Source organism: Streptomyces sp. NPDC017936 (assembly GCF_044328485.1).
Lineage (GTDB): Bacteria > Actinomycetota > Actinomycetes > Streptomycetales > Streptomycetaceae > Streptomyces.
The window spans coordinates 554,117-650,669 of the sequence record NZ_JBIRHK010000003.1 but is presented as its reverse complement, the minus strand read 5'-3'; the positions used below and the strand labels follow the sequence as shown (position 1 = coordinate 650,669).

The 96,553-nt window shown below is 73.5% G+C and carries 86 protein-coding genes and 3 pseudogenes (1 of these 89 only partly in view); 47 read left to right on the top strand and 42 right to left on the bottom strand.

The genetic code is table 11. The features are described from left to right. From ACH4F6_RS09480 to ACH4F6_RS09460, 5 genes are all read right to left on the bottom strand, one after another. The coding region (locus tag ACH4F6_RS09480) for a DUF475 domain-containing protein (protein ID WP_397959318.1) at nt 1-443 on the bottom strand (443 nt) is incomplete at its 3' end. A gap of 148 nt (nt 444-591) precedes the next feature. After that, complete coding sequence (locus ACH4F6_RS09475) at nt 592-1,167, bottom strand: TerD family protein (RefSeq protein ID WP_397959317.1); 576 nt, start codon at nt 1,165-1,167, stop codon at nt 592-594. Nucleotides 1,168-1,264: 97 nt separating this feature from the next. Then, nucleotides 1,265-1,840 (bottom strand): calcium homeostasis/redox stress adaptation protein, encoded by a 576-nt coding sequence (locus tag ACH4F6_RS09470; protein WP_397959316.1) that lies wholly within the window; start codon nt 1,838-1,840, stop codon nt 1,265-1,267. Nucleotides 1,841-1,989: 149 nt separating this feature from the next. Further along, nucleotides 1,990-2,448, bottom strand: a complete 459-nt coding sequence (locus ACH4F6_RS09465; RefSeq protein ID WP_397959315.1) for a peroxiredoxin — start codon at nt 2,446-2,448, stop codon at nt 1,990-1,992. Nucleotides 2,449-2,614: 166 nt separating this feature from the next. Beyond that, a complete protein-coding gene (locus tag ACH4F6_RS09460; RefSeq protein WP_397959314.1) occupies nt 2,615-3,052 on the bottom strand; it encodes a DUF3052 domain-containing protein in 438 nt (145 codons plus the stop codon). A gap of 348 nt (nt 3,053-3,400) precedes the next feature. Here ACH4F6_RS09460 and aceE point away from each other — a divergent pair, with 348 nt between their 5' ends. Both aceE and ACH4F6_RS09450 read left to right on the top strand, forming a co-directional pair. Next, nucleotides 3,401-6,148 (top strand): pyruvate dehydrogenase (acetyl-transferring), homodimeric type, encoded by a 2,748-nt coding sequence (gene aceE / locus ACH4F6_RS09455; RefSeq protein ID WP_397959313.1) that lies wholly within the window; start codon nt 3,401-3,403, stop codon nt 6,146-6,148. 109 nt (nt 6,149-6,257) lie between these two features. Further along, nucleotides 6,258-6,995 (top strand): potassium channel family protein, encoded by a 738-nt coding sequence (locus ACH4F6_RS09450; protein ID WP_397959312.1) that lies wholly within the window; start codon nt 6,258-6,260, stop codon nt 6,993-6,995. Between the two features lie 14 nt (nt 6,996-7,009). On the opposite strand, the gene ACH4F6_RS09445 is transcribed toward ACH4F6_RS09450, so the two are convergent. Both ACH4F6_RS09445 and ACH4F6_RS09440 read right to left on the bottom strand, forming a co-directional pair. Further along, the gene (locus ACH4F6_RS09445) at nt 7,010-7,315 is read right to left on the bottom strand and encodes a small hydrophobic protein (RefSeq protein WP_397959311.1); all 306 of its coding nucleotides are present in this window, start codon (nt 7,313-7,315) and stop codon (nt 7,010-7,012) included. A gap of 270 nt (nt 7,316-7,585) precedes the next feature. Then, entirely contained in the window at nt 7,586-9,205 is a 1,620-nt protein-coding gene (locus ACH4F6_RS09440) for an MFS transporter (protein WP_397959310.1), read from the bottom strand. Between the two features lie 67 nt (nt 9,206-9,272). Between ACH4F6_RS09440 and ACH4F6_RS09435 the strand changes: the two genes are divergently transcribed. The 3 genes from ACH4F6_RS09435 to ACH4F6_RS09425 all read left to right on the top strand — a co-directional run bounded on the left by ACH4F6_RS09435 (nt 9,273) and on the right by ACH4F6_RS09425 (nt 12,143). Next, nucleotides 9,273-9,899 carry a TetR family transcriptional regulator gene (locus ACH4F6_RS09435; protein ID WP_397959309.1) on the top strand — a complete coding sequence of 209 codons (627 nt, stop codon included), beginning with the start codon at nt 9,273-9,275 and terminating at the stop codon, nt 9,897-9,899. 114 nt (nt 9,900-10,013) lie between these two features. After that, the gene (locus tag ACH4F6_RS09430) at nt 10,014-11,231 is read left to right on the top strand and encodes an alpha/beta hydrolase (protein ID WP_397959308.1); all 1,218 of its coding nucleotides are present in this window, start codon (nt 10,014-10,016) and stop codon (nt 11,229-11,231) included. A 57-nt stretch (nt 11,232-11,288) separates the two neighbouring features. Continuing rightward, nucleotides 11,289-12,143, top strand: a complete 855-nt coding sequence (locus tag ACH4F6_RS09425) for a DUF4429 domain-containing protein (RefSeq protein ID WP_397959307.1) — start codon at nt 11,289-11,291, stop codon at nt 12,141-12,143. 15 nt (nt 12,144-12,158) lie between these two features. Here the strand turns inward: ACH4F6_RS09425 and ACH4F6_RS09420 are convergent, their stop codons facing one another. Next, a complete protein-coding gene (locus ACH4F6_RS09420; protein ID WP_397959306.1) occupies nt 12,159-13,175 on the bottom strand; it encodes an aldo/keto reductase in 1,017 nt (338 codons plus the stop codon). Then, the gene (locus ACH4F6_RS09415) at nt 13,172-13,663 is read right to left on the bottom strand and encodes a MerR family transcriptional regulator (protein ID WP_397959305.1); all 492 of its coding nucleotides are present in this window, start codon (nt 13,661-13,663) and stop codon (nt 13,172-13,174) included. Before ACH4F6_RS09415 ends, ACH4F6_RS09420 begins: the two co-directional genes overlap by 4 nt. A 76-nt stretch (nt 13,664-13,739) precedes the next feature. Between ACH4F6_RS09415 and ACH4F6_RS09410 the strand changes: the two genes are divergently transcribed. Further along, the gene (locus ACH4F6_RS09410) at nt 13,740-14,576 is read left to right on the top strand and encodes a serine hydrolase domain-containing protein (RefSeq protein ID WP_397959304.1); all 837 of its coding nucleotides are present in this window, start codon (nt 13,740-13,742) and stop codon (nt 14,574-14,576) included. A gap of 60 nt (nt 14,577-14,636) precedes the next feature. Then, a complete protein-coding gene (locus tag ACH4F6_RS09405; RefSeq protein WP_397959303.1) occupies nt 14,637-16,367 on the top strand; it encodes a serine/threonine-protein kinase in 1,731 nt (576 codons plus the stop codon). A 6-nt stretch (nt 16,368-16,373) separates the two neighbouring features. On the opposite strand, the gene ACH4F6_RS09400 is transcribed toward ACH4F6_RS09405, so the two are convergent. After that, a complete protein-coding gene (locus ACH4F6_RS09400) occupies nt 16,374-17,033 on the bottom strand; it encodes a pirin family protein (RefSeq protein ID WP_397959302.1) in 660 nt (219 codons plus the stop codon). A 216-nt stretch (nt 17,034-17,249) separates the two neighbouring features. Between ACH4F6_RS09400 and fasR the strand changes: the two genes are divergently transcribed. From fasR to fabF, 5 genes are all read left to right on the top strand, one after another. Continuing rightward, nucleotides 17,250-18,455 (top strand): fatty acid biosynthesis transcriptional regulator FasR, encoded by a 1,206-nt coding sequence (gene fasR, locus ACH4F6_RS09395; protein WP_397959301.1) that lies wholly within the window; start codon nt 17,250-17,252, stop codon nt 18,453-18,455. An 89-nt stretch (nt 18,456-18,544) separates the two neighbouring features. Then, nucleotides 18,545-19,483, top strand: coding sequence for an ACP S-malonyltransferase (locus tag ACH4F6_RS09390; RefSeq protein ID WP_397959300.1), 939 nt, complete (start codon nt 18,545-18,547; stop codon nt 19,481-19,483). A 16-nt stretch (nt 19,484-19,499) separates the two neighbouring features. Further along, nucleotides 19,500-20,501 (top strand): ketoacyl-ACP synthase III, encoded by a 1,002-nt coding sequence (locus ACH4F6_RS09385; protein WP_397959299.1) that lies wholly within the window; start codon nt 19,500-19,502, stop codon nt 20,499-20,501. Nucleotides 20,502-20,583: 82 nt separating this feature from the next. Beyond that, nucleotides 20,584-20,832 carry an acyl carrier protein gene (locus ACH4F6_RS09380; protein ID WP_030341284.1) on the top strand — a complete coding sequence of 83 codons (249 nt, stop codon included), beginning with the start codon at nt 20,584-20,586 and terminating at the stop codon, nt 20,830-20,832. 84 nt (nt 20,833-20,916) lie between these two features. Further along, complete coding sequence (gene fabF / locus ACH4F6_RS09375) at nt 20,917-22,188, top strand: beta-ketoacyl-ACP synthase II (RefSeq protein ID WP_397959298.1); 1,272 nt, start codon at nt 20,917-20,919, stop codon at nt 22,186-22,188. 134 nt (nt 22,189-22,322) lie between these two features. Here fabF and ACH4F6_RS09370 read toward each other — a convergent pair whose 3' ends face one another. Continuing rightward, entirely contained in the window at nt 22,323-22,817 is a 495-nt protein-coding gene (locus ACH4F6_RS09370; protein ID WP_363159649.1) for a DUF3145 domain-containing protein, read from the bottom strand. 278 nt (nt 22,818-23,095) lie between these two features. Between ACH4F6_RS09370 and ACH4F6_RS09365 the strand changes: the two genes are divergently transcribed. Together ACH4F6_RS09365 and ACH4F6_RS09360 are read left to right on the top strand one after the other, a co-directional pair. After that, a complete protein-coding gene (locus ACH4F6_RS09365; protein ID WP_397959297.1) occupies nt 23,096-23,989 on the top strand; it encodes an SGNH/GDSL hydrolase family protein in 894 nt (297 codons plus the stop codon). 15 nt (nt 23,990-24,004) lie between these two features. Next, nucleotides 24,005-24,973, top strand: coding sequence for an aldose epimerase family protein (locus ACH4F6_RS09360; protein ID WP_397959296.1), 969 nt, complete (start codon nt 24,005-24,007; stop codon nt 24,971-24,973). A 299-nt stretch (nt 24,974-25,272) separates the two neighbouring features. On the opposite strand, the gene ACH4F6_RS09355 is transcribed toward ACH4F6_RS09360, so the two are convergent. Together ACH4F6_RS09355 and ACH4F6_RS09350 are read right to left on the bottom strand one after the other, a co-directional pair. Beyond that, nucleotides 25,273-25,611, bottom strand: coding sequence for a YrdB family protein (locus ACH4F6_RS09355; RefSeq protein ID WP_397959295.1), 339 nt, complete (start codon nt 25,609-25,611; stop codon nt 25,273-25,275). A gap of 11 nt (nt 25,612-25,622) precedes the next feature. After that, the gene (locus ACH4F6_RS09350) at nt 25,623-26,012 is read right to left on the bottom strand and encodes a RidA family protein (RefSeq protein WP_397959294.1); all 390 of its coding nucleotides are present in this window, start codon (nt 26,010-26,012) and stop codon (nt 25,623-25,625) included. Between the two features lie 49 nt (nt 26,013-26,061). Between ACH4F6_RS09350 and ACH4F6_RS09345 the strand changes: the two genes are divergently transcribed. Both ACH4F6_RS09345 and ACH4F6_RS09340 read left to right on the top strand, forming a co-directional pair. Further along, nucleotides 26,062-27,018, top strand: coding sequence for a LysR family transcriptional regulator (locus ACH4F6_RS09345; protein WP_397959293.1), 957 nt, complete (start codon nt 26,062-26,064; stop codon nt 27,016-27,018). A gap of 73 nt (nt 27,019-27,091) precedes the next feature. Next, nucleotides 27,092-28,339 carry a pyroglutamyl peptidase gene (locus ACH4F6_RS09340; RefSeq protein WP_397959292.1) on the top strand — a complete coding sequence of 416 codons (1,248 nt, stop codon included), beginning with the start codon at nt 27,092-27,094 and terminating at the stop codon, nt 28,337-28,339. Here the strand turns inward: ACH4F6_RS09340 and ACH4F6_RS09335 are convergent. The 3 genes and pseudogenes from ACH4F6_RS09335 to ACH4F6_RS09325 all read right to left on the bottom strand — a co-directional run bounded on the left by ACH4F6_RS09335 (nt 28,316) and on the right by ACH4F6_RS09325 (nt 30,886). Further along, nucleotides 28,316-29,373 (bottom strand): annotated as a pseudogene (locus ACH4F6_RS09335) (winged helix DNA-binding domain-containing protein). The gene ACH4F6_RS09340 and the pseudogene ACH4F6_RS09335 sit on opposite strands and share 24 nt — an antisense overlap. A gap of 107 nt (nt 29,374-29,480) precedes the next feature. Continuing rightward, nucleotides 29,481-30,095: a LysE family translocator gene (locus ACH4F6_RS09330; protein ID WP_397959291.1), complete on the bottom strand. Its 615-nt coding sequence runs from the start codon at nt 30,093-30,095 to the stop codon at nt 29,481-29,483. Then, nucleotides 30,092-30,886 carry an EI24 domain-containing protein gene (locus ACH4F6_RS09325; RefSeq protein WP_397959290.1) on the bottom strand — a complete coding sequence of 265 codons (795 nt, stop codon included), beginning with the start codon at nt 30,884-30,886 and terminating at the stop codon, nt 30,092-30,094. Before ACH4F6_RS09325 ends, ACH4F6_RS09330 begins: the two co-directional genes overlap by 4 nt. 205 nt (nt 30,887-31,091) lie before the next feature. Here ACH4F6_RS09325 and ACH4F6_RS09320 point away from each other — a divergent pair, with 205 nt between their 5' ends. After that, nucleotides 31,092-32,243 carry a serine hydrolase domain-containing protein gene (locus ACH4F6_RS09320; RefSeq protein ID WP_397959289.1) on the top strand — a complete coding sequence of 384 codons (1,152 nt, stop codon included), beginning with the start codon at nt 31,092-31,094 and terminating at the stop codon, nt 32,241-32,243. Nucleotides 32,244-32,421: 178 nt separating this feature from the next. Here ACH4F6_RS09320 and ACH4F6_RS09315 read toward each other — a convergent pair whose 3' ends face one another. Beyond that, nucleotides 32,422-33,441 (bottom strand): NADP-dependent oxidoreductase, encoded by a 1,020-nt coding sequence (locus ACH4F6_RS09315; RefSeq protein WP_397959288.1) that lies wholly within the window; start codon nt 33,439-33,441, stop codon nt 32,422-32,424. Between the two features lie 88 nt (nt 33,442-33,529). Here ACH4F6_RS09315 and ACH4F6_RS09310 point away from each other — a divergent pair, with 88 nt between their 5' ends. Beyond that, nucleotides 33,530-33,973, top strand: a complete 444-nt coding sequence (locus tag ACH4F6_RS09310; protein WP_397959287.1) for a MarR family winged helix-turn-helix transcriptional regulator — start codon at nt 33,530-33,532, stop codon at nt 33,971-33,973. A gap of 529 nt (nt 33,974-34,502) precedes the next feature. On the opposite strand, the gene ACH4F6_RS09305 is transcribed toward ACH4F6_RS09310, so the two are convergent. Beyond that, nucleotides 34,503-35,510, bottom strand: coding sequence for a hypothetical protein (locus ACH4F6_RS09305; RefSeq protein ID WP_397959286.1), 1,008 nt, complete (start codon nt 35,508-35,510; stop codon nt 34,503-34,505). Between the two features lie 275 nt (nt 35,511-35,785). On the opposite strand from ACH4F6_RS09305, the gene ACH4F6_RS09300 reads away from it, so the two are divergent. The 8 genes and pseudogenes from ACH4F6_RS09300 to ACH4F6_RS09265 all read left to right on the top strand — a co-directional run bounded on the left by ACH4F6_RS09300 (nt 35,786) and on the right by ACH4F6_RS09265 (nt 46,270). Beyond that, complete coding sequence (locus tag ACH4F6_RS09300; RefSeq protein ID WP_397959285.1) at nt 35,786-36,952, top strand: mandelate racemase/muconate lactonizing enzyme family protein; 1,167 nt, start codon at nt 35,786-35,788, stop codon at nt 36,950-36,952. Continuing rightward, a complete protein-coding gene (locus ACH4F6_RS09295) occupies nt 36,949-37,953 on the top strand; it encodes a zinc-binding dehydrogenase (RefSeq protein WP_397959284.1) in 1,005 nt (334 codons plus the stop codon). Before ACH4F6_RS09300 ends, ACH4F6_RS09295 begins: the two co-directional genes overlap by 4 nt. Nucleotides 37,954-38,063: 110 nt before the next feature. Then, on the top strand, nt 38,064-39,032 hold the full coding sequence (locus ACH4F6_RS09290) for a hypothetical protein (RefSeq protein WP_397959283.1): 969 nt from the start codon (nt 38,064-38,066) through the stop codon (nt 39,030-39,032). Nucleotides 39,033-39,184: 152 nt separating this feature from the next. Next, a complete protein-coding gene (gene chvE, locus ACH4F6_RS09285) occupies nt 39,185-40,291 on the top strand; it encodes a multiple monosaccharide ABC transporter substrate-binding protein (RefSeq protein ID WP_397959282.1) in 1,107 nt (368 codons plus the stop codon). A 32-nt stretch (nt 40,292-40,323) separates the two neighbouring features. Next, nucleotides 40,324-41,874, top strand: coding sequence for a multiple monosaccharide ABC transporter ATP-binding protein (gene mmsA, locus ACH4F6_RS09280; RefSeq protein ID WP_397959281.1), 1,551 nt, complete (start codon nt 40,324-40,326; stop codon nt 41,872-41,874). Next, a pseudogene (gene mmsB / locus ACH4F6_RS09275) lies at nt 41,871-43,112 on the top strand (multiple monosaccharide ABC transporter permease); the annotation flags it as partial. The gene mmsA and the pseudogene mmsB, both read left to right, overlap by 4 nt. 137 nt (nt 43,113-43,249) lie before the next feature. Next, nucleotides 43,250-44,398 (top strand): aldose epimerase family protein, encoded by a 1,149-nt coding sequence (locus tag ACH4F6_RS09270; RefSeq protein WP_397959280.1) that lies wholly within the window; start codon nt 43,250-43,252, stop codon nt 44,396-44,398. A gap of 165 nt (nt 44,399-44,563) precedes the next feature. Continuing rightward, nucleotides 44,564-46,270: a pyridoxal phosphate-dependent aminotransferase gene (locus ACH4F6_RS09265; RefSeq protein WP_397959279.1), complete on the top strand. Its 1,707-nt coding sequence runs from the start codon at nt 44,564-44,566 to the stop codon at nt 46,268-46,270. Between the two features lie 18 nt (nt 46,271-46,288). Here ACH4F6_RS09265 and ACH4F6_RS09260 read toward each other — a convergent pair whose 3' ends face one another. Continuing rightward, nucleotides 46,289-47,719 (bottom strand): family 43 glycosylhydrolase, encoded by a 1,431-nt coding sequence (locus ACH4F6_RS09260; RefSeq protein ID WP_397959278.1) that lies wholly within the window; start codon nt 47,717-47,719, stop codon nt 46,289-46,291. Next, entirely contained in the window at nt 47,701-48,699 is a 999-nt protein-coding gene (locus tag ACH4F6_RS09255; protein ID WP_397959277.1) for an arabinan endo-1,5-alpha-L-arabinosidase, read from the bottom strand. The genes ACH4F6_RS09260 and ACH4F6_RS09255 overlap by 19 nt, the downstream gene beginning before the upstream one ends. 264 nt (nt 48,700-48,963) lie before the next feature. Here ACH4F6_RS09255 and ACH4F6_RS09250 point away from each other — a divergent pair, with 264 nt between their 5' ends. From ACH4F6_RS09250 to ACH4F6_RS09240, 3 genes are all read left to right on the top strand, one after another. Continuing rightward, a complete protein-coding gene (locus tag ACH4F6_RS09250) occupies nt 48,964-49,725 on the top strand; it encodes an intradiol ring-cleavage dioxygenase (RefSeq protein WP_397959276.1) in 762 nt (253 codons plus the stop codon). Nucleotides 49,726-49,913: 188 nt separating this feature from the next. Next, the gene (locus ACH4F6_RS09245; RefSeq protein ID WP_397959275.1) at nt 49,914-50,903 is read left to right on the top strand and encodes an LD-carboxypeptidase; all 990 of its coding nucleotides are present in this window, start codon (nt 49,914-49,916) and stop codon (nt 50,901-50,903) included. Between the two features lie 103 nt (nt 50,904-51,006). Next, complete coding sequence (locus tag ACH4F6_RS09240) at nt 51,007-51,624, top strand: DUF6058 family natural product biosynthesis protein (RefSeq protein WP_397959274.1); 618 nt, start codon at nt 51,007-51,009, stop codon at nt 51,622-51,624. A 56-nt stretch (nt 51,625-51,680) separates the two neighbouring features. On the opposite strand, the gene ACH4F6_RS09235 is transcribed toward ACH4F6_RS09240, so the two are convergent. Next, a complete protein-coding gene (locus tag ACH4F6_RS09235; protein WP_397959273.1) occupies nt 51,681-52,160 on the bottom strand; it encodes an ATP-binding protein in 480 nt (159 codons plus the stop codon). A 126-nt stretch (nt 52,161-52,286) separates the two neighbouring features. Here ACH4F6_RS09235 and ACH4F6_RS09230 point away from each other — a divergent pair, with 126 nt between their 5' ends. Together ACH4F6_RS09230 and ACH4F6_RS09225 are read left to right on the top strand one after the other, a co-directional pair. After that, nucleotides 52,287-53,129, top strand: coding sequence for a Scr1 family TA system antitoxin-like transcriptional regulator (locus tag ACH4F6_RS09230; protein ID WP_397959272.1), 843 nt, complete (start codon nt 52,287-52,289; stop codon nt 53,127-53,129). Continuing rightward, nucleotides 53,126-53,308 carry a DUF397 domain-containing protein gene (locus ACH4F6_RS09225; protein ID WP_397959271.1) on the top strand — a complete coding sequence of 61 codons (183 nt, stop codon included), beginning with the start codon at nt 53,126-53,128 and terminating at the stop codon, nt 53,306-53,308. Before ACH4F6_RS09230 ends, ACH4F6_RS09225 begins: the two co-directional genes overlap by 4 nt. 40 nt (nt 53,309-53,348) lie before the next feature. On the opposite strand, the gene ACH4F6_RS09220 is transcribed toward ACH4F6_RS09225, so the two are convergent. Then, on the bottom strand, nt 53,349-53,999 hold the full coding sequence (locus ACH4F6_RS09220) for a DUF4360 domain-containing protein (RefSeq protein ID WP_397959270.1): 651 nt from the start codon (nt 53,997-53,999) through the stop codon (nt 53,349-53,351). Between the two features lie 558 nt (nt 54,000-54,557). Between ACH4F6_RS09220 and chvE (ACH4F6_RS09215) the strand changes: the two genes are divergently transcribed. Then, entirely contained in the window at nt 54,558-55,646 is a 1,089-nt protein-coding gene (gene chvE / locus ACH4F6_RS09215) for a multiple monosaccharide ABC transporter substrate-binding protein (protein ID WP_397959269.1), read from the top strand. A 17-nt stretch (nt 55,647-55,663) separates the two neighbouring features. Here the strand turns inward: chvE (ACH4F6_RS09215) and ACH4F6_RS09210 are convergent, their stop codons facing one another. The 6 genes from ACH4F6_RS09210 to ACH4F6_RS09185 form a co-directional block, all read right to left on the bottom strand. After that, nucleotides 55,664-56,125 carry an RrF2 family transcriptional regulator gene (locus tag ACH4F6_RS09210; protein ID WP_397959268.1) on the bottom strand — a complete coding sequence of 154 codons (462 nt, stop codon included), beginning with the start codon at nt 56,123-56,125 and terminating at the stop codon, nt 55,664-55,666. A 54-nt stretch (nt 56,126-56,179) separates the two neighbouring features. After that, nucleotides 56,180-57,697, bottom strand: a complete 1,518-nt coding sequence (locus ACH4F6_RS09205) for an alpha-N-arabinofuranosidase (protein ID WP_397959267.1) — start codon at nt 57,695-57,697, stop codon at nt 56,180-56,182. Nucleotides 57,698-57,816: 119 nt separating this feature from the next. Next, nucleotides 57,817-58,785, bottom strand: a complete 969-nt coding sequence (locus ACH4F6_RS09200) for an arabinan endo-1,5-alpha-L-arabinosidase (protein WP_397959266.1) — start codon at nt 58,783-58,785, stop codon at nt 57,817-57,819. A 21-nt stretch (nt 58,786-58,806) separates the two neighbouring features. Next, nucleotides 58,807-59,670, bottom strand: a complete 864-nt coding sequence (locus tag ACH4F6_RS09195; RefSeq protein ID WP_397959265.1) for a carbohydrate ABC transporter permease — start codon at nt 59,668-59,670, stop codon at nt 58,807-58,809. Further along, on the bottom strand, nt 59,667-60,608 hold the full coding sequence (locus tag ACH4F6_RS09190) for a carbohydrate ABC transporter permease (RefSeq protein ID WP_397959264.1): 942 nt from the start codon (nt 60,606-60,608) through the stop codon (nt 59,667-59,669). Before ACH4F6_RS09190 ends, ACH4F6_RS09195 begins: the two co-directional genes overlap by 4 nt. Beyond that, nucleotides 60,605-61,963: an extracellular solute-binding protein gene (locus ACH4F6_RS09185; protein ID WP_397959263.1), complete on the bottom strand. Its 1,359-nt coding sequence runs from the start codon at nt 61,961-61,963 to the stop codon at nt 60,605-60,607. The genes ACH4F6_RS09190 and ACH4F6_RS09185 overlap by 4 nt, the downstream gene beginning before the upstream one ends. A 416-nt stretch (nt 61,964-62,379) precedes the next feature. On the opposite strand from ACH4F6_RS09185, the gene ACH4F6_RS09180 reads away from it, so the two are divergent. From ACH4F6_RS09180 to ACH4F6_RS09170, 3 genes are read left to right on the top strand one after another with little or no spacing between them, the layout of a single operon-like run. After that, nucleotides 62,380-62,985 carry a toxin-antitoxin system, toxin component family protein gene (locus tag ACH4F6_RS09180; RefSeq protein WP_397959262.1) on the top strand — a complete coding sequence of 202 codons (606 nt, stop codon included), beginning with the start codon at nt 62,380-62,382 and terminating at the stop codon, nt 62,983-62,985. Continuing rightward, on the top strand, nt 62,982-64,262 hold the full coding sequence (locus tag ACH4F6_RS09175; RefSeq protein WP_397959261.1) for an MAB_1171c family putative transporter: 1,281 nt from the start codon (nt 62,982-62,984) through the stop codon (nt 64,260-64,262). The genes ACH4F6_RS09180 and ACH4F6_RS09175 overlap by 4 nt, the downstream gene beginning before the upstream one ends. Beyond that, entirely contained in the window at nt 64,216-65,670 is a 1,455-nt protein-coding gene (locus ACH4F6_RS09170) for a pyridine nucleotide-disulfide oxidoreductase (RefSeq protein WP_397959260.1), read from the top strand. Before ACH4F6_RS09175 ends, ACH4F6_RS09170 begins: the two co-directional genes overlap by 47 nt. Nucleotides 65,671-65,751: 81 nt before the next feature. On the opposite strand, the gene ACH4F6_RS09165 is transcribed toward ACH4F6_RS09170, so the two are convergent. Together ACH4F6_RS09165 and ACH4F6_RS09160 are read right to left on the bottom strand one after the other, a co-directional pair. Beyond that, complete coding sequence (locus ACH4F6_RS09165; RefSeq protein ID WP_397959259.1) at nt 65,752-66,615, bottom strand: SMP-30/gluconolactonase/LRE family protein; 864 nt, start codon at nt 66,613-66,615, stop codon at nt 65,752-65,754. Then, nucleotides 66,612-67,385, bottom strand: a complete 774-nt coding sequence (locus ACH4F6_RS09160) for an IclR family transcriptional regulator (protein ID WP_397959258.1) — start codon at nt 67,383-67,385, stop codon at nt 66,612-66,614. The genes ACH4F6_RS09165 and ACH4F6_RS09160 overlap by 4 nt, the downstream gene beginning before the upstream one ends. A 219-nt stretch (nt 67,386-67,604) precedes the next feature. On the opposite strand from ACH4F6_RS09160, the gene ACH4F6_RS09155 reads away from it, so the two are divergent. Next, nucleotides 67,605-68,204, top strand: coding sequence for a hypothetical protein (locus ACH4F6_RS09155; protein ID WP_397959257.1), 600 nt, complete (start codon nt 67,605-67,607; stop codon nt 68,202-68,204). A 7-nt stretch (nt 68,205-68,211) separates the two neighbouring features. Here the strand turns inward: ACH4F6_RS09155 and ACH4F6_RS09150 are convergent, their stop codons facing one another. The 5 genes from ACH4F6_RS09150 to ACH4F6_RS09130 form a co-directional block, all read right to left on the bottom strand. After that, nucleotides 68,212-71,193, bottom strand: a complete 2,982-nt coding sequence (locus ACH4F6_RS09150) for a hypothetical protein (RefSeq protein WP_397959256.1) — start codon at nt 71,191-71,193, stop codon at nt 68,212-68,214. After that, nucleotides 71,193-71,831: a hypothetical protein gene (locus tag ACH4F6_RS09145; RefSeq protein WP_397959255.1), complete on the bottom strand. Its 639-nt coding sequence runs from the start codon at nt 71,829-71,831 to the stop codon at nt 71,193-71,195. Before ACH4F6_RS09145 ends, ACH4F6_RS09150 begins: the two co-directional genes overlap by 1 nt. Nucleotides 71,832-72,172: 341 nt before the next feature. Further along, a complete protein-coding gene (locus tag ACH4F6_RS09140; protein WP_397959254.1) occupies nt 72,173-73,105 on the bottom strand; it encodes an AAA family ATPase in 933 nt (310 codons plus the stop codon). Next, the gene (locus ACH4F6_RS09135) at nt 73,102-74,364 is read right to left on the bottom strand and encodes a toll/interleukin-1 receptor domain-containing protein (RefSeq protein ID WP_397959253.1); all 1,263 of its coding nucleotides are present in this window, start codon (nt 74,362-74,364) and stop codon (nt 73,102-73,104) included. Before ACH4F6_RS09135 ends, ACH4F6_RS09140 begins: the two co-directional genes overlap by 4 nt. Before the next feature lie 188 nt (nt 74,365-74,552). After that, nucleotides 74,553-75,425, bottom strand: coding sequence for a RimK family alpha-L-glutamate ligase (locus ACH4F6_RS09130; protein ID WP_397959252.1), 873 nt, complete (start codon nt 75,423-75,425; stop codon nt 74,553-74,555). A gap of 194 nt (nt 75,426-75,619) precedes the next feature. Between ACH4F6_RS09130 and ACH4F6_RS09125 the strand changes: the two genes are divergently transcribed. The 7 genes from ACH4F6_RS09125 (at nt 75,620) to ACH4F6_RS09095 (ending at nt 86,988) form a co-directional block, all read left to right on the top strand. Then, on the top strand, nt 75,620-77,089 hold the full coding sequence (locus tag ACH4F6_RS09125) for an acyl-CoA synthetase (protein WP_397959251.1): 1,470 nt from the start codon (nt 75,620-75,622) through the stop codon (nt 77,087-77,089). Next, nucleotides 77,086-78,417, top strand: a complete 1,332-nt coding sequence (locus ACH4F6_RS09120) for a carboxyl transferase domain-containing protein (RefSeq protein ID WP_397959250.1) — start codon at nt 77,086-77,088, stop codon at nt 78,415-78,417. Before ACH4F6_RS09125 ends, ACH4F6_RS09120 begins: the two co-directional genes overlap by 4 nt. Before the next feature lie 140 nt (nt 78,418-78,557). After that, on the top strand, nt 78,558-78,926 hold the full coding sequence (locus ACH4F6_RS09115) for a CU044_2847 family protein (protein ID WP_397959249.1): 369 nt from the start codon (nt 78,558-78,560) through the stop codon (nt 78,924-78,926). Further along, complete coding sequence (locus ACH4F6_RS09110) at nt 78,923-80,623, top strand: trypsin-like peptidase domain-containing protein (protein WP_397959248.1); 1,701 nt, start codon at nt 78,923-78,925, stop codon at nt 80,621-80,623. The genes ACH4F6_RS09115 and ACH4F6_RS09110 overlap by 4 nt, the downstream gene beginning before the upstream one ends. 186 nt (nt 80,624-80,809) lie before the next feature. Continuing rightward, on the top strand, nt 80,810-81,925 hold the full coding sequence (locus ACH4F6_RS09105; protein ID WP_397959247.1) for an AAA family ATPase: 1,116 nt from the start codon (nt 80,810-80,812) through the stop codon (nt 81,923-81,925). Next, entirely contained in the window at nt 81,915-85,364 is a 3,450-nt protein-coding gene (locus ACH4F6_RS09100; protein ID WP_397959246.1) for an SAV_2336 N-terminal domain-related protein, read from the top strand. The genes ACH4F6_RS09105 and ACH4F6_RS09100 overlap by 11 nt, the downstream gene beginning before the upstream one ends. 583 nt (nt 85,365-85,947) lie before the next feature. After that, complete coding sequence (locus ACH4F6_RS09095) at nt 85,948-86,988, top strand: rod shape-determining protein (RefSeq protein ID WP_397959245.1); 1,041 nt, start codon at nt 85,948-85,950, stop codon at nt 86,986-86,988. Between the two features lie 548 nt (nt 86,989-87,536). Here ACH4F6_RS09095 and ACH4F6_RS09090 read toward each other — a convergent pair. The 3 genes from ACH4F6_RS09090 to ACH4F6_RS09080 all read right to left on the bottom strand — a co-directional run bounded on the left by ACH4F6_RS09090 (nt 87,537) and on the right by ACH4F6_RS09080 (nt 91,249). Further along, on the bottom strand, nt 87,537-88,217 hold the full coding sequence (locus ACH4F6_RS09090; RefSeq protein WP_397959244.1) for a response regulator: 681 nt from the start codon (nt 88,215-88,217) through the stop codon (nt 87,537-87,539). Then, nucleotides 88,207-90,270: a histidine kinase gene (locus ACH4F6_RS09085; RefSeq protein WP_397959243.1), complete on the bottom strand. Its 2,064-nt coding sequence runs from the start codon at nt 90,268-90,270 to the stop codon at nt 88,207-88,209. The genes ACH4F6_RS09090 and ACH4F6_RS09085 overlap by 11 nt, the downstream gene beginning before the upstream one ends. A gap of 265 nt (nt 90,271-90,535) precedes the next feature. Beyond that, the gene (locus ACH4F6_RS09080) at nt 90,536-91,249 is read right to left on the bottom strand and encodes a hypothetical protein (protein ID WP_397959242.1); all 714 of its coding nucleotides are present in this window, start codon (nt 91,247-91,249) and stop codon (nt 90,536-90,538) included. Between the two features lie 286 nt (nt 91,250-91,535). Between ACH4F6_RS09080 and ACH4F6_RS09075 the strand changes: the two genes are divergently transcribed. Next, nucleotides 91,536-93,305 (top strand): protein kinase, encoded by a 1,770-nt coding sequence (locus ACH4F6_RS09075; protein WP_397959241.1) that lies wholly within the window; start codon nt 91,536-91,538, stop codon nt 93,303-93,305. A gap of 35 nt (nt 93,306-93,340) precedes the next feature. Further along, complete coding sequence (locus ACH4F6_RS09070) at nt 93,341-93,817, top strand: TauD/TfdA dioxygenase family protein (protein WP_397959340.1); 477 nt, start codon at nt 93,341-93,343, stop codon at nt 93,815-93,817. Between the two features lie 95 nt (nt 93,818-93,912). Here the strand turns inward: ACH4F6_RS09070 and ACH4F6_RS09065 are convergent, their stop codons facing one another. Both ACH4F6_RS09065 and ACH4F6_RS09060 read right to left on the bottom strand, forming a co-directional pair. Continuing rightward, nucleotides 93,913-94,443, bottom strand: coding sequence for an NUDIX domain-containing protein (locus ACH4F6_RS09065; protein WP_397959240.1), 531 nt, complete (start codon nt 94,441-94,443; stop codon nt 93,913-93,915). Between the two features lie 131 nt (nt 94,444-94,574). Next, nucleotides 94,575-95,078 (bottom strand): class I tRNA ligase family protein, encoded by a 504-nt coding sequence (locus tag ACH4F6_RS09060; RefSeq protein ID WP_397959239.1) that lies wholly within the window; start codon nt 95,076-95,078, stop codon nt 94,575-94,577. Here ACH4F6_RS09060 and ACH4F6_RS09055 point away from each other — a divergent pair. Continuing rightward, nucleotides 95,056-95,202, top strand: a pseudogene (locus ACH4F6_RS09055) (transcriptional regulator); the annotation flags it as partial. The gene ACH4F6_RS09060 and the pseudogene ACH4F6_RS09055 sit on opposite strands and share 23 nt — an antisense overlap. Nucleotides 95,203-95,205: 3 nt before the next feature. Continuing rightward, complete coding sequence (locus ACH4F6_RS09050; RefSeq protein ID WP_397959238.1) at nt 95,206-96,063, top strand: transcriptional regulator; 858 nt, start codon at nt 95,206-95,208, stop codon at nt 96,061-96,063. A gap of 73 nt (nt 96,064-96,136) precedes the next feature. Here the strand turns inward: ACH4F6_RS09050 and ACH4F6_RS09045 are convergent, their stop codons facing one another. Together ACH4F6_RS09045 and ACH4F6_RS09040 are read right to left on the bottom strand one after the other, a co-directional pair. Beyond that, nucleotides 96,137-96,544, bottom strand: coding sequence for a PIN domain nuclease (locus tag ACH4F6_RS09045; RefSeq protein ID WP_397959237.1), 408 nt, complete (start codon nt 96,542-96,544; stop codon nt 96,137-96,139). Beyond that, nucleotides 96,541-96,553: the 3' portion of a type II toxin-antitoxin system VapB family antitoxin gene (locus ACH4F6_RS09040; RefSeq protein WP_397959236.1), read on the bottom strand. It continues 221 nt past the right edge of the window; 13 of the gene's 234 nt are visible here — the last part of the coding sequence; the start codon falls outside the window, past its right edge; its stop codon occupies nt 96,541-96,543. The genes ACH4F6_RS09045 and ACH4F6_RS09040 overlap by 4 nt, the downstream gene beginning before the upstream one ends.

Genomic DNA, 96,553 nt, shown 5'->3' with positions numbered 1-96,553 from the left:
TCCAGCCAGGCCAGCCACTTGATGTCGCGGTCCTCGAAGATGAAGTCGAGGAAGATCATCAGCAGGAACATGCCACCGAACGCGGCGATCGACGGATGGGCGTCGGTCACCAGCTGCTGGTAGCGGTCCTTGTCGTTCAGCGCGAGGTCGACGGCCTCGATCGGGCCCATCGAGGCGCTGACCGCGACGATGACGACGGGGAAGACCAGCCGCATGCCGAAGACGGCGATCAGGACGCCGACGGTGAGGAAGACCTTCTGCCAGAAGGCACTCATCTTCTTCAGGATTCCGGCGTTGACCACCGCGTTGTCGAACGACAGCGAGATCTCGAGGACGGAGAGGATCGCCACGATGCCGAAGGCGGTCCACCCCCCGTAGAGGACCGCAGCGACAAGACCGAGCGCGGTGACCGCGAACGACCAGCCGAAGGTTTTCAGAAGCACTGGCTACCCAATCCTTGTGTACGGGGCTCCCCCGCGCCGTACTCGGCTTTACTCATTGTTGACCCCGCAGTCTATTCTGCGGTTCCCCGGCCGGACCAGGAGGGGCGACCGGGGAGAAGGGCACAGATCGGGAGCCTCGTGCCCGGCGTCACGACACGTTGACGCCGAAGTCGAGCGCGATGCCCCTCAGCCCCGACGCGTACCCCTGTCCCACCGCGCGGAACTTCCACTCGCCCTGGTAGCGGTAGAGCTCGCCGAAGATCATGGCGGTTTCGGTGGAGGCGTCCTCGCTCAGGTCGTACCGTGCGAGTTCCTGTCCGTCGGCCTGGTTGACGACGCGGATGAAGGCGTTGCTGACCTGGCCGAAGGTCTGGCCGCGCTCGTCGGCCATGTGGATGGAGACGGGGAAGACGATCTTGTCGCACCGGTCGGGCACCCGGGACAGGTCGACCAGGAGCGACTCGTCGTCGCCGTCGCCCTCGCCGGTGAGGTTGTCGCCGGTGTGCTCCACGGAGCCGTCCGGGCTCGTGAGCTGGTTGTAGAAGACGAACCACTCGTCGCCCAGGACCCGCTGGCCGCTGCACAGCAGGGCGCTGGCGTCGAGGTCGAAGGGGGCTCCGGTGGTGGAGCGCGCGTCCCAGCCGAGGCCGACCATCACCTGAGTGAGGTTCGGCGCGACCTTGGACAGGGAGACGTTTCCTCCCTTGGCGAGCGTGACGCCCATGATGCTGGTCCTCCCCTGGGGTCTGGCTTCTTCGGTTGTCGTGCGCGTCCGGCGCCGCCCGTGAACGGTGCGGCGCCGGACCCGGGGGCCGTCCCGGTCAGACGTTGACGCCGAAGTCCTGCGCGATGCCGCGCAGGCCCGAGGCGTACCCCTGGCCGATGGCGCGGAACTTCCACTCCGCGCCGTGGCGGTAGAGCTCGCCGAAGACCATCGCGGTCTCCGTCGAGGCGTCCTCGCTGAGGTCGTAGCGGGCGATCTCGGCGCCGCCGGCCTGGTTGACGACGCGGATGAACGCGTTGCGCACCTGGCCGAAGGACTGCTGGCGGTTCTCGGCGTCGTAGATCGAGACCGGGAAGACGATCTTCTCGACGTCGGCCGGGACCGCCGCGAGGTTCACCTTGATCGCCTCGTCGTCGCCCTCGCCCTCACCGGTGAGGTTGTCGCCGGTGTGCTCGACGGAGCCGTCGGGGCTCTTGAGGTTGTTGAAGAAGACGAAGTGCGCGTCGCTCGCGACCTTGCCGGCGTTGTTCAGCAGCAGCGCGCTCGCGTCCAGGTCGAAGTCGGTGCCCGTCGTGGTGCGGACGTCCCACCCCAGACCGACGATGACCGCGGTCAGGCCGGGGGCCTCCTTGGTCAGCGATACGTTGCCGCCCTTGCTGAGGCTGACTCCCACGAGTCCTCCATTGGTGTCCAGGGGCGGAAGCCCCGTCGTGCGTCGGATATCGGATCAACGAGTCGATCCTAGTGACGGGTTCCCGCCCCTCGCAGGCCCTGCGGCCGAAGAATCACGCGCTGTCGGCAGGGCCCGGACGGCACCCGGGATCAGAGGGCGTCGAGGGCCGAGACGTACGCGTCGAGGTCACGCGCGTCGGGCAGCGCGTTGACGACCGTCCAGCGCACGACGCCCTCCTTGTCGATGACGAAGGTGCCGCGCACCGCGCAGCCCTTGTCCTCGGCGAAGACGCCGTAGGCGCGGGAGACCTCGCCGTGCGGCCAGAAGTCGCTCAGCAGCGGGTACTCCAGGCCCTCCTGCTCGGCGAAGACGCGCAGGGTGTGGATGGAGTCGTTGGAGACGGCGAGCACCTGGGTCTCGCGGTCGGAGAACTTCGGCAGGTTGTCGCGCACCTCGCACAGTTCACCGGTGCACACACCGGTGAAGGCGAAGGGGTAGAAGAGCAGGACGACGTTCTTGCTGCCGCGGAAGTCGGACAGCCTCACGGTGGCGCCGTGGTTGTCCTTGAGCTCGAAGTCGGGGGCCTTGTCGCCGACCTGGATCGCCATCGTCGTGGAACCCTTTCTGGGCTTCGCCTGGACCGTTGCGGCGTCCGGGTGACATCCGGGCACGCCGGAACACAGCCTACGCAGCGGTCGCGGCGCACGCGCGGACGGGCCGACCCGGAAGTCTGCCCGTCCGCGGTGACGGGACCGGGGTTCTACGTCGACGAGGTCACTTCTTGGACTTGGCGGCCTTCGGCGTCACGAGCCGGCTGCCGCTCCAGTCCTTGCCCACGCTGACGCTCTTGCTGGCCGACAGACCCGCCGTCGTCGAGGCTTCAGAGATGTCACTCGGCTCCACGTACCCCGCACGGCCGGTCTTCGGCGTGAGGAGGAGGATCGAGCCGCCTTCTTCGATGTACGTGGTGGCGTCCACCAGCGCATCCGTCAGGTCGCCGTCCTCGTCGCGGAACCACAGCACCACGGCGTCGGCCACGTCGTCGTAGTCCTCGTCCACCAGGTCGCTGCCGATGACTTCCTCGATGGACTCGCGGAGCTCCTGGTCGACGTCGTCGTCGTAGCCGATCTCCTGGACCACCTGCTCGGGCTGGAACCCCAGCCTGACGGCAGGGCTCGTCCGCTCCTCCGCGTGGTCCGCGGTCGCGCTCACGGGTTGCCTCCTGATCATGTTTCGGGAATAACTCAGCCACGCGCGTGCGCGAAGCATTGGCCGTAGTCCACACGGGCGGGACGGATCGCGCAAGTACCCGGCGGTCCAGACCGCCGAAACGGTGACGATCCTGGCCGTGTCGACGCAACTCCAGGCACACGAACCAGGCCGGTGGTGACGTGCACCACACCTATCTGCCCTGTTTGCGCGTTTGGGAACCGTCCGTGGGTACGAGATTCGAACAACCTCCGGTTACCTCCCGGTAGAGGTGACGTTTGCGCCGCCGAGGTACACGATGGGGAACGGTGCAGGCAGACCAGACAACTCAACGAAAAGTAAGGGAACAGCGTGGTTTCCGGATCCGATCGCAACCCGATCATCATTGGCGGCCTTCCCAGTCAGGTTCCTGACTTCGATCCCGAGGAAACCCAGGAGTGGCTCGACTCCCTCGACGCCGCCGTCGACGAGCGCGGCCGGGAGCGGGCCCGCTATCTGATGCTGCGCCTGATCGAGCGGGCCCGCGAGAAGCGCGTGGCCGTGCCCGAGATGCGCAGCACGGACTACGTCAACACCATCCCGACCAAGAGCGAGCCGTTCTTCCCCGGCAACGAGGAGATCGAGCGCAGGATCCTCAACGCCACCCGCTGGAACGCGGCCGTGATGGTCTCGCGCGCCCAGCGGCCGGGCATCGGCGTCGGCGGTCACATCGCCACCTTCGCCTCCTCGGCCTCGCTGTACGACGTCGGCTTCAACCACTTCTTCCGCGGCAAGGACGAGGGGGACGGCGGCGACCAGGTCTTCTTCCAGGGCCACGCCTCACCCGGCATCTACGCGCGCGCGTTCCTGCTCGACCGGCTCGGCGAGCAGAACCTGGACGCGTTCCGCCAGGAGAAGTCGAGGGCGCCGCACGGGCTGTCCAGCTACCCGCACCCACGGCTGATGCCCGACTTCTGGGAGTTCCCGACCGTGTCGATGGGCCTCGGGCCGATCGGCGCGATCTACCAGGCGCGGATGAACCGCTACCTGCAGGCGCGCGGGATCGCCGACACCTCGAAGTCGCACGTGTGGGCCTTCCTCGGGGACGGCGAGATGGACGAGCCGGAGTCGCTCGGCCAGCTGACCATCGCCGCGCGCGAGGGCCTGGACAACCTGACCTTCGTGGTCAACTGCAACCTCCAGCGGCTCGACGGCCCGGTGCGCGGCAACGGCAAGGTGATCCAGGAGCTGGAGTCGGTCTTCCGGGGCGCCGGCTGGAACGTGATCAAGCTCATCTGGGACCGGACCTGGGACCCGCTGCTCGCGCAGGACCGGGACGGCATCCTCGTCAACAAGATGAACATCACGCCGGACGGCCAGTTCCAGACGTACGCCACCGAGACCGGCGCCTACATCCGCGAGCACTTCTTCGGCGACGACCACCGCCTGCGCGCCATGGTCGAGAACATGACCGACGACCAGATCCTGCACCTGGGCCGCGGCGGTCACGACCACCGCAAGATCTACGCGGCCTTCAAGGCGGCCGTCGAGCACAAGGGCCAGCCGACGGTCATCCTCGCCAAGACCGTCAAGGGCTGGACGCTGGGCCCGAACTTCGAGGGCCGCAACGCCACGCACCAGATGAAGAAGCTGACGGTCGCCGACCTCAAGGGCTTCCGCGACCGGCTGCACCTGCCGATCTCCGACAAGGAGCTGGAGTCCGGCCTGCCGCCGTACTACCACCCCGGGCGGGACTCCGAGGAGATCCAGTACATGCACGACCGGCGCAAGGGGCTCGGCGGGTACGTCCCGACGCGTGTCGTGCGCTCCCGCCCGCTCGCCCTGCCGGACGACAAGACGTACGCGACCGTGAAGAAGGGCTCCGGCCAGCAGTCCATCGCCACGACCATGGCGTTCGTCCGGCTGCTCAAGGACCTCATGCGGGACAAGGAGCTCGGCAAGCGGTTCGTCCTGATCGCGCCCGACGAGTACCGCACGTTCGGCATGGACTCGTTCTTCCCGAGTGCGAAGATCTACAACCCGCTGGGCCAGCAGTACGAGTCGGTCGACCGGGAGCTGCTGCTCGCGTACAAGGAGTCGCCGACCGGACAGATGCTGCACGACGGCATCTCCGAGGCGGGCTGCACGGCCTCGCTGATCGCGGCCGGTTCGGCGTACGCCACGCACGGCGAGCCGCTGATCCCGGTGTACGTCTTCTACTCGATGTTCGGTTTCCAGCGCACCGGCGACCAGTTCTGGCAGATGTCGGACCAGCTGGCGCGCGGCTTCGTCCTGGGCGCGACGGCCGGCCGCACGACGCTGACCGGTGAGGGGCTCCAGCACGCGGACGGCCACTCGCAGCTGCTCGCCTCCACCAACCCGGGCTGTGTCGCCTACGACCCGGCGTTCGGCTACGAGATCGCGCACATCGTGCGGGACGGGCTGCGGCGGATGTACGGCGAGACCGCCGACGGCCGGCCGGGCGAGGACGTCTTCTACTACCTCACCGTGTACAACGAGCCCATCCAGCACCCGGCCGAGCCGGAGAACGTGGACGCCGAGGGCATCCTCAGGGGCGTGTACCGCTTCAGCGAGGGCACCGCGGGCGCGATCCCGGCGCAGATCATCGCCTCCGGCGTGGCGGTGCCGTGGGCGGTGGAGGCGCAGCGGATCCTCGCCGAGGAGTGGAACGTCCGCGCCGACGTCTGGTCGGCGACCTCCTGGAACGAGCTGCGGCGCGACGCCGTGGCGTGCGAGGAGCACAACCTGCTGCACCCGGAGGAGGAGCAGCGGGTGCCGTACGTGACGCGCAAGCTCAGCGGGGCCGAGGGGCCGTTCGTGGCCGTCTCCGACTGGATGCGGTCGGTGCCGGACCAGATCGCGCGCTGGGTGCCGGGGCCGTACCAGTCGCTGGGCGCCGACGGCTTCGGCTTCGCGGACACGCGGGGCGCGGCGCGGCGCTACTTCCACATCGACGCGCAGTCGGTGGTCGTGGCGGTGCTGACCGAGCTGGCGAAGGAGGGCAAGATCGACCGGTCGGCGCTGAAGCAGGCCGTCGACCGGTACCGGCTGCTGGACGTCGCGGCGGCGGACCCCGGGACCGCGGGCGGCGACGCCTAGCACGGCGGACCCGGCGCCGCCGGCTCCGGCCGGGCGGCAGGGGGCGGTGAGACCGTGGTCTCACCGCCCCCTGCCGCGGACGGGGTCGGCGGTGCGGGACGATGCGGGCATGGAACGGAGAACGGCACAGGCCCGGTGGGAAGAGCGGACGCAGCGGCCCCTGCTGGCGCTCGCCCTGGTGTTCGCCGTCGCCTACGCCGTGCCGATCGTGGACACCTCGGCCGGCCGGTGGCTGACGACCGCGTGCGCGGTCGTCGAGTGGGTGGTGTGGGCGGCGTTCGCCGCGGACTACGCCGTGCGGCTGGTGCTGGCGGAGGACCGGTGGGTGTTCGTCCGCACGCGCTGGCTGGACCTGTGCGCGGTGCTGCTGCCGCTGGTCCGGCCGCTGAAGCTGCTGCGGCTCGTGTCAACGCTGCTGCTCGTGGGGCAGCGGGCGCGGATGGCCTCACAGATACGGGTGACGACCTACGTCGCGGGGGCCGTCGTCGGGCTGCTGATGTTCGGCTCGCTCGCCGTGCTGTCGGTGGAGCGGGACTCCCCGGACGGGAACATCCGCACGCTGGGTGACGCCCTGTGGTGGGCGTTCACGACGATGACCACCGTGGGGTACGGGGACCACGCGCCGACGACCGGGATGGGGCGGATCATCGCCGTCGGGCTGATGCTCTCCGGGATCGCCCTGCTGGGTGTGGTGACCGCGAACATCGCCGCCTGGTTCATCGAGCGGTTCGAGAAGGACGACGCGGAGGAGCGCGAGCAGACCGAGGCGATCCGCGCGCTCACGGAGGAGGTGCGCGCCCTGCGGGCCGAGGTGGCGGCGCTGCGGCGGCATCCCGCCGAGCGGTGACGCCCGGCGGTCCGCTACAGCAGCCCGTTGCCCGGGCCCGCCGCCCCTGCCAGCCAGATGACCGCCAGGAGCGTGTCGATGGCGCCCAGGACGACGGCGACCAGGGCCGGTACCGGGCGGGGACCCGCCCAGGTGCGGCCCATGGCCAGCCAGCCGCAGACGATCGCCGCCGGGCCGAGGACGATCCCCAGCGCGAAGAAGCCGGCGACCGCGCAGACGAGCCCGATGATCGCGAGCGTCGCGCTGTCCAGCCCGGTCCCTGACCCCATCCGGCCACGTGAGCGGGGGTACCTGCGCGTGCCGTGTCCGAAGCCCGTCATCGTCAACTCCCTTGATCCTGGGGTTGCTTCGATGGTTCGGGTATCCCGTGCCGCGCGTCCCACACCTCCGCGGCCCCGGGCCGCCGGCGCGCTGTCCCCCTCCGGCAGCGCGCCGCAGCCCGGGCCGCCCTGCCATCCGGAGGGCTTGACCCACTGTGACCTGCGGCGCGTGCCGGGGGCGAGGGACCTTGAGCGTTGTCACCCTGACGGGGGAACCGGCTTGACAAACCGTCAGGTCCGGCAGGTGCTCACGGGCCCGTCGGTCGTGGGTCAGATGTGGCCGACGCCCGCGCCCGCCTCCGCGTTCTCACCGCGCTTGGTGAGCAGGGCGACCAGGATCGCCACCACCGCGACACCGGCCGCGACCAGCGACGCGAGGCTCATGCCGGAGATGAACGTGTCGTGGGCGACGTCCGTGATCTTGGCGGCGACCGCCGCCGGGGTGCCCTCGGCGACCGGCGGCACGCCGACCTGGACGGCCTCGGAGGCCTGGTCCAGCTGGGCGGGGGGAAGGTCGGGCAGGCCCGCGTCCTTCCAGTTGGCGGGCAGGTCGCTGTCGACCTTGGAGGCCATCACGGCGCCCAGGACGGCCGTGCCGAGGCTGCCGCCGATCTGCATCGCGGCCTGCTGGAGACCGCCCGCCACACCGGAGAGCTCCATCGGCGCGTTGCCCACGATGACCTCGGTGGCGCCGACCATGACCGGGGCCAGGCCGAGGCCGAGGAGGCCGAACCAGACGGACATGACGGCGCTGCCGGTGTCCGTCTCCAGCGTGGACATGCCGTACATGGCGAGCGCGGTGGCCGTCATGCCGCCGGCCAGCGGGACGCGCGGGCCCAGCTTGGTGATCATCGCGCCCGCGAGCGGCGAGGCGACGATCATCATGCCGGTGAGCGGGAGCAGGTGCAGGCCCGCGTCGACCGGGCTCATGCCGTGCACGTTCTGGAGGTAGAACGTCACGAAGAACAGGCCGCCCATGAAGGCGATGGCCATGAGGACCATCAGCACGACACCGGCCGACAGCGGGACGGAGCGGAAGAGCGCCAGCGGGATCAGCGGCTCCCTGACCTTCGTCTCCCAGAGGGCGAAGAGGAGGAAGCCCACGGCCGACGCGACGATGAACGCCCACGTCTTGCCGTCGCCCCAGCCCCACTCCGGGGCCTTGATGAGGGCCCAGACCAGGCAGAACATGGCCGCCGACAGCAGCGCGATGCCGAGCAGGTCGAAGGAGCGCGGGGCGTTCTCGGCGCGGTGGTCGAGCAGGATCAGCACGCCCAGGACGAGGGCGAGGGCGCCGACCGGCACGTTGATGAAGAACACCGACTGCCAGTTGACGTGCTCGACGAGGACGCCGCCGAGGATCGGGCCGCCGGCGGTGGAGGCGCCGATGACCATGCCCCAGATGCCGATGGCCATGTTGAGCTTCTCGGCGGGGAAGGTCGCGCGCAGCAGACCGAGCGCGGCCGGCATCAGCAGCGCGCCGAACAGGCCCTGGAAGACGCGGAAGGTGACGACGAGCGCGATGCTGTCGGACAGGCCGATCGCGCCGGAGGCGGCGGCGAAGCCGACGACGCCTATCAGGAAGGTCTGGCGGTGGCCGAAGCGGTCACCGAGCTTGCCCGCGGTGATCAGGGAGACCGCGAGGGCGAGGAAGTACGCGTTGGTGATCCACTGCAGCTCGGACAGGCTGGCCTTCAGGTCGTCACCGATGGCCGGGTTGGCGATGGCCACGATGGTGCCGTCGAGCGCCACCATCATCACCCCGACGGCGACGGTGATGAGCGTGAACCACGGGTGGCCGCGCAGCCCCTTGCCCGGCTGCCGGTCCGACGGTGCGAGGGGCGGCTCGTCCCCCGGCCCCTTCGCGTCGATGGTGGTCTGACTAGTCATGCGTTCGAGGCTAGTGACAGCGGCTGACAATTGACAAACGGAATCACAAGTCGGTAACTGACACATTATGGAAACACTGCGTGAGCGCAAGAAGCAGCGCACCCGGTACGCGCTGCTGCGCGCCGCGCTGGAGCTGTTCACCTCGCAGGGGTACGAGCAGACCACGGTCGACGAGATCGCCGAGGCCGTCGACGTCTCGCAGCGCACCTTCTTCCGCTACTTCGCCGGCAAGGAGGAGGCCGCGCTGGCCCTGACGGAGATGACGCTCGCGCGCTTCGTGGAGGCGGTCCGCGACCGCCCGCGCCACGAGGCGCCGATGGAGGCGCTGCGCCAGGCCGTCCTGCACGGCTGGGACTCGATCAGCGAGGTCGTCGAGTCCGTCGCCCCGATCGAGCTGTACCTGCGCATGTACCGGGTGATCGAGTCGACCCCGGTGCTGCTCGCCGCCCACCTGCGGCGCTCGGTGGAGGCCGAGGAGGAGATCGCGCGGGTGCTGGCGCGGCGCGAGGGCCTCGACGTGGACGCCGACCCCCGTCCCCGCGTCGCGGTGGCCCTCTTCGGCGGGGTGATGCGGGTGACGGAACGGCAGTGGAGCCTCAGCGAGGACCGCAGCCTGGCGGGCATCCGCGCGCTGACCTCCCGGTACCTCGACCAGGTCGGGCCGGCCCTGCTGGGCAGCTGGCGCGCCGCCTGAGAACGGCCCCGCACACGGCCCGGAGGATCCCCTACCGTCATCACGCTCATCGAAACGTGATCCCCGTCACTCAGGCCACTCGAGACCTTCCCGTTCTCCTAGTGTGTCCTCCCAGTGACTTCCTTCGACACCTCCCCGCACCTGACCGCGTGGCGCGCGCTGCTCGCGCTGGCCGTGGTGTTCGTGATGCTGGCGACCACCGGCTGGACCGCCGTGCGCCGGCAGCAGGGGACCAGTCCCCTGCGCGCCTCGCTGTCGGCCTGGGAGGACGGCCGGATCGACGGGCGCCGGCTGCCGGACCCGCACACGGCGCCCGCCCGGCTCGCCCGGTTCTTCGCCTCGCTCACCGCACCGCAGCGCGGCGAGCTCGCCGACCGCTACCCGCTGGCCGTCGGCAACATGAACGGCGCCCCCGTCGAGCTGCGCTACCGCGCCAACCGCGTCGCGCTCCGCGAGCAGGCGCAGGCCGAGCGCGCCCGGATGCACGACGCCCGGCTCACGCCGGCCGGACAGTACGAGGCCGGCCGGCGCATGCACCGCTTCGCGTCCATGAGCGCCCCCGACCGCCGGATCCTCGCCTTCGACCCCGAGGGCTCCGGCCGGGCCGCCGAGGTCTTCGGCGACCTCGGCCGGGCCGAGCGGATCTCCGTCGTCGTCCCCGGCGTCGACACCGCGCTGCTCACCTTCCAGCGCACCCACCGCAAGTACTCGGCCCCCGTCGGCATGGCCCGGGCCCTGTACGCGGCCGAGCACGAGGTGAGCCCCGCGACCAGGACGGCGGTGATCGCCTGGGCCGACTACACCTCCCCCGCCGGCCTCGGCATCGACTCGGCCACCGCGATGCGCGCCGAGCGCGGCGCCGTACGGCTCGACGCGCTGCTGCGCGCCCTGCCCGGCGCCGCGCCCGTCTCGCTGTTCTGCCACAGCTACGGCTCGGTGGTGTGCGGCGTCGCCGCGCACCGCCTGCCGCGCCGGGTGGCCGACATAGCCGTGGCCGGCAGCCCCGGCATGCGGGTGGAGAGGGCCGCGCAGCTGCACACCTCCGCCCGGGTGTGGGCGATGCGGGACGCCGACGACTGGGTGCAGGACGTGCCGTACCTGGAGCTGGGGGGCCTCGGACACGGCGCGGACCCGGTGTCGTCCGCGTTCGGCGCGCGGGTGCTGTCGGCGCGGGACGCCGAGGGCCACGGCGGCTACTTCGAGCCCGGCACGGACAGCCTGCGCAACTTCGCGGGCATCGGCACCGGCGCGTACGCGTCGGTGCGGTGCGCCGACGGCGACGGCGCCTGCCGGGCCGGTTTGTCCGACGGGTCGACGGCCGGACGCGCGTAGAGGCGCAGGAATTGCGGCCTGCGCGGGGTGGCGACGAACGAGCGGGTGCCGCATACGATGAGCCGCATGGGTGACGTACTGGCCGGATTTCATGCCGCCTGGGAGTTCGAGTCCGACTCCGTCCTCATCCGCTACGAACGGGGCATGCGCACGCCCAGGCTGTTGGCGGCGCTCGGGGAACGCCGGATCCCGCTGGCGGCGCTCGCGGGGGTGACGCTCGAACCCGGCAGGCGGGGGACCGTGGTGCTGCGGGCCGAGCCGCGGCCCGGGGCCGATCCGCTGATCGAGGCGGCGGCCGGGCAGCTGGAGGAGACGAGCGATCCCTACCGGCTGGTGCTGCCGGCCGAGCGGGAGGTCCTCGCGGAGTACTACGCCGACGAACTGCGGGCGAGGCTCGACGCGCCCGGTCCGGCCGAGCGGTTCCTGGTGGCCGCGCCCCGGGCCCCGCTGTCGTTCAAGGCGTACGACGCGAAGGCGTCCTTCGACGGGCGGACCGTGCGGTTCAGGTGGTCCTGGACGGGGGCGTCCTCGGCGAAGTGGAAGGCCGGCGACCAGAGCTTCCCGGTGGCCGGGCTGAGCGGGGTGGAGTGGCGGTCGCCGGAGGCCTTCGAGGGGCACCTGCGGCTGCTCCGGGGCACCGAGCCGCCCGCGCAGGCCGACCAGGACCCGGCGGCCGTGGTCTTCGGGCTCGGGTACGGGGCGGTGCACGAGTCGCTGCCGTTCGCGGCGGCCGTCCTCGAGGCGGTCCGCTCGCGCGGGACGCCGGCGGTCGTCCCGGCCGCGGCCGTGCCGCGCCGGGACCCCGCCGACGTCGCCGAGCGGATCCGTCACCTCGGGGAACTGCACCGGGCCGGGCTGGTCACCGACGAGGAGTTCTCCGTGAAGAAGGCGGAGCTGCTGGCGGAGCTGTAGTCGCCCGCGCCCGGGTCACTCGCGTCCGGCGGAGGTGAAGGTCATGTCCGCGTAGCGGTCTCCCGCCACCTTCTGCGCGAGGGGCTCCAGCAGGGCCAGCTCCTCCTCCGTCAGCTCGATGCCCACGGCGCGCGCGTTCTCCTCGGCCCGGCCCGGCTTGCGGGTGCCCGGGATCGGCACGACCGGCAGGCCGTGCCGGCGGGCCTGCTGCTGGACCCAGGCCAGGGCGATCTGGGCCGGCGTCGCGGCATGGGCGTCGGCCACCGTGCGGACCGGCTCCAGCAGGGCGGCGTTCGCGACCGCGTTCCCGCCCGTGAAGCGGGGCTGCTGACGGCGGAAGTCCCCGGCGGTGAGGTCCCGGTCGGCGTCCGTGAAGGATCCGGTGAGGAAGCCGCGGCCGAGGGGCGAGTACGGGACGAGGGCGACGCCCAGTTCGCGGGCGGCCGGGACCACCCGGTCCTCGATGTCCCGGCTGAACAGCGACCACTCCGACTGCACCGCGGCGACGGGGTGGACGGCATGCGCCGCACGCAGCTCCGCGGCCGTCACCTCGCTCAGGCCCAGGTGCTTGACCTTGCCCTCGCGCACCAGGTCGGCCATCACGCCGACCGTCTCCTCGATCGGCACCCGCGGGTCGCGCCGGTGCATGTAGTACAGGTCGATGACGTCGACGTCCAGGCGCCGCAGGCTCGCCTCGACGGCCTCGCGGACGTACGGGGCGTCGTTGCGTATGACGCGCCGGGTCGGGTCGTCCGGCGGGATCGACAGGGCGAACTTGGTGGCGATCACCACCTCGTCGCGGTGCGCCTTGAAGAACGGGGAGAGGAAGCGCTCGTTCTCGCCGGCGCCGTACGCGTCCGCCGTGTCGTAGAGGGTGACGCCCAGCTCCAGGGCCCGTTCCAGGGTGGCCCGGGACTCGCCGGCGTCGGAGGGGCCGTAGGCGAAGCTCATGCCCATGCAGCCGAGGCCCTGGACACCCACCTCGGGGCCGTCGTCGCCGAGTCGTGCCGTCGGGATCCTGCGGTCGGTCATCGGGTCCTCTCCGCTTCGAAGGTGCGGACGCGCGCCGCGTCCGAGTAGAACGTGATCTTCCGGTCGAGCACGGCGAGCGTGTCGTGGAGTTCGGCGATCCGGGCCCGGACGTCCCGGCGGGTCGCCTCCAGCAGCTCGTACCGCTCGCCGTACGTGCTGTCGCCCTCGCGGACCAGCTCGGCGTACCGGACCATGTCGGCGACCGGCATGCCGGTCAGCCGCAGCTTGCCGACGAGGTCGAGCCAGTCCAGGTCGCGGTTGCTGTAGCGGCGCTGGCCGGTGTGCGAGCGGTCGACGTGGGCCATCAGCCCGATCCGCTCGTACCAGCGCAGGGTGTGTGCCGTCAGGCCGGTGAAGGCGACCACCTCGCTGATCGTGTAGCGGTCCTGCCCGTCGGGGCGTGGATGCCGCCGTGGCGGGGCGGAGCAGACGTCTGCGGGGTTCGGGGCCTGCTCGGTGGTCACGGGCGTGGTCTGCAACACCGTCATGGGCTCCACGCTAGGACCTTGGAGCGCACTCCAAGCAAGCGAAATCGGCAAGAAGGCCGAAGGTAGGCTCATGGCCATGACGCTGAAGAGCCTCGCGCTGATCGAGAACTGGCCGGTTCCCTCCGCCGCGGCGGGTGCCGTACGGGCCGACGGCACGGTCCTGGGCACGCACGGCCCCGTCGGGCGGCGCTTCCCGCTGGCCTCGGTCACCAAGCCGCTCGCCGCGTACGCCGCGCTCGTCGCCCACGAGGAGGGCGCGATCGAGCTGGACGAGCCGGCCGGTCCGCCCGGGGCGACGGTGCGTCACCTGCTCGCGCACACCTCCGGGCTGGCCTTCGACGAGCACCGGGTGACGGCCGCCCCCGGGGAGCGGCGGCTGTACTCCAACGCCGGGTTCGAGCAGCTCGGGGACCACATCGCGAAGGCGACGGACATCCCCTTCGCCGAGTACCTGCGGCAGGCCGTGCTGGAGCCGCTCGGCATGTCGGGGACCTCGCTGGAGGGCTCCCCGGCGAAGGACGCCGTCTCCACGGTGGACGACCTGCTGCGTTTCGCCGCCGAGATCCAGGCCCCGCGCCTCCTCGACCCCCGCACGGTCGCCGCGGCGATGACGGTCCAGTACCCCGGCACCAAGGGCGTCCTGCCGGGCTACGGCCACCAGAACCCCAACGACTGGGGTCTCGGCTTCGAGATCCGCGGCTCCAAGTCCCCGCACTGGACGGGCGCCTCGTCCTCGCCGCGCACCTTCGGCCACTTCGGCCAGTCGGGCACGTTCCTGTGGGTCGACCCCGACGCGGGCGCGGCCTGCGTGGCGCTGACGGACCGCGCGTTCGGGCCGTGGGCGGTCGAGGCGTGGCCTCCCTTCACGGACGCGGTGCTCGGGGAGGCCGGGACCACCGGTCCCGCCCGCTGATCCCCTCGGCTAACCTCCCCCCTGACGCAGCACCCACTGCTCGGATCTCGGGGGAGAGCAATGACAGCGGTACGGCCGGGCGGTCAGTTCCGCCCGTTGGAGAGCGGCGATCCCACCGCGGTGGCGGGCTACCGTCTCGTGGCGCGGCTCGGTTCGGGCGGCATGGGCACGGTGTACCTGTCGCACACGCCCGGCGGCCATCCCCTCGCCCTCAAGACGATCCGGCCGGAACTGAGCGGGGACGCCGAGTTCCGCCGCCGCTTCCAGCGGGAGGTCCGGGCCGCCCAGCGGGTGCAGGGCCTCTACACCGCGCCGGTCATCGACTACGACACCGAGGGCGCCCCGCCGTGGCTGGCCGTCGCCTACGTGGCCGGCCCCTCGCTGGCCTCGGCCGTCGCCGAGCACGGGCCGCTGCCGACGCCGTCGGTCCTGCGGCTGCTCGCGGGCATGGCCGAGGCGCTGTCGGTCATCCACGGGGCGGGCATCGTCCACCGCGACCTCAAGCCGTCCAACGTGCTGCTCGCCTCCGACGGCCCGCGCGTCATCGACTTCGGCATCGCCCGGGCCGCCGACGCCACCGCGCTGACCGGCACCGGCGTCTCCATCGGCACCCCCGCCTTCATGTCGCCGGAGCAGGCCGCCGGGAAGCCGGTCACGCCCGCGTCGGACGTGTTCGCGCTCGGCCAGGTCGCCGTGTTCGCCGCGCGCGGCACCGGGGCGTACGGGGACGGGCCCTCGCACGCGGTGCTCTACCGGATCGTGCACGAGGAGCCCGATCTCGGCGGGATGCCGGAGCAACTGGGATTCGTCGCCCGGTGCCTGGCCAAGGACCCGGCCCTGCGCCCTTCCCCCGCCGAGATCGTCTCGCTGTGCCAGGAGGCCTCGCCCACGCCGCTGCGCCAGTCCGGGTCGTGGCTGCCGGAGGCGATCGCCGAGCAGATCACCCGGCGGGTGTCGGCGTCGGCCGCGCCGGCGCCGGCCCCGGCGGTCGCCCCGACGCCCACGGCCCCGGTCGGGCAGGCCGGCGTGACCCCGCCGCCGGCGCCCCCGCACGCGGCGCCCACCGCGGCCGCCCCGCACGTCCCGTCGGCGCCGGCCGGGTTCGGCCCCGCCGTCCCGCCGCCCCGGCCGCAGCCCGCGTTCCCGCCGGCGTACGGCCCGCCGGCCGCGCCCCGGCCGCCCTTCGGCCGGCAGCCCGCCTGGCGGCCGCAGCCCCTGCCGCCGCCGAAGCCGAACAAGGCGGGCAAGTGGATCGGGATCTGCGCCGGCGTGGTGGCCGGGCTGTTCTGGCTCGGCAGCTGCGCGTCGTTCCTCCAGGACCTGGGCGACTCCTCGGACCGCTCCACGGTCACCGGGGCCGACGAGAGTCCGGCGAGCGCCAGGCCGCTGCCCGACCCCACGCCGGTCGGCTACCGGGGCATCAACATCCCCGACGGCTACCTCGTGCGGTTCGCGGACTCCCCGCCCAAGCCGCTGGACTACGACGACGGCAGCGTCTTCTCCGGCGACCTGTACTACTACGAGGACAGGCTGGGCAGCTTCGACGACCGGATCGTCCTGCTGAACAACGCGCAGCAGGGCACGCTGAAGACCTGCCGTGAGGAGACCCGGTACGCCGAGAGCGTCTCCCTGTCGCAGCTCTCGAAGGGCGCCCGGCTCTGCGTGCACAGTTCGGGGCACATCGCCCTGGTCACCTTCCGGGGGTCCGCCGCGGCGACCGACCCGAGCGACTACGTCTCGGTCGACCTCACGATCTGGCGCAACGCCGAGGAGACCGACCCCGGGGAGTGAGACCGCTCACCCCCGCATCTCCCAGACCAGCAGTTCGGCGGGACCCGGTCCGGCGACGGCCTCCAGGTCCCTCTCGTCCGCGGCGCGCACCGCGTCCCCCGGCCCGAGCTCGTGCGGCCCGATCCGCACGGTGCCGCGCACCACGTGCACGTACGCGAGCGCCGCGTCCGGCAGCGCGGTCCGCTCCCCCGCCGCCGGCCGCCGTACGTGCAGCATCGCGCCCGCCTCGGGGACGGCGTACGGGGTGGAGTCGGCGATGCCGCGCACGAGGTCGTAGGCGGGCTCGCCGCCGGGCTCCAGCGGGGCCAGCCACATCTGCACGAAGGCCAGGGGTGCGTCGGCGTCGTTGCGCTCCACGTGCCGGACCCCGCCGGCCGAGCTGAGCCGCTGCACGTCACCGGGGCGGACGGTCGTCTCGTGGCCCCGGGAGTCGCGGTGGGTCAGCTCGCCCTCGACCACCCACGTCACGATCTCGGTGTGGCTGTGGGGGTGCTCGTCGAAGCCGGCGCCGGGGGCGAGCCGCTCCTCGTTGCAGGCGATCAGCGCGCCGAACCGGAGGTTGTCCGGGTCGTAGTGGGCGCCGAAGGAGAAGGCGTGCCGGGACTCGATCCCGGCCTGCGGGTCCCCGCCGCGGTAGCGCTCACCGGCGCGCCGTACGTCCATCACGCGGACCACGGTAGACCCCGCGGCGCCCCGGCGGACCGCGCCGTCCCCGGCGGAGCCGCGCGCCCTCCGGCGCCGGCCGCGGGACCGGCCCGTCCGGGGGCGCCCCTCGGGGGAGGTCCGGGGACGGGCCCCTCCAGGACCGGAGCGGGGGCCGGGAACGAGGTCCCCGGGGACCCGCCGATCCACGCGCGCGTCCCGATAAGGCAGTCTTGTCCCGTGCCCGAACCCGAAACCAGCACCACCGAAGCCACTGTGCACGCCGTCCACCCCCACTCCGCGACGCTGAAGCGGCTGGAGAGGTCCTCCGGCAGCCTCGCCGCCCAGGCGATCGCGCGCATGGACGAGACGCTGCCGTGGTACCGGGCGATGCCCCCGGAGAACCGTTCCTGGATCGGGCTGGTCGCCCAGGCGGGCATCGCCGCCTTCACGGAGTGGTTCCGGCGCCCCGACGCCCCGCAGGCGATCTCCACCGACGTCTTCGGCACGGCGCCGCGCGAGCTGACCCGGGCCATCACGCTCCGCCAGACCGTCGAGATGGTCCGCACGACCATCGAGGTGATGGAGTCCGCGATCGACGAGGTCGCGGCCCCGGGCGACGAGAGCGTGCTGCGGGAGGCGCTGCTGGTGTACGCCCGTGAGATCGCCTTCGCCACCGCCCAGGTCTACGCCCAGGCCGCCGAGGCACGCGGTGCCTGGGACGCCCGGCTGGAGTCGCTCGTCGTCAACGCCGTGCTCAGCGGCGAGGCCGACGAGGGGGCCGTGAGCCGGGCCGCGGCGCTCGGCTGGAACGCGCCCGAGCACGTGTGCGTCGTCCTGGGGACCGCCCCGGACGGCGACTCCGAGCTGACGGTGGAGGCCATCCGGCGGGCCTCGCGCCACGCCAAGCTCCAGGTGCTCACCGGGGTGCTCGGCTCCCGGCTCGTCGTCATCGCGGGCGGCAGCGACAATCCGCTCGCCGTGGCCAAGTCGCTGATCGGGCCGTTCGCCGCGGGGCCGGTCGTCGCCGGACCCGTCGTGCCCGACCTGCTCGCCGCGACCCGGTCCGCGCAGGCCGCCGCGGCCGGGCTGAAGGCGTGTTCCGCCTGGCAGGACGCCCCCCGGCCGGTCCTGGCCGACGACCTCCTCCCGGAGCGCGCCATCGCGGGCGATCCGAGCGCACGCCAGCAGTTGGTGGAGGAGATCTACAGACCGCTCGAGGAAGCGGGGTCCGCGCTCCTGGAGACGCTCTCCGTCTATCTCGAACAGGCGTCCAGTCTGGAGGGTGCGGCCCGGATGCTGTTCGTCCATCCCAACACCGTGCGCTACCGGCTTCGACGTGTGACAGACGTCACCGGTTGGTCGCCTTCGGATGTACGCTCGGCGTTCACCTTGCGCATCGCGCTGATCCTGGGGCGTCTGGTCGATGGAGATCCCCAGACCTAGCGTTTTGTCGAGGACCCACAAAACCCCTTGCCGTTCTTCGTCCCTGTCCCCACGGGCGGCCGTGGCCGCCCTCAAGAGAGAGTGTGAGAGTGCTCGTACTCGTCGCTCCCGGCCAGGGCGCCCAGACGCCCGGCTTCCTGACCCCCTGGCTCGAACTGCCCGGCGCCGCCGCACGCGTCGCCGCGTGGTCGGACGCCATCGGACTGGACCTCGCCCACTACGGCACGCAGGCCGACGCGGACGCGATCCGCGACACCGCGGTGGCGCAGCCGCTGCTCGTCGCCGCCGGCCTCCTCTCCGCCGCGGCACTCGGTGCCCACCCGCACGCCGCCGACGCGGCGGGCGCGCCGAACGCCGTCGCGGGTCACAGTGTCGGCGAGATCACCGCCGCGGCCTTCGCCGGCGTCCTCGACGACACCGCCGCCCTGACCCTGGTCCGCAAGCGCGGCCTGGCGATGGCCGAGGCCGCCGCGGTCACCGGGACCGGGATGTCGGCGCTGCTCGGCGGCGACCCCGAGGTCTCCGTGGCGCACCTGGAGAAGCTGGGCCTGACCCCGGCCAACGTCAACGGCGCCGGCCAGATCGTCGCCGCCGGCACGCTGGAGCAGCTCGCCGCGCTGAACGAGGACAAGCCCGAGGGCGTCCGCAAGGTCGTGCCCCTCAAGGTCGCCGGCGCCTTCCACACCCACCACATGGCCCCCGCGGTCGAGACGCTGGCCACCGCGGCCAAGGAGCTCACGCCCGCCGACCCGGCGGTGCCCTACGTCTCCAACAAGGACGGGCGGACCGTCGCCACCGGTGCCGAGGTCCTCGAGCGGCTCGTCGGCCAGGTCGCCAACCCGGTCCGCTGGGACCTGTGCATGGAGACGTTCAAGGAACTCGGCGTCACCGCGCTCATCGAGGTGTGCCCCGGCGGCACCCTCACCGGTCTCGCCAAGCGCGCCCTGCCCGGCGTGAAGACGCTCGCGCTGAAGACCCCCGACGATCTCGACGCGGCCCGCGAGGTCATCGCCGAGCACACTGCCTGACAAGGAGCCGACGATCATGTCGAAGATCAAGCCCAGCAAGGGCGCCCCGTACGCGCGCATCCTCGGCGTGGGCGGGTACCGGCCCACCCGTGTGGTGCCCAACGAGGTGATCCTCGAGACGATCGACTCGTCCGACGAGTGGATCCGCTCGCGCTCCGGCATCGAGACCCGGCACTGGGCGAACGACGAGGAGACCGTCGCCGCCATGTCGGTCGAGGCGTCCGGCAAGGCGATCGCCGACGCCGGCATCACCGCCGGGCAGATCGGCGCCGTGGTCGTCTCGACCGTCTCGCACTTCAAGCAGACGCCGGCCGTGGCCACCGAGATCGCCGACAAGCTCGGCACGGACAAGGCCGCCGCCTTCGACATCTCGGCCGGCTGCGCGGGCTTCGGCTACGGCCTCACCCTGGCCAAGGGCATGATCGTCGAGGGCTCCGCCGAGTACGTCCTGGTCATCGGCGTCGAGCGGCTGTCCGACCTGACCGACCTGGAGGACCGCGCGACGGCCTTCCTGTTCGGCGACGGCGCCGGCGCGGTGGTGGTCGGCCCCTCCCAGGAGCCGGCGATCGGCCCGACGGTCTGGGGCTCCGAGGGCGACAAGTCGGAGACCATCAAGCAGACCGTGCCGTGGACGGACTACCGCGACGGCGTGGTCGAGCGCTTCCCCGCGATCACCCAGGAGGGCCAGGCGGTCTTCCGCTGGGCCGTGTTCGAGATGGCGAAGGTCGCCCAGCAGGCGCTGGACGCGGCCGGGATCACCTCCGACGACCTGGACGTCTTCATCCCGCACCAGGCCAACGAGCGGATCATCGACTCGATGGTGAAGACCCTCAAGCTGCCGGAGTCCGTCACGGTCGCCCGTGACGTGCGCACCACCGGCAACACCTCGGCCGCCTCGATCCCGCTCGCGATGGAGCGGCTCCTGGCGACCGGCGCGGCGAAGAGCGGCGACACCGCGCTCGTCATCGGATTCGGGGCGGGTCTCGTGTACGCCGCGACGGTCGTTACCCTCCCCTAGGCACTCCGTGCCGGATCATGCGGTCCGGAGCGGGAAACACCCACTGCCACACCCTCTGGAACATCTACGAAGGAGCGCCAACATGGCCGCCACTCAGGAAGAGATCGTCGCCGGTCTCGCCGAGATCGTGAACGAGATCGCCGGGATCCCGGTTGAGGACGTCCAGCTGGACAAGTCCTTCACCGACGACCTGGACGTCGACTCCCTGTCCATGGTCGAGGTCGTCGTCGCCGCCGAAGAGCGCTTCGACGTGAAGATCCCGGACGAGGACGTCAAGAACCTCAAGACCGTCGGCGACGCGACCGACTACATCCTCAAGCACCAGGCCTGAGCCCTGCTTGGGCCGGACGCTCCGGCCCGCCCCGCCACCCGGCGGTGGCGCCGCTGAATCCCGATCGTTGGAGAAAGAATTCCCGTGAGCCCGACCAATCGCACCGTGGTCGTCACCGGTATCGGCGCAACCACACCGCTGGGTGGCGACGCAGCCTCTACCTGGGAGGGCCTGGTCGCCGGCAAGTCCGGCGTCAAGCCCCTGGAGCAGGACTGGGCGGCCGACCAGGCCGTCAAGATCGCGGCCTCGGTCGCCGTGGAGCCCACCGAGGTCCTCCCGCGGCCGCAGGCCCGCAAGCTGGACCGCTCGGCGCAGTTCGCGCTGATCGCGGCTCAGGAGGCGTGGAAGGACGCCGGTTTCGAGGCCAAGGCCGGTGAGGATCCCTCCGTCGACCCCGACCGCCTCGGCGCGGTCATCGCCTCCGGCATCGGCGGCGTGACGACCCTGCTGGACCAGTACGACGTGCTGAAGGAGAAGGGCGTCCGCCGCGTCTCCCCGCACACCGTGCCCATGCTGATGCCGAACGGCCCGTCCGCCAACGTGGGCCTGCTCGTCGGCGCCCGCGCGGGCGTGCACACCCCGGTCTCCGCCTGCGCGTCGGGCGCCGAGGCCATCGGTTACGCCATCGAGATGATCCGCACCGGCCGCGCCGACGTCGTCGTCGCCGGCGGCACGGAGGCGGCGATCCACCCGCTGCCCATCGCCGCGTTCGGCAACATGATGGCGATGTCCAAGAACAACGACGACCCGCAGGGCGCCTCGCGCCCCTACGACACCGCGCGCGACGGCTTCGTGCTCGGCGAGGGCGCCGGCGTGATCGTCCTGGAGTCCGCCGAGCACGCCGCCGGGCGCGGGGCGCGGGTGTACGCCGAGGCGGTCGGACAGGGCATCTCCGCCGACGCCCACGACATCGTGCAGCCGGAGCCGGAGGGCCGCGGCATCGCGCACGCCCTGCAGAACCTGCTGGACCGCACCGACCTGGACCCGGCGGAGATCGTGCACGTCAACGCGCACGCCACGTCGACGCCGGCCGGTGACGTGGCCGAGCTGAAGGCGCTGCGCAAGGTGTTCGGCGACGACGCCGACCACTTCGCGGTCTCCGCGACCAAGTCGATGACCGGTCACCTGCTGGGCGGGGCGGGCGGTATCGAGAGCGTCGCGACGATCCTCGCCCTGTACCACCGGGTGGCTCCGCCGACCATCAACATCGAGAACCTCGACCCCGAGGCCGAGGCCAACGCCGACATCGTGCGGGGGGAGGCGCGCAAGCTGCCCGTCGAGGGCCGCATCGCCGCGCTGAACGACTCGTTCGGCTTCGGCGGGCACAACGTGGTGCTGGCGTTCCGTACGGTCTGAGAGGCGCGTGTACGCACCTGAAGGGGCCCCCACCGGCCGGTGGGGGCCCCTTCGGTGTGTTCCCTGCGTGTTCCGCGGTGTGTCCTCGGCGTGTTCCCCGGCGCGGCGGGGGGAAGCGGCGTTCGGACGGGGTGTCAGACCACCTGGTGCAGCCAGCGCACCGGGGCTCCCTCGCCGGCGTAGCGGAACGGCTCCAGTTCGTCGTCCCACGGCTTGCCCAGGAGCTTGGCGATCTCCGCCTCCAGGTCGGTCTCGCCGCGCTGGGACCGCGTCAGCGCGGCGCGCAGCCGGTCCTCGGGGATGAGGATGTCGCCGTGGATGCCGGTGACGGCGTGGAAGATGCCCAGGTCGGGGGTGCAGCTGTAGCGCTCGCCCTCGGCGGTGGCGCAGGGCTCGGCGGTGACCTCGAAGCGGAGCAGGTGCCAGCCGCGCAGGGCGGAGGCGAGCTTGGACGCGGTGCCGGCCTCGCCCTGCCAGGAGAACTCCGAGCGCCAGGTGCCGGGGGCGGCGGGCTGCCGGATCCAGTCGAGGTTGACGCGCGTGCCGAGCACCCCGGCGACGGCCCACTCGACGTGCGGGCACAGCGCGCGCGGCGCGGAGTGCACGTACAGAACTCCACGTGTCGTCACCGGGACCTCCGGGCAGAGCGGGACAGGCTGGCAGGCTGGCATGGCGGCGGTGGCGGGGAAGCCACGTTGATGGCGAGGCTACCGTGCGGCGGGGCAAGGAGTGTGACGGACCGTCGGTCCCGGTGCCGTGAAACGCCCGCCATTCACCCGGCAGGACGCCTGTGCGGGCGCGTCGCGCGGTTTCCCGCGGGAGCCGGGAACTCCCGGACGTTGTCATGGGTGGGGGCCGGCGACTCGTCCGGCCGGGCGTACCGGACGATCCGAGGGGACACCAGGGGATGCGGAAGCGAAGTCACCGCTCGCGGGCGGTCGCGGCCGTCGCGGCGGCCGCCGTGCTGGGCGCGGCGGGCTGTGACGTCCTGGGCGGGGACGGCCCGGAGCCGTCGTCCTCGCAGGCGCGCCGGGCCTCCCCCTCGCCGACCCCGGTGTGGGACAGCAGCCCGGCCTCGATCGCGGCGGTCGGCGACTCCATCACCCGTGGCTTCGACGCGTGCTCGGTCCTGGCGGACTGCCCCGAGGTGTCCTGGGCGACGGGTGACAGCGCCGAGGTGAACAGCCTCGCCGTACGGCTGCTGGGGGCGTCGGGGGCGGCGACGCACAGCTGGAACTACGCGGTGACCGGGGCCCGGATGGCGGACCTGCCGGCCCAGATGGCGCAGGCGGCGGCCCGCAGGCCGGAGCTGGTGACGGTGATGGCGGGGGCGAACGACGCCTGCCGGTCCTCGGCGGACGCCATGACGCCGGTGGCCGACTTCCGCGCGGGGTTCGAGGAGGCGATGCGCACGCTGCGCCGGGCCGCGCCGAAGACGCAGGTGTACGTGGCGAGCGTGCCGAACCTCAAGCGGCTGTGGTCGCAGGGGCGGACCAACGTGCTGGGCAAGCAGGTGTGGAAGCTGGGGATCTGCCCGTCGATGCTGGGCGACGCCGACGCCCTGGACCCGGCGGCGAACCTGCGGCGCGAGACGGTGCAGAAGCGGGTCGAGGACTACAACACCGTGCTGCGGGAGGTCTGCGCCGAGGACCCGCGGTGCCGGTCCGACGGGGGCGCGGTGTACGAGTACCGGTTCGGCACGGACCAGTTGAGCCCCTGGGACTGGTTCCACCCGAGCAAGGACGGGCAGGCCCGGCTGGCCGAGATCGCCTACCGGAAGGTCACGGCCCGGAGCGCGTGACTTAGGGTTTCGCCCATGAGCGAACACTTCGGAACACTTTCCGACGGCACGGCGGTGCACCGCTGGACCCTGGAGCGCGCGGGCGTACGGGTGCGCGTCCTGTCGTACGGCGGGATCGTGCAGTCGGTGGAGGTCCCGGACCGTCGGGGGCGCACGGCGGACGTGGTGCTGGGGTTCGCCCGCCTGGAGGATTACCTCACCCGTCCGGAGCCCTTCCTCGGCGCCCTGGTCGGCCGGTACGCCAACCGGATCGCGCACGCCCGCTTCGCCCTGGACGGCGTGACGTACCCGCTCGCGCCGAACAACGCGCCCAACTCCCTGCACGGCGGCGAGCGCGGCTTCGACAAGCGGGTGTGGGAGGTGGAGCCGGTCGAGCACGGGCTGCGGCTGAGCCGGGTCAGCCCGGACGGCGAGGAGGGCTTCCCGGGGCGGCTGGAGGTCTCGGCGACGTACACGCTCGAGGCGTCGGGCGCGCTGCGGATCGCGTACGAGGCGGTGACGGACGCGCCGACGGTGGTGAACCTGACCAACCACAGCTACTTCAACCTCGCCGGCTCGGGGAACGCCGGCGGGCACGAGCTGCGGCTGGCCGCCTCCCGGTACACCCCGGTCGACGCGGACCTGATCCCGACCGGGGTGGCGGAGGTGGCGGGCAGCCGCTTCGACTTCCGCACGGCCCGCGGGATCGGCTCCGGGTACGACCACAACTTCGTGCTCGACAAGGGGGTCACGGACACGCCGGTGGAGGTGGCCGAGCTGTACGACCCGGCGTCCGGGCGGGTGCTGACGGTGGCGACGACCGAGCCGGGCGTCCAGCTGTACACCGGCGACCACCTGGGCGAGCCCTTCGCGCCGGGCGACGGTGTGGCGCTGGAGACCCAGCACTTCCCGGACTCCCCGAACCGTCCGGAGTTCCCGGCCACCGTGCTGCGGCCGGGCGAGGTGTACCGGTCGGAGACGGTGTACGGCTTCTCGGCGCGGTAGGGCCGCGCACCCGGGGCGGGCCGCACGGGCCGGGCGCGGGCGCCGCCCGGGAAACGACGAGCCCCGGTCCAGGGGTCAGGTCCCGGACCGGGGCTGCTCGAGGGGACGCGCGGTCCCGCGTCAGACGTTAATCGTCGCGGTGGTCCTGCGGCCCGTGAGAGACCTACCCACCTGGATTTCGTACGAACCCTTCACAAAGAACCACCGGTGGCGGCCTCGTCCCCGGCCCCGGAGGCGCGCCGCGGGAGCTCGACGACGGCCCCGGCGCTCCGACCGGGTGCGGCCTGTCGCCGTCCCCGTCACTGTCCCCAGGCCAGGGCCAGCGACTTGGCGGCCACGACGAGAACGGCGAGCGTGACCGCCCCGCCGGTGTCCCCCACGGCCACCAGGGCCAGCACCCCCGCCCCGAACCACAGCGCCTCGAAGCCGAAGCGCGCGGCGCCGCGCGCGGGGTACCGCGCCTTCCGCGCCCCGAACAGCGCCCACAGCGCGACGAGCAGCGCGGGGGCCGCGAGTCCGAGCAGCAGGGCGAGCGGGGTGGCCGTCTCCCGGGTGAAGCCCCAGCGGGAGACGGCCACGAGGGCGCCGATCTCCACCAGGAAGAGGACGCCCAGGTTCACGGACTTCGCTGCGTTCACACGCGGCAGTATCACCCGCCGGCGGCGACCGCCGCCACGACTTCGATCTCCACCTGCGCCTCGGGCCGGAACAGCCGCGGCACTTCGAAGGTCATGCTGGTGGGCGGGGTGCCGGTGAGGAACTCCCGGCGGACGGCGCCGTACTCCTCGAGGCGGGAGATGTCCGTCAGGTAGGTGCGGATGTTGACGACGTCGGCCAGGGTGGCGCCGTGGGCCTTCAGCAGGGCGTCGATGGTCTCGAAGACGCCGCGCGTCTGCTCGGCGAGCGTGGCGCCCTCGGCGATCTGGCCGGAGAGGAACAACAGGGCGCCGCCGTCGGCCTGCCGGACGCGGGCGACCTGCGAGTAGTAGGGGCTGAGCGGCTGGGGCGCGGAGGCGGGGCTGCCGAGGGTGATCTCCATGCGGTCGACGCTAGAACCGGTCCGGGGATGCGACAAGCGAATGTCTAGCATGGCAGCCATGCCGAACCCGCATGAGGAACCCTCGGACGTGCCCGACCTGTCCACCGTGTGGCTGCGGGTGTTCCTGGAGGTGGCCCGGCACGGCTCGTTCACGGTCGCCGCGCGGACCCTGGGCTGGACCCAGTCCGCGGTCTCCCGTCAGATCGCCTCCCTGGAGGCCGCGTTGGGCGGGGCCCCGCTCTTCGACCGGCTGCCGCGGGGTGTGCGGCCGACGGAGGCCGGGCGGGTGCTCGTGCCGTACGCGGAGACGGTGACCGAGGCGTTGCGCGGGGCCGGGCGGGATCTGTCGGCGCTGCGGGCGGGGGCCGGGGGCCGGCTGCGGTTCGGGGCGTTCGCCACGGCCGACGCGGCCCTGGTGCCGCAGGCCCTGGCCGCCTTCCGCGCCCGCCGCCCGGGCGTGCGCGTCACACGGGAGGAAGGCCTCACCCCGGCCCTGCTGGAGCGGCTGACCGCCGGTCACCTCGACCTGGCGGTGGTGTCGACGACCGGCCGCGCCCGGCTGGAGGCGTGCACCCTGCACCACGTGCTCGACGAGTCCCTGTACGTCGCCGTCCCGGCCGACCACCCGCTGGCGGCGTTCCCCCGTCCGGTGCGGCTCGGCGAACTCGCCGACGCCGACTGGATCTGCGGGGGCGCCCGTCCCGAGGGCACCCTGCTCGACGCGGCCCTGCGGGCGGGTTTCCGGCCGCGCGTCGCCCATGTCGTCGGCGAGTGGACGGCCAAGCAGGGGTACGTGGCCGCGGGCCTCGGCGTGACGCTGGTCCCGGCGCTCGCCGCCACGGCCGTGCGGCCCGACATCGCCCTGCTGCCGGTCCTCGACGAGGGCGCGCCGGCGAGGGCGGTGTACGCGGCGACGGTCCGGGGCCGGCCGCCGACGGCGGCGGAGGAGGAGTTCGTCGCGGCGCTGAGGGAGGCGGCCGGGGCGGTTCCGCGCCCCATGGCGTAGACCACACCCGTCACGCGATACTTCCGCCGTCCCGCGCCACGCGCCCCGCAGCGACGGAAGGACCCCCGTTCCCATGTCCGCGACACGAGTTCGCCTCGCCGTCCTCGGCATGGCCCTGACGGCCTGCCTCACGGCCCCGACGACCGCGACCGCGGCCGGCACGGCACCCGCGCCCACCGTCGAGGAGCAGCGGCTGGACCGGACGGTCCCGCAGGAGATCCTCGCGGCCTCCGGGTTCGACACGGTGGCCCCCCGGTTCGCCCGGCTGCTCGACGGGGCCCGCTCCTACGCGCAGGCGCGCCGCGTCGTCGTCCGCGAGGGCGCGGCGCTGTGGCGGCGGGCCGTGGACCGGGCGCAGGGCCGCGGACCGGCCGGTGGGGAGCTCAGCCGGGATGACGACCGTCCGCTGTACTGGGCACGGCTGGGCATGACCCGCGCGGTGCGCGCCTGGGAGCCGGGCTTCGGACTCGACGCGGTCCGGCGGGCGGCTCTGCTGGCCGACCTGGAGCGCACCTCGCGCGGCCAGGACGACATCGCCTACCGGCACCCGGCCGGCAAGGCACTGAAGCGCGTCCTGGTCACCGGCTTCGACCCGTTCACGCTGGACCGGGACATCCGGATCTCCAACCCGTCCGGAGCGACCGCGCTCGCCCTCGACGGCACGGTGATCCGGACGGCGGACGGACCGGCCCGGGTGGAGACGGCCGTGTTCCCGGTGCGCTGGCAGGACTTCGCCGAGGGGACGGTGGAGCGCGCCCTGCGGCCGTACCTGCCGCACGTCGACCTCTTCGCGACCGTGAGCCAGGGACGCGTCGGCCGCTTCGACGTCGAGCGGACGAACGGCGCCTGGCGCGGCGGCTTCCCGGACAACGACACCGCGAGCCGGACGGAGACGATCCCGGTCGCCGACCCGGCCTCGCAGCCTCAGTGGACGACCACGACCCTGCCGTACGCCCGGATCGTCGCGGCGGACACCGGCCGGTTCCCGGTCTACGACAACACGAGCGTGACCGAGGTCCCCGCGGGCTCCACCGAGTCCGTCGTACGGCCCGACGGGCCCACTCCCGGGTCGACCGCGCGGGCCGGGGGCGGCGGCAACTACCTCTCCAACGAGATCGCCTACCGGGCGACGCTGCTGCGGGACCGGCTCGGCCTGCACGACACCCTGCCGGGCGGGCATGTGCACACGCCGGTGCTCCAGTTCGGGACCGGGAACACCGATCCGGCGACGGGGTCGGTGACCGACCCGGAGTTCGTCCGCAACCGGCTGGACATCATCGCGCAGGTGCGGGCGGTCCTAGCCGTCGCCGCCGGCGAATAGCCGCACCTCGGCGGCGGGCGGGAGCTCGGCCCACCAGTGGGCGTGGCGGCCGTAGACGCCGGGCTCGCGGCCGGCGAGCAGGGTGGTCAGGGAGCGGGCCTCGGCCGCCAGGCCCTCCCACGCGTCCGGCGGGAGCGGACGGAAGGCGCTCGCCTCGACGCCGCCGTCCACCGGACGCCACACGCCCGCGACCCGGCCGTCGACGAGCAGCGTCGGCAGGACGTCCCCGTCGGCGCGGACGACCAGCGACCGGTACTCCGGCGGGATCACCCGGGCGCGGTCCGCGTAGGCCGGCAGGACGCTGTCCCCCATGGGCAGCAGGCGCGGCGGAGCCGCCGTGTCGGCGGGCGGGCGCGGGGCGCCGGGCAGGTCGTGGAGGGGGGTGCCGTCGGCGGTGGCGAGGCGTTCGAGCGCGCCGTCGTCGTCCAGGGCGCGCAGGGCCTGCCGGAGCGGGGCCCGCCGCACCATGGCGAACCGGGCGAGGTCCGCCTCCGTCGCCGGACCGAAGCCGGCGAGGTAGCGCAGGACGAGGGCGCGCAGGGCCTCCGGTTCCGGGGCCCGCCCGGCGAGCGGCGGACCGGGCGGGGCCGCGACGAAGGACGGCCGGGCGCCGAAGACCAGGGGCCGCCGTTGGGGGCGCGCAGGAGCGGCGCGTAGCCCCCCAGGCCCCACCAGGCGCCGGCCGCCCGCTCCGCGCCGAGCCGCTCCCCCAGCCATGCCTGGATCTCGGCGGCGGTGCGCCGCCGTCGGGTGAACTCCAGGAGGGCCGGCACGAGTGCGTCCGCGTCGTCCGGGGTGAGTCCGGCCGCGGCGAAGCGGTTGCCGAGCCGGGAGGCGTACAGCGTCTGCTGCATCGCGCCGCGGAAGGCGCGGTGGTCGTCGGCGTGGACGGCGTGCAGCGTGATCCGCATCAGGGTCGCCTTCACGACCGTGCCGGCGCCGAACGCCTCGTCCAGGGCGGCCGGCCGGAAGCCGGCGAGGCGGGCCCAGAGGGCGATGCAGGGCGAGGCGGGGTGCTGCGCCCGCAGGGCCACGAGGCGGCGCACCGCCTCCGTGACCTCCAGCGGCTCCCGGCCGAGGAGGAGCCGGCGGGCGAGCGTGGCCCGGTTGAGCTCGCCGGCGGTGACGGTCTCCACGGCCGCTAGTGCGAGGGCGCGAGGGCCAGGCCGACGCCCAGGCCGGCCAGGACGGAGCCGATGACCTTGTTGAGGACCTTCTGGGCGCGCAGCATCAGCGTGCGCATCCGCTCCTGCGAGAAGAAGACGGCGACGACGCCGAACCACAGCAGGTGGGCGAGCGACATGAACAGGCCGTAGCCGACCTGCCGGTACACCGGGGTGCCGGGGCTGACGGCCTGGGCGAAGGTCGAGACGACGAAGAGGGTCGTCTTCGGGTTGAGGACGTTGGTGAGGAAGCCGGCCCGCAGGGCGGCGAGCGGGGACAGCTCCGTCCCGCCGCTCAGGTCGACCTCGACCCGGGTCTCGGTGCGGAAGGTGCGGACGCCGACGTGGACCAGGTAGGCCGCGCCGGTCAGCTTGATGACGGTGAAGAGGAAGGTGGAGGACGCGATCAGCAGGCCCACGCCGAGCATCGTGTACGTGACGTGGACGAGGACGCCGGCCGCGACGCCCGCGGCCGCGAACAGGCCCGTGCGGCGGCCGTGGAGGTAGCTGTTGCGGACGATCATGGCGAAGTCGGCGCCCGGCGCGACGACGGCCAGGACGGTGATGACGGCCACGGCGAGTATCTCGGTCACGGGGCGGCGCCCTCCTCCTCACGGTCGTCGGCGGCCCGGTCGCCGGTCTCCTCCCCCAGCAGCTCCCGCGCCATGAGCGTCGCGCCCGCGACCGCGCCCGGCATCAGGAACACCGCGACGAAGGGGACCAGGAAGGCCAGGCCCAGCGGGGCGCCGAAGCCCCAGACCAGGGTCTTGCGGGCGCGCAGGAGGGTGAGGCGGGCGCGCAGGTCGACGTTCCGGCGCTGCAGGGCGACGGCGGTGAGCTCCTCGGTGAGGAAGAAGCCGGTGACGAAGAAGCCGATCACCGGGACGACGGTCTGCCCGACGAACGGGATGAACCCGAGGGCGAACAGCAGCACGCCCCACAGCAGGGCCCGCACCACGATCCGCAGGCTGTCGCGGGCCGAGACCCACAGCTCCCGCCAGAACGGCAGCCCCGACTTCGGGGCCGTCCCGTCGGGCGAGACGTCACGGTCGACCGCCTCGGAGAGGCTCTCGTAGAAGGGCTGCCCGATCAGCAGCGTGACCGCGGTGAAGGTCACCACGGACAGGAGCAGGCCGAGGGCGAACAGCACCACCGTGAGGAGGCCGCGGAACAGCCCCTGCCACGGGCTCGACCAGTCGTCGGCGAACGGCGTCGCCCACGCCACGAAGTCCCCGCCCCACACCCCGAGCGCCACCAGCGCGCCCACGTACAGGACGAGGGTGATCAGCCCCGGGAGCAGCCCGAAGCCGAACTGCTTGCCGTGCCGGGCCACCCACCGCTGGCCCTCCAGGAGGAACTTGAAACCGGCCCCGAGATCGCGCATGACGGAACTCTATCGGGCGTGTGCATATCATCTGCCCCGTGCCGGGGCCGTGCGAGGGGGACCCGTCCGCGCGCGGCGGGCACGCGGTGCCGTTCGGCACCGAGCCGCCCTTCGGAGATCATCCCGAGGGGGAAGCCCGCCCGGGTCGCACGGGCGTTGTTCACCAGGGCACACGCGCACAGCGGTCAGTTATCGAGGAGAGCGGATGACGCTGGAGATCCACGGCACCGTCGCGGACGGATTCGAGGCGGTGCGCGAGGAGTTCGCCGCGTTCGTGGCGGAGGAACGGCCCGACTACGAGGGGCAGTTGTGCGCGTACGTGCACGGCCGCAGGGTCGTCGACCTGTGGGCGGGGGACGGCGCGGACGCGGAGTCGCTGTACGGCGTCTTCTCGTCGACCAAGGGCGCCGCCCATCTCGTGGTCGCCCTGCTGGTGCAGGACGGCACCCTGGAGCTGGACCGCAGGGTGACGTACTACTGGCCGGAGTTCGGGGCCGAGGGCAAGGGCGCGCTGACCCTGCGCGACCTGCTCGCGCACCGGGCCGGGGTGGTGGGCCTGGACGCCGGGTTCTCCGCGGAGGAGCTGGCCGACGACCGGGTGATCGCCGAACGGCTCGCGGACCAGCGCCCGTTCTGGCGTCCCGGCACGGCCTTCGGCTACCACGCCTACGTCATCGGGGCGCTGACGGGCGAGGTGGTGCGCCGGGCCACCGGCCGCACCCTCCAGGAGGTGTACGAGGAGCGGATCCGCGCGCCGTACGGCCTCGACTTCCACCTGGGTCTGCCCGAGGCGCTGGAGCCGCGCTTCCGCCCGGTGCAGCCGATGGCGCCGACGCCGGAGCAGCAGGCGGTCATCGACGCCGAGCGGACCGGCCCGCACACGCTCGGCTCGATCGCGTTCAACCTGCACGTGCCGGGCGCGGGCGACCTGGTGGCCCACGCCAACTCCCGTCCGGTGCGGGCCAAGGGGCCGGCGTCGGCGGGCGGTGTGGCCGCTGCGCGCGGGCTCGCCGGGATGTACGCGGCGGCGATCAGCGAGGTGGACGGCCGGCCGCCGCTGCTGAAGCCGGACACCGTCGCCGAGTTCGGCCAGGTCCACTCCGTCGGGTACGACCTGGTGTCGCGGACGCACAAGGCGTTCGGGCTCGGCTTCCAGATGACGGCGGACCTCGCGTACCCGTTCTTGGGCGCCGGGACGTTCGGACACAGCGGGGCGAGCGGTTCGCAGGCCTTCGCGGATCCGCGCAGCGGGCTGGCGTACGGCTACGCGCGGCGGCGGTACGCCTTCCCCGGCGGGGCGGCGCCGGAGAACGAGCGGCTGGTGCGGGCGGTGCACACGGCGGCGCTGGCGAGCTGACGGGAACGCGCGCGCCTCAGGCCGCACCCCACGTCCGGGGGTGCGGCCTGCGGCGTGTGCGGCGAGCGCCGCCGGACGCACGTCACGGCGATGCTCGCGCGGGCGGCGCCCCCTCCGACGCCGGCGGGGGATGCGGGCCGGGGCCCGCTCCGGGTGCCGCCGGGGAGCCGTCAGGCCCTCACAGCTTGACGATCATCTTGCCGGTGTTGTCGCCGCGCAGGACCCCGAGGAACGCCTCCAGGTTGTTCTCGATGCCCTCGACGACCGTCTCGCGGTACTTCAGCTCGCCGGAGCGGACCCAGGGGCCGACCTCCTGGACGAACTGCGGCTGGAGGTCGTAGTGGTCGCCGACCAGGAAGCCCTCGATGCGGCCGCGGGTCTGGATGAGGCGGGCGAGGTTCTTCGGGCCGGGGGCGGGCTCGGTGTTGTTGTACACGGAGATCATCCCGCAGACCGCGATGCGGCCGCCCTGGTTGAGGGAGCCGATGGCGGCCTCGAGGTGGTCGCCGCCGACGTTGTCGAAGTAGACGTCGACGCCGTCCGGCGCGGCCTCGCGCAACTGCTCGGCCACCGGGCCGTTCTTGTAGTTGAAGGCGGCGTCGAAGCCGTACTCCTCGACGAGCAGCTTGACCTTCTCGTCGGAGCCGGCCGAGCCGACGACGCGTGACGCGCCCTTCAGCCTGGCGATCTGGCCGACCTGGCTGCCGACGGCGCCCGCCGCGCCCGACACGAACACCGAGTCGCCCTCCTTGAAAGAGGCGGTGCGCAGCAGTCCGGCGTAGGCGGTGAGGCCCGTCATGCCGAGGACGCCGAGGTAGGCGGAGAGCGGCGCGGCCTCCGGGTCGACCTTGACGGCCTGCTGGGCGTCGACCGTGGCGTACTCGCGCCAGCCGCCGAAGTGCAGCACGTGGTCGCCGGGGGCGATGCCCTCGGCCTCGGAGGCGACCACCTCGCCGACCGCCCCGCCCTGCATGGCCTTGCCCAGTTCGAAGGGGGCGACGTAGGACTTCGCGCTGCTCATGCGGCCGCGCATGTACGGGTCGACCGAGAGGTACTCGTTGCGCACGAGCACCTGACCGGGGCGCGGCTGCCGGATCTCCGCCTCGGCCAGCTCGAAGTCCTCGGGCTTCGGCCAGCCGACGGGGCGGCTGAGCAGGCGCCATTCGCGACTGGTGGCGGGGAGGGCCGGGTGGGTCATGGGGGCCGCCTTTCAAATGTTTCACTACCTGAAACAACCATGCGCCTGAATATTTCAGGATGTCAAGTAAGCCGGGTACCCTCACCCCATGGCCACCTCATCCCGGTCCCCCCTCCCGGACGCCCTGACCCTGGAAGTCGTCGAGCTGATCGGCGAGGTCGTGGCCCGCTACCACGCCGACTACGAGGAGGCCGCGGCCGGGCACGCCCTCACCGGCGCGCAGGCGAAGCTGCTGGGACTGCTCTCCCTGGAACCGCTGCCCATGCGGAAGCTGGCGAACAGGCTGAAGTGCGAGCCGTCCAACGTGACCGGCATCGTCGACCGCCTGGAGGCCCGCGGCCTGGTCGAGCGCCGCCCCGACCCGTCCGACCGCCGCGTGAAGCTGGCGGCGGCCACCGAGGAGGGGCGACGGGTGGCCAAGGGACTGCGCGAGTCCCTGCGCTTCGCCCGCGAGCCGCTGGCGGGGCTCACGAAGGAGGAGCGGGTGGCGCTGCGGGGATTGCTGCAGCGCATGCTCGGAACGACCGACTGAACGGCCCTGCCGCACGGGCGCGCGGCGCCGAGCCGACCGGTCCCGCCCGGCGGGCCCGCGCGACGCCTCACGCGTGCTCCCGCAGGCCCCGGCGGCCGGGCGCCGCGACGAGGGCGAGCAGCAGCGATGCGGGCGGCTCGGGCGGACCCGTCCTGCGGAGCACGCGGCGCCGAGCCGACCGGTCCCGCCCGGCGGGCCCGCGCGACGCCTCACGCGTGCCGCCGCGGAGCCTGGCGGGCGGGCGCCGCGATGGGGGCGAGCAGCAGCGATGCGGGCGGCTCGGGCGGACCCGTCCTGCGGAGCACGCGACGCCTCACGCGCACCGCCGCAGGCCCCGGCGGGCGCTGTGACGAGGGCAGGCAGCGGTGACGCCGGCGGCTCCGGCCGTGAGGAGGCGGCGGAGCACGCGGCGCCGAGCCGATCGGGCCCGCCCGGCGGGCCCGCGTGGTGCCTACGCGTGCCGCCGCGGAGTCCGGCGGGCGGGCGCCGTGACGGGGTCAGGTGACGGACGGGGGACGCCGGGGCGGCCTCAGGTGCACCACCACAGGAAACGGTCGCACGTCTTCGAGGGCGACGGTTCCGGATCCGGTTCCGGCGTCGTCGGGTCGGACGTCGGGGTGGGGGCCGGGTCCGAGCTGGTGTTCTCCTCGTCGGGGGCCGGAGGTTCGCCGGGCGCCGTGGCCGACCGGGGAGCCCCGGACGGGCCGGGGGTCGCCGAGGCCGACGCGCTCTCGGAGGGGGACGCCGAGGCCGAGGCGGACGCGCTCTCGGAGGCGGAGGCGGACGCCGGGGCGGAGGCGGAGGCGGGGCCCTCGCCGGCGCCGGAGTCGTCCCCCAGTGCCTCGGCGGTGGTGCCCGGCGCCGGGTCGTCCGCCTCGATCTCCGAGGACTCCCCGCCGGCCGCCGCCGGGTTCGAACCGGGGAAGCCGGGGGCGTCGATGCCGAGTTCGGCCAGGCTCAGTCCGCCGGCCGCCAGGACGAAGCCCGCGGCGATCAGCACGGTGCGGCGGCGGCGCCGGCGGTGAACGGCGGCCTTGCGATCGCGACGACTCGTGGCGCCGGTGGCGAAGCCGTCGTCGTCGGGGCCGTCGTCGCCGGGGCCGTCGTCGGCCGGGCCGTCGTCGGCCGGCTCCCGGCCGCGGCCCCGGCCGCGCCCCTGCTCGCGGCGGCGGGCGGCACGGCCACCGCCCTCCGGCGCCCGCGCACCGGACCCGGCCCCCGCGGCAGCCTCCGCGACCTCGGCGCCCTCCGCCTCGCCGCCGGCCTCCGTGGTCCTCGCGGTGTCGCCGACGTCCGCGGCACCCGCGGTGTCCGCGGCCGCGCCGCCCCACTCGTACCGGCCGTCCCGCTCGCCCCCGCCGCCGTCGTGGCCGTGCTCCCGAGGGGCGTACGACCCCCCCGCGTACGACTGCCGATCGGAGGGCACCGACGCGTACGCGTCCGGCGGGTACGCGCGCAGCGCGTCGGCGGGGGTGCCGCACCCCGGGCAGGCGAGGGCGCCGTTGAGGTGCCGTCGGCACGGGTGGCAGAAGTCCATGACGCGGGAAGATTAGATTCCCGGAGCGCCGCGTTCCTAGGCCCGCCTGTGAAAGTTGTGTGGGAAACCACCCGCCCCGCACGCCCGTGGGGCGCGCCGCGCCCGGGATCGTCCGCGGATCGCGCCCGAGTCGTGACTCGTTCCCGAAAGCGGCTTTCGAAACTGTCGAAACCGTTATGCGTTCGACCCATTGACACCCCCCTCGCCGCGTCCTTACTGTCACGCCAGCATTTCGAACGTGTGACGAAATCTCGAACAGCTGAGGGGCAACTTCCGTGCGCATCACCGGAATCAGCACACACGTGGTCGGGACGCCTTGGCGCAACCTGACCTACGTCCAGGTGCACACCGACGAAGGCATCACGGGTGTCGGCGAGACCCGCATGCTCGGTCACACCGACGCGCTGATCGGCTATCTGAGGGAGGCCGAGGCCAACCACATTCTCGGCTCCGACCCGTTCGCTGTCGAGGACCTCGTGCGCCGGATGAAGTACGGCGACTACGGGCGCGCCGGCGAGATCGTGATGTCCGGCATCGCGGTGATCGAGATGGCCTGCTGGGACATCAAGGGCAAGGCCCTCGGGGTCCCGGTGTGGCAGCTGCTCGGCGGGAAGGTGACCGACAAGGTCAAGGCCTACGCCAACGGGTGGTACACCACCGAGCGGACGCCCGAGGCCTACCACAAGGCCGCCCAGGGGGTCATGGAGCGCGGTTACCGGGCGCTCAAGATCGACCCCTTCGGCACCGGCCACTTCGAGCTGGACCACGAGCAGACGCTGTACGCCGTCTCCCTCATCGAGGCCGTGCGCGACGCCATCGGGCCGGACGCCGAGCTGATGCTGGAGATGCACGGCCGGTTCTCCCCCGCCACCGCCGTACGGCTCGCCAAGGAGCTCGCCCCCTTCAAGCCGGCCTGGCTGGAGGAGCCCTGCCCGCCGGAGAACCTGAAGGCGCTGGAGAAGGTCGCCGCCAAGGTCGACGTCCCCGTCGCCACCGGCGAGCGCATCCACGACCGCATCGAGTTCCGCGAGCTCTTCGAGAACCAGGCCGTCGACATCATCCAGCCGGACGTCGGCCACATCGGTGGCATCTGGGAGACCCGCAAGCTCGCCGCGACCGCCGAGACCCACTACATGCTCGTCGCCCCGCACAACGTGGGCGGCTCGGTGCTCACCGCCGCCTCGCTCCAGGTCGGCTTCACCTCCCCCAACTTCAAGATCCTCGAGCACTTCAACGACTTCGCCGACGCGGAGATCAAGAAGGTGGTCAAGGGCGCGCCGCAGGTGGACCCGGAGGACGGCTGCTTCCACCTCTCCGACGCGCCCGGTCTCGGCGTCGAGCTGGACGTCGACGCGGCGGCCGAGTTCCCGCAGCAGCAGGCCCGCTTCGACCTGTGGGCCGAGGGCTGGGAGCAGCGCAAGCCGAAGGGCACGCAGCAGTGAGCACCGCCGTCGTCGTCGAGGCGCCCGGCGAGCACCGGCTCGTCGCGCACACGCCTCGCGAGCCCGGCCCCGGCGAGGCGCTCGTCCGGGTGCACGCGGTCGGCATCTGCGGCAGCGACCGCGAGGTGTACCAGGGCAACCGGCCTTCAGGGTACGTCCGCTACCCGCTCACCCCCGGCCACGAGTGGTCGGGGACGGTCGGCGCCGTGGGCGCCGGGGTGCCGCAGGGCCTCGTGGGCCGCAAGGTCGTCGGCGAGGGCTTCCGCAACTGCCAGGTCTGCGACCGCTGCCACGCGGGCGAGACCACGCTGTGCGGGGCCGGGTACGAGGAGACCGGGTTCACCCAGCCGGGTGCGATGGCCGCCACGCTCACCCTGCCGGCCCGGCTGCTGCACGTCCTGCCCGAGGACGCCGACCTGACGGCGGCGGCCCTGCTGGAGCCCGCCGCCTGCATCGCGGCCGCCGCGATCAAGGCCCACGCCCTGCCGGGCGAACGGGTCGCGGTCGTCGGCACCGGGACGCTGGGCATGTTCGCCGTGCAGTTCCTGAGGGCGGGCTCGCCGAGCGAGCTGCTGGTCGTGGGCACGCGGCGGGACCGGGAGGCCCTCTCCCGGCAGTTCGGGGCCACCGACTTCCGGGTCCGGGACGAGGAGCTGCCCGGCGACTTCGACGTCGTGATCGAGACGGCCGGGTCCGCGTCCGCCGCGCACGTCTCCGCCTCGCTGCTCAGGCGCGGCGGCCGGCTGGTGCTGACGGGCATCCCGGCGCCGGGCGCCGCCGGTCTCGACCCCACCGACCTGGTCGTACGGCAGCTGGAGGTGCACACCGTCTTCGGCGCGCCGCCGGACGCCTGGTCGCACACCGTACGGGTGTTCGCGTCCGGTCTGCTCGATCCGCTGCCGCTCGTCACGCACGAGCTGCCGCTCGCCGAGTTCTCCGAGGCGATCGAGCTGGTCGGGTCCGGCGACCCGAAGGTGGGCAAGGTGCTCCTGCGCCCCTAGTCGTACACCGGCACGGGGACGCCTGACGGTCCCCGTGCCGGCGCACACCCGAGCCCCCCACGCCTTGAGCCGCGAACCTCGTCCGACATATCGAACACGAAGGACAGCTTGTGACCGACGCTTCCGCCACGGCAGCCCGTCGACCCGGCGAGCAGGCGCTCGCCTCGCTCGGCCTGGGCGCGCCCGCCCTCGACCCCGCCGACACCTCCACCCACACCTTCCCGGGCGGCGGCCGCTGGCGCACCGAGATCCCCTCGTGCGAGGGTCCCGAAGCGCTGGCCGTCGTCCTGAAGGAAGCCTCGCGGCTCGACGTGCCGGTCCACCGGATCAGCCAGGGCAGCGGCGTGTGGATGCTGACCGACGCCGAGATCACCGAGATGGTCGAGGCCACCCAGGAACGCGACATCGAGCTGTGCCTGTTCACCGGGCCGCGCGGCACGTGGGACATCGGCGGCTCGACCCGCACCGACTCCCGCGGCGCGGGGCTCAGGGCCCGCGGCCACGACGCCGTCGCCGGATGCGTCGAGGACGCCGTCCGGGCCACGGAACTGGGCGTCAAGTGCCTGCTCGTGGCCGACGAGGGCGTGCTGTGGACGCTGCACCGGGCCCGGGTGGCCGGCATCGTCCCGGCCGACACCACGCTGAAGGTCTCGGCGCTGATCGGCCCCGTCAACCCGGCCGCCTACGCGGTGTACGAGCGGCTCGGCGCCGACTCGGTCAACGTGCCCAGCGACCTGACGCTGGATCACCTCACCGAGATCCGCCGGGTGTCCGGCGCTCCCATGGACATGTACATCGAGGCCCCCGACGACCTCGGCGGGTACGTCCGGATGTACGAGGTCGCCGAGCTGATCCGGCGCGGCGCACCGCTCTACCTGAAGTTCGGCCTGTCCAAGGCTCCCGGCATCTACCCCTACGGCCACCACATGAGGGAGCTGACGCTGTCCACCGCCAAGGAACGGGTGCGGCGCGGCCGGCTGGCACTGGACCTTCTGGCACGTCACGGGGCCGACGGCGACATGGCCCCGCTGGGGTCCCGGCTGCCGGGCGAGCTGAAGCGGTTCGAAACGTCCGCATAACGTTCCGGACACGCAGGACAAGAAGTCTTCACACAAGACGACGCAGCCGAACAGAATCCCACACGCGCGTTGTCTCGGTCCCTCCCGCACCGCCCCCGGCGGCTTGGTCCACCGGACCGAGGCCTTCCCTCACCACATCAAGGATGATGACCATGCGTACTCGCAGAGCCGCCCTCGCCGCCATAGCCGGAGCCGCCTCCCTCGCCCTGACCCTGACCGCCTGCGGCCAGAACAGCGAGGGCGGCAGCGAGGAGAGCGCGGGGAGCGCCAAGGGCGGCACCATCGGCATCGCGATGCCGACCAAGTCCTCCGAGCGCTGGATCGCCGACGGCAAGAACGTCGTCACGAACCTCGAGTCCAAGGGCTACAAGACCAAGCTGGTCTACGGCGAGGACGACCCCGACCAGCAGGTCTCGCAGATCGAGAACCTGATCACCCAGGGCGTCAAGGCGCTGATCATCGCGGCGATCGACAACAAGTCCCTGAACAACGTGCTCCAGCAGGCCGCCGACGCCAAGATCCCGGTCATCGCCTACGACCGGCTGATCCTCGGCACGAAGGACGTCGACTACTACGCGTCCTTCGACAACGAGAAGGTCGGCCAGCTCCAGGCGAACTACATCGTCGACAAGCTCGGCCTGAAGAGCGGCAAGGGCCCCTTCAACATCGAGCTGTTCGCCGGCTCCAACGACGACAACAACACCAAGTACTTCTTCAACGGCGCGATGAGCGTCCTGAAGCCGTACATCGACAGCAAGAAGCTCGTCGTCCAGTCCGGCCAGACCGGCCTCACCCAGGTGACGACCCTGCGCTGGGACGGCGCCACCGCCCAGAAGCGCATGGACGACATCCTCACCAAGTCGTACCAGAGCAAGAAGGTCGACGCCGTCCTGTCGCCGTACGACGGCATCTCCATCGGCATCCTGTCGGCGCTGAAGTCGGACGGCTACGGCTCCGCCGGCAAGCCGCTGCCGGTGATCACCGGTCAGGACGCCGAGCTGGCCTCGGTGAAGTCGATCATCGCGGGCGGGCAGACCCAGACCGTCTACAAGGACACCCGTGAGCTGGCCAAGGTCGCCTCGAACATGGTCGACGCGGCCCTGAACGGCAAGACGCCCGAGACCAACGACACCAAGACCTACGACAACGGCGCGAAGGTCGTCCCGGCCTACCTGCTGGAGCCGGTCAGCGTCGACAAGACCAACTACACCCAGGTCCTCGTCGACGGCGGCTACTACACCGCCGACCAGCTCAAGTAGTCCCGCCCCCTCACGGATTGGAAGGCACGACCATGGCGGGACCCGTCCTGGAAATGCGCTCGATCGTCAAGACCTTTCCCGGTGTGAAGGCGCTGTCGGACGTCACACTGACCGTCCGGCAGGGCGAGGTCCACGCCATCTGCGGCGAGAACGGCGCCGGGAAGTCGACCTTGATGAAGGTGCTCTCCGGCGTCCATCCGCACGGCAGCTACGAGGGCGAGATCCTCTTCGAGTCAGAGGTCTGCCGCTTCAAGGACATCCGGGCGAGCGAGCAGCACGGCATCGTGATCATCCACCAGGAGCTGGCGCTGGTGCCGTACCTCTCCCTCGCGGAGAACATCTTCCTCGGCAACGAGCAGAGCACGCGCGGCGTCATCAACTGGAACGAGACGCTGCGCAAGGCCAGCGAGCTGCTGCGGCGGGTCGGCCTCACCGACCACCCGCAGACCCGCGTCGCCGACATCGGCGTGGGCAAGCAGCAGCTCGTGGAGATCGCCAAGGCGCTGTCGAAGGAGGTGAAGCTGCTCATCCTGGACGAGCCGACCGCGGCTCTGAACGACGAGGACAGCGACAAGCTCCTCGACCTGATCCTGGAGCTGAAGAAGCAGGGCATCACCTCGATCATCATCTCCCACAAGCTCAACGAGATCCGCAAGGTCGCCGACTCGGTGACGATCCTGCGCGACGGCCGGACGATCGAGACGCTGGACGTGAGGGCGCCGGAGACCACCGAGGACCGGATCATCAGCGGCATGGTCGGCCGCGACCTCGACCACCGCTTCCCCGAGCGCACCCCGCACGAGGCGGAGGAAGGGGCGGCGCCCGCCCTGGAGATCCGCAACTGGACCGTGCACCACCCGATCGACCAGCACCGCAAGGTCGTCGACGACGTCTCGATCCACGTGCGGCGCGGCGAGATCGTCGGCATCGCGGGCCTGATGGGCGCCGGCCGCACCGAGCTCGCGATGAGCGTCTTCGGACGCGCCTACGGCCGCCACGCCGCCGGCACGGTCCTCAAGGACGGCCGGGAGATCCGCACCAGGACCGTGTCGGAGGCGGTCGACCACGGGATCGCCTACGTCACCGAGGACCGCAAGCACTACGGCCTCAACCTCATCGACACCATCAACCGCAACATCTCCCTGACCGCCCTGAACAAGGTGGCCAAGCGCGGGATCGTCGACGAGCACGAGGAACGGCAGGTCGCCGAGGGCTACCGCAGGACCATGAACATCAAGGCGCCGACCGTCTTCGAGCCGGTGGGCAAGCTCTCCGGCGGCAACCAGCAGAAGGTCGTCCTCAGCAAGTGGATCTTCGCGGGTCCGGACGTGCTGATCCTGGACGAGCCCACGCGCGGCATCGACGTGGGCGCCAAGTACGAGATCTACACGGTCATCGACCAGTTGGCGGCCCAGGGCAAGGCGGTCGTCTTCATCTCCTCCGAGCTGCCCGAGCTGCTCGGCATGTGCGACCGCATCTACACCATGGCCGCCGGGCGCCTGACGGGCGAGGTCCCGCGGGCCGAGGCCACGCAGGAAGTGCTGATGCGTCAGATGACGAAGGACAAAGAGGTAACGCGATGAGCACCGAAGTGACCGACAAGAGCCCGGCCGCCGCGCCGCCGGGCAAGGGCGGCGGCACGGGCGGCGGGAACCTGCTCCAGCTGATGCTCGACGGCCTGCGCCGCAACATGCGTCAGTACGGCATGCTGATCGCCCTCGGCCTGATCGTCGTCCTCTTCGCGGTGTGGACCGACGGCGACCTGCTGCTGCCGCGCAACGTCTCCAACCTGGTGCTGCAGAACAGCTACATCCTGATCCTCGCGATCGGCATGATGCTGGTGATCATCGCGGGCCACATCGACCTGTCGGTCGGATCGCTGACCGCGTTCGTGGGCGCCTTCGCGGCCGTCCTGACCGTCGAACACGACGTGTCGTGGCCCGTCGCGGTCGTGCTCTCCCTGGTGGTGGGCGGCGTCGCGGGCTCGGTGCAGGGCTATCTGATCGCCTACCTCGGCATACCGTCGTTCATCGTGACCCTCGCCGGCATGCTGGTCTTCCGCGGCATGACGGAGATCTTCCTGGAGGGCCAGACCCTCGGCCCGTTCCCGGACGGGCTGCAGAAGCTCGGCAACGGCTTCCTGCCCGAGGTCGGCCCGGAGACCAACTACCACAACATCACCCTGCTGCTGGGCCTGGTCCTGATCGTCTCCGTGGTCCTGCAGGAGTTCCGCGACCGCAAGCGCCAGCAGGAGTTCTCGCTGGACGTCGTGCCGCGCAACATCTTCCTGCTCAAGATCGTCTCCATCGCCGCCGCGATCCTCGTGCTCACGCTGCTGCTCGCCAGCTACAAGGGCGCCCCGGTCATCCTGCTGGTCCTGGGCGCGCTGGTGGTCGGCTACGGCTACGTCATGCGCAACGCGGTGTTCGGCCGGCACATCTACGCGATCGGCGGCAACCTGCCGGCGGCGAAGCTGTCCGGCGTGAAGGACAAGAAGGTCACCTTCTACGTCTTCCTCAACATGGGCGTGCTCGCGGCCCTGGCGGGTCTGGTGGTCGCCGCCCGTCTGAACGCGGCCGGTCCGAAGGCGGGACTGAACTTCGAACTCGAGGCGATCGCCTCGGCGTTCATCGGTGGCGCGTCGATGAGCGGCGGTGTGGGCACCGTCCTCGGCGCGATCATCGGCGGTCTCGTCCTCGGCGTGCTGAACAACGGCATGAACCTCCTCGGCGTCGGAAGCGACTGGCAGCAGGTCATCAAGGGCCTGGCCCTGCTGGCCGCCGTCGGGTTCGACGTCTGGAACAAGCGCAAGTCCGGTTCTTATGACAGCTGGGACGCTCCGGTGGTAAAGCCGTACCCGTGGTGGGGGCCGGTCGTGGCGTATCGCGCTGTCCCCCGCGCCCCTTGGGGGCGCGGGCCCGGCGGGGCTCCCACCGACCCACTCACGGGAGCCGCCAGATGGAACTGAACAGACGCACGGTCATCGCAGGAGCCGCCGCCGCGGGCATCGCCGCGACCACGCTCGGCGGCACGGCACAGGCCTCGGGAGGCAGGGCGCCGGTGAAGAAGCCCTTCGGCACCCTCGCCGACGGCACGAAGATCTCCAGCTGGTCCCTGGCCAACGGCGGCACCCGGCTGAAGGTCCTCGACTACGGCGGCATCGTCCAGTCCCTGGAGATCCCCGACCGTCACGGCCGTTACCGGAACGTCTCCCTCGGCTTCGACACCATCGAGGACTACGTCGCCGGGTCGCCGTACTTCGGCGCGCTGATCGGCCGCTACGGCAACCGCATCGGCAAGGGCCGCTTCACCCTCGACGGCAAGGCCTACCAGGTCAGCGTCAACGACGGCGAGAACACCCTGCACGGCGGCGCCCAGGGCTTCGACAAGCGGGTGTGGGACGTCGAACCGTTCGCCGAGGGCTCCGACGTCGGCCTGTACCTGTACTACACGAGCGTCGACGGCGAGATGGGCTACCCGGGCACCCTCCGGGTGAAGGTCACCTACACCCTCACCCGGCAGGGCGACTGGCGCATCGACTACGAGGCCACCACCGACAAGGCGACGGTCGTCAACCTGACCAGCCACGTCTACTGGAACCTCGCGGGCGAGGACAGCGGCTCGATCCACGACCACGAGCTGAGGATCGCCGCCTCCCGCTACACGCCCGTCGACTCGGGGCTCATCCCCACCGGCGAACTGGCGAAGGCGGCCGGCACCCCGTTCGACTTCCGCCGCGCCAAGGCCGTCGGCGAGGACATCCGCGTCGCCCACCAGCAGCTGCTGTACGGCCAGGGCTTCGACCACAACTGGGTGCTCGACAAGGGCGTCACGGCGAAGCCGGTGGCCGTCGCGACCCTGCGCGACCCGTCCTCGGGCCGCTCCCTGACGATCTCCACCACCGAGCCCGGTCTGCAGTTCTACTCCGGCAACTTCCTCGACGGCACGCTCGTCGGCTCGGGCGGGACCGTCTACCGCCAGGGCGACGGACTCTGCCTGGAGACGCAGCACTTCCCGGACTCGCCGAACAAGCCGTCGTTCCCGTCGACCGTGCTGCGGCCGGGGCAGACGTACCGCACGACGACGATCCACTCGTTCGGCCGCTGACACACCGTCACCAGGGGGGCGCGGGAGTCCACACCGTTTCCCCGGTGGTTGAACAGCGCCGCCCCGGCCTCCGTAAGTAAGGGTGGCCCGCGCTCCCCCGCGCGGGCCACCCACATGACGACGGGCCCGGTCGTCCCCACCGGACCCGCCCCATACGGAGGTTCCATGGCCGACAACGTCACCTCGTTGTTCCGCAGCACCGCGGCGCACAGCCCGTCGATGGCCGCGCTGACGCGTGAGGGCGGCGAGGGGGCCGGCCCCGTCGACTTCTGCATCCCGTGCAACCCGTACTTCCCCACCCCGCAGATGTTCGACGAGATGTCCGCGCGGCTGCGCGACATCATCACGTACTACCCGAGCAGCGCGGACACCATCACCGCCGAGCTGTGCAACCTCCTCCAGCTGCCGCCGCAGGCCGTGGCCATGGGCAACGGCTCCACCGAGCTGATCACCTGGATCGACCACCTGCTGGTCCGCGAGTCCCTCGCCGTCCCCGTCCCCACCTTCGGCCGCTGGACCGACCAGCCGATGGAGACCGGCAAGCGGGTCGACATGTTCCCGCTCCAGGAGTCCAGCGGCTTCGCCCTGGACCTGGCCCAGTACGCCGAGTTCATCCGGGCGCGCGGGACCCGGGTCGCCGTCATCTGCAACCCGAACAACCCCGACGGCGGTTTCCTGCACAAGCACGCGATCACGCAGTTCATGGACGCGATGGCCGACCTGGACCTGGTGGTCGTCGACGAGTCGTTCCTGGAGTTCGCGGACGCCGAGCAGGAGCCGAGCGTGGTCCAGGAGGCCATGCTCCGTCCGAACGTGATCGTCCTGCGCAGCCTCGGCAAGAACTTCGGCCTGCACGGCATCCGCTTCGGCTACCTGGTGGCGAACCCGGCGCTGGCCGGCCGCGTCCGTTCCATGCTGCCCAAGTGGAACCTCAACTCCTTCGCCGAGCACGTGGTGTTCATGCTGAAGGAGCACGGCCCCGAGTACGCGCAGAGCCTGATGCAGGTGCGCCGGGACCGTCTGGAGATGGCGAGCCAGCTCAGCGCGCTGCCGGGCCTGACCGTCTACCCCTCCCAGGGCAACTTCCTCTTCGTGCGCCTGCCCGTGGGCGCCGAGGGCACCGTGGTCCGGGACCGGCTGCTCACCGAGCACCGCATCCTGGTCCGCGAGTGCGGCAACAAGATCGGCTCCTCCAGCCGCTTCCTGCGTCTCGTGGTGCGCCCCCAGGTGGACGTGCGTCGCCTGGTGTCCGGCCTGGAACAGGTGCTCTACGGGACCAGGAGGGGAGCCGCCGTGCCCGAGCTGGGCGCCGGCGCCGGCTACAGCTCGGGCACGGCGGCGGTGGACCGGCTGGTGGGCGCCACCAACGGCGCCGGCCTGCCGGGCCTCGCCGCTCAGGCCGTCGGCGCCGGGGCGCCGGGGCTCACCTCGGCCCCGGCCGCCGCCGTCGGCGCGCCGGTCCCGGCGGCGGCACAGCCCGCTCCCTCCCACGGCGCCGGGGTGCCGCTGCCGGCGGCGGCCCAGGTCTTCCCCCCGTCGGTGCCGGCGCCCGCGCCCGCCCCGGCTCCGGTCCCCGCGGCGGCGGCCGCGATGGCGCCCGTGCCCGCGCCGCAGATGACTCCCGTACCCGCGCCCGCTCCGCAGACGACCCCCGCGCCCGCGCCCTCCCCGGCGATGGCGCCCGCCGCCATGGCCCCGGCCGCCGCGCCGATGGCCCCGGCGGCGGGCCCGACCCCGCCCGGCGTCCCCGCCAGGGGCGGCCTCACCGCCGCCCAGGTCCGCGGCACCAACGGCCTCTCCCCCGCCGCGGCGACCGGCTGGCCCAACGCCCAGAGCTGGCCGAACGCGGCGGGGATGGGGCAGGTCGGGTAGCGCCCCCCGAAGGCCGCGCTACACCGGGTTCAGCCGCCACTGCTGGCAGGCGTTGTTCAGCCAGGTCCACTGCCGTACGTCCGCGGCGTCCGCCGTGGAGCAGTCGGCGACGTCGGCGACCTTGCCGGTGGCCTGGTTGACGACGCGGACGTAGCCGCTGTCGGTGGCGACGAAGCGGAACCGCTGGCAGGTGTTGTCCAGCCAGCTCCACTGGCGCAGGTCGGCCCCGTCGGCGGTGGAGCAGTTCGCGGTGTCGAGGACCTTGCCGGTGGCCACGTTCACCAGACGGCTGGTGTCGTCGCCCTGGTCCTCGACGCGCCAGCGCTGGTTGGCGCCGCCGTTGCAGGCGTACTGCTGGACGTCGGCGCCGTCGGCCGACGAACTCCCCGCGACGTCCAGGCACTTGCCGCTGTTGCGGTTGGTGAGGGTGTACGTCGTCGAGACGGCGGACGGTTCGCCGGACGGGCCGGCCTGGCTCGCCCCGAGACGCACCGGCGTGCCGAGGTTCGGGGTGCCGTCGGAGTTCCAGGTGAACCTCTGGGCCCGGGTGGTGCGCCCGTTGTCGCAGCCGTCGGACGCGGAGTCGTTGGCGTGGTAGACGATCCAGCTCTCGGTGCCGTCGGGTGAGGTGAAGAAGCCGTTGTGGCCGGGCCCGTAGACGCCGTTGGCGTCGCTGCGCTGGAAGACCGGAGTGGACTTCTTCGTCCAGGAGGAGGCCGAGAGCGGGTCGCTGCCGGTGAGCGTGAGCTGGCCGAGCTTGTAGTCGGGGGTCCAGCAGCCGCTGGCCGAGTAGATCAGGAAGGTCCGCCCGCCCCGCTGGAGGATCTCCGGGCCCTCGTTGACCGTGCCGTTGCGCTCCCAGTCGTAGGTGGGCGTGGAGACGGTGGAGAAGCCGGTGGCCAGGGTGTACGGGTTCGACATGCGGGCGGCGACCAGGTTCTGGGTGCCGTTGCTCGCGCTGCCGAAGAGGTAGAGCTGCCCGTTGATCGTGGCGACCGTCGGGTCGAGCATCCAGGCGGAGTTGAGCTGGTTCTTGTAGGTGTACGGGCCGAGCGGGTCGGAGCCCGCGCTCTCCAGCACGTGCGTGCGCTGGGTCGGGTTGTAGTCGGAGACGTTCTGTCCGGCGACGTAGTACAGGTACCAGCGGCCGTTGAGGTGGTGCAGCTCGGGCGCCCAGATGTTGCAGCAGCGGTTCGCCGCGTCGCCCTGCCACACCTGCACGTTCGGCGCGGTGGCGAGCCCCGCCAGGGTGGCCGACCTGCGGATGGTGATGACGTTCGTCCAGCTCGTCGTCACCAGGTAGTAGTTGCCGTCGTGGTACGAGATCCAGGGGTCGGCGCCCTTCTGCGCCTTGACCGGGTTGGCGAAGGAGGCCGCGCTCGCCGAGGGCTGCCCCAGGGACAGGGCGAGCAGCAGCGCGGCCAGCAGGGTCAGTAGGCGACGGGCCATCCGCTGCTCCAGTTCAGGAGGTTGATGCCGAGTTTGGGGGTGCCGTTGTCGTTGCCGTCGTAGTAGTGGTAGACGATCAGGTCGCCGTCGACGTCCTTCATGATCGACTGTCCGCCGGGGCCGATGTACCGCCCGTGCGACTCCAGCACCGGTGTCCCGCCGTTGTTCATGAGCGAGACGCCGTTCTTGTCGTAGTACGGCCCGGTGACGCTGGTCGCGCGGCCGACCTTGACCTTGTAGGTGGAGCCGGTGCCGGCGCAGCAGGTGTCGTAGGAGGCGAAGAGGTAGTAGTAGCCGCCCCGCTTGACGACGAACGGCGCCTCGACGGCCTTGGTCCCGGTGGGGCGGGAGGCGAGGGAGTAGCGGGTGGTCTGGGAGGACAGCTGCTTCCCGGTGGACGGATCGATCTGGATCATCTTCAGTCCGGTCCACCAACTGCCGAACGACAGCCACCACTTGCCGTTGTCGTCGACGAACAGGTTGGGGTCGATGGCGTTGTAGTCGCTGGAGGCGGTGGAGGTGTAGACGGTGCCGTAGTCGGTCCAGGAGCCCGGCAGTCCGGTCGTCGAACCGGCCAGTCCGATGGCCGACTTGTTCGAGCCGAAGGTCGAGACGGCGTAGTACATCAGGTACTTGCCGCCCTGGTACGAGATGTCCGGCGCCCACGCCTCGGTGGTGCCGTACGACGACCACCAGCCCGGCCGGGTGGAGAAGGCGTCGCCGCCCGCGCTGAACGCGATCCGGTCGGTGGAGGTGCGGTAGGACAGTCCGCCACCGGTGGCGTACAGCAGGTAGCGCCCGGCGGAGGTGCGGATCATCGTCGGGTCGTGGACGACGGTCGATCCGGTGACCGTGCCGGGGTTGGGGTAGGCGGAGGCGGTGGTGGGGGTCAGGGCGAGCAGCACGGCGGCCGGGAGGGCCAGGAGGGTGGCCCTGCGGGAGATGCGGGGCGGGCGCGGCGTGCGGGGGATGCGGCTCATGCGGACGCTCCTTCAGTGGGGGTTCGTCGTTCGTGATACCGAACGACAGTCGCGTCGTCGGACGGGAACGTAGAGTCGAACCCCTCGCGCGTCAATGGTCCGCGCGGCCACTCGAAACTCTTCGAGAGGCGGGGGCGGCGACCCGGGCCGGGCTTCGTCCGGGGCCCCGGGCGTCCTCCCGTCGTCCGACATCCCACTTGACGGACCGTCACTTTGCCGAACTGACAGCTCTCCGACAGGAACCGTTCCTACGGTGCCGTGTTCATGACAGACACCTCAGACGCGTCCGTCGGACGCCGCACCGTTCTGGTCGCCACGGGCGCCACCGCCGCCACCCTGGCCGTGGGCGCCGCCGTGGCGACCGACGCCCCCGCCCCCGCCGCTCCGGCCACCGCCCCCGTGGCCGCCGCGGCCGTCTGCACGCTCACGAAGGAGATGACCGAAGGCCCCTACTACCTCGACGGACAGTACGTCCGCTCCGACATCAGCGAGGGGAAGGCCGGCATCCCGCTGAAGCTGACCCTCACCGTCGTCGACGACGACACCTGCGCCCCGCTGAGCAACGCGCTCGTCGAGCTCTGGCACGCCGACGCCCTCGGCGAGTACTCCGGCTTCGTCGGGAACAACGGCCACAGCGAACCCGACAACGGCACCTTCCTGCGCGGCGGGGTCCTGACGAACTCCAGCGGAGTCGCGGCGATCACGACGATCTACCCCGGCTGGTACCGGGGCCGCTGCGTCCACATCCACGTCAAGGTCCACACGAACGTCACCGTGACCTCGGACGGCCACTTCACCGGCGGCCAGGAGCTCCACACCGGCCAGCTCTTCTTCAACGAGACGATCACGACCGCGGTCGCGCGCGTCTCCCCGTACTCGACGAACACGGTCACCCGCACCACCCTCGCCCGGGACTCCATCTACGACGGGGGAGGCGCCGCCTCGGGCCTGCTCACCCTCACCGCCCTGGGCAGCACCCCCGCCGCGGGCTACACCGGGACGCTCACCCTGGGCGTCGAACGCTGACCCGCGCGCCGGGCGTCACCGCGGGTGCGGTGACGCCCGGCCCGGGGCCGGGCGGGCGCCCTCCCGGGTGGTCCGCGCGGAGCCGGCCGGTGGGGGCCGGGGCTCGACCCGATCACGCCGGTGGGGCGGAATACCGGCGGCAGGCTCCTTGTTGCCCGCCACTGTCGATCAACAAGGAGGAAGCCCCCGTGCCTGCGATCCTTCGGCCCCGCGCGTTGCGCCCCGGTGACCTCGTGGTCGTCACCGCGCCCTCGGGCCAGCTCGAGCCGGGCGAGGAGCCACTGCTCGCCCGCGGTGTGGCGATCCTCGAGCGGATGGGCTTCCGTGTGCGGGTCAGCCCGATGGTCGACCCGGCGCGGAGTCGCTGGTGGGCGTCGGGCACTCCGGCGGAGCAGGCCGACGAGCTCAACGCCCTGCTCCGGGACCCGGAGGTGCGGGCCGTCGTCGCGCACACCGGTGGCCGGGCGACCATCGGCTACCTCGATCTGATCGATCTGGACGCGATCCGGACCGACCCGAAACCGATCATCGGCTACAGCGACATCTCGCTGCTGCACATGGCGTTGCACACCAGGACCGGCCTCGTCGGCTTCCACGCCGACATCGCCACCCACGGTTTCGGCAGCGACTGGTACACCCTGGGCGACGAGGCCCGCCGCTTTGAGCTCGTCGACCTCTACACCCGGGTGCTCACCAAGGCCGAGGCGCCGGGCCCGCTGCCGGCGAGGGGGGCCTGGGAGACCTGGCGGCCGGGCCGCGCGCAGGGACCGCTGTTCGGCGGTCTGCTGAACCGCCTGGTCCTGCTGCAGGCGACACCGTTCGCGCCGGCCCCCGAACGGTTCGAGGGCACCGTGCTGTTCTGGGAGGAGCTGCAGCGGCCGGTCTCGCGGATCTGGAACGACCTGCACACCCTGCGGCTGTCCGGTGTGCTGGACCGGATCGCGGCCATGGTGGTCGGCATCCCGACCGAGGTCACGCCCCACGAGGGCGGCGGAGGGCGCGCGGACCTGCGCGACGTGGTGCTCGACGTCCTGGGCCGGCGGGACATCCCGGTCCTCGCCCAGGTCGACTTCGGCCACACCTCACCGAACCTGCCGCTGCCCCTCGGCGTCCGCGCGGACGTGGACGCGGACGCCCGGACGCTGTCCCTGCTCGAACCGGCGGTCACGGAAGGCTGAGTCCTGCCGGACACCGGCGCGGGGGATTCCGCCGACGGTTCGGTGCGTGCCGAACCGTCCGGGCCGTAGCGTCCGGAGTGCCGCGCGGGAGAGGCCCGCGCCGATGACGCCGGAGGCCCCCGTGCCGGAGACGGACCTGAAGCAGCAGCTCGCCGAGCGGTTCCGGGAGGTCAACGGTGACCATCCGATGACCGGTGCGGACGACGTGTACGTCAGCGCGCAGTTCGTCGCCCTGGAGGAGTTGTGCGCGGTCCACGGCCGTGACGCCGACGCGGTCCGCCGACTGATGCTGGGGAGGCGTCTGCCGCTTCCGGGGTACCTGCGGTCCGACGGTGCCGAGATGGTGCCGGCCGACCTGTTCGCCCTCGCCGACGAGGCCGGCGGCGTGGACCTGCTCGAAGCGTGGTTCACCGCTCACTGGGCCGACCCGGTCGCCGGAAAGGCGGAGTGGGACGCGTACCTCAGCGGACAGTACGTCTGTCTGCACTCGGTGACCCCGGCCACCATCCGGCGCAAGGACCACCTGACGGCCGCGATCGAAGCCGCCGTGGAAGAGGCGGACGCCGGCTCGGCGCGGTGGTCCGGGCGGTTGCACGCCCTGGTCGACGAACTCGACGCCCTGGAAGCGGCGTTCACGGCCTACGACCGTCTCCGGTTCGGCGGGCCCACGTCCCGGGACACCTGCGTCGACGCCGTGCGCGCCCGCTTCCCGCGCCCGTGACCCCGGGGCCGTGGGCGGTGTTCCGCCGAAGCCCACGGAGTCCCTCCGGCCGGCGGTCAGGCGCCGGCCCTCCGCGCGATGCCGAGCCAGTCCGGTACGTCCACCTCCGCGCGGACCGTCTTGCCCGGCGCGGGCGTGCGGTCCAGGACCTCCCAGCGGGCGGCGACCGCGTCCACGAGCAGCAGCCCGCGCCCCGCCTCGCCGAGCGGGCACGGCGGGCGTACGACGCCGGGGCCCGGCGGGCGCGGACCCGTGCGGGTGTCGGTGACCTCGATCCGTACGCTTCCCGGGATCAGGAGGAGCCGCAGCTCGAAGTCCCTTCCCGGCACGCGGCCGTGCGTCACCGCGTTCGCCGCCAGCTCCGCCACGATCACCGCGACCGCGTCGGAGACGTCCGTGCCGTGCGGGATGCCCCAGCGGTCCAGCTGGTGCAGCGCGAGGTGCCTGGCCAGGCGGGCGCCCCTCGGGGTCGCGCTGAGCCGCTGTGTGAACACACGTACGGTGACCGGGGGTCGGGGGGTGGGACGTACTGTCATGCCGCCAATGTGACGGGCCCCGACGGGCGTTCACCAGGTCAGAGCCGCGTACGCTGCGCGAGCGTACGCGGTCACCGGCTGGACAGTACCGGTCACGGGGCGTGACCATGGGCGCGGGAGGTGACCATGGCGGTCGACGGGCAGGCGGGTACGGGCAGCGGCGAGCCGGAGTCGTCGGACAGTCTGCGGACGTTCGGCGCGGTGGTCCAGGCCCTGCGCGAGTTCAACGGGCTGAGCCGGGAGGAATTCGGGGGGCTGGTGGGCTTCTCCAAGCACACGGTGGCCTCGGTGGAGCTGGGCAGGCGCATGCCGGACGTCGACTTCGTCGAGGCGGCGGAGAGGGCCTTGGGGAACACGGGGGCGTTACGGCGCGCCGTGGAACACCTCGTGCGACAGCCCGGGCTGGCGGCCTGGTTCCGGCGGTGGGCTTCGATGGAGAAGCTGGCCATCACCCTGTACACCTACGAGTGCAGGATGATCCCAGGGCTGTTGCAGACGGAGGCGTACGCACGGCAGTTGTTCGTCGATGAGCTTCCACCGCTGAACGACGAGCAGATCGAGTCCAATTGGGCGGCGCGGGTGGAACGACAGAAGCTGCTGCGCGACCGGCCGAACACCGCCTTCGGCTTCATCATCGAGGAGCACGTGCTGCTGCGTCAGACCGGCGGCAAGCAGGTCAGTCTGGGGACCATCGCACACCTGCTGAACTTGAGCGAGCTGCGGAACATCGAGATCCAGATCATGCCACTGGTGAGGAAAGCTCACGCCGGATTGCACGGGTCGATGCAGCTGCTGGAGACACCGAAGCACAAGTGGTCCGCCTACATGGAGGCCCCCGAGACCGGGCACCTCGTCTCCGATCCGAAAGCGATCAGCGTGCTGCAGCAGCGGTATGCCAGGATGCGTTCACAGGCTTTGAGCATCGAGGACTCCGTGGGCCTGTTGCATCGGATGCGAGGGAACCTATGAGCACGTCCGAACTGGCTTGGTTCAAGAGCAGTTACAGCAGCAGCGGTTCAGGCGACTGCGTCGAAGTCGCCACCCTCCCCCACCACGTCCACGTCCGTGACTCCAAGGACGAGGACGGGCCCCGGCTCACCCTCTCCCCCGCCGCCTGGGCGGAGTTCGTCGCCCACGCGGGCAGGTGATCACGGGGCCGCCCGCACCCGCACGGGCGGCCCCCTCGCCTCACTTGCGGGGACACTCCTTCCAGGCCATGTGGTACACCGTGCTGATGTCGCCGTCGGTCGAGTCCATCGTCATGAAGCTGACCTTGCCCGGCGACGAGGTGCCGGCGTTCACCCGCAGCTCCGTGTTGATGTTGAAGTTGCGCTGGACACCACAGGGCGCGTAGACGAGCTGGGCCCAGTCGGTGACGTCGGTGGCCTGCCAGTTGTCGTTGTAGGCGCCGGTGAAGGTGTGGTTCTTGAACACCGTGCTGGACGAGCCCTGGAAGTAGTACGAGGCCCGCTGGACGGCGCTCGCGCCGGGCTGGAGCGAGGCGAAGCCCCGGTAGTCCGCGCTGGCGATGGCGTACGTGAAGCCCTGCGGGACGTGGACGACCAGGCTGAGCTGGCAGTTCTTGCGGAACGCCGTGGGGTCGGAGTTGCCGCCGGCCTGGGCGAGGTAGTCGCTGTAGGTCACCGTGAAGGCGGTGTTGTCCTCCGAGACGGCGACGGCGGCGGTGCCCGCGGGGCAGCCGGAGCCGTTGACCGTGGCGACATCGATGACGATCTTGTCCGGGGGCGGGTTGTCGAACACGGAGGACGGGGTGTGCGCGGGCAGTGCGGCCGTGACGAGAGCGGCGGCGGCGCTGCCCAGGAGCAGCCCAGCTGGCATGGTCTCTCCCCTTCGGTCGGATCGGTGGGGGGTGGATGCGCCCCGGCCGCGCACACCAACCCTGTGAAGGACCAATGAAGTTGATGTGAAGAACCGGGGCGTTCGCATCGTAGGGAGCCGCGTGGGGCGCGCCCAGGTGGAACTCCGGCCATTCACCCCGAACCGTTCACACCGGCCCCTCGGTGCCCTGCCGCCCCTTCTTCTCTGTGACCGTTCCTGTTCGAACCGTTGACACTCCGCACACTCCCTCCTAAGGTCACGCAAACATTTCCGATCATGTGTCGAGATTTCGAACGGCGGAAGGCGAGCGTCCTGAGCACCACCGGAATCAGCACCCATGTGACCTGAGTGCCGTGGCGCGGCGGCCCCACGTACCCACAGGTGCACCCCGGCAGGGGCATCACGAGCGTCGACACGACCCGGATGCCGGCCGTACCGCCGCACGCCTCCCGATCCCACGCCGCGCGCTCTCCCCGCGGTCCGGCCAGCGTGCCCGGACCCCGCAGGACGTCGGCGTACCTGCTCCCTCAATGACGAGAAGAACAAGGAACGATCACCATGCGCACTCGAAGAGCCGCTCTCGGCATCATCACCGGCGCCTCCCTCGCCCTCGCCCTGTCCGCCTGCGGCGAGCAGAGCGCGGCCGGCTCCGGTTCCGAATCCGAAGGCGGCACCATCGGGATCGCCATGCCGACCAAGTCCTCCGAGCGCTGGCTCACCGACGGCGAGAGCCTCGTCAAGGACCTCGGGGCCAAGGGGTACGAGACCACGCTGGTCTACGGGGACGACGACCCGCAGGCCCAGATCACGCAGATCGCGGATCTGGTCCAGCAGCGCGTCGACGTGCTGATCATCGCGGCCATCGACAACAAGTCCCTGACCGGCGTGCTCCAGCAGGCCGCCGACGCCGACATCCCGGTGATCTCCTACGACCGGCTCATCCTGGGCAGCGGGAACGTCGACTACTACGTCTCCTTCGACAACGAGCAGGTCGGCCGGCAGCAGGCCCGCCACATCATCGACCGCCTCGGACTGGAGAAGGGCAAGGGGCCGTTCACCCTCGAGCTGTTCGCCGGGTCGCCCGACGACAACAACACCCGGTACTTCTACGAGGGCGCGATGTACCTCCTCCAGCCGTACCTGGACAGCGGGCAGCTGGTCGTCCGGTCCGGTGAGATCAAGCTGGAGAAGATCACCACGCTGCGCTGGGACGGGACGACCGCGGAGGCGCGCATGAAGCGCATCCTGTCCACGTCGTACAACGGCAGGACGGTCGACGCGGTCCTGTCGCCGTACGACGGCATCTCCCGGGGGGTCCTGTCCGCGCTCAAGTCGTACGGCTACGGCTCCGACGGCAAGGACCTGCCCGTCGTCACCGGACAGGACGCCGAACTCGCCTCGGTGAAGTCGATCATCGCGGGTGAGCAGTCGCAGACCGTCTACAAGGACCTCCGCGAACTGGCCACGGTCACCGCGAACATGGCCGACGACATCCTCAAGGGCAGGACGCCGAGGATCAACAACCGGCGGAGCTACCAGAACGGCGTGAAGGCCGTGCCCGCCTACCTGCTCCAGCCGGCGAGCGTCGACAAGAGCAACTACGCCTCCGTCCTGGCCGGTTACTACACCGCCGACGAGCTCGGGTAGACGAGCTCAGGCAGCGGTCACGGGTTCTCCCAGGCCGCCGGCTCCGCCGCCAGCAGCCGTACGGGTTCCGGGAGGGCGTCCGCCGCGATGTCGGCGACCGTGACGCCCTCCAGGATCCTGCGGACGTTGGCCCGCAGGGCGATCCACAGGGGAAGGAGGGGCTGGGCGGAGCCCGTGTAGGTCAGACCGGTCGGGCGTTCGCCGCGGACGGACACGATCGGGCCGTCGACCGCCCTGATCACGTCCGCGACCGTGATGCTCCCGGGCTCGCGGGCGAGCCGGTAGCCGCCGCCCCCGCCGCGCCGGCTCCCGACGATCCCGCCCCGCCGCAGGTCGCCGAGGATCCCCTCCAGGAACTTGTGCGGGATGTCCTGCGCGGCGGAGATCGTCTCCGCCTTCACCGGGGTGTCGTCGCCGTGCCGTACGGCGAGTTCCAGTACCGCCCGTACCGCGTAGTCCGCGCGTGCCGAGATCCTCATGGCGCCCATTGTCCGGTGCGCCGCCGTGCGACGGCGCACCGGAGGGTCACGGGGTCAGGCCAGTCGGACGACGTTCCAGGACAGCGGCTCCAGGGTCGCCGTCAGCGTCCCGTCCGACACCGCCGTGCCCCGCGCCGGGTGCGGGGCGACCCGCTCGGGGTCGGCGAGGGTGTTGCGGGCGTCCGGGTCGGCGTCGGCGAGCACGCTGTGCTCGACCAGCCGGGAGACGCCGAGGCCGCCCAGCGCCACTTCCAGGGGGAGCGGCTCGGTCCGGCTCCGGTTCACGGCGAACACGGTGACCGTGCCGTCCTGCGCGCGCACGGCGGTCGCGTGCAGCAGGTCCGCCTCGCCGTACTTCTTCGTCTCGTACGTCGGTGAGTCGACCCGGACGTCGAGGACCTCGCCCCGGCCGTACCGGGACGCCTGGGCGAACGGGAAGAACGTCGTCTGCCGCCAGGCCGGGCCGCCCGGCTCGGTGAGGATCGGCGCGATGACGTTGACCAGCTGCGCGAGGCAGGCCACGGTGACGCGGTCGGCGTGCCGGAGCAGGGCGATGAGGAGGGAGCCGAAGACGACCGCGTCCGTGACGCTGTAGTTGTCCTCCAGCAGGCGCGGGGCCTCGGGCCAGTCGGCCGGGTCGCCGGTGCGGGCGTGCTCCTCCCACTTCGACAGGTACCAGACGTTCCACTCGTCGAAGGAGAGGTTGATCTTCTTCTTCGACTTCAGCCGCGCACCCACGTGGTCGCAGGTGGCGACCACGTTCTCGATGAAGGACTCCATGTCGACGGCGGAGGCGAGGAAGGAGTCGACGTCGCCGTCGAGCGGTTCGTAGTAGGCGTGCAGGGAGATGTGGTCGACCAGGTCGTAGGTCTCGGCCAGGACCGTCGCCTCCCACGCGGCGAACGTCGGCATCGACTGGCCCGAGCTGCCGCAGGCGACCAGTTCGACGCCCGGGTCGATCTGGCGCATGGCGCGGGCCGTCTCGGCGGCGATCCGGCCGTACTCCTCGGCGGTCTTGTGGCCGGTCTGCCAGGGGCCGTCCATCTCGTTGCCCAGGCACCACAGCCGGATGCCGAAGGGCTCCTTGTCGCCGTGGGCGATCCGGCGCTCGGACAGCGCGGTGCCGGAGGGGTGGTTGGCGTACTCCTGGAGCTCGAGGGCCTCGGCCACACCGCGCGTGCCGAGGTTCAGGGCCATCATCGGTTCCGCCTGGGGGCCGATCTTCTTCAGGAAGGCGATGTACTCGGACAGGCCGAAGCGGTTCGTCTCCGTCGAGCGCCAGGCGAGGTCCAGCCGGCGGGGGCGGTCCTCGACGGGGCCGACCGAGTCCTCCCACTTGTAGCCGGAGACGAAGTTGCCGCCGGGGTAGCGGACGGCGGTGACGCCGAGTTCGCGGATCAGGTCGAGGACGTCCGTGCGCAGGCCCTCGGCGTCGGCCGAGGGGTGACCGGGTTCGAAGATGCCGGTGTAGACGCAGCGGCCGAGGTGTTCGACGAAGGAGCCGAAGACGCGGGGGTTCACCTCGCCGACGGTGAAGGCGGGGTCGAGGGTGAAGCGGGCCTTCTTGGTCATGGGGTCCCTTCGGGGTGGTTCCGTTCCGTTGCCGGGTGCGGGTGGGTGCGGGGTGGAGGTGGGGGGTGGGGGTGCTCGCGCTCGTGCGGCGGAGCCGCCCGGGGACACGGCCCCGCGCTCTAGCGGACGACCGGCCAGCCGTCCTTCGTCCAGCTCAGCCTGTTGAGCCCGAGCTTGGGGGTGCCGTCGTCCTCCGCGTCGTAGTAGTGGTAGGCCAGCCAGTCCTGGCCCCGATCGCGGAACACGGACTGGCCGCCCGTGCCGACGTACCGGCCGTGGCCCTCCAGCAGCAGGTCGCCGCCGCCCTCCAGCAGGGGCTTGCCGGTGCTGTCCGTGTACGGGCCCGTGATCCTCGTCGATCTGCCGACCTTGATCTTGTACGTGCTGTTCACGCCCGAGCAGCACGCGTCGTACGACGCGAACAGGTAGTAGTGGCCGCCGTGCCGGACGATCTCCGGGCCCTCGACCGCGTACGGCTCGTCGGGGCGGGTGGCGAGGTGGTGGACCGGCGCGTCCTCGATCGCCTTGCCGGTCCCCGGGTCCAGTTCGACCATGCGGATGCCGGTCCAGTACGAGCCGAACGTCATCCACAGGCGGCCGTCGGCCCGGACGACCGCCGGGTCGATGGCGTTCCAGTGGTCGGTGGTCCGTGAGGTGAAGACCTCGCCGTGGTCGGTCCAGGTGCCGGGCAGGCCCGTGCGGGAGGTGGCCACGCCGATCGCGGAGTGGTTGGTGCCCCAGGAGGAGACGGCGTAGTAGAGCCAGTAGCGGCCGGCGCGGTAGGAGAGGTCGGGGGCCCAGGGGTCGCCGGTGTCGTTGTACTCGTACCACCAGGCCGGGGGTTCGGCGAAGGCGTTGCCCGCGTCCTTCCAGTGGACGCGGTCCTTCGAGGTGCGGGCGCCGATGACGCCGCCCGTCGAATAGGCCACGTAGCCGCCGGACTTCAGGCGCATCACGGTCGGGTCGTGGATGATCCGCTGGCCGGTGACCGGCTCGGGGTCGGGGTAGGTCACGTCCGCCCGGGCGGTGGCCGGCAGCAGGGCCACGGCCGCGGCGGCCAGGAGGGCGACGAGTCTCAGACGCTTCACCTCAGGCTCCTCTCGGCGGGATCACTGACCGGCCAGACCGGTGTGGGCGACGCCCGCCACGATCTGCCGCTGGAAGAAGACGAAGACGACGATCAGGGGCAGGCCCGCCATCAGGCCGCCGGCCATGAGCTGGGCCCACTGGATGCCGTAGGAGTTCATGACGGTCGCGATGCCGTTCGGCATGGTCATCAGGTCGGGGTTGTTGGTGACCATGTAGGGCCACAGGAAGTTGTTCCAGGAGCTGATGAAGGTGAAGATGCCGACGGCCGCGAGCGAGGGGCGGGACAGCGGCACGATGATCGTGAAGAAGACGCGCCAGCGGCCGGCGCCGTCGAGGAAGGCGGCCTCCTCCAGTTCGCGCGGGACGCCCTGGAAGAACTTGTAGAGGATGTAGACCATCGCGGCGGGCGCGCACTGCGGCAGGATCATGCCCCAGTAGGTGTCGACCATGCCCATCTGCTGGACGGTGGTGAACAGGGGGACGCCGAGCACGGCCGGGGAGACCATGAGGCCGGCCATGACCACGCCCATCAGGACGTTCTTGCCGCGGAACTCGGTGCGGGCGAAGCCGTATCCGGCCAGGGCGCTGACCACCAGCACGATCGCCGTCACGCAGACGGACACCACCAGGGAGTTCACGAACCAGTTGGTGAGGTTGCCGGTCTCGAAGACGGCCGCCCACGCCTGGCCGGTCCACTCCTCGGGCAGCCAGTGCGGCGGTACCTCGACGGCCTCGGTCTCCGACTTCAGGGAGGTGAACAGGGCCCAGAAGAGCGGGGCGAGGAACACCACGGAGACGGCCGTGCCGAGCAGGGTGAGGACGATCTGGCTGGGTGTCCAGCTCCGGCGGGGCCTGATCCGTGTCTGCTGTGCGGCGGTGGTCATCGGCCGCCCTCCTCACGGTTGCGCAGCAGCCACATCCGCGCGAGGGCGACGGCCGCGATGATCACGAAGAAGATGATGGAGACGGCGGAGGCGTAGCCCACGCGGTAGCTGGTGAAGCCCTGTTCGAGGGTGTACTGCACGAAGGTGCGGGTCGATTCCTCGGGGCCCGGGCCGAAGTCCTGCATCACGACGGCCTGGTCGAAGACCTGGAGCGAGGCGAGGATCTGCAGGGCGACGACGAGGCCGGTGATGTGGCGCAGCATCGGCAGGGTGATGTGGACCATGCGGTGCCAGGCGTTCGCGCCGTCGATCCTGGCGGCCTCGTAGAGGTGCGCGGGGATGCCCTGGAGGGCGGCGAGGTAGAGCAGGAAGCTGAAGCCGACGGTCCACCACAGGGTGGTGATGACGACGGCGAGCATGGCGTACGACTTGTCGGTCAGCCAGGGCGTCTCGAGGCCGAAGACGTGGTTGATCATGCCGGTGCCGGGGTTGAACAGCCACTGCCAGAGGTTGGCGGCGACGGTGGACGGCAGCAGGAACGGCAGGAAGAAGCAGAGCCGCCACAGCCATTTCCCGCGCTCGATGTGGTGGGCGAGCATGGCCAGGAGGAAGGCGAGGACGGTGATGCAGGGGACGACGAGCAGCGTGAACCAGGCGCTGTGGCCGAGGGAGTCCCACATCAGGGGGTCGTCGAGGGCCTCGCGGTAGTTGTCGAGGCCGAGGAAGCTCGCGCCGTCGCCGGAGATGTTGGCGTCGGTGAAGCTGAGGTAGAGGCCGCGCAGCAGCGGCCAGACCACGAAGAGCGCGAACAGCACGAGGAACGGGGCGATGAACCAGCCGCCGTGCTGGAAGCCCTGCCTGCGGCGGACGGTGGCGCCGGCGGCGGCGGTGTTCGCGCGTGCCGGGCGGATGACGGTCTCGGCGCTGGTCGTCGTCATGCGACGGCACCTCCCTGCGCGGCGGTGCGGCCGTCCATGGGGTTCTTCGAGGCGAGGAGCCGGACGAGCGTGCTCTTCATGCGGCGGGCGGCGGCGCCGGGCTCGGCGGAGCCGGTGGTGGAGGAGACGACGACGGGGCCGACGCGCTGGGCGAGGACGCCGGTGGAGCCGGCGAACCACACCTTGGGCTCGGTGGCCTGGTGGTCCATCGCGGAGACGTACTCGCTCTGCGGGTTCAGCTTCCGGTACGCGTCCGTGGACAGGGTGGGCGTGTGGGCGGGGATGTGTCCGCCGGCGGCCCACTGCCGGGCGTGCCGGACGATGTAGGCGGCGAGCCGGTGGGCGCCCTCGTCGGCGGCGCCGCCGCGGCCGGACTGGTGCGGGAGCACGAAGGCGTGCGACTCGGCGTGGGTGGCCGGCTTGCCGAAGACGGGCGGCAGGGGGGTCGCCCCGTACTCGACCTTCGCGGCGTCGAAGACCGGCACCGACCAGTTGCCCTCCCAGACGAAGGGGGAGCCGTTGACGAACTGTTCGGCGCCGGCGTTGCCGCCGAAGCCGGGGTCCGCGTACCCGTCGGTGATGTGGCGGCGCAGGAACTCCAGGACCTGGGTGGCCTTGTCGGTGTCGAAGGTGACCTCGGTGTTGGCGTCGTCGAACCAGGTGCCGCCGAGCTGGGTGTAGAAGGCGACGAAGAACCACCACTGGAAGTTCTGGTCGCTGTGCCACAGGCCGATGGTCTGCAGCCCCTTCCCGGTGGCCTTCCTGGCCTCCTTCAGCACGTCGAACCACTGGTCGGTCGACGTCACCTGGACCATCCTGCCGTCGGGGCCGAGCAGGCCCGCCTTCTTCAGCACGTCCTTGCGGTAGAAGCAGAGCTGGACGTGGATGTCGAGCGGGAGGGCGTAGAGCTTGCCGTCGATGACGGCCCGCTTCCACAGCGCCGGGTTGAAGTCGGCTTCCTCGACGCCGTACTCGGCGAGCAGGCCGACGTCCCAGGGGTCCAGGAGGCGGCCGGGCGAGAACCCGGTGACCCGGCCCAGGTGCATGACGCCGAGGTCCGGCGCGCGGTTGCCCGCGGCCGCCATGGCGAGCTTGGTGTAGAAGGGGTTGCCCCACTGGAGGGTCGAGTCCTTCACGTCGATGCCGGGGTTCGCCGCCCGGAAGGCGTCCAGCATCGCGATCATGTTGTAGCCGTCGCCCCCGCTGAAGAGGTTCCAGTAGCGCACCCGGGTGTCGGCGCCGGAGGCGAGCGCGTCGGCCCCGGTCCCGAGCGCCGCGAAGCCGAAGCTCCCGGCCACGGCCAGCCCGCCTGCGGCGGCGAGGAGTTGCCTGCGGTTCAGGCCAGGTTGTCCCATACCTTGCCCCTGTCGTTCGACATGTCGAATAACGCCCGTAACTTCGAACGGGACCGTAGGTTCGATGCGCGCCCGCGTCAATGGTTCCGACACGACTTCCGACAGCGCTTTCTGTCACCGGCCGCCGGTCGGGTCCGGTCACGCCCGCCCGGACCCGCCGGTCACGCCCGCCCGGGCCCGCCGGTCGCGCCGGCCCGGGACCGCCGGTCGCGCCCGCCCGGACCCGCCGGTCACGCCCGCCCGGGACCGCCGGCTGCGCGGGCGCGGACACGCCGATCACAACCCGCCTGAGACTGTCCGCCGTTGGCCGTTCGCGCCCACCGCCGGTGTACCTGTGAACGACTTCGCGTGACGCGGGCAGTTCCGGCCGCGTAGGCTCGAACAGGCTGCCGCAGGGCGGTCAGAAGGGGGACCGGATGGACATCGCGGGCGCGCGCGGCAAGGCGTCCCGGGTCGCCTCGGCGCTGCGGCGCGCGAGGACCGGGCCGGCCATGCGCGAGCTGACCGGCGCGCTCCGCACCGCGCTGCGGGCGCGGCCCCGGCCCCCCGCCGGGGTGCGGGAGGTCTCCCGGGCGCTGTGCGAGGAGGTGGCCGCGCTGCGCGGCGGGCGTCCGGTCGAGCTGCGCTTCGAGCGGTTCCCCGACGAGTTCGACGTGACCGGACTGTGGCTGGAGTTCCAGGACTTCGACCTGGTCATCGTCGAGGAACGGGCCGAGGCCGTGCAGCAACTGGTCATCCTCGGGCATGAGTTGTGGCACCTGCACGCGGGACACCGGCACCACCGCGGGATCGGCACGGCCGCCGCGCACGCGTTGGCCGGACGGCCCGGCTGGGACGACGTCGCCCTGACCGTCGCCGCCCGCGACGGCTCCCGCAAGCACGACGAGGCCGAGGCCGACGCCTTCGGGCACCGGCTCGCGGCGGCCTTCCGCCCGTACCTGTCCGACCGGTCGGACGACGCGCCGCCCGACCCGGTCCAGCGGACGCTCGGCTACCGCGGACGAGGAGGCCGGGCGCGGTGACGCACGCGATCGCCCTCGACCAGTTCTACATCTCCTTCTGGATCCCCACCGCCGTCCTGTGCGCGGCCCTGGCCATCAAGCTGCCGACCATCATCCGGCTGTGGCGGGACCCGCTGCTGCGCGCGGTGGGCGGTCTGCTGCTGCTCGCCTGCACCGTCTTCGTCTTCGTGGCGCCCTCGACGATCGCCTGGACCAACCGGGTCACCGGGGTGCCCAACATCTCGGCGCCCTGGTGCTACTCGCTGCTCACCGCCTTCGCCGGCTCCTGCCTGCTCCTGATCATCGCCTGGCGCAACGGCCTGTCCGAGCGCTCCCCCGCGACCCGCCGCGCCATGCGCTGGGTGATCGGCGCCTACACCGGTGTGATCGCCGCGCTGTGGATCCTGTTCTTCCTCGCCGACGCGGACGTGGAGCGGCTGCGGGACCTCGACACCTATTACGCCAACACCCCGTTCATGCGCGAGGAGATCCTGCTCTACCTCCTCGCGCACTGCGTGGCCGTGCTCATCACCTCACGGCTGATCTGGAACTGGGTGCGCACCGACGGCCTGGACGCCTGGCTGCGCTCGGGGCTGGCGTGCCTGGGCGTCGGCTACGGTCTGAACCTGGTCTTCGACGCGTTCAAGCTGACCGCCGTCGTCGCCCGCTGGACCGGGCACGACCTGGACTGGCTGAGCACCAACGCGGCACCGCCCGTCGCCTGCCTGTCCGCCATCCTCGTCGCGGCCGGCTTCATCCTGCCGCACGCCGGACAGTTCCTGCACGACCGGTGGCGGGTACGGGCGGCGTACCGCGCGCTGCGGCCGCTGTACGTGCTGATGCGGACCGTGCAGGGCTCCGGCATCCCGTTCGCCGTGCGGGCCACTCCCGAACTGCGGCTGATCCGTCGGGAGACCTACATCCGGGACGTGCTGCTGGCGCTGTCCCGGCACATCGACGAGGACGGCATCCGGCGCGCCCACGCCGCCGCGCTCGACCTCGGCCACCCGCCCGAGCGAGCACGGGCCCTGGCCGCCGCCGTGGGCATCCAGGACGCGGTCGCCCGCAAGATCCGGGTGCCCGACGACGGGAGCACGACACGTCCCGACACCACGGACCTGCTCCAGGAGATCGGGGCCGTCTCCCGGGCCCTTCGCACCCCAGACGACGTGGCTGCCGTCCGTGCCCGCGCAGCCGCCCCGCACGATCCTGATCCCCAGGCCCCGGCAGCAGAGAGCAGCGTTCCCGCACATGAGACCGAGACCGTCCACCACCACGTCCATCACCGCCGCGACTGATCACGCGCCCGAGCCTCCCGCCGCCGTCGTCCTCGGTGGCTCGCTCGCCGGTCTCCTCGCCGCCCGCGCCCTGGCGGACGCCACGGGTGGCCGTGTCACCGTGGTGGAACGCGACACGCTGCCCACCGGGCCCGAGCCGCGCCGGGGGCTGCCGCAGGCGCGGCACGTGCACCAGATGTGGTCGGGCGGAGCGCGGGCCCTGGCGGAACTGCTGCCGGGCATCAGCGACCGGCTGCGCGAGGCCGGGGTACGCCGGCTGCCGGTCACCACGGACATGGTCGCGCTGTCGCCGTACGGCTGGTACCGGCGGTGGGAGGAGTCCCACCACATGCTCCTGGCCGGCCGCGACCTGCTGGACGCGGCGATCCGCGCGGCGGTCCTCGCGGACGATCGGATCGAGGTACTGGAGCGGACCGAGGGGGTGGGACTCGTCGGCACGGGGGATGCGGTGGCCGGGGTGCGGATCAGCGGGGTCGGCCGTGCCGACACCTCCGAGCGTGTCCTGCGGGCCGGGATCGTCGTCGACGCCACCGGGCGCGGTTCCCGGGCCGTGCGCTGGCTCGGCGAGCTGGGTCTGGGTGAGCCGCGGCGGCGGGAGGTGGACTCCGGGGTCGCGTACGCCAGCCGGCTGTTCCGGGCGCCGGAGGCGGCCCGCGAGGTGTTCCCCGTCGTCAACGTCCAGCCCGACCCGCGCACCGGCGAGCCGGGGCGGGGTGGGGTGCTGCTGCCGATCGAGGGCGGGCAGTGGCTCGTCACGCTGTTCGGCTCCCGCGGCGGCGAACCGAGCGCCGACCCGGCCGACTTCGTCCGCTACGCCCGAGAGGAGCTGCGCCACCCCGTCATCGCCGACCTCCTGGGACAGGCCGAGCCTCTCGGCGAGGTGGCGTTCACCCGCACGACCGCGAACCGGCGGCTCTACTACGAGCGCATGCCGTCCTGGCCGGAGAACTTCGTCGTGGTCGGCGACGCGCTGTGCGCCCTGAATCCGGTCTACGGGCACGGCATGTCGGTCGCGGCCCAGGAGGCGCTGGCGCTGCGCGAGATGGTACGCCGTCACGGGCCGGGCTCGCCGGGGCTGTCCCGGCGGATCCAGAAGGCGGTCGCCCGGCGCGCCTCCGCCGCCTGGGACCTGGCCATCGGCATGGACGTGTTCTACCCCGGTGCCACCGAGCACGGGCCCACCCTCCGGGAGCGTCTGCTCGCGGCGTACGTGGGGCGCCTGCTGTACACCGCCACCGGCAACGGCCGTATCGCCCGCCGGGTGACGGACGTGACGTCCCTGGAGCGGGGCGCCGAGGTGCTCGTGACGCCGGGGATGCTGGTGGCGGCGGCGGTGGGGCCCTTGAAGCCGGCACTCACCGCTCCGCCGCTGACGGCCGAGGAGCTGAAGAGGGCGGGGTTGGGGTAGCGGACCCGGCCCGCCCCGGAGGAACCGCGGGGCGGGGGCGGCCGGTCCGGCCGTCCCCCGATCCGGCCGCGGCGTCGGGGCTCAGCCCGCGAACGCCGGCTGGGCGACCCCCTTGCCCGCCCCCGGCACCACCAGCAGGGAGCCCGCCACCGGGTGCGGGGCGTCCAGGCCGACGCGGGCGGTGGTGACGTACAGGTCGGTCAGGTCCGCGCCGCCGAACGCGCAGGCCGTGACGCGCGGGGTCGGCAGGACGATCACCCGGTCCAGCTCGCCGGCCGGCGTGTAGCGGCGTACCGCTCCCCCGTCCCACAGCGCCACCCACACACAGCCGTCCGCGTCGACGGTGAGGCCGTCCGGGAAGCCGGCGCCCTCCTCGATCTCCACGAACGGCCGGCGGCCCGAGACCCGGCCGTCCGCGTGGTCGAGGACGTCGACGCGACGGGTCGGGGAGTCGACGTAGTACATGAGGCGGCCGTCCGGGCTCCAGCCCGTGCCGTTGCTCACGGCCACGTCGTCGAGGACCACCTCGACCGTGCCGTCGCCGGTGAGGCGGGAGAGGGTGCCGCCGCCGGGGGCCTCGTCGTAGCGCATGGTGCCGGCCCACAGGGAGCCGTCGGGGGCCACGGCGGCGTCGTTGGCGCGGCGGCCGGGGACGGGCTCGTGGTGGAGCCAGCGGAAGCCCTCCCCGTCCGCGTCCAGCAGGGCGACGCCGTCGCGCAGGTTGAGGACCAGCCCGCCGCCCGCGCGGGGCTTGGCCGCGCCGACGTGCTGGTCGGTGACCCGGACCGCGCGGCGGCCGGTGGCGGGGTCGTAGGCGTGCAGCCGGGCGCCCAGGATGTCGAGCCAGAGCAGACGGCCGGCGGCCGCGTCCCAGGTCGGGCCCTCGCCGAGAGCGGCCTGCGCGCGGACCGCCACCTCGTACCGCGTCGTGTGCGTCGTCGTCATGCCACGCTCCGGTAGCCCAGCTGCTCGGACAGCTCGGCGGCGCCCTTGGCGGCGAGCTCCTCCAGTTCGGCGCGGCGCTCGTCGCTCCAGCGGATCATGGGGACGGAGATGGACAGGGCGGCGACCACCTGGCCGGTGCGGTCGCGCACCGGTGCGGCCACGCAGCTGACGTCCGGGTTGGACTCGCGGCTCTCCACCGCGATGCCCCGCTCCCGGATCTCGGCCAGGGCCTCGCGCAGGGCGTCCGGCTCGGTGATGCTGTTCGGGGTCATGCGCACGAGGTCGGCGTCGTCGGGGATGCGGGCGCTCAGCTCCGGCTCCGGGAGGGAGGCCAGCAGCATCTTGCCCACGGAGGTGCAGTGCGCGGGGAGGCGGCGGCCGGCCGCCGAGACCATGCGGACCGCGTGCGTCGAGTCGACCTTGGCGATGTAGATGACGTCCGTCCCCTCGAGGATGGCCACGTGGACCGTCTCGTCGCAGGTCTCGGCGACGGAGCGGGCCACCTGCTGGCCCTCGGCGGCCAGGTCGAGCTGCTCGGCGTACCGGCTGCCGAGCTGGTACGGGCGCACACCGAGGCGGTAGCGTCCGGGCTGTCCGGGCACGGGGACGATGTAGGACCGGGCGGCGAGCGTGGTCACCAGCTCGTGCACGGTGGTGCGCGGCAGCTGGAGCCTGCGCACGATGTCGGGGGCGGAGAGCGTCCCGTCCCCGTCGAGGAAGAGCTCGAGAATGTCGAGAGCCCGGGTCACGGCAGGTACGAGTCGTCCCACGACCGGCCCCCTCCCTAAGTCGTCTCAGGTGCCTGCGTTCGAGATTTCAACAGGCGATCGGCATGACGAACACAGGCTAGTCATACTCGCTCGCGCCGGGCAATGGCCCGGAAAAGTCCGGCCGGCCACGGCCCCGCGGGCGCCCGCCGCCGGTGGGGGCGCCGCCCCTGCCGGAGGGCCGCCGCCCGGGACCGGGCCCGATGGGTGACGATGGTGCGCATGCCGTCCGCGAAGCGCCCCGCAGACCCGTTCACCGCCCGCGACCTCCAGCTGGTGCTGCTGCGCCGCATGGCCGACCACAACCCGGACCTGGTGGACGACGCGCGGCGCGAGCTGGGGGCCTCCCCGGCCGAGATGCGCGAGGCCAACCGGCGGTGGCAGGCGATGGTCCGCTCCCCGCACGCCCGCGGATCGCTGTCCCGGTACCGCTCGGTCCTGGGCGAACCGGAGTCGAGGACGCCCCGCCGGCTCGGCGACCTCGACTGCGAGGCCTGGCTCTGGCCGCTCCCCCTCTGGCCGCACCTGCGCTTCGAGGTGCTGCTCGCCCCGAACGGCGCCGTGGGGAACGAGTGGCTGGTCCGCGCCCCGGGAGCCGAACCGCCGGTCCTGCGCACCCTCGACGACCTCACCCCCTGGTCCTGCACGGTCGACGACGCCGCCCGCGCCTTCGCCCCCGCCCGGCCCCTGGAGGGCACGGCCCCCACTCGGTGGGGCCTGGCCCTCACGGCACCGGACGGACGGGGGGTGCGGCGGCGGGTGGTCGCCGAGTTCACCTGGGGGCTGCTGCAGCGGACGACGGTCGTCGGGGAGCCGGACTGAGCGGACATCACCTCGGCCCTCCGTCCGGCCGGTTCAGGATCAGCGACTTCACCTCGTCCCTCATCCGTCTCGCCTCCCCGCGCCGCCCCAGCGCGTCGAGGCAGACGGACAGTGAGTTGAGGCTGCGGGCCAGCGACAGCCGATGGGCCGACCGGTTCCGGGCCGTCAGTCCGCGGTAGATCCGCACCGCCTCCCCGAGGGCGTCGACGGCCTGTGCGAGCTCCCCGGCCTCCCGCAGCCAGTGGGCCGTCCCCTCCAGCGTGGCCGCCAGATCGGCCTCACGCCGTCCGGGCCGTTCGGCCTCGAGCTGCCGGTAGAGGCCGACGGCGCGGTGCAGCGCGGCCAGCGCCTCCGGCAACTGCACCGGTCGGTCCGACGTCAGCCACACCGACAGGTTGCGCAGGCTGAGTGCCAGGGCCGGGCGGTGGTCCGCGGCGGAACTGCCGTCCGTCAGACCGGAGTAGAGCGTCACGGCCTCCCGGGAGGACCACACGGCCTGGCGGAACTGCCCCGCGTCCCCGTGGCTGACGGCCAGGCAGTCGAACGCGTCGGCGAGGAGCTGCCGCGAGCGCTCGGTCTCGTCCCGCTCCAGACGGCGCCGTTCCGTGTACTCGACGATCGCCCGGAGCGCCGCGCCGTTCTGCCCCAGCCGGCGCTCCAGCCGCCACAGCTCACGCAATCCACGGACCAGTTCCTCCGAGGGGGCGGCGCCGCTCTCCTCGGCCTGTTCCCGGAGGACGTGCACGGCCTCGGCCGTCGCGTCCCGGGCCTCCCGGTGGCCGCCCAGGGCCACGTGGACCCTGGACAGCACGGCGAGGCTGCGGGCCAGCCCGGAGCGGAAGGCGTTCTGGTCGAACGTGATCAGGTCACGGCAGAGACGTACCCCTTCGAGTGCCACGGCCAGGGCGTCCTCGGCCCGCTCCGCGCCCAGCAGCAGGCCGGCGAGCCTGCACAGGCTCGACGCGCACCCCGGGCTGTTCGCCGCCGAGTGCCGGACCGCCAGCCGCCAGGCGGCCGCCGACTCCTCCGCTCGGGCCAGTGCGTCCCGCGGCCGGTCCAGCTCGGCGAGCCGGTCGGCGAGCCCGTCCAGGGCCTGCCCCAGCGCGGGCAGCGCGGCCGCCGGCTCCCGGTCGGTGAACGGTGTCAGGACCTCCACCGCCGACTCGGCCGCGGCGAGCGCCTCCTCACGGCGGCCCGCGCCGGCGTGCCGTTCCGCGAGCCGGTGCAGGGCACGGCCCGCGCCGATGGCGTGCTCGGTGCCCAGCAGGCCCATGTTGGTCACCGCGCGGTCGCGCTGCCCGGACGGGGTTTCGGGTTCGGCGATCACCTCCCGCAGGAAGGCCCCGGCCTCGGCGGCGTACGCCTCCCCGAAGCCGGCCGGGTCGACGTCGTCGGGGAAACGGCGCAGGGCGTAACGGGGGTTGGGCAGGAGGGGACCGGGGGTGCCGTACGCACCCACGGCCCGGGCCCCGCCCAGGCCGCCGGACGCGGCGACCTCCAGCAGGTCGGCGCCGGTGACGAACCTGCGGCGCGGCTCCCAGCCCGGCTCGGGAGGCGTGGACGGCCCCCGGTGCAGCATCCGGATCAGCCATCCGCCCAGTGACCGGTGGGGGGAGGAGCCGGGAAAGGCCGTCGTGACGACATGCCCGGCCCATTCGGCCGCCCCCGGCACGTCCGCGGGGGCGGAGAACGACGCGGACGGGCCGCCCAGGGTGTTCCAGGACAGGTCCAGCACGATCAGCACCTGCGACGCGCCGGACCGGACACAGGCCGCGTACAGGTCCCGGGCCCCCAGATGCGTCGCGGGGACGCGGGGGTCGCTGTCGCGGACGGCGAGCAGCAACTCCTCCCCGTCGCCGCGGAGCACGGCGGGGCCGCGGTAGTACACCACCAGCGGCCCGTCGGGCGGGTCCGCCGGACCCGGCCGCAGCCGTGCCGGCAGGTACTGGAGCGTCTGCAGTGTGGGATCGTCGAGGTACTCGAGCGTGTAGTGCTCCGCCAGCGCGTTCCCCACCTCGCGGGCCTCCGCGGCCGCCTCCGGCAGTGCGCCCGGCCCGCCCGCGTACCCGCCGACCGTGACGCCGAGGAACCGCCCGCGCAGTTCGGTGCTCCGCGCCACCGTGGCCTGCGCCGGGACGAGGAACACCTCCCCGCGCGCGTTCCGCACCTGGAGCGGCCCGGCCCCCACCGGCACGCGCACCCGGCGGTTCACCGGGACCGACACCTCCCGGTCGGTGCCGCGCGGGCCGCCGCCCAGCACCGTGAGGGTGCGGGGCGCGGTGTCCGGGACGGTGAGGGCGTAGGTGTGCGGCCGTACGGCGGCCCGCGCATCCGGGTCGACCGGTGTGCCGTCGACCTCGAGTCCGCCGCCGTCCCGGCGCACCGTGATCCGGATGTCGTCGAGACAGCGGGCGAGGTCGCCGAGGAGCCCGTTGGTCACGGGTGCCTGCACGGTGTCGAGGGGGAAGCGCCCTCGGGGGAAGTGGGGGCGGGCGACCTGGGCGAGCTGCCACGCGGTACCCGACTCCCGGACCGCGGCCGGCAGCCGCTCCCAGGCAGCCGCGAACCATCGTCGCAGTCCGTCCCGGCCTTCGACGGTGACGGCCTTGAGCACGGGGGCGAGGGCGTCTTCGGCCTCGTCGGTGCGGCCGGCCAGGGCGAGCCAGGTGACGCGCTCCTCCAGGAGCAGCGCGGGCGACAGGTCGGCGTGCACCCGGGCGACGACGTCCCAGAGGGAGTGCACGGGGTCCTCGGGCGGACGCCGCGTGAGCCGGTGGCCGAGGAGCCTCTGGAGCTCCCGCCGCTCGGCGGTGTCGAGAACGATGCCGCGCGGTCCGCGCGAGCGGACGAGTCCGCTGAACCACAGGGCGCTCTCGGTCTCCACGCCGTAGCGCGGGAAGAGGGCCAGCCGCACGGCCCTGATCAGTTCGGGTTCGATGCGCACCGCCACGCTGAGCGCGGTCGCCAGGTCGTGGACGCGGTCGTGCATCAGCGTCGTCGCTCGCCGAGCGCGGCGACCGTGCCCACGGTCGTCGTACGGTCCCAGGTGAGGGCGGACAGCAGTCCGGCGAAGGCGGCGGGCACCCAGGCCACCGGACAGGGCACGAGGGCCAGGGTGGAACAGCCCGCGCGGGCGATGTCGTCGAGCACGTGGTGCCACTCGGTCACGGAGGCCCGGCGAGGGCTGAGGAGGGGGCTGCCCACACCCAGATCGGAGACGATCAGTACCCGGGTCCCTGCTCCTGGCGGACGGTACGGCCGCCAGGTGTGCCGGCCGCCGGGGCCCGCGCCGCGCGTCGGCAGGTCCGCGAAGTAGCAGAGGTGGGTGAGTTCGGCCCCGACCAGCCCGGTGATCTGCCGCACCAGTTCCCGCTGGTCGCGCAGGTACGGCTGCATGCTCTCGCCGAGGTCCACCAGGAGCTGCACGCCGAAGCGCAGGGTGGGGCGGGGTGTGCGCGGCAGCCGGGTCAGCGGCAGGCCCCGCGCGAACGTCTCCACGAGGACGTCGATGTCCGGTTCGCCGTCCGGGACGGTGGTGGTCAGGGCGCTGGTCAGCAGGGCCCGCGAGGAGCGCGGGGCGAACAGGGGTTCCAGCCGCGGGCGGGCTTCGATGTGTTCGTCGGTCACCTGGGGCAGCGACGGCACGGACGCCCACCGGGTGGAGGCGGGGGTGTCGGTGCGGACGGGGAGCAGCAGGGGGAGCTCCCCGGGTCGGGCCGGTCCTTCGGACGTGGCGGTGTCGGGTCCGGGGAGCGGCGTCCGCGGAGCAGGGCCGGCGGGCGGCTCGGGGATGCCGGCGGGCAGGGGAGGCAGGACCGCGGACGGGGCCCCCTCGGAGGATCGCGTCGGCGTCGGCGGAGGCCGGAGGCCCAGGAGCCGGACGACGCGCCTCTGTGTGTCGTGCCCGTAGCCCACCGCGTCCAGGGCCCGAGCCAGGTCGGCGAGCCACACTTCGGGGGGCCGGCCGGTCACTGGACGGTGTCCCGTTTGCTCAGCGCCATCGCGCTCAGCGCCTTCCACCGGGGGTCCCCGATGCCGATCCCCAGGCTCCGGCAGGCGTGGAAGGCGTCCAGGAACTCGGCGGTGCTGGGCCGCCGGTGGGCGGAGCGGGCGGCCTCCTGGCGCAGGTCCTCCAGCTGGTCGGCCAGGGTGCCGGCCAGTGCCCGGTCGGCGGCGGTGAACTCACCGTCGTAGGCGACGACGTGCTCTCGGGCGATGGCGACGAGTTCTTCCCGACCGGGGTGTTCCAGCGCCACGACGAGGCAGCGCCGCAGGAACGCCTCGGGCAGTTCGCGTTGTTCGTTCGTGGTGATGACCACGAGCGCCTCGGTGCCGTCCTCGGGCTCGACGCGCTGTCCGGTCTGGGCCACGGTGAACCGACGGGCGCCCAGCGGCACGAGGAGCCCGTTGGGCAGGTCCGGGTCGGCCTTGTCGATCTCGTCGATCAGGACGACCGAGCGGCGCGCCGCGTCGTCCGCCTGCCCGGCGCCGTCGTCCCAGAGCGTGTCCCCGTGCGCGCGGCGGACGTGCTCGCGGGCGGCGCGCGGAGCGTACGCCTTCCACAGGGCGCCCGGCTCGACGTAGGACCCGATGAAGCGCAGTTGCTGCGCCTGCGCGTCGGCCAGCCGGCGCACGTGGTCGAACGACCAGAGCAGGTCCTGCGCCTGGGTGCGGGAGGTCACCACGTGCTCGTGGTAAGCCCAGCGCCTGACGCCGGCCACGTGCGCGGCGAACGACGACTTGCCGGAACCGGGGTCGCCGCGCAGCAGCAGCGGCCGCCCGGTGGCGAGCGCCACCTCCACGGCCAGATCCAGGTCGCCGCGGACGACGTAGGCGCTGCCGTCGGGCCGGTCGGGCGCGACGGGCGTGCGGGGCCGCTCGTCGGACGGGCTCGAGGTCATGAGGCCAGCCACCTTCCGTCAGCCTCCCGTTCCTTGATCAGTTTGGTCAGGGCCACCTCGGTGCGGCGCATCGTCTTCTCGTCCTCACGGTCCATGGGGAGGTGCACGACACGGTGGGGCTGCTCACCGAGGCCGGTCGTGCCCATGTCCTGGGCCAGCACGATCACATTGAGCCAGGGCAGGCGTTCGGTCAGCCGGCGCACCAGCGCGCCCACGTCGCGCAGGTCCGCCCCGTGCGGGTCGATGACGAGGAAGACCACGTCGTCGCCCAGGGGTTCGTACTCGTCCGGCGACTCGTCGTCGGGCAGGTGCAGCAGATCGCGTACGGCGTCCATGCAGTCCCGCATGAACTCGCGTTCCTGGGCCTCGCCGGCGGCGAGTGTGACGGTGGCGGTCCAGTAGTCCCGGGAACAGCAGGACGCCCGCCGCACGTGCTGGTCGGCCGTGGTGCCGCGCGCGCTGTCAAGGGTCGCGACGACCGGGCCGCCGTCCGGCAGGAGCCGGCGCACCGCCGCGGGATCGATCCAGGCCGGCAGCACGAGTCCGGTGAGTCTCCGCAGCGCGTCGGAGTCGAGGTGGTCGGCGACCGTCTTGAGCGCGGAGTAGACGTGCTCGGGGGGTACGTGACCCAGGAACTGGTGAGCGACGTAGCGGTGCCCCTCCGTCAGCGTGGGGAAGGCCCAGTCGAGCGCGCCGAGCGCACGGGCGGCCCCCCGCAGCGGGTCCTCGTGGCTCACCGTCTCGAGACAGGCGATGATCTTGTTCGACCAGGTCCGCAAGGCGGAGGCGTCGTCGCCGGACAGGACACTCGCCGTCAGGTCCGGCAGCAGTTCCGCCGCCAGGTCGGCGATGTCCGAGCACTCCGGGGTGAGGCTCTTCTGCGCGACGTACTGCAGATCGACCAGGTCCGCCAGACGGGAGTGCCGCACGTCCCCGGACGTCAGGCCCTTGAGCAGCACCGGCACGATGGTGAGACGGGCGCCGAGCGCGCGACGCCACAGCAACAGGTCTGCCTCGCGTTTCAGCCAGTCGGAATCCAGGCTGTTGCGGTGCAGCATGACGATGGCCGCGTCACAGTCGGCGAGCCAGAAGTAGAGGGTGGGCTTCCACTCCACGCCCCCTGCCAGATCGTCCTCGTCGACCTTGACCGACCATCCGCGCCGCCGCAGCCGCTCTTTGACCCGCTGCCGCACCGAGTGGTCGTTGAGCTGGTCTTCCTCGGCCTCCGCCTTGCTGTGACTGATGAAGACCATCGCCATCTGACACTGACCACCCTGTCGCACCCGCGCCCTGTAAGTGCCAGAGCGTCGCAAACCCGACCGGGACAATCAACTCATTCCCGGAAAGCGGGAAGTGACGGCGGGTGAGAATGGCCGAAACCCATTGGGCCAAGGCCTTCGGGTCACCCCCGTGGCGACTTCCGGCACCACCCCGACCGCCGTCGGGATCAACCGTCGGCGACCTTCAGGACCGCCTCCACGACCCGGGGCACCGATGCCGGGTGCAGGTCCAGGAACAGGTTCGGTTCGACCAGCTCCAGCTCCATCACGCGCGGCTGCCCGTCCTCGCCCTCCACGAGGTCGACGCGGGCGTACAGCAGCTCGGGCGCCCCGGGCACGGCGACCAGCGCCCGCTCGGCGACGGCGAGTTCGGCCGGGGTGGGGGTCCAGGGCTCCAGTCCGGGGTGGGCGACCTTGTCCGCGTCGAAGGCGGTGCCGGGCGCCAGGACGGCCCGCTTGCGGCTGGCGTGCAGCAGCCGTCCCCCGAAGAACTGCAGGGCCCGCTCCCCGCCGGTGTCGATGGCCTTCACGTACGGCTGGACCATCGCCGTCAGCCCCTCCTCGTGCAGGCGCGCGAGGTGCCGTACGGCGGTGTCGTGCTGGTCGGGGGTGTAACGGGCGGCGTAGCGGGCGCCCGCGCCCGAGGCCGGCTTGATCACGTACTCGTGGTCGGCCGGGAGGCCGGCGGGCTCGCCGGGGGCCGCGTAGCGGGTGGGGACGACCGGCACCCCGGCGTCGGCGAGGTCGCCGAGGTACCGCTTGTCGGCGTTCCAGCGGACGACGCCGACCGGGTTCGCGAGCCGCGTCGCCCGGGCGCAGCGCTCCGCCCAGGCCGTGAACTCGGCCGCCCGCCAGCTGTAGTCCCAGGTGGAGCGGATGACGGCGAGGTCGTAGGAGGCCCAGTCGGCGTCGGCGTCGTCCCAGGGCACGGCCGTCGCCTCGGCCCCGGCGTCCCGCAGCGCCCGCACGAGGCCCGGCAGGTCGCGGTCCTTGCTGGGCTCCGGGCCGGGGTCATAGGTGACGAGGGCGATGCGGGGCACGGCGGATGACCTCCTCGGACGGCTGTACGACTCCCGGCAGGCTAGCCGGGAGCCCGGCCCCCCTCGGCCACGGGTGCCGCGCGGGCGCCGGCGGGCCGGACGACGTGGGCCGTGGAGCGGCGGACGTGGTGGAGGGGGCGGGGAGGCGGATACGTTCCTGTCGTCGGTGTCCGCCGTCCGCAAGGAGTGTCCGCGTGTCCTCTCTCTTCCCGGCCCTGACCGAGGGTCCGTCCGCTCGTGCCGCACTGCGGTTCGGTGCGCGGGCCCTGACGTACGCGCAACTGGCGGCGGCGGCCGGGGCGGTGGGCGAGCGGGTCCGGGCGGCGCTGGGGGGCGCCCCTCCCGGGCGGGGGCGGGCCGCCGTGTGGGCCACCCCGTCGCTGGAGACCGCCGTCGGGGTCGTGGGCGTGCTGCTCGCCGGGGCGGCCGCCGTGCCGCTGAACCCGAAGTCGGGCGAGAAGGAGCTCGCACACATCCTGGGCGACAGCGCACCGGGGGTGGTGCTGGCGGCTCCGGGCGACGAACTGCCCGACGTCCTCCAGGGGTTCGTGCGCGTCGACGTCGACGTGCACGGCGCCGGACCGGCGTCGTTCACGGAGCCCGACGACGACGAGGCGCCCGCCCTCGTCGTCTACACCTCCGGCACCACCGGCCCGCCCAAGGGCGCGGTCGTCCCGCGCCGGGCGATCGCCGCGACCCTGGACGCGCTCGCCGACGCCTGGCGGTGGACCGGGGACGACGTGCTGGTGCACGGGCTGCCGCTGTTCCACGTGCACGGGCTGGTGCTGGGCGTGCTGGGCCCGCTGCGGCGGGGCGGGGCCCTGCGGCACCTGGGGCGGTTCGGCACCGAGGGCGTGACGCGGGAGCTGGGCGCCGGCGCGACCATGCTGTTCGGGGTGCCGACCATGTACCACCGCATCGCCGAGGCGCTGCCCGCCGACCCCGCGCTGGCCGGGGCGCTCGCCGGGGCCCGGCTGCTGGTCTCGGGGTCGGCCGCGCTGCCCGTGCACGACCACGAGCGGATCGCGGCGGCCACCGGACGGCGGGTGGTCGAGCGGTACGGGATGACCGAGACGCTCATGAACACCAGCGTGCGGGCGGACGGCGAGCACCGGCCCGGGACGGTGGGCGTGCCGCTGCCGGGCGTGGAGCTGCGGCTGGTCGAGGAGGACGGGTCGCCGGTCGCCTCGTACGACGGGGAGACCGTGGGGGAGATCCAGGTGCGCGGGCCGAACCTGTTCACCGAGTACCTCAACCGGCCCGACGCGACCGCGGCCGCCTTCACCGCCGACGGCTGGTTCCGCACCGGTGACGTGGCGGTGCGCGAGCCGGACGGGTACGTCCGGATCGTGGGGCGCAAGGCCACCGACCTGATCAAGAGCGGCGGGTACAAGATCGGCGCCGGGGAGGTCGAGAACGCGCTGCTGGAGCATCCGGGGGTGCGTGAGGCCGCCGTCACCGGGGAGCCGGACCCGGATCTCGGGGAGCGGATCGTGGCGTGGGTGGTGCCCGTGGATCCGCAGTCCCCGCCCGGCGACGGCGAGTTGGCCGACCACGTCGCCCGCCGGCTCGCGCCCCACAAGCGGCCCCGCGTGGTCCGGTACCTCGACGCGCTGCCCCGCAACGACATGGGGAAGATCATGAAGCGGGCGCTGACCGCATGACCGGCGCCCGACGGCCCGGCGCGCGGGAGGTCCTCGCGCTGGTCTCCGACACGTTCGCCGAACTCCCGTACCCGGAGTGGGAGCCGGCGCCCGACGGACCGCTCGGCTGGCCGGGTTACGACGCCTCGCGCGCCCGTGCCGCCGAGCGCACCGGCGAGACGGAGTCCGTGGTCTGCGGCACCGGGAGCGTCGAGGGCACCCGGGCCGTGCTGATCGCGTTCGAGTTCGGCTTCCTGGGCGGCTCGCTGGGCGAACGCACCGGGGACCGTCTGGAGGCGGCCTACGCGTACGCCCGGGAACACCGGCTCCCGGTCGTCCCGTTGATCGCCACGGGCGGCAGCCGGATGCAGGAGGGGATGCTCGCCCTCACCCAGCTCCAGCGCGTGGCGCGGCAGTCGGCGCTCACCCGGGAGGCGGGGCTGCCGCAGATCGCCGTGGTGCGGGACCCGACGACCGGCGGCGGCTGGGCCACCCTGGGCGCGGGCGCCGACGTGGTCCTGGCGCTGCCGGACGCGCAGGTCGGCTTCGCGGGGTCGCGGGTGCGGCCGGCCGACGCCGACCCGGCGGCCTACACGGCGCAGGCGCAGGTCGCGGCGGGTTCGGCGGACGCGGTGGTGGCGCCGGAGCGGCTGCGCCGGACGCTGGGCCGGTGGCTGCGGCTGCTGACCGCCCCGTCGGACGAGCCGGCGCCGGTGCCGCGGCCCCTCGGGGCGACGGACCCGCCGGCCTCCGGCTGGGACGCCGTCCGGCGGGCCCGCTCGCCCCGGCGTCCGCGCGCCGCGCGCTACCTGGACGCCTACTTCGGCGACCGGGCCGGGATCAGCGGCGACCGCTGCGGCGGCACCGATCCGGACGGCATCCTCTGCGGCTTCGGCGAGCACGGGGGCCGTACGGTCGCGTACGCCGCCCAGACGGGGGCCGCGACCCGGCCCGCCGGGTACCGCACGGCCACCCGGCTGATCCGGCTCGCGGACCGGCTCGGCATCCCGGTGCTGACCCTCGTCGACACCCCGGGCGCCGCCAACGACGCGGAGGCGGAACGGCAGGGGGTGGGCGCGGCGATCGCCGAGCTGTTCGGCGCGGTCGCCGGCGCGCGCACGCCGGTCACCACGCTGGTGATCGGCGAGGGCGGGTCCGGCGGGGCGCTGGCGCTGGCCGCGCCGGGGCGCACCTGGGCCACCCCGGACAGCTACTTCGCCGTCATAGCCCCCGAGCAGGCCGCCGCCATCCTCAAGCGGCCTCCGGGGGAGGTGGAGCGGACGGCCGGACAACTGCGCCTGCGGCCGCAGGACTTGGCGGACCTGGGGGTGATCCGGACGGACGGCTGACGCGGTGGCCGGTTTCCGACGGCGCCGACGTTTCCCGCGAGCGGGAACAGGACAACCTCACGTACCGTCCGTAACAATGACGGTGCGCGGAGCCGCACCACGACGGTTCGGCCGGCACGACGGAGAACGACGGGGGCGCCGTGGCAGGAGTGGTGGAGTTCACGACGGACGACGGCGCCGTGGTCGCCGTCGAGACCGTCGAGGAGCCGCGGCCCGGCTCACGGCTGGTGGCCCGCGGCGACGGCACGGTCCGGGCGGCCCGCACCTTCGAGGGTGCCCTGGAGGGGGTGCGCGCGGCCGCGGAGTCGGCGCTGCGGACCTTCCGGGACGGCGCGCTGCGGCCCGACGGCGTGGAGATCGAGTTCGGGGTGAAGCTGGCGGCCGAGACGGGCGCGATCATCGCCAAGGGCACGGCGGAGGGCCATCTGGTGGTGAGACTGACCTGGTCGCCCTCCCCCGCCGGGCCGCAGGCGTCCGCCGCCCGGCCGGAGCCGTCCGCCGCCTCATGAACAGCGCCGAGTGGCACGCCCGCGTCGAGTGCGCGGGCCAGGTCGTCGGCGCGGGCTTCCTGGTCACCCCGCGCAAGGTGCTGACCTGCGCGCACGTCGTGCACGAGGGCCCGGCGGACGCGCTGACGGTGACCTTCACCGAGCGCCCCGGCTCCGCCCCGGTCCCGGCGCGGGTCGTCGTCGACGGCGGCTGGGCCGGCTCCCCCACCGACCCGGGCGACCTCGCCGTGCTGGAACTGGCCGAGGAGGTCCCGGTCGCGCCGGCCGCGCTCGCGCCCGTCGGCGCGGCGCACGGCCGCCGGCCGCGCAAGCTCGTCGTGTACGGCTTCCCGTTCGGCTTCGACGAGGGCACGCTCGCCGAGTACCGCATCACCGCACCGCAGTTGATCAACCGTGAGTGGATGCAGCTGGAGGCCTGGCAGCCCGACGGGCAGCCGCTCGCCCCCGGGTTCAGCGGCGCCGCGGTCACCCTCGTCGACACCGGCGAGGTCGTCGGCATGGTCACGGCGGCCGCGGGGGCGCAGGGGGTGCGCAACGGACGGATGATGCCCACCGAGGTGATGGCCCGGTACTGGCCCGATCTGACGGGCCTCGTCCCCACCTCCGACCACCGCACCGCCGACCGCGCCCGGCTGCGGGACCTGGTCGAGCGGGCCGTGCGCGCCGGCCTGGACTGCGACCCCGTACGGCTCTACCGGTCCGCCGCCGGCCCGTTCGACCCGGAGCCGCCGGAGGAGGGCTTCGACTCGCTGCGCTCGGCCGCCCTGTTCGTGCTCTGCGAGATCGACGGCGAGGACGCGGCCGGCACCGTCGCCCGCTTCACCGAACACGTCGAGGCGTTGTTCCAAGCGCCCGTCGAGACGCCCGCAGCGGCGCCCGACTGGTCGCCGATCCTCGTCGACCTCCAGCACAGCGGCGCGGGCGACGGGCAGGTCCTCGTCGAGGTGTCCGCGTACAGCGGGGGACGCCGGCACCCGGTCGGCTCCGACACCGTCCCGCACTCCCGGCTGCCGGCGTACGTCCAGGACCGCATCGAGGCCGCGTTCCGTCATCTGACGCCGGGGTCCGACGAGTTGATCGCGTTCGCGCTGCCCCGCGACTGGATCGACCTGCCCGTCGACCGCTGGGCGAGCGCGCCGGACGACGACACCCCGCTGGGCTGTGTGTACCCGCTCGTCGTCACCGACCAGGCGCGCCGCAGGGCCGGTACCCGGCACCAGCTGACCCGCGTCTGGAACCGGCTCGACTCGCTGCCGGGCGCCCGGGTGCACCGCGTCGAGTGCGGCGGCGCCGAGGAACCGGCCCGGCTGCGGGTGCGGCTGCGCAAGCCCGACGCCTGTCTGGCCGGCTTCGCCACCGTGCCGGCCGCGGCGGGCACCCGCGCCCACTTCGACACCTCGCTCACCGCGCCGGCCCCGGTGGTCGTCTGGTCCCGGGGCGGCTGCGACAACGGCTCCCAGGAGCCCTGCGCGGGGGGCGCCGGGTGCGCGGGCAAGACGTTCCTGGACGAGCTCGACGCGGTGGTGTCCGGCGTGCCGCCCGCCGAACTGCCGCGCCGGATCCTGGCGTTGCGCGAGGAGGCCGACGCGGAGGACGGCCACTGGGCGCGGGACATCCAGCTGCTGTGGGACGACCCGCGCGTCTTCACCGATCCGCACGGCGGTTCCCCGGCGCACGCCCGGTCCCCCGTGGCCTGACCGGCCCGCCGCCCGGGTCCGGCACGGAGTCCGCCGCCCGGGTCCGGCACGGAGTCCGCCGCCCCGTCCGCCACCGGGCCCGGGCGCCCGGCCCACCGCCGGGTCCGGCACGCGGTCCGCCGCCGGGTCCGGCACCCGGTCCGCCACAAGGTTCACCACCGAGTCCGCCGCACGGAGAGAAACCCCATGCCCCACTGGTCCGTCTACACCGGGAACAGCCAGCCGCACGACGGCATCGACCGGTTGCCCGCCCCGCCGCCCTGGCGGGCGTTCGACGGCGAGCCCGTCCTGCCGCCGCCCCGGGACCACGACGACGAGGCGGCCGTCTCCCCCGACCGCGTGCACCGGGCCCGCGCCTACGTGGCCACCCCCGAGAGCGTCCAGCTCGTCAACGCCGCGCTGGTCCTGCGCCGTCCGCTGCTGGTCACCGGCCCGCCCGGCACCGGCAAGTCCTCCCTGGCGTACGCGGTCGCGCGCGAGCTGCGGCTCGGACCGGTCCTGCGCTGGAACATCACCAGCCGCTCCACGCTGGCCGACGGCCTCTACCAGTACGACCCGCTGTCCCGGCTGTACGCGGCCCGGCAGGCGGCGTGGCGGGCCGGGGCCGGCGCCCCGGGGGCCGGTGTTCCCGGCGCTGACGGGCCCGGGGCCGGAGCGCCCGGAGCCGGAGCGCCCGGGACCGGTGTCCGCGGCGGCGGTACGTCCGGCGGTGTCGAGGACCACCTGCGTCTCGGACCGCTCGGCACGGCCCTGCTCCCCTACGAGCGTCCCCGCGTCCTGCTCGTCGACGAGATCGACAAGAGCGACCTCGACCTGCCCAACGACCTGCTGAACGTGCTGGAGGAGGGCCAGTACGAGATCCCCGAACTGATGCGCGCCGCCCGTGACCCGGCCGACGGCGCCACCGCCGAGGTCCTCGCCGACGGCACGGGCGTCCCGGTGACCGTGGCGCGCGGCCGGATCCGCTGCCGCGCCTTCCCCTTCGTGGTCATGACCAGCAACGGCGAGCGCGAGTTCCCGCCCGCCTTCCTGCGCCGCTGCGTCCGCCTGAAGCTGCGCCGCCCCGGCCGCGAGCAGCTCACCGAGATCGTCCGCGCCCACCTCGACACCCCGCCCGGCACGGCGGACCACCTCATCGACCGCTTCCTCGCCCGCGCCGCCGACGGCGAGCTCGCCACCGACCAGCTGCTGAACGCCCTCTACCTCACCGGCGTCGCCGGCCTCGACGCGGACTCCCGCGACGCCCTCGCGGACGAGCTGATGCCGTACCTGAGCGCCACGGCGGACGGCGATGGCTTCTGAGCAGGGGCTGCCCGAGGCCCGTACGGGGGCGTCCGCGCCGGCGCGGGAGGCCCCCGCGGGGTCCGGGGCGCCCTCCGCGGGGGCCGGGGCCGGGTCCGCGCAGGAGCGGGCGGGCGACGGCACCGCCGTCCACCGGCTGGCCGCGCTCCTGACCGCCGCCGGGACGTCCGCGCCCACCCCGCTGGAGCTGGCCGAAGTCCTCTGGCTGGCAGGGCAGTCGGCGGACGGTGAACAGCCGGCGCCGGAGGCCGCGCCGACGCCCCCGGCGCGCACCGACGGCGACCGCGCCCCGGACGCCCCCTCGGCCCCCACCGCCCGGACGCGTCACGGCGAGGGCCCCGTCGCCCTCCCCGCGGCGACCGGACCGACCCCGCCGGCCGCCGGCCCCGGCCGCGTCGCGCTGCACCTCCCGGCACCGGCGCCGCCGGCGGAGTCGCCGTCGCCGTCACCGGGCCGGCCGGGGGGCGGGGGCACGTCCCTGCTGGCCCCCGCGCCCCCGATGCTCGCCCGTCCCCTCGACCTCCAGCGCGCCCTGCGCCCGCTGAAGCGGACGGTGCCGTCGGCGCGGGCCCGGCTGCTGGACGAGCGGGCCACGGCGGACCGCATCGCCCGGCTCGGCGCGCACCCGGACGTCTGGCTGCCGGTGCTGCGTCCGGCGCACGACCGGTGGCTGCGCCTGAACCTCGTGCACGACACCGGCCCCACCATGCCGGTCTGGCGTCCCCTCGTCCGCGAAATGCACACCGCCCTCGCCCAGTCGGGCGTCTTCCACACGGTCACCCTGCACCCGGCGGACGCCGACGGCCGCACCCGGTACGTCCCCGGCCCGGCCGACCGCCGGACCGTCACCCTGGTGATCAGCGACTGCACGGGCCCGCAGTGGCGGCCCGGCCCGGCGGGCGACCGCTGGTACTCCACCCTGCGCCGCTGGGCGGCCAGGATGCCGCTGGCCGTCGTCCAGCCGCTGCCGGAGCGCCTGTGGCCGACCACGGCCCTGCCGGCCGAGCCGGGCGTGCTGTCGTCCCCCTCCCCGGCGGCCCCGCTCACCGACCTCGCCTTCGCCCCGTACGACCCGGACGCCGCACCGCGGCCCGCCGGCGCCGTCGCCCTGCCCGTCCTGGAGCCGGACGCCCGCTGGGTCACCCACTGGGCGGCCCTGCTGGCCCGCTCGGGCGGCGGACGGGCTCCGGGCGCGGCGGCCTGGCTCCCGCCCCGGCCCGGCCCGCCGCCCCCGGCCGACGCGGGCGCCGACCCCGCCGCCCTGCCCGCCCGGGACCTCGTCCTGCGCTTCCGCGCCACCGCCTCCCCGGAGGCGTTCCGCCTCGCCGGGCACCTGGCGCTGGCCGTGCCCTCCGTCCCGGTGATGCGCCTCGTCCAGCGCGCCGTGGAACGCGATCCCCGCCCGCAGCACCTGGCCGAGGTGATCCTCAGCGGCATGCTCACCGCCGTCCCCGGCCCGCCCGGCTCGTACGCCTTCCGCCCCGGCGTCCGCGACCTCCTCCTGCGCACCCTGCCCCGCACGGTCCGCGGCCGGACCCGTGAACTCCTCGCGGCCGTGGGCGGGTCGATCGACGACCGGGCGGGCCTCGCCACCGGCGAGTTCCGGGCGGAGACCGGCCGGGAGGACGGCCCGGGGAGCGGTCCGGCGTTCGCGACGGTGAGCGAGGAGACGGTACGGCGGCTGGGCGGGGGCGGCGAGGAGACCCGGCCGAACGGGCCCGCCTCCCCCGAGGGCGACGGGGACGCCGCCCCGCTCCCCCACGCCACCCTCCTCTTCGAGACCGACACCGATCTGGGCACCCGCCCCGAGGCCCGCATCGGCCTCGAGTACGCGGTCCACCAGGTCCTCGACCGCGGCGACCTCACCCCCCAGCAGTACGAGGTGCGGGTCCGCCCCGACGGCTACCGCGTCCGCGTCGCCCCGGACGCCTTCCTCCTGCCGGTGCTCGCCGCCGCCCTGCGCTGGCTCCCGGGCCGCCTGGCCGACCCGGCCGGAGCGCCGCGGCTGCGGGTGACGTTCCGGCCCGGCGGCGCCGGGGCCGCCGGACCCGTCGCGCTCCCGGAGACGACCGCGCCCGTCCTGGTCGTCGTCCCGCCCTCCCTCTACGAGGGCTTCGCCGACAGCTCCGCGGCCGCCGGCCCGCACCGGTTCCACCCGCTGTACGGCGACGCCCCCGACTCCCCGCCGCTCGCCTGGTACTGCCCGCTGCCGGCGCCGCGCGCCGAGGACGAACGGCGGGACCTGGTGCGGGGGCCGTTCCTCACCCGCGACCTGAGGGAGCTGGGCATCCCGGCGCCCGGCCGCACCGCCGTCGTGCACACCCGGCCCGACGGCCCGCTGACCCTGCTCGACCCCGCCGAGCCGTACGGCGGGCGCCCGCCGCGGACGGTGACGTACTACCAGGTCGACCTCACCCCGCACCGCGCCGTCCACCGGGTGCCGCTGCCCAGTTCCGGCAAGGGCGACTTCACCGCGCACGTGGAGCTGACGTGGCGCGTCGTGGACCCGGTGGCGTTCGTGCGCTCCGGCGCCGACCAGGTGTCCGAACGGCTCCTCGCCCATCTGACGCGGGCCGCGTCCCGGATCACCCGCCGCCACTCCCCGCGCCGGGCGGCCGGCGCCCAGCGCGCGGTCGCCACGCAGCTGGGCAGGTGGCCGGTGCCGGGGCTCGCGGTGGCCTGCACGGTGCGGCTGGCGCCGGAGTGGGCGCCGGTCACGACGGGCGACGAGACCGGGGAGCGGCCGCTGACGCCGGCCGGTCTGCTCGCCGGGGCCGAGACCGTGCTGGTCGGCTTCGACGGCCCCCTCACCCGCCTGTTCACGGCCACGACGGCGCGCACGGCGGCTCTGGACCTGCTGGCGCTCGCCGCCGAGCACCGGGACCCGGGGGACGCGTTCACGGGGCGCCCGCTGGCGGTCGCGGCGGCCCGGGAGTCGGTCGTGCACCCGCTGGACGTGCTGCGCGTCTTCGCCCGCGACGCGGTCGGGCCCCTGCTGCGCGACCGGCTCGACGCACTGGAGCTGGCGGCCGTGCCGAACGCGCCGACCACGCACAACTCCGTGGCCCTGGTGCGCGCGCTGTACGCGGCGGGGCGGCGGGTGGCCGTGGTGACGGACGTGTGCGAGGAGGCCGTGCACCGGTATCTGCAGCCGTACCGGCTGCCGTTGGCGGGGGTCCACGGCCGGGACGGGGACCTGACCCTGCTCACCCCGCACCCGGACTGTCTGCTGCGCGCCCTGCGCTCCCCGGACGCCCCGGCCGCCACGGGGGTGCTGATCGGCTCCTCGGTGGCGGAGCTGACCGCCGCCCAGCAGATCGGGCTGCGGTTCATCGGTCTGGCCCGCAATCCGACCGTCGAACAGGATCTGCGGGCGGCGGGGTGCCAGGTGACCGTGCGGTCGCTGGCGCCCGTGCTGGAGGCGGCGCGGGCGCTGTGACGCCCACCGCCCCGGCGACGGCCGGGGCAGGGGCCCCGGCGCCGGCTCGCGCCACGCCGGCCTCCGCCGGCGGCACCCGCCGTACGGCCACAGCCCGGGCCCGCTGCACCCGCGCGGACCGTCGCACCCGCGCGGACCGCCACGCCGGCTCGCGGCCGACCCGGCGGCAGACCCCCGCGCGGCGGCTCCTGCCCACGGCAGCCCTCTCGGCGGAAGTCTCCCGTGCGCGGGCTCCTCCGCACGCCTCCCCCGCGCGAGCCCCTCCGCACGGCAGCCCCTCCGCACGGCAGCGCCCCCGGCGGCAGCGCCCCGGGCGAGCTGCTCCCACCTCCGGGAGCCCCCTGCGTCCGCTCCCGGCCGCGACGGCTGTCCCTTTAGCATCCCCCGGGCCGGTTCCCCGTTCCCCGGCGGAGACACAGCGCGGCGGAACCCCCGTTCGGCGGCTGCCCGCCCGGCCCCCTCCAGCAGGCGCCCGCCCTCCCGGCCCCGCACGATGGCGAAGGAGGCCACCGCCCGGCGGCCCACGGAGGAAGGCCCGCCCGCCGGGCGGCCGCCACGGTACGCGCTCTCGGGAGGACCCGCCATGACCGCCAGTCTGGAGCAGTTGCGCCGCTGCCACTTCGCCGTCGACCTGGGAGCAGCCCGGACGCGGGTGTACGTGAAGGGGGCCGGGCTCGTCGTCGACCAGCCGTCCGTCGCCGCCGTGAACACCCGGACCGGCGCGCTGATCGCGGTGGGCGAGCTCGCCGAGAGGATGACCGGCCGCACGCCCGACTACATCCGGGTCGTCCGCCCGGTCTCCGGCGGCACGGTCGTCGACATCGAGATGGCGCAGCGCATGCTGCGGCACCTGCTCGGCGACAAGATCCGCCGGCAGCTGCGCCGCAAGCCGTTCCTGCGGGCCGCCGCCTGCACCCCGCACGACGCCGACCCGCTGGCCCAGCGCGCGGCCGTCGAGACGCTGGTCGGCCTCGGCGCCCGGCGCGTGGAGCTGGTCGACACCCTCATCGCGGCCGCCGTCGGCTGCGGGCTTCCCGTGGAACAGCCCGAGGCCACCATGATCATGGTGTGCGGGGCGGCCGCGACACAGGTCGCCGTCCTCTCCATCGGCTCGATCGTGACCGCCGAGCGCGTCCCCGTGGGCGGGGAGGCGGTGGACCACGCGATCGTCCAGCACCTGCGCCACGAGCACGAGCTGATGCTGCCGAGCCAGTCCGTGCGGCCGCTCCAGCTGGCCCTGTCCGGCAACGGCCTCACCCCGCAGGGCCCGGCGACCACGGAGATCCACGGCCGGGACGTCGCCACCGGACTGGCCCGTTCCGTCAAGGTCGACACCGCGGCCGTGCGGGACGCGATCGAGACGCCGCTGACGGCCGTGCTGGACGGCATCGGCCGGGTGCTGCGGGCGTGCCCGCCCGACCTGGTGGCCGACCTCGCCGACCGCGGGATCATGATGGTCGGCGGCTCCGCGCTGCTCCCCGGGTTCGACCAGATGCTGCGTCAGGCCACCGGCATGCCGGTGCACATCGCCGACCGGCCCGACATCTGCGCCGCCCAGGGCCTGGGCGCGATGCTGGAGGGCAGGATCCGGCCGCTGACCCTGACCCCGATCCCCACCGACTGACCGACCGGGCCCGCCCCGGGCACCCGACCGCATCCCGGCCCGCCCCGGGCACCCGACCGCATCCCGGACGGCCCCTCCCGGACGGTCCCACCCGGACGGTCAGCCGCCGACCGGCCCGCCTCCTCGACGACCGGCCGCCGACCGGTCCGCCTCCCGGGCGGCGGACCACCGGCCGGCCCGCTCCCGCACGACTCCTCCGGCGGCGCCCGTGCCACGGCACCCGCGTCGCGCGCCCGGCCTGCCCGCGCGCACCGGCTCCGGGTCACCGCCCCCGCGGCCGGCCGGACGTCCCGCACGGGGAACCCCGACGACCACCGGACGCACCGAGAGCGCGCGGGCGGCACCGCGTCGCCGTTCGCCGTTCGCCGGGTACCGCGGGACCCGGATCCCGGACGGTGAGGCGTTCGACGGCGCCGGGGCACGGGCGCCCCGCTCCCGTTCACGCACGCCCCGCCGGGCCGGCGGAGCGCGGCGGCCGCCCGGTCCGGCCGACCCCGGAACCCGTACCCACGAGCCCGCCGGGCGGCGAACCGCCGCCCGGCGTCCGCTCAGCTCCCGCCCAGCCCCGCCCGGCGCGCCCGCACGATGGCCTCGGACCGGCTCGCCGCCTGGAGCTTGGTGAGGATGTTGGACAGGTGGTTGCGGACCGTCTTGGGGCTGAGGACGAGCCGGCGCGAGATCGCCGGGTTGTCCAGCCCCCTGGCCACCAGGTCGAGCACCTCCCGCTCGCGGGCGGTCAGTTCGGGCAGCGCGACGGGGGGCGCCCCGGCGGTGCGCAGGCCCGTCAGGTGGGCGACGGCCCGGGAGGCGACGGCGGGACCGAGGATCACCTCGCCGTTCGCGACGGCACGGACGGCCCGCTCGATCTCGGCGGGGGCCGCCCCCTTGAGGAGGTAGCCGCGGGCCCCGGCCCGCATCGACGCGAAGACCGAGTCGTCGTCGTCGAGCATGGTCACCACGAGGACGGCCGTGGCGGGCCGCAGCCGCAGGATCTCCCGGGTGGCCTCCACCCCCGACGGCGTACGGTCGCCGAGGTGCAGGTCCATGACGACCACACCGGGGCCGTGCGCCCGGACGGCCGCCACCGCCGACTCCAGGTCCTCGGCCTCGGCCACCACCGTCAGTCCCGGCAGCGAGCCGAGCAGCGCGGCCATCCCCATGCGGAACACGGGGTGGTCGTCGACGACGACGATCCGGACGGTCCCCGGGTCCGACGCCTCAGCCGGCACGGCCGCTCACCTCTTCCTCCTGTTGCTCCTGCCCGGGACCGGGCGTCAGGGGCACGTCGAGGACGACGCGGGTGCCGCGGCCGTCCTCCCCGGGCTGCCAGGTGACCGTGCCGCCGACGGCCTCCGCGCGTTCCCGCAGCGACTGGGTGCCGACCCCGGCGCGGGCCGCCGTGCCGACCCCGCGGCCGTCGTCCACCACGCTCACGGTCAGCCGGGGCCCCGCGTCCGGCGCGAGGCCGGTCAGCGTCACCGCGCAGGTCCGGGCCCCGGCGTGCCGCGAGACGTTGCGCAGCGCCTCGGCGACGACGGCGTACACCGTGCCGGCGACGTCCGGCGGTACGTCCCGCGCGCCCGTGGGCGGCACGTCCGGCCCGCCCGCCGGAGGCGCGTCCCGCACGCCCGCCGGGGGGCCGTCGGCGTCGGCGCGCACGACGACCCGGAGGCCGTCCGCCTCGTGACGCATGACCAGTTCGCGCAGGGCCGGCACCAGGCCCAGCTCGGCCAGGACCGGCGGCACCAGTCCCCGGGCGAGCACGCGGACCTCCTCGACGCGGGCGTCGACCTCCGTGCGCAGCCGGCCCAGCAGGGGGCCCGCGGGCGAGTCGCCGGGGAGCAGGTTGCGGGCGGCGGCGAGGCCGAGTCCGATGCCGGCCAGCGCGGGGCCCAGCTGGTCGTGGAGTTCCCTGCGCAGCGCGCGGCGCTCGTCGTCGCGGGCCGCGGCGAGCCGGCCGCGGGACTCGCGCAGGGCGCGGGTGACGGCGGCGAGGTGCACGGCGGTCGCCACCACCGGGGCGACCTCGTCGAGGGCGGCGCGGGCGCGCCGGTCGAGCCGTTCGCCGGGCCGCGCGGTGACCACGAGGGTGCCGGCGGCGCGCCGGCGCACCACCAGCGGCACGGTCACCGGCTGTCCGCCGGCCGGTTCGCCGACGCCGGCCAGGGTCTCCCCGGTCTCGTCCCGTACGCGCACCGACCCGAGACGGAAGGACGCGGCGACGCTCTCCGCCATGCCGGTGAGCGCCTCCTCGGGCCCGGCGGCGCTGCCCAGGTGGCGTCCGACCCGGCTGAGCGCCCCGGCCGTCGGCTCCCCGTGCACGAGCCGGTCCACGCGGCGCTGGAGCCAGCCGCGGGCGGGCTGGATCCCGGCGGCCGGCACGGCGGTCGCCAGCACCCGCCCCAGCGCCCCCTCGCCGGGCAGCAGCAGTCCGAGGACGGCGACCGTCAGGAGGTACCCGGCGACGAGCAGCCCGGTGAGCAGCCACCACACCAGCGCGCGGCTGACGACGAGGTCGATGCCCCACAGCCGCTGGCGCAGGACCGCGACGAGCACGGCGGCCGGGAAGAACGCCTGCGAGGCGAGGTGCGTCAACGGCGTGAACGGCGCCGACGAGGCCGGTCCCCCGTCCGCCCACACGACCAGCGGCAGGAAGGTGGCCGCGACGAGCGCCGTGCCGATCGCCAGCCAGCCCAGGCCGCGCGCCTCCGGGTCCCGCCGGCGGCGCCGTGCGGCGTGGGCCGCGGCGCCCAGCCCGAGCAGGACGACGGCCCCGAGCAGCACCCGTTGCGCCGGTTCGACCAGCCGCGCCCAGTCGGCGTCCCGCACCGGCAGCGGCGCGTGGGACCGCGGGGCCGCGGGCCACGGCCAGGGATCGGTCAGCCGGACCGCGAGCAGCCCCGCGATCAGCAGCACCCCGGCGCCGATCGCCGCCCGCACCCGGGGCGTGGCCGGCCGCTCCGACACCAGGTAGGGCACGACCAGGATCAGCGCGAGCGTCCCCGGCACCCAGGCCGTGCCCTGCAGGACCGACCAGGCCGGCGGCAGCGCGTCGGGGCCGGCGTCCCGCGACCGCAGCAGGGTCAGCTGGGCGGTGACCGCGGCGACGCCCCCGCCGACGGCGGTCAGCGCGACCAGCCAGGGCACCGGATGACGGCGCCTGCTCAGGACGACGGCCGCGACCAGCCCGTACACCAGGGCGTCGGCGGTGTCGACGACGAAGTACCACTGGGACGTGTCCCAGGGCGCGTCCGCCGCCCCCGCCAGAACGACGGCGGTCACCGCGAGCCCCCACGTCACCACGAGCACGCCGACGGCGGGGACCCGATGGCCCCCGCCGTCCCCGCCCCACCGGGCCGGTACGCCTGTTCCCCCCACGGGCCCAGCCTCGCAGCGGGCGGTCCCGGTTGTCACCGCGGCGCGGTCGTCACTGCGCCGCCGCTACGCCGAACGCCGGTCGTCGCCGCCGCGCGATGACGTAGGACCCGCCGCCGTCGCGCGGTGGCGCGGGTCCCGCCGCCGCGCGACGACGCAGGACCCGCCGCCGTCAGCCGAGGGCGTCCGGCCGGCGGCCGAAGGCGAACGCGGCGCCCAGCACCAGCAGGTAGGGCACGCCCGCGAACAGCGCCATGTACTGGAACGGCACCAGCTGCGTGACCAGCACCAGGAAGCCGAAGATCCCGCTGACGACGCCGATCCAGCGGCTCACCGCGCCCTGCCGGAACGCGGCGACGACGAGGGCGGCGGCGGTGAGCAGCAGCCCCGACCAGACCCACCCGTAGGTCCCGAGCTGGGCGAGTTCGCCGATGACGGTGTCCGGGTCGGTCCTGTCGGCGTTGCGCAGGTGGTGGAAGACCTCGGTGCCCATGCCGGCGCCGACCAGGCTCATGACCCCGACCAGGAGCATGCCGAGGTACGCCGTCGTCGGGACGAGACTGCCCGCGGGGCACTGCCGTTCGAGCCGGCGCCGCAGCCCGGCCCCGAAGAGGACCGCGCCCAGCGCGGCCGCGGTGAACGCCACCTGGGTGACGAACACCCAGCCCTGGGCCGAGCCGTCGAACCGGGCCAGCATGCGCGCGTTGTCCCGCAGGTCGGCCTCCTCGAACGGGTACAGCGGCCCCGTGGCGGCGAAGACGGCGAGTCCGCCGAGCGCGGTGACGATGCCTCCCCAGGCCCAGCCGCGCCCGTCCCGGGCCGCGCGCGGCGGCTCGAGGACGGCGGGGTGGCCGGCGGTGGCCGGATCGGAGAGCGGTGTGGACATGGTTCCCCCGTGGAGTGCCGTGCTGTCTGCTGACGGATGCGCGCCGGCCCGCGGAACCGGCGTGCGGTGCCACTCTGGCGCGCCGGGTGTCCCGGGGGCATGGGGCCGGTGTCCCGTTCGGCCGGGCGGGACGGCCCGGGCGAGCCGCCCCCGGGGGGCGGCCGGCGCCGGCCGAGGAACGGTGGGACGGAAGTGGGAGAAATCCTGACCGGACGCCGGGGCTCGGCTAGCCTCGTTCTCTCTTGAGGGGGAACTGGCGTACGTCGAAAAGAACTTCGGGGGACCCGTGTCAGAACAGCGGCCGGCGCCACCGGACCCGGCGGCGGACGAGGCCGCCGCGCTGCGGCGGACCGGCGCCTCACCCCTGCGCGCCGGCGACCCGGACCGGGTCGGCCCCTACGTGCCGCTCGCCCTGCTCGGCAGCGGGGGCATGGGGAGGGTCTACCTGGCGCGTCCCGTGGACGGCCGTCCCGGCCTGGCCGCGGTGAAGGTGATCAGGCCGGAGTACGCGGAGGACCCGCGGTTCCGGCGCCGGTTCGAGCGGGAGGCGTCGGTGCACGCCCGGCTCCGCACCCCGCACACGCCGGGGCTGTGCGGGACGGGGTTCCGCGACGAACTGCTGTGGATGGCCACCGAGTACCTCCCGGGGCTCGACCTGGCGCAGGCCGTGCGCGCGGACGGCGCCCTGGAGCCGGGCGCGGTCTGGCGGTTGGCGGCGCAGCTGGCGCAGGCGCTCGTCGACCTGTCCGCCGCCGGGATCGTGCACCGGGACCTCAAGCCGTCCAACGTCCTGCTGTCCGTCCGGGGCGCCCATGTGATCGACTTCGGCATCTCCCGGGCCGCCGACGCGAGTTCGATCACCGGCACGGGCAACCGGGTGGGAACGCCGGCCTACATGTCGCCGGAACACCTGCGGACGGGTCGCTCCGACACGGCGTCGGACGTGTTCGCGCTGGCCGGGACGCTCGTCTACGCGGCCACGGGCCGGGCGCCGTTCGGCGACGGCACGGGCGTCGACGTGATGCACCGGGTGGCGTTCGAGGAGCCGGATCCCGAGCTGCTCGGCGGCATCACGGCGGCCGACGAGACGCTCGGGGCGCTGCTGTCCGCCTGCCTCGCCAAGGAGCCGGGGCGGCGGCCCGCTCCGCAGGACCTCGTGGAGGCGGCAGCGGCGCACGGCGCGCCCTCCGGCTGGCCCGAGCCGCTGCGCGCCAGGGTGCTGGACCGGCAGCGGGCGTACGAGGTGCTGTACCGGCTGCCCGCCCGCGGGGCCCGCGCGGCACCCACCGGCGCACGGGTCGGCGCCCCCGCCCCGGCCCCCGCCCCCGCTCCTCCCGCCGCCGGGTCCCCGGCGTCGCCGACGGATCCGTCCGCCGCCGGGCCGGACCGGTCCCGCCCGCCGGCGGCCCGGCTCCGGGCGCGGAAGCCGGTGCGGGCCGCCGTCGCGGTCGCCGCCCTCTGCGCGGTGACCGCCGGGATCCTCGTGGCCGCCCGCCCGGACACCCCGGCGACCGCGCACTCCCCGGCGTCCGGTCCGACGGCCTCCGCCGGGTCCGCGCCCGGCGCCACCGCTTCCTTACCGGCCCCGCGGGCGTCGGGCGGAACGTCCGCCGAGGACCCGGCCGGCAGCGCCGCCCACGCCGACGCCGGGCACCCCTCGGACCTGGTGGCCTCGACGCCCGCGTCCTCGCCCGCCGCGGCCGGCGACGGCAGCCGGGACGCCCCCTCCGCGCCCGCCGCCGAACCCGGCGCCTCCGCCGGCGCCGGCGCGTCTCCGGACGGCCCGTCCTCCGCTCCCGCGACCCCGCCGTGGATCTCCGAGTGCACGTACTACTCCGGCAACGGCCGCACCCGCCTCGGGGACAGCGGCAGACGCGTGTCGCAGGTGCAGTGCATGCTGACGCACCGCGGCCGTCCCGTGGGGGACGGCGGCGTGGACGGCCTGTTCGGCTCCGGGACGGAGTCCGCCGTGCGGAGTTTCCAGAGCTCCAGGGGGCTGGACGCCGACGGCGTCGTGGGCCGCGAGACCTGGGAGGCGTTGCGCGACACGGAGTGACCCGGGCGCACCGCCCCTGACCGTGCTCCGCCGGGATCACCGCGAACGCGGGCGGAGACGTCACGCGGGCCGACCTGCAAGCGGCCCACCGAGCCCCGTCGGAACCCGTGCGGCGCCTGTTCGACGACCTCACCGCCGTCTGCCTCGGTGATCCCGCCCAGTGCTCCCCGACGCCCCGGGCCGGTGCGGAGAAGCGCCTCGAGGTCGAGCATCCGCTGGTGGTCTCCCCTCCGGAGACCGGCGAGCGCGGCTTGTGCTTCAGCACCTCCGCCGTACGGATCCCCGGCTTGGACGAACTCGAGGAAGCGACGGTCAGGCGGCTGCTCCTCGAGCACGTGACCCGGGCCCGCTTCACGGTCCGGCACCGGTGGCAGCCGGGCGACATCGCCGTGCGGGACAACCGCGCCGTGTGGCATCCAGCCGTGGACGACCACGGCGACGTCCCTCGCCTCGGCCGGCACGCGTCCGTGGTGTCCGACCGGCGTCCGGGCTCGGCGACGGCCGCGGCCTGAGCACCGCCGCGGTTCTCCCCGGTGCGCGTGGGCGCCGGGATCGCTCCTCGGCGCCCACGCGCGTGTGCGGGGCTTCGTCGCCGCTCGCGGGCGGACTACGGCATCAGCGCGGCGTGCTCGTGCGAGAGGTACGCCTGCATGACCGACGTGTGCGCGGGGAACGCGAGTTCCACCGGTTCGTAGAGGACGAGCCACTCCGTCGCCTCCTCCGTGGCCACCGATTCCGGAAGCCCCTCCGCGGCGCGCGCGGGCAGCAGGGCGAAGAGGTCCAGCGTGTTCACGGCGCTCCGCGCGTCGAAGAGTTCGGCCTGCTCCGCCGAGGCGTCCAGGCCGGTCTCCTCCTTCAGCTCCCGCACGGCGCCCTCCTGCCAGGTCTCGCCCACCTCGAGGTAGCCGCCGGGAAGAGCGAGCAGGCCACGGCACGGCTCGATGTCCCGGCGGACGACGACGAGCCCCCGGTCGCCGGCTTCCGTGGTGACGGGCTGGAGCGCGACGGCGACGGGGAGGGGGTTGGCCCAGCTCGTCTCACCGCATCCGGCGCAGTCCCTGGGCCACCCGGTCCCGGCCCGGTAGCGGAAACCGCAGAACGGGCAGTGCGTGACGCGGCGGCCTCGTGTGTATCCCATGGGGGCCCCATCCCTCCTTCGTGCTTCTGAGGAAAACAACACGGTCGATCGGCGGACACCGTCCGCGCAAGTCATCGGGGGCCGTGTCCGCCCGCACGGCACGCAGCCGTGCGGGCGGACGGTCGCGTCGGTCAGCCGCGGGCCGGCACGAAGTTCACGAGCTTGGGGGCGCGCACGACGGCCTTCGCGATGTCCGCGCCTCCGAGTGCCGCCCGGACCTTCTCCAGCCCCGGGGCCAGCTCCTGCAGCTCGTCCTCGCCGGTGTCGGGCGAGACCACGAGGCGGTCCCGGAACTTGCCGGCCGCCTGGACGACGCAGGTGACCTGCTCCTCGACCAGGAGCGCGGGATCGGCGTCGGGCCAGCCGGCCCCCAGGACGGAAGGGGTCTGCCCGAGCCGGACCCAGCACTCCTCCGCGGTGAAGGGGGCCACGCGGGCCAGCATGCGCACCAGGGCGGCGGTGCCTTCCCGGACCGCCGCGTCCTCCGGCCCCGGCCGCCTGTCGACCGCCTGCCTGAGCGTGTCGGTGAGCTTCGTCAGGCAGGCGATGCCGACGTTGAACCGCTTGGACTCCATCGCATGGGTGGTGTCGTCGACGAGCCGGTGAACGACGCTGCGCCCGGAGGACGTCGGCATCTGCGCGCACCCGGCCCGCCGCCGCCTCACCGGTCTGCGCCGGGAGGAGCCGGCCACGCTCGCCGGCGTCGGCATCACCCACTGCACCCGCCTCGAACAGGGCCGCGCCAGGAGCGCCTCGGACGGCGTGCTGAACGCGATCGCCCGCACCCTGCGCCTGACCGACGACGAGACCGCGCACCTGAAGGCCCTCGCCCGCCCCGCCGCCGCCGTCTCCCGCCCGGCCGCACCCCGCGTCGAGCACGCCGGCGCGTCGGCACGGCAGCTGCCGGCGGCCATGGCGGAGGTACCGGCGCTCGTCCTCGACCGCCGCAACGACGTCCTCGCCCGGAACCGGCTGGGCCACGCCCTGCTCGCCGGGCACCTGCCGGCCGGGAGCCCCGGCGCCCGGGACGACCGCCCCCATGTGACCCGGACGCTCTTCCTCGACGAGCACCACCGGGAGCTCTACACCGACTGGGACGAGGAGACCCGGCTCGCCGTCGCCTCACTGCGGCAGGTCGCCGGCCGGCACCCCGACGACCGGCGCCTGGCCGAGCTCGTCGGCCACCTCACGGTGCGGTGCGAGGAGTTCGCTTCCCGTTGGGCCCGCCACCCGGTGCGCGCCTGCGCCTCGGGCGTGAAGCGGCTGCGTCACCCGCTGGTCGGCGCCATGGACCTCAGCTTCGAGAACCTCGTCGTCCCCGGCTCGTCCGGCCGGCGCCTGATCGCCTGCACGGCCGAGCCCGGCTCGCCCTCCGAGGCCGCTCTGCGGCTGCTGGGCGGCCTCGCCGCACCGGAGGCCGAGGACGCGTCCGCGGCCGTGTGGCACCTGCTTGTCGTACGCGGTCCGAGCGGCGTTGGCCCCGCACACGCGGGAACAGCTCTCCGCCCGTCGTCACCGTCGCTGCGCGCACGTGGTGGACCCCGCGCCCGCGGGGGCAGCTCCAAGGCGGCGGGCGCGTTCGGTGCGCCGAAGCTGTCGGCTTCGCGCATGCGGGGATAGGTCGTAGTGATGCGCCCCGGAGACATCGATCACCGAGGTCAGAAGCCGACAGACGTGTTCCTGCCTCCGGAGATCAGGCTCGTGCGTCTCGCTGCTGGACTTCCTTGAGGACTCCGGCCACCGTCGCGAAGTCATTGTCCACGTGGAGGACGGTGTGCCCATGGTGTACAGCTGTCGCACACACCAACAGGTCGATCGCTCCCGCCGCCCGATGCCGGCCCCTCTGGGTCAGTTTGTACTGGGCGGTGTCGACCCACCGCCAGGCGTTCTTCGGAACCGGGGAGAGCAGACAGAGCGCGTCCAGTTCCTCGGCCAGCTCGTCTCGGTGAGACGGGCTGGTCGCCGAGTAGAGGAATTCGGCACGTGTCGGCTCGCAGAGATGGAACACCCCGGCGGCGATGTGTCCCTCCCAGGGGCGCAGCGCACCTGGGGTACGGAACAGATGCCACAGAGCCGAGGTGTCGACCAGATACGTGATCACTCGAAGACC

Bases quoted from the DNA above. Each gene is read 5' to 3' on its own strand.
- ACH4F6_RS09385 (WP_397959299.1), top strand. From the start codon at position 19,500: ATGTCGAAGATCAAGCCCAGCAAGGGCGCCCCGTACGCGCGCATCCTC.
- ACH4F6_RS09320 (WP_397959289.1), top strand. From the start codon at position 31,092: ATGACGCTGGAGATCCACGGCACCGTCGCGGACGGATTCGAGGCGGTG.
- ACH4F6_RS09135 (WP_397959253.1), bottom strand. From the start codon at position 74,364: ATGGCGATGGTCTTCATCAGTCACAGCAAGGCGGAGGCCGAGGAAGAC.
- ACH4F6_RS09190 (WP_397959264.1), bottom strand. From the start codon at position 60,608: ATGACGACGACCAGCGCCGAGACCGTCATCCGCCCGGCACGCGCGAAC.
- ACH4F6_RS09270 (WP_397959280.1), top strand. From the start codon at position 43,250: ATGGAACTGAACAGACGCACGGTCATCGCAGGAGCCGCCGCCGCGGGC.
- ACH4F6_RS09475 (WP_397959317.1), bottom strand. From the start codon at position 1,167: ATGGGCGTCACGCTCGCCAAGGGAGGAAACGTCTCCCTGTCCAAGGTC.
- ACH4F6_RS09415 (WP_397959305.1), bottom strand. From the start codon at position 13,663: ATGACGGTGTTGCAGACCACGCCCGTGACCACCGAGCAGGCCCCGAAC.
- ACH4F6_RS09465 (WP_397959315.1), bottom strand. From the start codon at position 2,448: ATGGCGATCCAGGTCGGCGACAAGGCCCCCGACTTCGAGCTCAAGGAC.
- ACH4F6_RS09065 (WP_397959240.1), bottom strand. From the start codon at position 94,443: ATGGGATACACACGAGGCCGCCGCGTCACGCACTGCCCGTTCTGCGGT.
- ACH4F6_RS09225 (WP_397959271.1), top strand. From the start codon at position 53,126: ATGAGCACGTCCGAACTGGCTTGGTTCAAGAGCAGTTACAGCAGCAGC.
- ACH4F6_RS09080 (WP_397959242.1), bottom strand. From the start codon at position 91,249: ATGTCCACACCGCTCTCCGATCCGGCCACCGCCGGCCACCCCGCCGTC.
- chvE (WP_397959282.1), top strand. From the start codon at position 39,185: ATGCGTACTCGCAGAGCCGCCCTCGCCGCCATAGCCGGAGCCGCCTCC.
- ACH4F6_RS09365 (WP_397959297.1), top strand. From the start codon at position 23,096: ATGCGGAAGCGAAGTCACCGCTCGCGGGCGGTCGCGGCCGTCGCGGCG.
- ACH4F6_RS09405 (WP_397959303.1), top strand. From the start codon at position 14,637: ATGACAGCGGTACGGCCGGGCGGTCAGTTCCGCCCGTTGGAGAGCGGC.
- ACH4F6_RS09230 (WP_397959272.1), top strand. From the start codon at position 52,287: ATGGCGGTCGACGGGCAGGCGGGTACGGGCAGCGGCGAGCCGGAGTCG.
- ACH4F6_RS09340 (WP_397959292.1), top strand. From the start codon at position 27,092: ATGTCCGCGACACGAGTTCGCCTCGCCGTCCTCGGCATGGCCCTGACG.
- ACH4F6_RS09445 (WP_397959311.1), bottom strand. From the start codon at position 7,315: ATGACGGGCTTCGGACACGGCACGCGCAGGTACCCCCGCTCACGTGGC.
- ACH4F6_RS09170 (WP_397959260.1), top strand. From the start codon at position 64,216: ATGAGACCGAGACCGTCCACCACCACGTCCATCACCGCCGCGACTGAT.
- ACH4F6_RS09265 (WP_397959279.1), top strand. From the start codon at position 44,564: ATGGCCGACAACGTCACCTCGTTGTTCCGCAGCACCGCGGCGCACAGC.
- ACH4F6_RS09410 (WP_397959304.1), top strand. From the start codon at position 13,740: ATGACGCTGAAGAGCCTCGCGCTGATCGAGAACTGGCCGGTTCCCTCC.
- ACH4F6_RS09325 (WP_397959290.1), bottom strand. From the start codon at position 30,886: ATGCGCGATCTCGGGGCCGGTTTCAAGTTCCTCCTGGAGGGCCAGCGG.
- ACH4F6_RS09305 (WP_397959286.1), bottom strand. From the start codon at position 35,510: ATGGACTTCTGCCACCCGTGCCGACGGCACCTCAACGGCGCCCTCGCC.
- ACH4F6_RS09060 (WP_397959239.1), bottom strand. From the start codon at position 95,078: ATGCCGACGTCCTCCGGGCGCAGCGTCGTTCACCGGCTCGTCGACGAC.
- ACH4F6_RS09450 (WP_397959312.1), top strand. From the start codon at position 6,258: ATGGAACGGAGAACGGCACAGGCCCGGTGGGAAGAGCGGACGCAGCGG.
- ACH4F6_RS09120 (WP_397959250.1), top strand. From the start codon at position 77,086: ATGACCGGCGCCCGACGGCCCGGCGCGCGGGAGGTCCTCGCGCTGGTC.
- ACH4F6_RS09195 (WP_397959265.1), bottom strand. From the start codon at position 59,670: ATGACCACCGCCGCACAGCAGACACGGATCAGGCCCCGCCGGAGCTGG.
- ACH4F6_RS09360 (WP_397959296.1), top strand. From the start codon at position 24,005: ATGAGCGAACACTTCGGAACACTTTCCGACGGCACGGCGGTGCACCGC.
- ACH4F6_RS09425 (WP_397959307.1), top strand. From the start codon at position 11,289: ATGAGCCGCATGGGTGACGTACTGGCCGGATTTCATGCCGCCTGGGAG.
- ACH4F6_RS09165 (WP_397959259.1), bottom strand. From the start codon at position 66,615: ATGACGACGACGCACACGACGCGGTACGAGGTGGCGGTCCGCGCGCAG.
- ACH4F6_RS09185 (WP_397959263.1), bottom strand. From the start codon at position 61,963: ATGGGACAACCTGGCCTGAACCGCAGGCAACTCCTCGCCGCCGCAGGC.
- ACH4F6_RS09350 (WP_397959294.1), bottom strand. From the start codon at position 26,012: ATGGAGATCACCCTCGGCAGCCCCGCCTCCGCGCCCCAGCCGCTCAGC.
- ACH4F6_RS09250 (WP_397959276.1), top strand. From the start codon at position 48,964: ATGACAGACACCTCAGACGCGTCCGTCGGACGCCGCACCGTTCTGGTC.
- ACH4F6_RS09380 (WP_030341284.1), top strand. From the start codon at position 20,584: ATGGCCGCCACTCAGGAAGAGATCGTCGCCGGTCTCGCCGAGATCGTG.
- ACH4F6_RS09420 (WP_397959306.1), bottom strand. From the start codon at position 13,175: ATGACCGACCGCAGGATCCCGACGGCACGACTCGGCGACGACGGCCCC.
- ACH4F6_RS09345 (WP_397959293.1), top strand. From the start codon at position 26,062: ATGGCAGCCATGCCGAACCCGCATGAGGAACCCTCGGACGTGCCCGAC.
- ACH4F6_RS09310 (WP_397959287.1), top strand. From the start codon at position 33,530: ATGGCCACCTCATCCCGGTCCCCCCTCCCGGACGCCCTGACCCTGGAA.
- ACH4F6_RS09110 (WP_397959248.1), top strand. From the start codon at position 78,923: ATGAACAGCGCCGAGTGGCACGCCCGCGTCGAGTGCGCGGGCCAGGTC.
- ACH4F6_RS09140 (WP_397959254.1), bottom strand. From the start codon at position 73,105: ATGACCTCGAGCCCGTCCGACGAGCGGCCCCGCACGCCCGTCGCGCCC.
- ACH4F6_RS09095 (WP_397959245.1), top strand. From the start codon at position 85,948: ATGACCGCCAGTCTGGAGCAGTTGCGCCGCTGCCACTTCGCCGTCGAC.
- ACH4F6_RS09240 (WP_397959274.1), top strand. From the start codon at position 51,007: ATGACGCCGGAGGCCCCCGTGCCGGAGACGGACCTGAAGCAGCAGCTC.
- ACH4F6_RS09255 (WP_397959277.1), bottom strand. From the start codon at position 48,699: ATGAGCCGCATCCCCCGCACGCCGCGCCCGCCCCGCATCTCCCGCAGG.
- mmsA (WP_397959281.1), top strand. From the start codon at position 40,324: ATGGCGGGACCCGTCCTGGAAATGCGCTCGATCGTCAAGACCTTTCCC.
- ACH4F6_RS09235 (WP_397959273.1), bottom strand. From the start codon at position 52,160: ATGACAGTACGTCCCACCCCCCGACCCCCGGTCACCGTACGTGTGTTC.
- ACH4F6_RS09150 (WP_397959256.1), bottom strand. From the start codon at position 71,193: ATGCACGACCGCGTCCACGACCTGGCGACCGCGCTCAGCGTGGCGGTG.
- ACH4F6_RS09220 (WP_397959270.1), bottom strand. From the start codon at position 53,999: ATGCCAGCTGGGCTGCTCCTGGGCAGCGCCGCCGCCGCTCTCGTCACG.
- ACH4F6_RS09260 (WP_397959278.1), bottom strand. From the start codon at position 47,719: ATGGCCCGTCGCCTACTGACCCTGCTGGCCGCGCTGCTGCTCGCCCTG.
- ACH4F6_RS09180 (WP_397959262.1), top strand. From the start codon at position 62,380: ATGGACATCGCGGGCGCGCGCGGCAAGGCGTCCCGGGTCGCCTCGGCG.
- ACH4F6_RS09315 (WP_397959288.1), bottom strand. From the start codon at position 33,441: ATGACCCACCCGGCCCTCCCCGCCACCAGTCGCGAATGGCGCCTGCTC.
- ACH4F6_RS09435 (WP_397959309.1), top strand. From the start codon at position 9,273: ATGGAAACACTGCGTGAGCGCAAGAAGCAGCGCACCCGGTACGCGCTG.
- ACH4F6_RS09205 (WP_397959267.1), bottom strand. From the start codon at position 57,697: ATGACCAAGAAGGCCCGCTTCACCCTCGACCCCGCCTTCACCGTCGGC.
- ACH4F6_RS09105 (WP_397959247.1), top strand. From the start codon at position 80,810: ATGCCCCACTGGTCCGTCTACACCGGGAACAGCCAGCCGCACGACGGC.
- ACH4F6_RS09210 (WP_397959268.1), bottom strand. From the start codon at position 56,125: ATGAGGATCTCGGCACGCGCGGACTACGCGGTACGGGCGGTACTGGAA.
- ACH4F6_RS09155 (WP_397959257.1), top strand. From the start codon at position 67,605: ATGCCGTCCGCGAAGCGCCCCGCAGACCCGTTCACCGCCCGCGACCTC.
- ACH4F6_RS09100 (WP_397959246.1), top strand. From the start codon at position 81,915: ATGGCTTCTGAGCAGGGGCTGCCCGAGGCCCGTACGGGGGCGTCCGCG.
- ACH4F6_RS09440 (WP_397959310.1), bottom strand. From the start codon at position 9,205: ATGACTAGTCAGACCACCATCGACGCGAAGGGGCCGGGGGACGAGCCG.
- chvE (WP_397959269.1), top strand. From the start codon at position 54,558: ATGCGCACTCGAAGAGCCGCTCTCGGCATCATCACCGGCGCCTCCCTC.